This window comes from Streptosporangium sp. NPDC000509 (assembly GCF_042898365.1).
Classification (GTDB): domain Bacteria; phylum Actinomycetota; class Actinomycetes; order Streptosporangiales; family Streptosporangiaceae; genus Streptosporangium.
Map to the genome: position 1 here is coordinate 745,595 of NZ_JBIAYX010000001.1, position 89,762 is coordinate 835,356.

Genomic DNA, 89,762 nt, shown 5'->3' on the forward strand with positions numbered 1-89,762 from the left:
TGGTGGACGGTGCCGACGGGCCGAGATACCGGCTGCTGGAGTCGGTGGCGGCGTACTGCGTCGAGCGTCTCCAGCGGACCGGGGAGTACGAGCGGGTGCGGCTGCGGCACCTGCGCCACTACACCGACCTGGTCGAACGGGCCGAGCCGCGTCTCTACCGGGCGGACCAGCGGCACTGGCTGCGGCGTCTCGACTCCGACGCCGCGAACCTCCGCGCCGCGCTGAACGCGGCCGTCAGGAACGGCGACGCGGAGGGCGCGCTGCGCCTCGTCGGCGCGATGGGCTGGTACTGGTTCCTGCGCGGCCGGCTGACCGAGGCCCACCGATCCCTGGCGGCAGCGCTCGCCGTCCCCTGCGGATCCCCCGCCGTCTCGTTCGCCGCCCTCCGGGCCAAGGCTCTCACCTGGAAGGCCGTGATCGCGCTCCTCCGAGGTGACGTCGCCGCCGCCGACCGGGAGCGGCTTCGCGGGGCCGCCCTGGAGGCGTACGAGAAGGCGGACGATCCCGGCGGGCGTGCCAGGGCGTGGTGGATCCTCGCCTACGCGGGGGTCGACCTCGGTGACCTGTCCGCCGCCGCGGACCTTCTGGACCGGGCGCTCCCCGCCTTCGAGGCGCTCGGTGACCGCTGGGGAACGGCCGCCGCCCTCGCCCTGCGGGCCAAACTCGCCCACGTACGCGGTGACCTGGACGGGCTCGGACGCGACGGCGAGCGCAGCGCGCGGATCTTCGACGAGCTCGGGGAGCGCTGGGGGCAGCTGGAGTCCGGCGGCTGGCTCGGCGCGCTGGCCGAGATGACCGGCGACCTCGACCGGGCCGAACGGCTGCAGCGTGACGGCATGCGCCTCGCCGAGGAGCTCGGGCTGTGGACGGAGCTCGCCGGGCGGCTGGGCTGGCTGGGCTGGATCGCACTGCAGCGCGGCGACTACGCGCGGGCGGCGGAGTGGAGCGAGAGGTCGCTGCGGCTCACCTTGGAGCAGGGTCACCGGGCCGGGCAGACCTTCGCCCGGATGGGTCTCGCCTTCGCCGCGCGCAGGGACGGCCGCCTCGACGTCGCCGAGACCCACCTGCGCGACGTGCTGGACCACACCCCTCCCGACTCCGGGGAGCCGCCGCCCTACCTTCCGATGATCATGACCGAGCTCGGCTTCGTCGCCGAGGGGCGCGGTGACGCGGCGGCGGCCCTCGACATGCACCTGTTCGCCCTCGATCTGATGGCCAGGTTCGACGGGACCAGGGAGATGACGGTCGCCGTGTACGGCCTGGCCGGGGCACTCGCCGTCGCCGGACTCCACGACCGGGCCGCCCGGCTCCTGGGCGCGGGCGCCGCGGCTCTCGCGTCGAGCCCCATGCCCCTCACCTCTGTGGAGAGCGGCGACGTCGACCGGATCACCGCGCGGGTCCGTGACGCGCTGGGCGAGGAGCGCTTCGCCGCGGAACACGAACGCGGCACCGCGCTCACCCCCGAGCAGATCAGGTCCCTCGCCGTCATACCGGAAGGCGCCGCGTCCTCGCCGGCCTGAACCCACGGGCGGCGAAATCAATCTCGTGATGGATTACGAAGACCGACGGTCCTGGCAGACTGTCCGGCATGAGGAAGAGCACGGAGAACGGGGAGAACAGGGGAGACGGAGGCGACGGAGAGCGGGGGGAAGACGTCTCCGCGCCCCGGCCGCGCCGCAGGGGGCGCCCGCCCAGGGACCGCTCGGCCCCCAGCACGCGCGACCGCGTGCTCACCGAGGCGACCGCCCTCTTCGCCAGGCACGGGGCCGACGGCGTCTCCATGCGCGACATCGCCGCCCGGGTCGGGATCGACGTCTCCAGCGTGCACCACCACTTCCCTTCGAAGTCGTCCCTGTACGACGCCTGCTTCGCCCGCGTCTTCGAGCTGGAGCAGGCGACGCTCACGCCGCCGGTGCGCGCCTTCCTCGCCGCCGTGCGCTCGGAACACCCGGGCGACGTCGTGGACGCGATACACGACCTGGTGGACGCGTTCGTCGACTTCCTCGACGACCACCCCCAGACCACGTTCCTGTGGCTGCGGCGGTGGCTGGACCCCACCCTCCACCTCTCCCTGGACGAGGCGTACTCGCTGCCGATCTACGGGGAGATCGAGCGCGCCCTGCTGGAGGCGGCCACCCGCGGCCTCGTCGTCGAGCCGACGCCGCACATCACCGTGCGCAGCCTGGTCTGGGCGGCCCACGGCCACGTGACCGCCCTGAGCGCCCGCGGCGGCGACGCCGTGACCGCCGACCGCGAGAGGCGCGAGTTCCGCGCCTACGCCCACCGTTTCGTCGACCGGCTCTACGCACCCCCTGGCGCCGGCGGCTCAGACGGTTAATATTCCATCATCCGATGGAATATGGGAGGCGACGGATGAGCGCAGGGGAAGCGACCGCCGACGACATGCCGGGCACGGAGACGATCGTCGGCGGCGAGGCCGGAGCGGCCCCTGGGACGGCGCCTGAGACGGCCCTTGGGACAGCCCCTGGGACAGCCACCACCCGCGAAGGCACCCACGACGTGAGGGTGACCGCCGACCGCGAAGGCGTCACCGGCCGAGGAGTGACCGCCCTTGACGACGTACCCGGTCAAGGGGTGTCCCCCGGCCGCGACGGCGTGCCCGGCCGGGGGACGACGGCCGTCGTCGGCGGCGGCGCGGCGGGCATAGCGGCGGCGAAGGCCCTCATCGAGGCCGGTCTGCCCGTCCTCGGTATCGAACGCGCCACCTCCCTCGGCGGCCTGTGGCGGCTGGAGGCCGACACCGCGTCCTACGAGGGCCTGCGCCTCAACACGAGCAGGCCGCGCACCGAGTTCTCCGACTTCCCGATGCCCGCCGAGTGGCCCGACTACCCGACCCGCGCCCAGATGCTCGAATACCTGCGCTCGTACGCCGAGCGCTTCGGGGTCGGCGAGCGCTTCCGGTTCGGCACGACGCTGGAATCGGCCCGGCGCACCGAGGACGGCTGGGAGCTGGAGCTGACCGGTCCCGGTGGGCCGTACCGCGAGACGGTGGAGCACCTGGTGGTGGCGAACGGCCACAACCACGAGCCCCGGCTGCCCGAACCGCCCTACCCGGGGACGTTCACCGGCACCGAGTCGCACGCGCACGACTACGTCACCCCCGCCGAACTGGCCGGAAAACGCGTGCTCGTCGTGGGCACCGGCAACTCCGCGATGGACATCGCCGCCGAACTGACCGACCACGCGTCCGCCGTGCTGCTGTCGGCGAGACGAGGCGTCTGGGTGCTGCCCAAGCGGCTGCTGGGCCGGCCCTCCGACCAGCTCAACGGCGCCCTCGCGGCCCTCCTGCCCTGGCGGGTGCGGCAGGTGGTCTCCCAGGCGGTGCTCAGGGTCGCCGACAGGAAACCCGCCGGGCCGCGTCTGCCCGCTCCCCGCCAGGGTGTGCTCCAGGACCACCCCACCCTGAGCGATTCCGTTCCCCGCCTGGTCGCGGAGGGGAGGGTGCTCGCGCGCCAGGGCATCGCGCGCCTGGACGGCTCGCGGGTCCATTTCACCGACGGGCAGGTGGACGAGGTCGACCACATCGTCTGGTGCACCGGCTACCGGGCCGTGACCCCGTTCCTCGACACCTCCGCCGCCACCGGCACCGGCACGGCGCCCGACCCGGCGAGCATGCTGCTCTACCGCCACGTCTTCCCCATCGGCGACGACTCGATCAGCTACGTCGGGCTGATGCAGTCGACCGGTTCGGCGCTGCCCGTCGTCGAGGCGCAGGGCCGCCTCCTCGCCGCCGTACGGGCAGGAACCAACCGGCTGCCCGACCCCGAGACCGCGCGCAGGATCGCCTCCGCCGAACTCGACGCCGCCCGAGAGCGTTGGGGGCAGCGCAGGCCCCACATGCGGATCGACGTCGACCAGTATCTCCGCGTCATGCGGCGCGAGCTGCGCGCCTCCCCCTCCCGCGCGCTCGCCGGGCGCCGGATCCTGGTCACCGGCGCGGCCGGCACCTTCGGCAGGGCGATGAGCGCGCGGTTCACCGCCCAGGGCGCGCACGTGGTCGGCCTGGACATCGCCCGCCCCGACGACTCCGACATCCCGATCATCGCGTGCGACATCACCTCCTCCGAATCCGTCGACGCGGCGGTGACCGAGGCGGCGGCCCTGCTGGGCGGCATCGACCTGCTGGTCAACAATGCCGGCCGGGGCGGGCCGGCACCGGCCGAACTCGCCCCGGGCGACGAGGTGGAGGCGCAGCTGCGGCTGAACCTGCTCGGTGCCTGGCGGGTGACGGCGGCGGTCATGCCCCACCTGGTGCGTGCGCGCGGGCAGGTGGTCTTCATCGCCTCACGGATGGCGGTCCTGCCCCTACCGCTGGCGGCGGCGTACGGCGTCTCCAAGCGCGCCCTCGCCGCCTACGCCGACGCGCTCCGGCTGGAGGTCGGCACGCACGTCGGCGTGACGACCGTCTACCCGAGCATGGTCCGCAGCCCGATCCACGACAGTACGCGCCAGGCCGGGCTCTCCCTGGACGCGGTGTCCCGGCCGGAGCCCGTCGAGGGCGTGGTCGACGCGATCGTCCGCGCCGTCACCGCCCGCCGCGCCCCGCGCGACGTGGCGACCACCCTCCGGGGACGTGTGGAGATGATGGTCGGCAGGCACGCCCCCTCCCTCGCCGACCGTCTCGTCCGCCGCACCGTCGCCGCTCGCGTGGCGGCCGGTGATTTCGCGAACGCCCCCCTCGCGGCGGGAATGGTGAGCAGGCACCGCGGCTAGCCCCCGTCGCGGTGCGCGACGACTTCGCACTCGTCGCGGATCCGGCGGCTCGGCTCCCTCAGCTCGACGGGGTGGCCGAGCCGATCCGCGTGACGTAGAGGTCCCAGAACCGGTCCGGGTCCACCTCCAGCACGGTGCGGCCGTCCGAATCGGAGACGATCTCGGGACGGAGGAAGGCCGCCGCGGCCACGGCGTCCCAGACGAACGCCCGATGTCCCGGGTCACCGCCGAAGAGCGGCCCCTGCAGCTCCTTGAAGAGCCTCCTGACCGGGGTCTCCTCGCCCGCGACCACCCGCTCGTAGGTCCGCCTGTCCAAGGTGAGCCGCTGCGCCGCCTCCAGTGTGACGACCAGTTCGCGCCGGAACGGGGCCTCGAACACGACCCGGGACGCCTCGGGGTCGAACCAGCGGTTGAACTCCTCACCCTCGGTGTCGGCTCCCAGATGGACGACCTCCCTGACCAGGGGGACCATGTCGGGGTGCTCCCGTACGGCGCGTGCCAGGTTGGTGGCCGGGCCGAGCGCGAAGACGGTCACCTCGCCGGGGTGGCGCCGCACCTGGTCGGCGATGAAGTCGGAGGCGCTGCCCGCCGCGGGCCGGGTCGTCGCGTAGCCACCGTGCGGTGGAGTGGCCAGGGCGCGGTGGGACGCCGGTCGCGGCCGGTCCAGGGCTCCGTCGTAGTCGTCCCTCGGCTCCGGAGTATTGCTCTCGCCGGTCACCACGGGGATGTCGGCCCTGCCGATGAGCTCCAGCTGGCGCAGCGCGTACGCGGTGCCCTCCTCCGGCCAGGTGTTGCCGCCCACGGTGGTGACCCCGAGCACCTCCACCCCTTCGGTGGCGGCCAGCAGGAACATGGCCTGGGCGTCGTCGTTCAGCTCGCCCATGTCCGCGTCGATGATGATTTTCCCGGTGCCGGGCGGCCCGTCGAGCGGCACCCCCGGCGAGCACGACGCCGTGGCGCACACCGTGGACAGCACCACCAGCGAAAATAGTATTTTCCTTCTCATGCCTCACTTGTCGGGCGTAACACCGCATTCGGTTCGTTCCATGGGTGAACCACCGGGCCCGCCGAACACAACGGTCCCCTGACCACCCGGCCCGCCGAACTCTCGAACCCCGGATCCCCGGACACGGCGAACCCGTACGGCACCGGACACCACGAAACCGTGAACCGCCGGAGCGGCCGGATGCGACAGAGAGGCATGACACCGTTGAAGGGGCTCCCATGAGTGAGCACGAGAGCTGGACGGACGCTCGACTGCTCGAGGCCGTCGCCGACGGGGACCGCCGGGCCCTGGAGGTCCTTTACGCCCGGCACGCACCCTGGCTCGTCATCCGGCTCACCCGGCGGTGCGCCGATCCGGCGCTGGTGGACGAGGCGCTCCAGGACACCTTCGTGGCCGTCTGGCGCACGGCACGCACCTGGAAGGGCAAGGGAGAGGTGGCCGCGTGGATCTGGGGCATCGGCATCCGCCGCCTGCTGGACCAGCTCCGCCGTCGTCCGGCGGTGCCACTGCCCGCCTACGAGCAGGTCATGGTCTCGGCCGAGGAGCAGGTGCTGCTCGGCATCGAGTACGGCGAGCTCGGCCAGGCGATGGGCCGGCTCTCCCCCGAGCTGCGCGCGGTGGTTCAGGCGACGGTCCTGGACGGCCTGACCACCCGTGAGGCCGGGCGGCTGCTCGGCATCCCCGCCGGGACCGTCAAGACCCGGATGATGCGCGCGAAGGCACTGCTGAGGGAGGAACTGGTATGAGCACCTGGCACATGGACGACGGCCTGGCCGTCAGGTACGCCGACGGGGAGCTGAACCCGACCCTGGCCGCCTCGGTCGAGGCCCACCTGCTGGCCTGCGATCAATGCCGGAGCCTGCTCGCGCCCCAGGTACCGCGCCCTCGGCTGGACCGGGTCTGGGCGGAGGTGGCCGACGCGGTGGACGCGCCCGTGCCGGGACCGTTCGAGCGGCTGCTGCGGGCGATCGGTGTCCACGAGCACACGGCCCGCCTGCTGGGCGCCGCCCACTCGCTACGCCTGCCGTGGATCGCGGCCAGCGCCGTGGCGCTCCTGTTCGCCGCGTTGGCCTCGGGAGAGACGACGCGGTGGGGGACGCTCGTCTATCTCACGCTGGCCCCGATCCTGCCGGTCGCCGGGGTCGCCGTGGCCTTCGGCAGGGACGGTGATCCGGCCCACGAGATCGGCCTGGCGGCTCCGTACTCGATGTTCCGTCTGATGCTGATCCGCGCCGCCGCGGTGCTGACATCCTCGTCGGCGCTGGCGTTGGTGACGGGCCTCGGCCTGCTGGACCACGACTGGGCCGCGGCCGCGTGGCTGCTGCCCTCGCTCGCCCTGACCTCGCTGACCCTCGCCCTGTCCAGCAGGTTCGATCCGCGCCACTGCGGGGCCGTCGTGGCGGCGACCTGGCTGGTCGTGGTCGTCTCCGTCAACCTTCGCGAGCCGAGCCTGGCGATGTTCGGCGGCGTCGGCCAGGCGGGCTACCTGGTCGTCACCTTCGTGTCCGTCGCGCTTCTCTTCTTTCGCCGCAGGGAGTTCTCATGATCGAGGCAGTCGGCCTGGTGAAGGCCTACGGCCGCGACCGGGTCCTGGACGGGCTCACCTTCACCGTGGGCAAGGGGGTGACCGGCCTGCTCGGGCCGAACGGCGCGGGCAAGACCACGCTCGTCAGGATGCTGGCGACGGTGCTCGCACCGGACGGGGGCGAGCTGAGACTGCTCGGCCGGAACCCGGCCCGGGACCTGCTGGAGATCCGGCGGCGGCTGGGGTACCTGCCGCAGGAGCCGGGATACCAGCGGGGGTTCACCGTCTTCGAGTTCGTCGACTACGTGGCGATCCTGAAGGAGATGGTGGAGCGGCGGGCACGGCACGACGAGGTGCGCCGGGTGATCGAGGAGGTCGGGCTGACCTCCGTGAGCGGCAAGCGGATCCGGACGCTGTCGGGCGGGATGCGGCGGCGGCTGGGCATCGCGCAGGCGCTGCTCGGCGACCCCGAGCTGATCCTGCTGGACGAGCCGACCGTCGGTCTGGACGCCGAACAGCGGCTCCGGTTCCGCGAGCTGATCTCGCACATCGGACAGGACCGCACCGTCGTGCTCTCCACCCACCAGACCGAGGACGTTTCCGCCCTGTGCAACCGGGTGGTCGTGCTCAAGGCGGGACGGTGCGCGTTCGAGGGCACACCCGAGCAGCTCCGGACCCTGGCCGAGGGCAGGGTCTGGCTGTCCGCGGAGAGGTCGGGAGTGCTCTCCTGGCGTACCGGTGAAGGACTGTTCCGCAACATCGGGCCCGCTCCCGAGGATGCCCGGCCGGCCGAACCGACCGTGGAGGACGGCTACCTGCTGCTGCTCGGCGACAAGGCGACGGCGGCGACGGCATGACCTGCGACCACGATCCCCTTCCCCGGCCCGCGGGCCGGGGACGGACGACGGCACGGACACCAGCCCGGGCAGGCGCGCCGCCCCGGGTACGGACACGCGGACCGGCCGTCCGGCCGCGGAAAGAACTGTCATGACAGGCTCGTCGTCGCTCACCGGCCGGTGGCCCGCCACCACGCGTCACGCGGTGCCCGCGCTGGCCTACGCCGAGCTCCGGCGGCTGCTCCGCCACCCGCTCACCCTGCTCGGGCCCGCGCTGATGACGGCGGGGCTGCTCGGCCACACCTGGGAGTGGCCGCAGGACTCCTTCAGGATGATCACCGCTCAGATGGTGATGATATGGGGGGTACCTGCGTTCTTCGCCGCGAACCTCACCGGTACAGCGGCACACCGGGCGGGCACGGACGAGTTGCTGTCCACCGCCCCGGTCGACCGCGCGCACCGTACGGCCGCCGCCTGCCTGGCCGCCCTCGGGCCGTTCGTGCCGGCCTGCCTGTTCCAGGCGGTGCTGCTGCGCCTCTGCCTGATGTTCCAGGTGGACCTGGGACATGCTCCCACGGTGTGGGAGATGGCCGCCGCGCCGCTGTGCGTGCTCGGAGCCACGCTCCTGGGGACCGCGACCGCCCGCTGGGCACCCCGCCAGGGCGTGCCGTTCGCGGTCATGTCCGTACTGGTCGGTTTCAACTACATCGTCTATCAGAGCTCCGAGCGTTTCCTCGGCTTCCTCGTGGAGTTCGTGCTGTGGACCTCCCCCATGTGGACGTTCCAGAAGGCCGAGGGGTCGGCGCTCTGGCACGCGGTCTACCTGCTGGCGCTGAGCCTGGGAGCGGCGGCGCTGGCGATGCTGCGCGACTCGGCCCGGCGTGGGTTCTGGCTCGGGATCGGCGCGACGCTGCTCCTGACCGCGGTGCTCTCCGGCATCTGGCAGCTGCCGTGACCGCCGTCACCGATCAGGAGGGCACGCCGACGACCGTGCTGGCCCGTGTCCGTGAAGAGGAGCGCCGCCGACTGTGCCGGGATCTGCACGACGGGCTCGGCCACGCGCTGACCGAGATGGCGATGGTCGTCAACATGGCCAGGATCAGCCTGCGCACCGCCCCCGCCTCGACCGACCGCCTGCTGGCGGAACTGCGCGACGGCATGGACGCGGTCGGCCAGGAGATCAGAGAGCTGGTACACGGCCTGTACCCGCCCGCCCTGGACACGCTCGGCCTGGCCGGAGCCGTGCGGGCACTGGCGGACAACGGACCCTCGGTGATCGTCGAGACCGAGGGCGACCTGTCCGGCCTGCCCTCGGCCGTCGAGGTGGCCGCGTACCGCATCGCGCAGGAGGCGCTCACCAACGTCCGCCGGCACGCCGGGGCCCGCTCGGCGACGATCTCGCTCCGGCGTGACGACTCCTTCCTCACGGTCCGGGTCCGCGACGACGGGAGCGGGCCGCCCCCGGCTCCCCGTCCGGGGATCGGTCTCGCCTCGATGCGTGAGCGCGCCCGCGAACTCGGCGGGACCTGCGTGATGGGCCCCGCACCGGGCGGCGGCGCACTCGTGAAGGCCGTGTTCCCCCTGTCGACCGGTGTCCCCGCGCCGTGAGGACCTCGGATCGCCGCCCCCGCGGTTCCCCGGATCCGTCACGGGCCCGAGAGGGTGGAACCGGTCTGCAGCCGGTTGCCCGTACGACGCCAGCGGGCGAGTCCGCCGTCCAGCGGGCGTGCCCGGAAGCCGTGGTCGCGCAGCAGCCGCACCGCCTCCGGGGAGACCACGCAGTAGGGGCCGCCGCAGTAGGCCACGATCTCGACGTCCCCGGGCAGCTCGTCGAGACGGTCCCGCAGCTCGGCCAGCGGAACCGAGACCGCCCCCGGCACATGGCCGAGGGCGTGGTCGGCGGCCGAACGGACGTCGACGATCACGATGTCGGGGTCGGTGAGACGTCCGGCGAGTTCCTCGGCGGTCACCGCCTCCAGGACGGCGACCTCGCCGAGGTGTTCGGAGACCGCCTCACGCAGGTCGGCGAGTCTTTCGGCGGCGAAGTCCTGCAGCTCGCCCAGAAACCGGGAGACCCGCTCGTCGGCGAGCCGGTAGTAGATCCGCGTACCGTCCCTGCGGCTCGTCACCAGGTGGGCGGCGCGCAGCTGCTGCAGCTGGGCCGAGGTGTTCTTCAGCGGGATGTCGGCCGCCTCCGACAGCTGTTCGACGGTGCGCTCCCGCTGGTCGAGCACGTCGAGCAGCCTGAGCCGGACGGGACTGGCCAGCGTCCTGCCGATCCGCGCCAGCTGCCGGTAGATCGGCTCTTCGCGAAACTCCGTCATGGCCGTCAGACCATGTACTGGTCGTGGCGCAGGTAGACGTCCGTCCACTCCTCGTCGGTGAGCCGGCGCCCGCTGCTCGCGATCTCGGCGAGTTCCTCGAAGTACGCCTCGCGCGGCGCGCCCGGGGCGAAGAGCAGGAGCATCGAGGCCGGTTCGCCGGACTCGTTGCGGAAGCTGTGCACCCCGCCCTCGGGGACGTACAGGAAGTCTCCCGCCGTCGCGTCGGTCCAGGACTTCCCGTCGAACAGCCGTACCGTCCCCGAGAGCACGAAGAAGGACTCGGAGATCGTCCGGTGGAAGTGGGGCGCCGGACCGGAGGGTTTTGGCCCCATGTCCCAGCGGTACAGGCCGAACTGCCCGTTCGTCGAGGCGCCGGTGCCCAGATAGCGCACCGTCGTGCCACCGATCACCAGATCCGGCCCCGCGCTCGCCGGCCTGAACACCCCGCTGCTCTCGCCCGCCTCGTCCAGGTAACGAGCCTCCGGATACGACATCGCACTCCCCGTCCTATGAGCAAATATTCTAAAAAACTATAGAACACGGGGATAAAGGAATGAAAGGTGTCACACGAGGCGGAGAGCACCGATCCGAACGGTCCCGGCGACTCCGGTCGGCGGATCACCCGGCGCGACGTCCACCACGGACGCCGGGCGGGTCAGCGGAGAAACAGGTTCAGCACGACCGTGAGGAGGATCGAGAGCAGCACGGAGACGAGGATCATGGTCAGGCAGCCTGCCCAGCCGCCCAGGATCCTGACCTCCGTGTTTCCGATGCGCATGTCCACCCGTTACCCGGTGACGACCTCGGAAAACCGGTCCCCGACGCGGGGCCGTCCGAGGAACGCGCCTCCCGCGTGTCATGCCGACCGGCTCGCCGACACGGATCTGTGCCGTCGCCGACACGTGGCTCCTCCAGTGTGCGTGGGGTGAAGACACCACCGGGAAGAACCTCATGACCCTCGCCTTCGAGACGCGAGGACTCGTCAAACGCTTCGGAAAGACGACCGCGCTCGCCGGGGTCGACCTGGCCGCCCCGCAGGGCACGGTCCTCGGCGTACTCGGGCCGAACGGCGCGGGAAAGACCACCGCCGTGCGCGTGCTGGCCACCCTGCTCAGACCCGACGAGGGACACGCCACGGTGGGCGGGCTCGACGTCGTACGGCACGCCGCCCGGGTGCGCCGCCTGATCGGCCTGACCGGGCAGTACGCGTCGGTCGACGACGACCTCACCGGCACGGAGAACCTCGTGCTCATCGGGGAACTGCTCGACCTGCGCCGCGGGGAGGCCAAGGCGAGGGCCGCGGAACTGCTGAAGGAGTTCGGGCTCGCCGAGGCGGCGGGGCGGGCGGCCAAGACGTACTCGGGCGGCATGCGTCGCCGCCTCGACCTCGCCGCCGGTCTCGTCGGCCGCCCCTCCGTCGTCTATCTGGACGAGCCGACGACCGGTCTGGACCCGGCCAAACGTGACGACATGTGGAGCGTCATCCGCTCGCTGGCCGCCGACGGGGTCACCGTGCTGCTCACCACGCAGTATCTGGAGGAGGCCGACGCCCTCGCCGACAACATCTCGGTCATCGACCACGGACGGGTCATCGCGAACGGCACCCCGGCCGAACTCAAACACGTCGTGGGCGGACAGACGATCCTCGTCCGGCCCTCGGACCCGGCCCGGCTGGCGGACGCCGCCGCGCTCGTCGGCGCGGTGGTCGGCCGCACCCCGGAATCACCGGGCCGGGGCGTGATCACCGTTCCGGTCGAGAGCGACACCGCGTTCACCGAGGTCGTACGGCGGCTCGACCAGGAGCGGATCTCGGTCACCGAGCTCAGCCTCCGGCTGCCCAGCCTGGACGAGGTCTTCTTCACGCTCACCGGACGTCACGCCGAGGAAGAGGAGAACGCGGCATGACCCTCACCGTGGAACGCGCGCAGGCGCCGGCGCCACTCAGGAAGCGGCCCTTCGGGCTGGTACGGCACAGCCTCGCGCTCGGCAGGAGGAGCCTGACCAAGACGCTGCGCACCCCCGAGCAACTGCTCGACGTGACGCTGCAGCCGATCGTCTTCGTGCTGATCTACGTCTATCTGCTCGGCGGGGCGGTGGCCGGCTCCACCCAGGACTACCTGCAGTTCCTGCTTCCCGCCATCCTGGTGCAGACGGTGATGTTCGCCGGGATGGCCACCGGGGTGAACCTCAACACCGACATCGACAAGGGGGTCTTCGACCGGTTCCGCAGCCTGCCGATCGGCCGGTCCGCACCGCTGATCGGCTCGGTGCTCGGCGACCTGGCGCGCTATCTGGTGGCCGTCGTCTCCCTGCTCGCCTGCGGCCTCCTGCTGGGGTTCCGTATCCAGACCGACCCGCTCTCCGCGCTCGCCGCGTGCCTGCTCACCGTCTTCTTCGCGTTCAGCCTGAGCTGGGCGTTCGTCCTGATCGGGATGCTCATGCGCAGCCCGGGCGGGGTGCAGGGGACGGCCTTCCTGGTGCTGTTCCCGCTCACCTTCGGCACCAGCATGATCACACCGAAGGAGACCCTGCCCGGCTGGCTGCAGACCTGGGTGGAGCTCAACCCGGTCGCGCACGCGATGGACGCCTCGCGCGCCCTGATGCTGGGCGGGCCGGCGACGGGCCCGGTGATGTGGACGCTGCTGTCCTCGGTGCTCTTCCTCGCGGTGTTCGCGCCGCTCGCGGTCCGCGCCTACCGCCGCCGTACCTGATCGAGCGCGGCGGTCCGGTCGAGCGCCATGCCCCGCGCGTGGGCGGCGTCGTAGGCGGCGTCGCCCAGCTCGTCCCTGAGCCGCCGGACCAGCCCGGCGATCTCCAGGTTGAACCGGTCGGGGGCGCCGCGGAGCCGCTCGGCGACGCCGAGGGTCTCCGCGGCCCCCGCCAGGTCGCCCTCGCGGGCACGCAGGGCCGCCGCGGCGACGCCGACGTGGGCCAGGACCGGCATGTCCTTCCCCTCGACCGCCCAGTCGGTCGCCTCGGTGACCCACCGTTCCGCGGCCACGAGGTCACCGCGGTCCACCGCCAGATGCGCCATCGCCCGCAGGATCAGCGCGCGGAACTGCGGGGCGACGAACCCGATGTCCTCGATGCCGGTCGCCGCCGCCTCGTAGTGCCGCTTCGCCCCGACCAGGTCGCCCGCACGGCGGTCGAGGTCCCCCAGCGCGAGATGGGCGAACGCGATGTTCCGCTGTGACCACCGCCGCTCCCCTGGCCGCGTCATCGCCAGGAGTTCGGCACGCGCCCGGTCCACGTCGCCCTGCTGCGCCCGCGCGCCGGCGAGCGTGATCCGCTGGTGTACGGCGTGGTCGTCGGGGTTGAGCTCCCCCAGCAACCGGATCGCCTCCTCCATCGTCTCGACGGCCTCGTCGAAGTCGCCGAAGACCAGGTGTGCCTCGGCCAGCGAGCTCAGCACCTGGGCGAGCCCCCAGCGGTCCCCGAGGGCACGGAACCCGGCGGCGGCGGCGAGCAGGTCGCGGCGCCTTCCCACCTGGTCCCCCTCGTTCTCCAGGAGCGCCGACCTGATCATGAAGAGCATCGCGCGGGTCCACGGGTGGGGATGCGACATCCGTCGCTCGACGGCGGCCACGCCCCGGACGACGTCGTCGGTGAAGATCGCGAAGATGGGTTCGATCAGGGCGAGGAACGGGTCCCCGGTGTCGGGAGCAACGACCTCGGCCAGCGCCCCGAACCGCTCGACGACCTCCTCCACGCCCTCGTGCTCACCGGAGAGCATCCTGTTGATCAGGTGGAAGGCGGTCGCGACCGACCGGCGCTCCGAGGAGACCTCACCGGGAACGTCGAGGGCGAGACGGAGCCGGACCACGGCCTCTGCGTGGCTTTCGCGCATCATCCAGAAGGTGCTCAGCGCGGCGGCCAGCCGTACCGCCGTGTCCGCGTCACCCGTGTCGGCGGCGAAGTGCAGGGCGGCGAGCAGGTTGTCGTGCTCGGTCTCCAGCACGGCGAGCCAGACCAGCTGCCGCTCCTCGCGCAGAAAGGGTTCGGCCGTCTCGGCGAGGTCCAGGAAGTACGCCGCGTGCGCGGCCCGCACCCGGGCGACCTCCCCGTTCTCCGCGAGCCGCTCCAACCCGTACTCCCGGATCGTCTCCAGCATCCGGTAGCGCGGCTGCGGCGCCTCGACCACCTGCAGCAGCGACCTGTCCACCAGCACGCCGAGCAGGTCCAGGGCCGTACCCGGCTCCGCGCACACCCGCTCGGCCGCCTCCACCGAGATCCCGCCGGGAAACACCGCGAGCCGCTCGGCGAACCGGCGTTCGTCACCGAGCAGGTCCCAGCTCCAGTCGACGACCGCGCGCAACGTCCGATGGCGCGGCAGCGCGGTACGGCTGCCACCGGTCAGCAGCCGGAACCTGTCGCCGAGACGCTCGGCCACCTGCGGCGCGGTCAGGGAACGCATCCGCGCCGCGGCCAGCTCGATCGCGAGAGGCAACCCGTCCAGCCGCCGGCAGATCTCCACCACGGCCGCGACGTTCTCCTCGGTGACCGCGAAGCCGGGCCGTACGGCGGCGGCCCGCTCGGCGAGCAGCCGTACCGCCGGGCTGGTCACCGCCTGCCGCACCGAGGCGTCCCGCTCGGGCAGCCCGAGCGGGGTGACCGGGCACAGCACCTCGCCGAGTATCCCGAGGGGTTCCCTGCTGGTGGCGAGGACCCGTAGCCCGGGGCAGCGCCCCAGCAGGTCTTCCGCCAGGTGGGCCACGGCATCGACCAGGTGCTCGCAGTTGTCCAGCACGATCAGGGTCTCGGCGCGCGAGAGCGCCTCGACCAGGCGGCTCGTCGTGTCCCTGGGCACCCCCTGGGGATCGAGCACCCGGGTGCCGAGCGCGCCGAACACCGCCTGGGGCACGTCGGCCGTGTCGGTCACCGCCGCGAGTTCCACCAGCCAGGCACCACCGGGCCACCGCTCGGCGAGCCCTCCGGCGACGGTGGTCGCGAGCCGGGTCTTGCCCGCCCCGCCGGGACCGACCAGCGTGACCAGCCGCCCCTCCGCCAGCGACGCGCCGACCCGCCGCACCTCGGCCGTACGCCCGACGAAGCTGGTCAGCGCGGTCCGCAGGTTGCCCTTCTGCCGGCGGGCGGGCTCCGCCTCGCCCTCCTGGAGCAGCGCGAGGTGAATCTCCCGCAGCTCGGGCCCCGGGTCGGCCCCCAGCTCCTCCGCCAGACGGAGCCTGATCCTCTCGTAACCGGCCAGCGCCTCGGCCTGACGCCCCTGGGCGTGCAGCGCCCGCAGCAGCAGTCCCTGCAGCCGCTCTCTCAGCGGATGACGGGTCGCCGCCTCGGAGAGTTCGGCCACCAGGTGAGCGTGCCGCCCGGCCGCCAGGTCCGCCTCCGCCCGGTCCTCGATCGCGGCCAGCCGCGCCTCCTCCAGACCGGCCGCGTACGCCGTGGCGAAGGAGGCTCCGGCCGCGTCCGCCAGCGCGGGACCTCGCCAGAGCCCGAGCGCCTCACCGAGCAGGGATCCGGCGGCCTGCGCGTCCCCGCCGTTCAGCGCGCGCCTCCCCGCCCGCGCCAGCCGCTCGAACCGGTGCGCGTCGACGGCCTCAGGCGGCAGGTCGAGCCGGTAACCGCCACGATCCGACCGCAGCACCGAGGCGTCCGGCAGGCTGCGGCGCAGCCTGGCGACGAGCGACCGTACCGCGTTCGCGCGGTCGGCGGGCTGCTCCTGGGGCCAGAGCGCGTCCGACAGCTCGTCGGCGGTGACGACCCGCCCCACTCCCAGTGCCAGCCGGATCAGCAGCACGCGGAGCCGGACACCCCCGATCTCGACGCTCTCACCGGCCGCCGTCACCTCCAGCGGACCCAGGATGCCCACACGCATGCGGCCAACTGTGCCACGCCCCGGCACGACACGGCTCCTGCGTTTCCACGACGCCGCGCACGTCCACCAACCCGCACCTTTACTCTCCGTACCATCGAGATCACGATCTGTCGGCGATAATGGCACGATCGACGGCGCGAAGCCGCGAGCCCGGTCCTTTCACGAGCGGGAGGCCGACGGCAACGGGAGTAGGGGGTTCACGGTGCGGACGCATTTCGATCCGGAGGAGGCCGAGGAGTTCGAGTCGGCGAAGGAACTGCTGGTCCGTCGCTGTCTCGCCTGGGCGGACGAGCGCGGCACGCGGGCCGACGAGGCGATGCTCGCCACGGTCCTGGACGCGCGCCACCGCAGCCGTGACGGGCGGCTCGCCTACTGGGACACGAGACAGGTGCGGCGTTTCCTCCTGGAATGGATCCCCAGGCACCTCGCGGCCGAGCGCGAGACCCTCGCCTCCGCGCCGGAGAACCTGCTCACCCTCCTGCGTTATCTCACCGCGTCCGGCCTGCGCGACCCCCGGGGCGCCTCCCTCGCCGAGCTGGAGTCGGCCGTGGCCGAGGCGGAGGCGGAGTTTCCCGCGGCGCTCGCCGACCCGGCCCGGCAGGGCATCGGGAGACTCTGGGCGCAGACCGCCCTCGACAACGGCTTCGTCCTCGACGACGAAGAGGACATGGCCCGCTTCCAGCACGAGGTCAGCAGCGGCCGGATACAGTTCGACGCCGACGTGGTCGAAGCGCTTCTCCAGGCCGAGTTCGGCGGCGCGGGACCCGACGACGACCGGGCCTTCTCCCAGTGTCCCATCGCCCTCCCCACCGCCGCCGAGCTCGCCGCCGACGCCGCGAGGAGCGAGATCGTACGGCAGCTGACCGCCCTGACCGGCTGGGTGGGGAAGGACGGGCGCCCCCTCACCAAGACCGGAGACCTGCGGGCGGCCGACGCCCGCGAGCTGGCGGAGCTGCTGGACATCGGGGAGCCGGATCAGCGGGCACGCGCGTCCGGCACCCGCGAAGCGACGGAGCCGCCGAACGCGGAGAAGCGGGATCCGGAGGCGCTACCGGGCACCGGGGAGGGGGATCCGGCGCACCTGCCCGGCACCGGGGAGCGGGATCAGTGGGCGCGCGGCTCCACGGAGACGCCCCGGTTGGACCTCCTGCTGGCCTGGGCGAAGAAGGCGGGCCTGGTGCGGGTGCTCAAGGGACGCCTGGTCCCGGTGGCCAAGGCCGCCCCGCTGCTGCGCGACCCGGAGGCGCTGTGGCGGCGCGCGTTCGAGGCCGTCTTCGAGCTGGGCGCCGCGATCTGCGCGCCCACCTCCGGGAGGGTCGGCTTCTCGATGCTCGTCACGGCGTTCGACGAGCTGCTGCCCGACGTGCTGAACACGATGTACAGCCTGCCGGCCCCGATCCCCGTCGCCCGGCTGCAGGAGACCGTGTGGCTCGCCTGCCAGGAATACTTCCTGCTCGACTTCGCGGAGAACGGCTCCCGCCAGGACGTCTGGCGCCGACGGGTCGACGAGGATCTCCTCGTGGTGTTCGACGTCCTCTCCCGCCTCGGTGCCGTCGAGACGAGCCACGGCGTGTCCGACAAGCTGTACTCCAGCGACCTGCGTCCCGGCTTCGTCGAGGGGATCGGCGAGCTCACCCAGGACGACCTGCCGTTGCCGCCCGAGGCGTGCGCCCGGCTCCTGACGCGCCTCGCGGAGCCCGGCCCGCTGGTATGGCTCACGCCGCTGGGCACCCGAGCCGTCCGCGAGCGGCTGCTCGCCGACGGGCGGGACGCCCCGCTGATCGGGGAGCTGGCGGACGCCGAGGCGGGCGAGCTGCTGGGAGTGATCGCCCAGCACTACACCCAGGAGGCGGCGGCCGCCGAGCTCGAAGGCTGGCTCGCGGCGCACGGAGGTGACATCGAGCCGCTCCTGGACGCCATCCGCGCCTGTCCCTTCCGCACCCGCGCCTCCGCCATGCTCTCCGCCCTGACCGAGTCGCTCCCCGACGGCCGGTCGATGCGGGCGAGACTCCGGCACGACCCGGCGCTGGGATCCCTCGTCCTCACCGCCCTCCTGGAGGAGGGAGAGCTGGGCCCCGAGGATCTCACCGCCCGCGAGCACTCGCTGCTCCTCGCCGAGGGGATGGTCATCCTGCTGGAGCTGGGCGGTCCCGAGGCCATCGTGGAGCAGCTCCGCGAGTCGGCGGGCAGGGACGCGCCGGAGTTCGTCGCGGAGGTGCTGGATTCCGGGCATCCCGCGCGGGAGGCGCTGGAGGAGCTGCGCGTGCTGGTGTACGAACCGATGCTGGCCAGGAGCGCCCGGCTGCGGCTCGTGCCCAGCCCGGCGCCCGGCTCACGGGGCCGTGCCAACGGCCGCGGCGGGAAACGCCGACGCTGACGTCTCCGCCGCTGCCACCGGTGACGGCCGGTCGCCGGAGGTCATGACCGGCCGCGCGTCCCTGACGGGGTCGCGACACGCGACCGGGGCCGGAGAGCCGCGCCTCCGCTATGGAGCACCGTGTTCAGGGGATCGGCGCCACCGCTTCGGGGGCATCCCCCTTCCACAACACCAGAATTACGAAAATTAGGACTATCGCCGACAAAACATGATCGATAGCCTCCTTCGACACTTTGTGTGTCAGAAGGAGATATATCCGTGCAAGTACCTCGTGCCCTCATGCTGGCGATCCCCACCGCCGGATCGATCGGCATGGTCGGCGTCGCCCCCGCGGCAGCGGACCCCACCCCCGCGTCCTCCACCGCGGCGGTCGAGGACGAGCTTCTCGGCAAGCTCACCGCCATCCCCGGGCTGACCGTGGTCTCGGAGACCCGGCCGACCGGCTACCGGTTCTTCGTCGGTCGCGCGTCGGAGTCCCTCCCCCACGACGACATGCTCCCCACTCGCGGAAAGCGCTGACCCCCCATGCGTATCACCAGGCCACTCACCGCCCTCGCGGCCGTCTCGATGACCGCCGCCCTGCTCACCGTGCCCGCCGTACCCGCCGGTGCCACCTCCGACGGCGCCGTCGGCAGTGCCACCGTGGTGCCGCTCCAGGTCACCGGAGCCCCGGCCAAACGGTTCAACCTGATCATCATGGGTGACGGCTACACCGCGAGCGAGCAGTCCACGTTCGCCGCCGACACCGACCAGCAGCTCAACGTGATGTGGTCCATCGAGCCGTACAAGTCCTACCGCAACTACTTCAACGTCTACCGGGTGGACATCGTCTCCGGCGAGTCCGGCATCGGCTGTGACCCCGACCTGTCCGCGGGGAGGAAGAACACCCCGCTGAGCATGGCCTTCTGGGGCGGCTGCAACCCCTCCAGCGTCCAGCGGCTGATCACCATGAGCAACTCGGCCGCCAACACCTACGCCAACCTGGTGACCGGGACCAGCAGCGCCAACCGGCAGATCCTGGCCCTGGGCAACAGCGGCACCTACGGCGGGGCGGGCGGCGCCTACGCCACCTCCTCCGGCCACAACTCGATGTCGGCCCTCATCGCGCCGCACGAGATCGGCCACTCGCTGGGCGGCCTGCAGGACGAGTACACCTACTACACGCGCGGCGTGGAGGGCGGCGCCTACACCGGAGCCGAACCCAGCTCCGCGCACCACACCCTGCTCACCGAGCAGCAGATCGCCGACCAGCGCAGGAAGTGGTGGCGCTGGCTGGGCGAACCCAGCGAGGCCGGCGGCACCATCGGCCGCCACGAGGGCGGCCTGTACTTCGGCACAGGGGTCTGGCGGCCCAGCGAGCACTCCATCATGAGGACGCTCGGCTACTACTACGACCAGGTCAGCCGCGAGATCATGACCCAGAGGATCTCCGCCAAGACCGGCCTCATCCAGGACGGCACGCCGGCCACGTCGCCGGTCGGCGCCGACCGGGTGCTCTGGGTGGAGCCGCTGCACCCCAACAGCCACTCGCTGACCACCGTCTGGAGCGTCAACGGCACCGACCTGCCGGGCGATCGCACCACCCTCGACCTCCGCACGCTGAACCTGCCGGCCGGCACCCACACGGTCAAGGCGACCGTCACCGACCCGACCGACTTCGTACGAGACCCGGCCATCCGCTCCGGCGCCCTCACCGCCACCCGCACCTGGACGGTGGACACCACCGTGACCACCGTCCCCGCCGAGGTCGGCCCCGGCCTGCTCTCCTCCACGCCCACCAACCAGGCGGTCGGCCACGACGAGGTCGTCTACGTCGAGACCACCCACCCCGACGACAACGTCCCGACCGTCACCTGGACGCTGGACGGCAGGCGGCTCGACGACAACGACGGGGACCTGGACCTGGGAGAGCTCACGCTCACCCCCGGCAACCACACCCTCACCGCCACCTCCGGCGGCGACAGCCGAACCTGGACCGTCGACAACACGCCGCCCACCACCGGCTACCGGCTCTCCGAACCCCTGGTCTCCTCCGGTGACACCTACGTCTACAACGGCCCCTTCACCATGAGGCTCACCGGCGACGACGACCAGGACGGGTACGTCGTCAGCGAGTCCCGGGTGGACGGCGACGGCTGGTTCAACTACTTCGGCTGGCCGACCTCCGCCGACCTGCCGTGGACGTTCAGCGAGAGCGGCACCGTCATCGACAGCCTCACCTTCGGCAAGCTGCCCCGGGGCAGGCACACCGTCGAGTACCGCTCGATCGACCCCAGCGGCAACTACGGCACGGCCGAGAACTTCACGGTCACCACCCTCGCGCCGCCGCCCGCCTGCACCACCACGGTCACCGGCACCGTGAACGGGACGCTCCCCGTCCGCTCCGGCGTCACCTGCCTGAACGACGCCCGGATCAACGGCGGGGTGACCGTCTCGGCGGGCGCGTCCCTGGTGGTGACCGGCGGCACGATCAACGGAGCACTCACCGCGACCGGCGCCGCCGAGGTGCACCTGCTCAAGGCACAGGTCAACGGCGCGGTCTCGATCTCCGGCACCACCGGCCGGCTGATCATCGCCGGCGCCGATTTCAGGGGCGCGGCGGTGCTGAACGGCAACACCACCGCCGACGCGCTCGTGATGGCGGGCAGCAGCGTCCGCGGCGCGCTGGCCTGCAGCGGTAACACGCCCGCGCCGTCCAACGCCGGGGTGGCCAACCAGATCACCGGCAGCGGCCAGTGCGCCGGCCTCGTCGACCCCCGCCCCAACCCCCGCGGCAAGACCTACGAGGCCGTGGTCTCCAGCACCATCCCCGAGAGGGGCATGTACGAGCACAACCACAACTGACCCACTCGACCGGCGGGGCGGCCCCACCAACGGGCCGAACGGGGCGGCCAAGTCGCCCCGCCCCCACAACCGACACGTGTGAACGGCGGGACGCCCCCACAGGGGCGTCCCGCCTCCGTGTTCTCAGAGACCGTCCCGACCGCACGACCGGACACCGTCCACGGTCACCCCAGGCACCCCAGGCACCCCAGGCACCCGGGGCACTCCCGAAGTCGCGCTCACGTTCACCGCAGCACGAGCGTGCCGTCCGGTTCGAGGTCAACGCGTGACCCGAAGTTCCGGCCGACCCGGTCGAGAACCCCCCGCAGCCATTCGGAGTCCTCCTCCGAGGCGTGCTGGAGCCGCATCCGGCGGGCCCGCAGGGGCACCATCCGCAGACCGGTCAGGTGGCCCGAACCGGGCTCCACCGACGCGAAGTACAGCAGCCGCAGATCGTCCCGGTACTCCTCGTAGCCGACGATGCCCTCGTAGTCGTCGACGAGGTCACCGCAGCCGTACAGGATGAGCCGATCCCGGTAGACCTCGACGGGCCGGGGATGGTGCGAGGAGTGCCCGTGCACCACGTCGACCCCGCCGTCGACCAGCCGGTGCGCGAAGCGCGTCTGCTTCCGAGGGACGTGGTAGCCCCAGTTGGAACCCCAGTGGATGGAGACCACCGCGACGTCACCGGGACGCCTGGCCCGCCGCACCCGGTCGGCCAGCTCGGCCGCGGCGGCCTCCGACAGCTCGGGCACGAAATCGACCCCGGCCCGGTCCGGCGCCGCCGCCCATTCCGGCGGGACACCGCTGGACTCCGTCCCGCAGGCGAAGACCAGGACCCGCCCTCCCCCCGCCACGGGGACGACCGCCGGTCGCCTCGCCTCGCCCACCTCCCGGCCCGCCCCCACCGACCGCAGCCCCGCCCCGGCGAGGACGTCGAGCGTCTCCTCCAGCCCCCGTCGACCGAAGTCCATGACGTGGTTGTTCGCCAGCACGCAGGCATCGGGCCGGGCGACCGCCAGGCAGGGAAGGTTGGCCGGACTCATCCGGTAGTTCACGGCCTTCCCCGCCGCGAAGTCGTCGCTCCGGGTGACGCTCGTCTCCAGGTTCACCACCCGGACCTCCGGCGCGGCCTCCGCCAGCACCCGCAGGGCATCCCCCCACGGCCAGGAGAAGCCGACCGGCCAGGGAATCCGGCCGTTCGCCGCCTCCGCGAGATCAACGTAGGTCATGGCGTCCTGGACATACTCCTCCCGCAGCGTCGGGTCACCCGGATGAGGAAGGATCTGATCGACGCCGCGGCCGAGCATGACGTCCCCACAGAGGAACAACGTCACCGGATCGGTACGCACACCTCCAGGCTAGGCGGCCTCGTCCGCCGGTCACGGACGTACCGCCGACTCGCACACCGTTCCGGCGGAAAAGGACGGCCGGGATGTGCCAAGCCCCGCACCCGACCCACGGGGCCGCCCCAGCGGCCGCGGCGGGAAACCCGGGCACCGACAAAGGCCCGCATGCGGATCACGTCACCGCCGGACCCAGGGGAAGCGCGTACTCGATCGAACGACGTTCGATCCCGAACCCGGCGCGGGTGTAGATGCCGAAGGCCCCGGTCGGATTGTCGGCGTCCACCCCCAGCCCGGCCTTGTCGTACCCCTGCTCGCGGAACTCGCGCAGCGCGTGCGCGAGCAGCGCGCTCGCCACCCCCCGGCCCCGCCACTCGCGCAGGGTGCCGATGATCTGAATCCATGCCTCGCGGACCCCGGTCGCCTCGGTGTCGGCCTCAAAATAATGGGTGAGCAGCACACCCACGCTCTCCCCCGCCGCGTCCAGCGCGACGAAGGAGCTCTCCGGTCGGAACACCTTCACCCCGACGATGCTGTTCCGCCAGGACTCCGGCGTGTGCTGGACGCTCCCCCAGTGGTCGACGAACGAGCGGTTGCGCACCTGGAGGACCGCGTCCTCCAGATCATCCCGGTAGGTGACGATCCGGAGCCCGTCCGGCGGCGAGACCTCCGGCAGCTCGGCCCCCAGGTCGAGGCTCATCCCGTAGAACCATCGGGCCGGCTTCATCCCGGCCCCGACGACCAACGCCCGCAGTCCCTCGTTGCGGCTGTCCACCTCGACATGGAGTTCGAGCGGCTGCCCGGGAAATCGGCGCTCGTGCAGCACCGGCGTGTTGCCGATCGCCCACTCCAGCAGGTGCCTGCCCAGCCCCCGGCGCCGGTACTCCGGACGCACCCCGCCCCACAGGCTCATCAGATGCACCGGTTGAGCCGTGGCCCGGCTCATGGTCATCCCGTACGCGACCAGTCGGCCGGACTCCCACGCCGCCAGCGTGCCCTCGACCGGATCGAGCAGCGGGTTGGCGAGCTCCTCGGCGAGGTCGTCCGCGTCGACCCTCCCCCCGACCTGATCGACCTCGTCGATCGCCGCCAGCAACTCCGCCCACGCCTCAAGGTCGTCTTTGGTCAGCGGAGCCCACTCGAAGGTCATGACCACCGAGCGTAGAAGCAGGCCGCTTTCCCCGGCCACCCGTTTTCCCTCCGTCTGAGATGCGCCGCGCAACGCGCGGTATAGCCCGTCGGGTGGCGCCCGTACGGGGCGGGCGTGTCGGGTCGTCGTGGCGAATCGTGGCGAATCGTGGCGGAGAACAGGAGGATGATCTCCATGCCTGGGATGAGGGTGGCTGGTCTCGATGGGTACAGACGTGGCTGTGTCTCAGCGTGAAATCACCCAGGCGGGTGTCCATGTCTCGGCGGTGTCGTGGCCGGCTGTGGTGGCGGCGAAGTGGGCGCGGAGGGCGGCCAGTGCCGGGTGGGGATTGATGTGGTGCCACAGGAGCGAGTGCGGGTAGACGGGCGTCGGGTCGGTCACCGGGATACGGCGCAGGCCGTGGCCGGTCGGCCAGACCAGGCGGGTGTGTTCGCCCATGAAGGTGGCCAGGGCCGGGGTGTCGGCGATGGTGTCGAGGAGCGCGTCGGAGCCGAAGTTGGGTCCGGTCGCCTCGATGGTGAGGCCGAACTCGGCGACGAGGTCGTCGTAGTAGGCGGCCCACTCGGTCCCGGGGACGATGCCGGGCATCCAGATCCGGTGCCCGGCGAGCTGGGCGACGGTCACCGACCGGGCGTCGGCCAGCGCGTGGGCGGGCCCGGTGAGGAGCTGGAGCGGCTCGTCGAGCACCCGGACGGACTCGATGCCCGCGGAGAGGGACCGTCCGGGCATGGCGACGGCGCGGAAGGACGCGTCGATCGCCCCGCAGACGAGGGCGGCGACGGCCGTCTCGACATCGGACAGCATCACCACGTCGAGCTCGATCCCGGGGTGCGCGCGGTGGAAGGCCCGCATCAGGCCTGAAGGCGCGGTGCGCGAGGCGATCACGTCGACGCGCAGTGGACGGCCGCCGGGACGCACGGAGGCGACCGCGCGCTCGGTGACGCGCAGCAGCTCCCGGGCGTGGGGCAGGAACGCCTGCCCGTCGATGGTGAGCCGGGCTCCGCGCGCGGTGCGGGTGAACAACCGCACCCCGAGGTCCTTCTCCAGCCCGGCGACGCGCTTGGAGACGGCCTGCTGGGTGATCGACAGATCCGCGGCGGCGTCCTGGAACCGGCCGGTGTCCACGACGGCGACGAACGTGCGCACGGCATCGAAATCCAACACCCGCCTGACCATATCCAACAACCGGCTGTTGTGCGGTTCCGGCCAGACGGTTGTTTGACCTGCCCTCTTGCTCCCCGCTTTCATCTCACAGGTCAACAGATGGTTGCTCTCAAGGGATGGCGAGGCGCACGGTGGGAAGGTCGCCCGGCCGGCGGTTCGGATGGTTCTGGGCCGCGTACGCGGCGAGCACGTTCGGTACATGGCTCGCGTTCGACGCGTTCGCCCTGATCGCGATTCTCGCCCTGGACGCGGGGCCCACCGAGGTGTCGGCGCTGGCCGCGACGGGACTCGCGGTCGCAGCGGTGGTCGCGGTGCCGCTCGGGCCGTGGGTGGAGTTCCGGCGCAAACGGCCGGTGATGATCGCGATGGACCTGATCCGGTGCGCGGCGCTGATGAGCGTTCCCGCCGCCTACCTGCTCGACCGGCTGAGCCTCGCCCAACTCCTGGTGGTGGCCGTCGTCGTCGGTGCCGCCGACATCGCCTTCACCGCCGCGAGCGGAGCGTGTCTGAAGGCGCTCGTCCGCCCCGAGGACCTGCTCGTCGCGAACGGCCGACTGGAGGCGACGACCTGGACCGCCACCGCGCTCGGGCCACCGCTCGGTACCGCCGCGATCGGGCTGGTGGGCCCGGTGACGAGCGTCGCGGCCAACGCGGTCAGCTTCCTGCTGTCGGCCGCCGGGATCCGCGCCATCGGCGGGCAGGAACCACGCCCCGCGCGAACCACCACCTCGTCCCGCCCTGGAGCCGGTGACCTGCTGGAGGGCTGGCGCCACATCCTCGCGAGCCCGGCGCTGCGCCCGTTGTTCTTCAACACCGTCCTGGTCAACGGCCTGATCATGGCGGCCTCACCGCTGCTCGCCGTCCTCATGCTCGGCGACCTCGCCTTCACCCCCTGGCAGTACGGCCTCGCCTTCGGCCTCCCCTGCGTCGGCGGCCTCATCGGCTCGCGACTGGCCCGCCCACTCCTCGCCCGGTTCGGACACCACAGGGTCATGCTCACCGCCGGGACGCTGCGCGCGTGCTGGCCGCTGGGACTGGCCTTCGTCCACCCCGGCCCCACCGGCCTCCTCCTCGTCATCACCGTCGAACTCGGGCTGATCACCTGCATGGGCGTGTTCAACCCGGTCTTCGCCACCTACCGGCTCCAACAGCTCCCGCCGGATCGGGTCGCTCGCACCCTGGCCGCCTGGTCGATCACGAGTAAGGCCACCATCGCGGCCATGACCGGCGCGTGGGGCCTGCTGGCCGGCCTCACCGGTCCCCGCACCGCGATCGCGATCGCCGGACTCCTCCTTCTCACGACAGCGGCCTGCCTGTCAGGCGTGCCCGGTGATGAGATCTGCGAGCCGGGCGAGGAACGATGTACGCGAGCGGGTACGCTCTCTGGCGTCGGCCGCCCGGTAGAGGCCGTACATCGCGTGCACCCCAAGCCAACGCAGCGGCTCGGGTTCCCATCGCCGCACCGTCCTGTCCACCCACGGCAGGGAGATGAGCCGGCTCTCCTTCCGCAGGATCAGGTCGCGGAGCGTGCGGCCGGCCAGGTTGGTGGTGGTGACGCCGTGGCCGGTGTAGCCGCCCGCCCAGCCGAGCCCAGTGGCGTGGTCCACGTGCGCGGTCGAGCACCAGTCTCGGGGCACACCGAGCACACCGGACCAGGCGTGCGCGACCGTGGACGTGGCCGCGCCGGGGAAGAAGTCCAGGAGCAGGGACCACAGTGCGTCGACAGTCTGGGCGGGGGTGTGCCCGCGCGCGTCGATCCGTGAGCCGTACAGGTAGGGCTTGCCCCGGCCGCCGAAGGCGATGCGGTCGTCGGCGGTGCGCTGGGCGTACATGTAGTAGTGCGCTTCGTCTCCAAGCAGGTCGCGGCCCTGCCAGCCGACCTCGTCCCAGAACGCAGCGGGCAGCGGCTCTGTGACGATCATTGAGCTGTTCATGGGCAGCCACTGTCGGCGCAGGCCGGAGATGCCCGCGGTGAAACCCTCTGTCGCCCGGATCACGTACGGCGCGCTGACCGTGCCGTACGGCGTGATCGCGCGGTGTGGAGCCAGTTCAGTCACCGGCGTGCCCTCGAAGATCCGCACGCCGAGACCCCGGACGACCCGCGCCAGCCCTTGGACGAGCTTGGCCGGTTGGACTCGGGCGCAGTGCGGGCTCCACGACCCGGCCATCGCCCCGGCCACTCGCAGCCGCTCGCCCGGCTCGACCAGGCGCAGATCCTCCTCCTCGAAGCCCCAGGAGCGCATGCGCGTCACCGACGCGCGCAGCCGGGCGGCCTGGGCGGTACCACGTGCGACGTTCAGCACGCCGCCCTTGACGATGTCGGCGTCGATGCCCTCCTTCGCGCAGACCGCGATCACCTCGTCCACGGAGGTGATCATCTCCCGCTGCAGCCGCACGACCGCGTCGTGGCCGTGGGTGCGTGCGTAGCGTTCGTGTGAACCGGCCAGGTTCGCGGTGAGCCAGCCGCCGTTACGGCCGGACGCGCCGAACCCGGCAAACTCTTTCTCCAGGATCACCACGTCCAGCGAGGGATCGGCCTGTTTGAGGTAGTAGGCGGTCCACAGGCCCGTGTAACCGGCGCCCACGATCACCACATCCGCCGACAGGTTGCCGTCCAGGCGGGGCCTGAGGTCGGGGAGCCCTTCCTCCCTGTACCAGTAGGAGACCTCCCCGTTGACGAAGCCGACGTCAGCGGACACGCTGGCCATCCTTGATCACGGCTGTGATCCGCTCGGGGCGGATCACGACGTCCAGGTCCTGGCGCGGGTCAGCGGGCAGGAGCACGAGGTCGGCGAACCTGCCCTCAGCGACCATGCCGATCTTGGACTCCATGCCGACCAGCCGTGCCGCGACGCTGGTGGCGCTGCGCAGGCAGGTCTCGGCGTCCACTCCGGCGTCGCGCATGTAACCCAGTTCGTCGGCGCTGCGACCGAACGGCGTCATCGGCTCGGAGAAGCAATCGGAGCCCATGGCCACCTGTACGCCGGTCGCGACCGCGAGGTTGAGGCTCTCCTCCGCGATCACCAGCAGCCGCTTGGACGTCTCACGCTGCTCGGGGGTGATCTCGGGACCTTCCCAGCGTACGTACCTTTGGAGCACCGACAAGGTGCTGACCAGGGTGACGCCGCGCTCCCGCATCGCCCGACAGACGCCCTCGTCGAGCTGGAAACCGTGTTCGATCGCGTCCACGCCCGCCTCGACGGCGGCGTAGGTCGCAGCCAGGGACTCGCAGTGCGCGCCGACGGGCAGGTCGATGGCGTGTGCCTCCTCGACGATCGCGGCGAGTTCGTCAGGCCCGTAGTGCACGTGCTCGGGGTCGTCTCGCTCGGACAGCACGCCGCCGCTGGCCCACACCTTGACCCAGCGACCGCCCTCGCGGGCCACCGTGCGCACGGCTCGCCGCAGGTTGGTGGGACCGTCACTGATCAGCGCCATGAACGGCTGCTCACGCACCCAGGTCATCGGCAGCGTATGGCAGTCGCCGTGCCCTCCGGTGCGCGACAGCCCGAGGTAGGCGGGCACCACGCGCGGTCCCTCGATGTCCCCGGCGTCGATGACCTGGCGTAGCGACGGGCCCAACGTGCCACCGGCCTCGCGCACGGTGGTGAAGCCGGAGCGCAGGATCTTGCTCACGTCGGAGACCGAGCGCAGCGCGTTGGGCAGCCGCGGATCCACCACCCAGTGCACGGGATGCGGGGTACGGGCGCCCCACAGGTGGATGTGGCAGTCGATCAGGCCGGGGATGACCCAGCCGCCCTGCCCGTCGAGTATGTCGGGCGCGTCCGCCGGGAGCGGGGCGATGGCTGCGATCCGGCCGCCGGAGACGCTCACCCCCGTGTCGTGGACGACGGTGCCGTCACCGGTCCAGACGTTGACGTTGGCGATGCCGTCGATGGTGTTCATGGTGCTCCTCACAGGCTGATGGACCGGCGCAGGCCCGTACCGGCTACGGGCACGCCGTCACGCAGGACCAGCGCGATCTTTTCGGGACCGACGATGGCGTTCAGGTCGTCCAGAGGGCTGGTCCGGCTGGTGACGATCAGATCGGCGATCTTGCCGACCGTGACGCTGCCCAGGTCCTTCTCTCGCCCGGCGACCCTGGCGCCATTGATGGTGGCGGCGGCGAGGCACGCCTCGGCGGGCAGTCCCGCCTCGCGCAGGGCGAGCAGTTCCTCGGCGTTGGCGCCGAATGGGGTGAGTGGCTCGGCGAAGCTGTCGGAGCCGATCGCCACCGTGACACCCGATCGATAGGCGAGCAGCGCGCTGGCGTGCACGGAGGGCAGCAACGTGCGGGCCATCTCGACCTGTGCCTCGGTGATCTCGGGGCCGTCCCAGCGCAGGTAGCGGTGGAGCAGAGCCATGGTGCTCACCACCGGTACACCGCGCTCGGCCATCAGCAGGCAGGTCTCCTCGTCGAGGATGAAGCCGTGCTCGATGACATCGACGCCGGCCCGCACGCAGGCCTTGATCGCGCTCGGGAACTCCACGTGCGCGCCGACGGTCATGCCCAGGGCATGCGCCTCGCGGCAGATGACCTCCAGCTCTTCGACGCTGAAGTGCAGGTGCTCGGGAGAGTCGTGATCCGACAGCGCGATGGCGCCGCTGGCCCAAATCTTCACCCACTCGCCGCCTTCCCTGGCGGCCATCCGGACCGCCGTACGGACCTCGTCGGGGCCGTCGGCGATCCTGGCCATGTACGGCTGCTCGCCCACCCACGCGATGGGCAGACTGTGGCAGTCGCCGTGCCCGCCGGTTCGGGAGATGCCCAGGTGAGCGGGTATCACCCTCGGCCCGGCCACCTCCCCTTCGGCGATCGCGTCGCGCAGGCCCGGGCCGAGCGGGCCGCCGGCTTCGCGCACGGTGGTGAATCCCGCGTCCAGGACGCGGCGCAGGTCGCCGACGGCGCGGAACCACGACAGCGGCGACTGGCCGACGACCCAGTGCACGGGATTGGGAGAGCGGGCCCCCCAGGAGTGCATGTGGCTGTCGATCAGTCCGGGCAGCACCCACCGGCCGTCGCAGTCGACGACGGTCTCCGCCGAGCCTCCGGTACCTGCCGGAACGATCTCGGCCACCCGGCCGCCGGTTACCAGGATGTCGGCGCCGTCCACCGGTTCCGGCAGATCGGGCGACCACAGGACGGCGTTGGCGAGTTTGAGCTGTGCGGTCACACTTGGCTCCGTTCAATTGTGGGGATCTGGGTCGTGGCAGACGCGGCGCTCGCCCCGGGGTCGGCATCCGGTACGACGGCGCCATGCCGAGGGCTCCAGGTCATCCAGGCGCTCTCGCCCGGCCTCCAGTCGACGGGATCGTCCACCGGTTGGGTGATCGAGCCTTCGGCACCGTCCGGTAGCCGGACCGTGACCCGGCGGGTGTGCCCGAGATAGACGACGTCGGTGACATCGACGCCGACGGCGTTGACGCCAACAGGCGCGTCACCACCGTCCGCGGCCAGCGACAGCGACTCGGGCCGGAGCACCAGGGCCACCGTGTCCGCGGAGCCGCTCACGCCCTCCGGCACACCGAGACGCGTCCCGGCGTAGCCGAGTACGCCGTCGCTGCCTGGGCGGCAGCCGCGCAGCACGGTGGATTCGCCCAGGAATCGGGCTACGAAGAGCGAATCCGGGCGGCGGTACAGCTCAGAGGGTGTGCCGACCTGCCGCAGCCGACCGCCATCGAAGATCGCGATGCGATCGGCCATCGACAGCGCCTCGTCCTGGTCGTGTGTGACGCAGACGAAGGTGATGCCGAGCTCCCGGTGCAGGCGTTTGAGCTCACGCTGCAGCCACTCGCGTAGTTGCCGGTCCAGGGCGCCGAGCGGCTCATCCAGGAGTAGCACCCTGGGCCGGTAGACAAGGGCCCTGGCCAGTGCGACGCGCTGCTGCTGGCCGCCGGACAGCTGGGCGGGCAGCCGGCCGCCGAGGTCGTCCAGGCGTACGAGCTCCATGGCCTCCCGGACCCGGGTGGCGATGTCCTGGCGGCCGACTTTGCGCCGGCGCAGCGGGTAGGCGATGTTCTGCGCCGCCGTGAGGTGCGGGAACAGCGCGTAGTGCTGGAAGACGAAGCCGAGGTCGCGCCGGTGGGCAGGTAGTGCGGCCACATCGCGGCCGTCGACCAGGACCCGCCCCGAGGTGATCGAAGTGAACCCGGCGATCATGTTGAGCGTGGTCGTCTTGCCCGAGCCGCTCGGGCCAAGAAATGCCACGAACTCCCCGGCTTCCACGGTCAGGCTCACCTCGTCCACGGCGGCGGAGCCGGGTCCGCCGAATCGTTTGACGAGCCGGTCGAGCCTGAGTGAGGCGCCCTGGCCTGCTGGTGTGGTCATGGAAGCCTCACCTGTCTGTCTTCTTGCGGCGGATCAACGAGGGGAGCAGGAGCAACGCGGTGGTGACCGCGAGAATCAACGTGGCCGCCGCCGCGATCGTGGGATCGACCTCCACGGTGACGCTGTCGTACATCTCCACCGGCAGCGTCCGCAGGGCGGGCGTCTGCAGATAGATGGCGATCACGATGTCGTCGAGCGAGACCACGAACGCGAACACGGCTCCGCTGAGGATGCCGCTCGCGAGCAGCGGCAGGGTGACGGTCCTGAACCGGGTCCAGGCGCCCGCGCCCAAACCGGCCGCCGCCAGGTCGAGGCTGCGGTCGTAGCCGCGCAGGCTCGACTGCACGGTCACCACGACGTACGGCATGGCCAGCATGGTGTGCGCGGCGACGAACCCGATCAGGGTGCCGTTGAGCTGCCAGCGCAGGTAGACCGCGAGCACGGCGACAGCGGTGACGACCTGCGGCATGATCAGCGGGCTGAGCAGCAGCCCGTTGACCATGGTCGCGGCACGTCCGCGCATCCGGGCCAGCCCGTATGCGGCGGCCGTGCCCAGCACCGTGGCGACGAGCGTGGTCGCCAGCGCGACCCACAGCGACGACAGCAGCGCGTCGCGCCAGCCCGGGTCGGTGAAGAATTCCTCGTACCAGCGCAGCGACCAGGTTTTCGGCGGGAACACGAACGACGCCTCGCCGGTGAAGCTCAGTGGGATGACCACCAGGGTCGGCGCGAGCAGCAGCAACGCGGTGGCCGCCGCCCAGGTCCACAACCAGGGTCCGCCGCGGTCCATCTCCCGGCTTCTCATCGGCCCCGCCCGAACAGATCACCGATTTTGATCATCCGGCTCGCCACCACCAGCACCACGGCGGTGGCCACGATCATGATCACGGCCATCGCCCCGGCGGCGGGGAAGTCGCGAAGCTGTTCGACCTTGATGCCGATGATCTGGGCAGCCAACGCGTTCTGCGGGGCGCCGAGCAGAACCGGCGTGATGTAGAAGCCGAGCGCAACCACGAACACGAGGGTCAGCCCGGCGACGACCCCGGGCATCGACATCGGCAAGAAAACCGTCCTGAAAGCGGTGGCCGGACGGGCACCCATTCCCCGCGCGGCTACCACCAGCCCTCGGTCGATGCCCTGCATGGTGCTGTAGAGCGGCAACACCATGAATGGCAGGAGCACCTGCACCATGCCGATCACGACTCCGGGCAGCGTGCCGATCAGCGTCACGTCGTGCATCCCCAGCAGTTCGAACAGCTGGCTGACCGGCCCCCCACGCTGCAGCAGCACCACCCAGGCGAAGGTCCTGGCCATGAGGCTGAGCCAGAAGGGCAGTAGCGCGAGCGCTACCAGCACGGCCCTGGCCCGGTCGCCGACCTTCGTCATCAGGTACGCGTAGGGATAGGCGACGAGCAGGGTGACAGCGCTGACGAGAGCGGCGACCCAGAGCGTACGGCCCATGACGCCGAGCGTGACGCCGTCGTCCAGGAGTCGCCGGTACTGCTCAAGGCCTGGTGAGGGCTCGCTCAGGCTGCGCCAGATCAGCGAGATCACCGGGTAGAGGAAGAAAACCGCCAGGGCCAGCAGCGCCGGCAGGAGCAGCGCCGACGCGGGGTCCGGCCGGGACCGACGGCGGAGTCCCACCGGACCGCTCATGACGTGGTCCACGCGGTCCACTGTGTGACGGCCTGCTGCTGGTTCTGCGCCCACCACTGGGCGTCCTGCCGGACAGACTGCTCGGCGATGGCCGGAGCGGTGACGTTGTAGTCGGCATAGACCTTGTCCAGGTTGGGCTTGGCATCGGAGTTCACCGGGGCATAGGCGATGTTCTCAGCCAGACGCGCCTGGGTCTGCGCGGTGAGCATGTCTTGGATGGCCGACTGGGCCTCCGCGGCGTGCGCACTGCCCTTGGGGATGACCACGGACGCCCACCCGAACAGGTTCTGCTTCCACACCGGCGCGTACGGCGCGCCGTTCTTCACCGCCTCCGCGATGCGGCCCGACCAGATCAGCGACATGTCCGCCTGCTTGGCCTCCAGTTGCTGCTGACTCACCGAAGAGGTCTTCCAGAGGCTCACCTTGCCCTTGAGCGCATCCCACTTCCTCAGCGCCCGCGGAATGTCCAGCGGATAGAGCTGCTCCGACTCGACCCCGTCGGCCAGCAGCGCGGCCTCCAGAGGGCCTGCGGTCACGTTCGCCGGGGCGGCCCGGGTCCCGGGGAACGCCTCCAGATCGAAGAAGTCGGCGAAGGAGGTCGGCGGCTTGTCGGCGTACTTGTCTTTGTTGTAGACGAGCAGCAACGAGTAGCCCCACAGGGGGACCGCGCAGTCGCTGACGGTGCCCTCCGGGAACTTAGCGGTGTCGATACCGGTGAGGTCCAGCTTGACGACCGACTTGCCGCACTCCTGGATGGGGTAGAACGGCTCGGTGTCGACCAGGTCCCACGTGACCTTGCCCGCCTCGACCATCGAGGCGAGCTTGGCGTAGTCGGTCGGAGAGTCCTGGGTCAGCGTGACGCCGTTGGTCTTGCTCCAGGGTTCGAGCCACTGTTGCATCAGCACGTCCTGGCTGACTCCGCCATAGGCGACGAAGGTCAGCGATTTTCCTTCGTCTACGGCCGAGCCGGACCCGCACCCCGCTAGCGCGGTCAGGCCGAGGACGCCGGCCATCAGGGTGGCAAGGGTTCGAGTGGTACGCATGCTGCCTCCAGCTCCTGCGTGCGCAACGTCCCTCAGCGGGTGCCCTTCGCCATGTGACGTGGTTTCCGGACAGTCACGTTGCCTGTTCAGGACCTGAACGTAATCCTTCCAATACATTGCATGCAAGGATGCAGGCAATTTTGTTACACTCAGGAAACACCCCCTCCGCGAGACCGCGGCGGGGCAAAATAGTCGACGTCTCGACGGTTCCCCGGCCTGCCGAGACGAGCGTCCGCCAACACAAGGAGCACAGTGGCCCGCGCGTACTCGATGGATCGTCGTAGCGTCCAGCGTGAGCAGACCCGCGCCCGCCTGATCACGGCGGTCCATGCGCTGATCATCGAGCGCGGGTCGATAGAGGTGCAGATGGCCGAGATCGCCGAACGCGCCAACGTCTCCGTGCGCACCGCCTACAACCACTTCGCCTCCTCCGACGAACTGCTCGGCGCCGCCATGGCCGCCATCACCGAGGAGTTCGCCCAATTAGCGCCCGACACAACCGATATCTCGGACACGCCGCCGCGCGCGGCGTTCCGCGCATTCATCCACGACTGGTACGGGCTGTTCGCGGTGGAGTCCGACAAGCTGGAGGCGATGATGGCCATACGCGAATCCGAGGACTTCGCGGCAGCCCTGGTCGAGGCCCGCAAGCTACGACTGGACCGAGCCACGGACATCCTCACCAGAGCCGCCGAACAGGGGCTCCTACGAGTGCCGCTGCGCGACGCGCAGGCTATGACCTACTGCGCCACCGGATTCGCGTCATGGTCCGCGCTGGTTCCGCAGTTCGGGCTGAGCCAGGAGCACGCCGTCCGGGTGATGACGGAGACCCTGACGCGTGCGTTGTTCACCGACAAATCGGATTGAATTCGCGGCCACAATTCGTTCAGCCGACCTACCTGCGCCCACGACTCGGTGGTGCACCCGGGGCGGCACATCCAACGCCGCCCCTGGTCCTCGCCTGGCCTGACCGACGACGTGCTCGGCTTGGCCCCGCCGCCGGCGGCCGTTGAACCGGAGCCGGCCGACCGCCTGAACAGGGCACCATCGTCGGTCACAACGTCAACGTGGACTGGCGGCTGCTGTCGCTACGCTGCCCCAGCGTCCGTCCGGCTTTCCTGGTCAACACGCTCAAACTCGCCCGCCTCGTGCGTGGGAACACTCAACCGCGAACCCGGACCGCGCTCCTCGCCCACACGGCCTGATCATGGCGGCCTCACCGCTGCTCGCCGTCCTCATGCTCGGCGACCTCGCCTTCACCCCCTGGCAGTACGGCCTCGCCTTCGGCCTCCCCTGCGTCGGCGGCCTCATCGGCTCGCGACTGGCCCGCCCACTCCTCGCCCGGTTCGGACACCACAGGGTCATGCTCACCGCCGGGACGCTGCGCGCGCGCTGGCCGCTGGGACTGGCCTTCGTCCACCCGACCAGACTCCCCAGGAAAGGCGGACACTCGCATGAGCATCACCCCCGCGCCCGACCCCGCACGCACCGCCCTGCTCGTCATGAACTTTCAGCCCGTGATCCTCGCGATGCTCCAGGAAAACGAGAGCGAAGCCCTGCTGGGACGCATGGAAAAGGCCATCGCCGCCGTTCGTACCGGCGGCGGCAACCTCCGCCGAAGGAGGGCCGGATAGGGTGCCGCCGTGGATCTGGACGTCATCCGGCGCGGCATCGACGCGCTCCGCGAGTACGACACGGACCTCGACCTCTTCGGCGCCCGCGAGCACCGCTACCGGTTCGAGCCACCGCTCGACGAGGCCACACTGGAGGACGTCGAGACGCGGATCGGGGTCCGCTTCCCCGCCGACTACCGCACGTTCCTGACCCGGCTCGGCAACGGCGGCGCCGGCCCGTACTACGGGGTCCACGGGGTGCGGCCGAACGCCTCCTGGACGCGGTTCGGCCCGTTCCCCTTCACGGAGGAATGGGAGCCGCCCACGGACGACGAGGGCTACGACGAGGCCATGGAGGCCGCCTTCGAGGGACTGCTGCCGGTCTCCGAACACGGCTGCGGCTACCGCTCCCACCTCGTCGTCAACGGTCCCGCGGCGGGCCAGGTCTGGGGCGACTGGACATGCGTCAGCGAGGCACTCGCCCCGCAGGCCGAGTCGTTCGGCACGTGGTACCACGGCTGGCTGGAGGCTTCGCTGCGCGAGGTGCTGAGCGAGCGGATCGAGGCCACCGTACGCGACGAGACCGGCTGGAGCGTTGACCGGCGGTTGCTCGGCCTCCTCCCGCCACCGCTCGTCCGCAGTGACGAGAAGCCGGAGGCGCAGGTCCCGCGACTGGTCCGCCGCGCCTACCTCGCCCTCTACGAACGCCGCACCGACGACGCCCGCGACCTCCTCGCCGAGGCCCACGCGGTCGGCGCCGAGGGCGACTACGAAGCGGCGCGCCTCGCGCTCGCGCGGGCCGTACTCCTGCGCGAGGAAGGCAGGATCGCCGACGCCCTGACCACCGTGGAGCACGCGATCCCGCGAAACGGCTGGTGGTACGACAGGGCGTGGTTGCACCGCCTGCGCGTCGAGCTGTTGCTGACGCAGAATCGGCTGGACGACGCGCACGCGGCGACCGAGGAGCACATCGCGCGCTGTCCCAACGACGACTTCGGCTACGTACGCCGCGCCCTCCTTCGGGTGCTGGCCGGTGACCCCTCGTCCGCCGAGGAGGTCCTGCGCGCCGACGCCCCGCTCGGAAGGGGAGTCCGCTCGGCGGGCCACCCACGTCCCGCCGACCGCACCCCCGTCGCGCTACGGCTCCGGGCTCGGCGCCTGGCCTGGGAGTGCCGCCGCTGGGGCCACGCCGCCGACGCACCCCGCTTCGACGCGATCGCCGCTGACTGACCGGACTCCAACAACAATCCTCGGCCGTGCGATTCGTGGTGTCATCCTCGGCGGGTCGTCCTCACCCTTCGAGGTAGATCCGCCCAAGGAACGCGCCCCGCTCGGCGCGTTTGGTCTCCGCGACCTTCTCGATGTCCCACCACTCGTACCCGTGGATATGGGCGACGGCCCGCAGCACTTCGAGCACGTCGGCGATCTCCTCCGCGACTTCGGCCGCCGGTGCCTCGCGCAGCTCCGCCGCCTCCTCGAACAGCTTCTCCAGCAGCGCCGCCCGGTAGTCGGCGTCCCCGAGCACGGTCACCACCGGTTCTCTGCCGTGTGCGCGAATGATCTCCGGAATCCGGTCCCGCACGAGTTTCCCCACCTCAGAGCACCCCTTCGCGCACGTACGGCCTCCTTCGGAAAGCCCAGAGACTACCGGGCTCCTCCGTCGTGCGCATTTCTCGGCACGAGCGGCGAAAATGGCGTGTATTTCGGCAAATACACACCAAGAGTGGCGGTCGTTATATGGGGCTAGATCTCTCTCATTGGGAACAGAGCGCGCGGTCCTCGTGGCGGATGGCCGTACTGATAGGGGCAAACAGCCGTACCTACAAGTTCGCCCTCGGCTTCGCGCTCCTGGAGGCCGCCGCCGAAGGCCGGTCGGAGATCCTGCTCCGGGACTTGGCGGTGCCGTACGCAATGGAGTTGGTACGGCATCTCGGCCAGGCACCGCAGGTGTCCCAGAAGGGTGAACTGGGAGAGAAGGACTTCCTCTCGGTGGCCGAGCGAGAAGCAGCGGAGTCGCTCAGGCTCGGGAGTCCCACTGAAGAACTACTGGCGGCGGCCATCAAGTCCATGCCCGAGATGGTGATGCGGAAGTTCCACAACCTGCGTGGCGAAGGAGCGGAGATACCGCATCGCTTCTACGAGGTGACCGGCCGCTCCCACGAACGGGTCGTCCGGTTGAGCAAGGAACTCCGCGACATCGCCCAGTCAGAGCAGGCCCCGACCCTGCGGGGCGAACTGTCGGCCCGCTGGAACATCGTGGAAGCATCTTTTGCCATCGGGATCGGCCGAAGCCTGGTCAAAGAGGGTGTCATCGTGGACATGAGTACCCTGCAGATCACCGATCGACTGCGCCGCCGATCGGTCGCCGGCGTCACGGACGCGGTCATCGGCTTCCAGCGCGGCCTCTGCCTGATCTGCACGGACCCCATCGCGCTGGGCATCGACGACATCGCCGTCGACCATGTGTTCCCCCTCTCGTTCACGAGGCTCCTTCCCTCCGGCAGCAGAGGAACGGCACCTGACCTGGACGCGATCTGGAACCTGGCTCCCACCCACGCGGGGTGCAACGGCCGCAAGAGCAACCGACTCCCCACGGAACAGGAGATGTTCAGAATCGCGCAGCGAAACGTGGGCATCATGCAGTCGCCTCACCCACTCAGAAGGACCTTGGAGCTGACCCTGGAGCACAGCGGATACAAAAACCCCCGGCCAGACGAGTGGTTCACGTTCATTCGGCAGGTACGCGGCCTTTTTTAATGCACTGCCTGCCTTCCGTGGAGCCGGGAGCGGCGGCGTGAGTCCTGGTCATCGCCGCTCCCGGGATCAGGAGGGCAGGCGGCGGTCGGGGAAGGCCGGTGCCCACGGTTGCGTGGGAAGGTGGGCACCGGCCTTCGGGGACGGCCCGTCGTCCGGCACGGGGGAGCTCGGACGCGGGCCGGTCTTGGTGGGCAGCGCGAACCCGACGGCCTTGCCGGGGGCACCGGTGGCGCATATCCGGGTCACGTACGCCCGGCAGCGGCCCTTGGACAGGGCGTGCACCAGCAGCAGCCCTCGGCCGCGCTCGGCGAGCAGGCCCAGATCGGGTTCCTCACCGCAGGCATTCAACCGATCGAGGATGGCGAGGATACCGTCGAGGTCCCGGTCCGCGTCGATGACCTCGCACCAGGACGGCTCACCGTCCACGAAGACGACCCGCAGCTCGAAGGGCTGCCAGCCGTGCTCCTCCGCGTTGGCGGCCAGTTCAGCGACGGCGCTCTCGGCATCGCTGAGCTCCTCGCCGTCGAAACCCGCGTCCTGGAGCACCTGCCTGACGACAGCTCGGGCCCGATGGGCCGCGGAGCCCGGCCGCAGGGTCTTCACCAGCACGCGGTAGTCGTGGAGCCTGGTCGAGGGTGCCACGCCGTACCTCCCGGGTCTCGTCGACGGGCCGATGCCGCCCCGCCTTTCCGTCACCCAGTGGACCAGCAGTGCAACGCAGAGTGACAATGTTTGCGATGTGAAGGTCGTGAACCTCCCGGCCATCCCGTGAAGGTCGTGAAGGTTCGCCGTTCTGAACCACGGGGGCATTCACACCACGTAGTCATCGGGCTACCGTTCGCCTGAGACAGGGAGGCCCGGATGACGCACACGCCCACGGCGCTGGCCGAGATCCTGCAACGTGCCGAGATGAACCCGCGCCAGCTCGCCGCCGCGATCAACTCCTGGCTGCAAGGACGTGGCCTTGGTAACCGGCGTATCGATCCCACCGCCCCTTATGCCTGGGTTCGGCACGGCTACAAGCCCTACGACCCCATCCCTTCGGTGGCGGCCATCGTGCTCTCCGAACACCTCGGCCACACGATCCGGGTCGAGCAGCTCTGGCCGTCCCGGCAGCCCTCACCCCTGCCCGCCGTCTCCGCTCTCGGCCCCTCGGCGAACGTCGAGGACATCCTCCAGTCGCTCAGCGACCTGACGAGCCTCAGTACCGGGAAACACACCGATGTCGCCGCCGCCTCCGGACCCGACCTCGCTGCCGCCGTACTCAACGGTCTGCACGCGACCGTGTCACAGCCCCACCGGAACGCGGGCCGCGACCGCGTCCTGCCATCCCAGGTACGACTGATCGGTGCGCATGTCGAAGCACTGCGCAAGCTCGACGACCAGCACGGCGGCGGTGCGCTCAGCCTGCGCTACATCACCAGCGAGCTGCGCAACGTCCTGGATCTGGTCCAGTGTGCCGATTACGAGCCCGCAGTCGGGCAGCAGCTCCTGACCATCGTCGCCGATCTCGCCCAGTTGGTCGGCTGGGTCCACTTCGACGCCCAACGCCCCGGCGCCGCCGAACGCTATCTACTGCTCAGCGAACGTGTCGCCCGAGGGCTGGGTGAGCTGGGCCGGGCCGCGAACGCCATCGGCATGCTCGCCTACATCTCCGCCTTCGCCGGCCACGGCCAGGAAGCCGTCCACATCGCCTCGGCGGCCGAGCGCTGCTGCCCGGCTGACCCCGTCACGCGAGCCCGGGTCATCGGCCGCGTCGCCACCGCCGCAGCCGCCGCCGGAGACTTCTCCGCATTCCGCAAGGCTTCAGAGAAGGCCAGGGAGGTGCTGGATTCAGCCGACATCGCCCCGACCTACCTCTATTACCTGGAGCCCGAGCAACTGGCCGCTGAGACCGGACAGGCCCTCGTCGTCCTGGGCGAGCAGATGACCGTCTACCGCAAACCCCTGCTCAACGAGGCCATCGGTCTGCTCTCCCCGATCTCCACAGTCGGTGCCCGTCCCGACTACCCGCGCTCCGCCCTTTTGCACTGCACCTTCCTCACCCACGCCCACCTACTGCGCGGGGACGTGGAAGCGGCGGTCGACGCGGGCCAGGCCGCGCTCACTCGACTCGACGAGGTCCAGTCGATCCGCGCACTCACCTACCTACGCCGCCTGCGCCCAGCCTTCGCCCGTCGCAGCCGCTCCCCGGCAGTCGCTTCATTCCTCCCCCATCTCGACACCGCTCTGGCCCAGACATGATCGCCACCCGTTTCCTCATCCGGCCCCGTCCCTACGATCACCCGGACGCCACCCACCTGGTCCGCGCGCTCTTCGACGACCAACAACAGCGTTACGGCTACGCCGACCCCTTCGAAGCCGACCCCGCCTCCTACACCCCGCCCCGCGGCCTGTTCCTCGTCGGCTATCTCAACACCGTCCCGGTGACCTGCGGCGGCTACCGCACCTTCGACGAACCCACCCACACCATCGAGATCAAGAAGATGTACACCGTCCCACGCCTCCGCGGCCTGGGCCTGGGCGAACGCATCCTGACCGCCCTCGAACACCACGCCGCACAGAGTGGGGCACAGCGCTCCATCCTGGAAACCGGCGTACGCAACACCGCAGCTCTCGCCCTCTACACCGGCATCGGCTACCAACCCGCCGCCCGCTACGTCAACGGTCGCGACCCCGCCATCAACCGAGCATTCACCAAAACACTCACGAGTCCCACCCTCTGATCGGTCCAGCTTCTACCAGCGCGTTATTCGGTAGCGCCAGCCCACTTCGGCCGCCAGGGCACAGCCGGCGAGGTTGGCGCCCGTACGAATCTCGCGAAGACGCCGTCCGAGAGCTTCGGCGGCCTGCTGAGCGGGGCTAAGTTGGCGTGTACTCACTGTGGGGGATCGCGAATTTCCAGACGGTCTCAAAAGCGCTCTTGCATAGTGTTATGTCGCCCGGATCGGTGGACGCCACCTTCGCTTCTCCCAGGCCGTTGCCGGCGTAGTGGAGGAACACCACCAAACGATCGTCGAACAGGTAGAAGTCGTTGCCCGGTAGAGGGACCGACGAGACCAGACGTCGTGGAACCCAGCGAATGTCCTCACCGGCTTCGACCATCGGATGAGCGATGCTGTACGACCAGCGCTGATAGTCACTCAGCGGCTCCGACACGATACGTGCCCTTCGTATCGTTTTGCCGGTTTTCACGTGTTCGCGCAGTGTAGAGCACCAGCCCTGCAACCATTCCAGGTCATCCGGTTCTCCAGCCGCCCACCTGGCCATGTAGGGCAACTCCACCGCGGTGCCGTAGGCATCCCGCATCTCCAGGTGAACAGCGTTGCGCTCGAAGCCGACCAACAACTCCTCGAACGCGTCGTCAGAGATATTCATGAGCCTGCCGGCGTGAAGAACTAAAGCATTCGCTCGGGGATCTCACAGGCGACCTCTCTTACGGGAACGTCCATCTGGGCGAGGGCTTCCGGGGCGGTGACACCTCAGCAACCACGGTCGGTCCGGCAGACGTTCGGGGTACTGCCGAGATCTCTACCTACGACATTAGACGCGTGATCGGCTCCCCACTCTTACGGTGCGGAATATTGCGGACCACCGTCACGGCGAAGAAGTCACTTCGCGGACGCTCACATTTCGGTCGGCCTTGACGCAGAGGGGAATGGCCCCGTACAGCGGAAACTCCTTTCAACGTAGGACAAAGTAGTCCCGTGATTCGTCGTCTCCTTCCCCTCCTGACCCTCGTGCTCGCCGTGCTGACCGACTGCAGTTCACAGACCTCGCTCAGCCGGACCGCACTGGACCAGGCTCTGAGTCAGGGCGTGGCCCCGGAACTTGTTTACGTGGTCGACCTACCCGGATACAAGCTGAACGAGCAGCCCAGTTACGGCGGCGACAATGGCGGCTTCATGTCCGTCTACATCAGACCTGACGGCCGGCATGCGATGCTGACCGTCGAGCGCGGAAGTTCCGAGGACGCCCGTTGTGTCGGCGTACCGTCCAAGCCCACCGAGCCGTTGGAGGCATCGGTGAGCTGCGAACGCGACGATGTGGGCTGGTATCGCACCGGCGGGGGCCTCCACGAGTACATGGCGCTTCGAGGTCATCACCTCATCCGGCTGATGGGTGAGATAGGGGATGCGGATCGGGCGGCGCTGAAGGAGGCGGTGGCCGGTGCCCGGCGCGTGATAGCAGACGGTTCTCCGACCCCGTAGGAACCGACTGACCTGCCCAGCGCATGCCCGTCTGGGCGACCCTCGCCCCGCTGTATCAGGCCGCCATAGAGCGACGGCGCGCACGCCCGGAGATGCCTCCCCGAATCTGTCCCCGCTGCTCCGTGCAGCTTCCGTCGACCAGCGTCTGCGACTCGTGTGGCTAGCGGCGGCTGAGCCAGGGAGAACCCCGGCTCAGCCCTGCTTGGCGATGTTCTGCCGGTGGTAGTCGAGATGATCCTGGCTGATCTCGTGGTTCTGGACGACTCGGAGACGGCCGAGCGAGGCGCCGGACACCGTGTCCTTCGTCGTGAGGTCCGCCTGGATGGTGATCATCCCTCGGTCCAACAGGACGTGGTGGTTGGGGCAGAGGCAGAGCAGATTGCCGGGCTCGTCGGGACCGTTGTGCGGCTTTCCGAGCGGGCGGATGTGGGCGCCCTCGGCGTAGAAGCCCCGGTGGAGGGTGAGCCGGTCGCCGCAGATCTGGCAGTGGAAGTCGTGCGCGCCCTTGATCTGCTCGGAGAGCAGGGAGTCGCGGATGATGCGCTCCACGATCATCTCGCGACGACTGGCCGGGGAGGACACCGCGTCGAGTCCGACCCGCGCGAGAAGCCTGTTGTGGTCGACGCCGTGGAAGTACGCGCCAAGCAGCCTCACGACGATCTGGGCACGAACGTCCTCCCGATCGGTGACGATCTCGTACGCCCATGGCAGCAGGCCGCTGTCCGGCTGGTGCTCTTTCATCCACTGCTGCGCGTGCCGACCACTGGCAGCCGGCATATCGGCGTGGCCGGGCAGCTCCCAGAGACCGTGGTGATAAAGCCACAGCACAGGGAACTCCGGATTGGGTCGGTCCTCTTCAAGACCGAACTCCTCGATGAGCCGTCCGAGTTCGCGGTAGGTGCTCTCCCACCGCCGCAGACGTGGCTTGCCCTGGGCCGCGCGGCCGATCGCCCAGAGCAGGGTCAACGGCTGGTGCCGTTTCCGTGCACCGGTCGTGGGAGAAACGGCGGGCTTGAGCGAGTCGACCTTCTGCAGGAGGTCTTCGGCGGAGGACACTTCGGCAGCCTGCCCCGGTTTCGTCACCTCAAAGCCCAAACCGCCGAGCACCTTGGCAACGGTGGCGTTCCCACCGGAGAACTCACCGGGACGCAGGGGCGTGCCGCTGACCCCCCGGTACGCGACTCCGGCGATCGCCCTGGAGTCGTACCGCTTGCCGTCGTGCACGAGGAAGTAATCGAGGGCGGGCCGGTAGCCGTACTCCTTGAGAAAGGCGTCGCGGCCCAGCTTGTCGCATTCGTCGATGGCGGCGAGCACCATCTCCCGTCGAAGCTCGGAAAGCGCCACTCCGCAAGCCTATGCGGGCGTCGCCGGAACCGCTGCCTATTTCAGGCGAAAGCGGACTTAAGGTCGGCCGAGTGTCGACCGAAACTCTTTGCAGCAGCAGTGACTTTCTGAAATCATCTGCACACCGTGGGCGACAGAGTTTAATCTTTACTTGTGATGGTTAAAGTAAAGGTTATGGATCACGGCAAGCGGACGCGTGCCAGACGTACGAGACCGGCACGCATCTCCAGCAAAAACCAAGTGACCCTGCCTGCGGCAGTCCTACGCACGCTGGGCCTTCACCCGGGAGACCTCGTGGACATCGCCGAAGAGGGTGGGCAGATCGTCATCCGGCGACACCACAGCCGCCTCGACGGGGTGATCGGCCTTATCCCAGGTTTCACCGAAGCCGTGGACGTCGAAGCAAGCCGCGAGAGCTGGAGGTGACAGATGCCGACCGTGATGCTCGACACCAACGTCATCGTCGGTCTGCTCGATCCCGACGACGCGCTGCATGGCCATGCCCGTGACGCCGTTCGCCGCTGGGAGGGTGAGGCGGCCTCGTTCACCATCTCCGTGATCACCTGGAGCGAACTGCGGGTAGGGGCGGTCCGTAAGGGCCTCGCGGTCGAGAAGATACTTGCGGCATTCCGCTTCGCTGTCATAGACCAGATTGTCGAAGTGGACGAAACGACGGCCGAGAGCGCGGCCCTGCTTCGGGCCGCGGATCTGACAATCCGCGTCCCGGACGCTCTCATCATCGCGACCGCCCGTACGGTGGGGGCCGACGCCCTACTTACCGCAGACCGAAAATTCCCAGGCATCGCCCCGGACCTTGTCGAATTGCTCCGACCCGGTTGATACGGCAAACCGTTCACCGTGCCCGATCACGCGAATCACGCTGGTCCGCGAGCTTGCGGCGTCGTACACGACGATGCCCAGCACCTGCCGCGCCCAGGTCACCAGCCGCCCGGAAAAGCCCTGATCGAGGTCCCCCCTTCCCCCGGACACTTGACCTGAGGTCACCCCTGATCGAATGCGACCCCTAATAGCTAGGCGCGTGCTGGGGGCAGGCCGTAGCGGCTGACGGCCAGATACGTCTCCGGCGTCGCCGCTTCGAGGAGCCCCTCGTCGTTTTCCAAGTCGAGTTCTGGCTCCTGAGAGCGGCCCAGCAGATCGCTCCAGTCGCTTGTCACTCCCCGCTCGTAGGCGCTGCGGAGCAGGGGGCGCAGCCGAGGGCGGGCTTCCTCCTGCCGATCGCGGAAGATCCGCCGCTGGGTGAGTCGCCGTTCTTCCTGAGCGTTGTCGCTGAGTTCCTGGTTATCGGCCGGTTGGTCCTCGGCGCGCAGCCCCGGGGTGCGCTGGGCGATGGCGAGGTCTTCCTCGCGGAGGCGTTTGCAGGCGGCGAACAGCTTCCGGGACATACCAAGGTGAACCTCGGTTCCAGGGATTCGGCAGGTGAGGAAGTCGTCGAGGCCCATAGAACGGGTACGGGCGCGCAAGGTGTGCCGCTCGGTGCGGGACGCTTCTCTGCGGGCTTCGGCCCGCATGGCGAGGGTGAGGTCGTCGCCTTCCAGGGGCGTGGTCAGCCCAAAGCGCCGATGACGGGACGCGCGCTCAGCAGGAACGGGCACGGTGCGCAGTTGCGAGGTGGGAGCGGAGCTCAGCGCCAGATAGGTGAGCATTTGGGCGCGAGCCGCGCCGATGAGCGCGTCGTCGCTGTAGCCGAGACGATCTTCGAGATTGCCTGGTCCGACCGCTGGCTCGTCGATGCCGAATCCGGCTGGGGTGAGCGGCGGCTGTCCGGGGTGCAGGTCGTGGTCGATGGTAAGGAAGAGGTCGTCTCCGGGCCGCACGGACGCTCCGACCAAGACAGTGCGGTGGGCGTACGAGCCAAGGATGCTGCTGCAGGCGGCCAGTTGCGCCCACCCCTTGCAGAGCGCGCTGAGGCCCACGTTGCCCCCCTTGGCCTCGATCAGCCAGTACAGGCCCTCTGCCTGGTGCTCCCCCCATAGGTCAGGCAGCTTCTGCTGCGGATCCTTGAACATTTCGAGCAGGGCGGGGATCGGGCCACCAAGTTCGAGGTGCTCGGTCTGACCGAGGCCCAGCAGTGAGCGACAGGCCCACTCTGTCATCGTCATACCCAGCCGGTAGGCGGCTGCGTTCTTCGCGCTGCGCTCGGTGCCGTACGCGTACACCGGGTTCAGGGTAAGGCGCCGGCCCTTGGTGCCTCGTACGGGGTACTGAGGCACGACGGGGTGCGCGCCAAGATAGGCGTACAGCGGGGAAACCCGGGCGACGAGTTCCCCGTGCGCATACCGCGGCTGATTTTGCAGGTGCGGAGTGACGTCGCGGCCGACCTCAACGGCGGCCTTGATGATCTCCCGCCAAGTAGTGGTCGAGACATACCAGCCGTCGGTCGTCGGGAACCCGCCCGACCCCACCCACGGCTTGTGCCTGGCCGTCCGCCACTGCCTCCAGGGCTTCTTCTCAGGACCGTCACGGAAAAGGACCGGCACGTCGAAGCTGTCGGCGTAGGTGAGCGGTGGCTCGTCGAGGACGCGTGCGGGGATCATGTGGATCACTTTGGCACGGTTGGACCGCTTCCGGCGCCAGACGTCGTCCTCGCTTCTTCCGGGCCGCTACCGACAGCGTGTGAGAAGCGGTTGATCAGCCATGGGTCGTTGCGATGAGGCGTCGCAGTGAGGCGTGGGCGGGTGGGCCCCAGGTGGGCTTGCCGCCTGGGCGGCCGTGGTCGCCGGCGTCTCCGATGAGGATGCCGGCCAGGGCGCGGCCCGCCGCCCATCCGCGGGCGCGGCGCAGGGTCGCGGCGTCCGGGGTCGGCTGGTAGGCGGCATGGAAGCGGTCGATCGCTTCGTCGGGCAGCAGAATCCAGGCGGCGGCGAGGTCGCAGGCCGGGTCGCCCGCGCAGAGGTCGCCGAAGTCGATCACGCCGCAGATGGTGCCGTCTTCGGTGAGGATGTTGGCCGGATGCAGGTCGCCGTGGAGCCATAGTGCCGGTCCGGCCCAGCCGGGTGCGGCGACGGCGTCTTCCCAGACCGCGCGGACGGCGTCCGGGTCGGGGATGAGCCCCAGCTCGGTGGCCGAGGCGAGTTGCTTGGCGAACCCCTCGGAGTGGTCGGCCAGCGGTCCTCCGCGGAACCGGCCGGCGGGCGCCTGTTCGGGGGCGGGTTGGTGAAGGGCGGTCAGGAAGGCGGCCAGGGCGGTGGCCGCCTCCGCGGCGCGGGTGACGGGGGCGCGGTCGGCCGGTGCGCCCGGCAGCCAGGTGGTGACGATCCAGGGTCGCGGAAACCGCGCGGAGGGCTCGCCGAGGCGCTGCGGTACGGGAACCGGCAAGGGAAGGCGAGGGGCGAGAGCGGGCAGCCAGGTGTGCTCCTTGCGCAGCAGCGCGTCTGCGGACTGCGTCGCCCAGGGCAACCGGACGGCGAGGTCGTCGCCGAGCCGCCACAGCTGGTTGTCCCAGCCACGCGCGCCGAGCCGCACAGGGTGATCGGCCAGGTCGGGGTGCTGGTCGCGCAGCAGATCCCGCACCAGCTCCGCGGTGATCTCGATCTCGGTATGCGTCATGCGAGGCAACAGTAGCCGGACCCCGTTCGCAGGGTCAGGTCACTTCTGAGCTGCATGGAGGACGAGAAGAGCCGGTCAGAGGAATTCGAAGCCGTGCCTGCCCACATGCCCGTCTGGCAGGGAGCACGCGTCCTCGCTGATCGGCTCGGTGACCAGACAGTTCGGAAGCACCTGAAGCTCCCCGTGGATGTCCTCGGTGCTCCAGGTCGCCCACCAGTCCGTGACCGACGACCCCTGCGCCAGGGTGACGTGCCGACCGCGATGTCCCGCCTCCAGAGAGCACCGCATGTAGGGCTCCACGATAAGTCCTGGGCACGGGAGGCTTGAGAGGAACTCCCCCTGGACCCGGGTCAACTCCACGATGGCCGTACAGAACGGCAAGGGCACCATGCGCTAACAGTAGGCACAGCTCGGCGGGGGTGTCCTCCCTTTGGGGCGATGACGCCGACGGCGTTGCCACGACGACCTCCGCGCTGGTCATCGCCCGGACGGCGGCTGACTGTCGGTGCTCTCTGGTTGGGTGAGCGGCACCGATACGAGAGGGGCGACAAGCATGAAGACCGAGGAAGGTTTCTGGGGCCTGGTGGAGGCGGCCTGGGCGCCGCTGGGGGTGGAGGTCAATCAGGCGCGATGGGAGCTGACACATCGGATGCCCGCCCCCGACGAGGACCTTCACGGCAAGCCGCCGTTTGTCGTGGTCGATGCCGCCCTGAAGGAGTTCCTGAGCAACCTCGGCTCTCTCAGCGAGGGGTTGTCGGCGGACGAGCTGACGGATCTCGATCGGGTGGTGGAGGCGAAGCTCTACGACATCGACCGTGCGGACATCCAGGCGGTCACCGATGGTTCCGACGATGGTTTCCTCTATGCGCGTGGCTTCATCGTCGCGATGGGCCGCGACTTCTACGCCGCGGTGGCCGAGGATCCGAAGAAGGCGGTGCTGGATGCCGAGTGCGAGAGGATGTGTTACTTCTTCGCCCATCTGCACCACGAGCGCTATGGGACCTTCCCTGACACCGGATCGGGAATCTCCCGCGAGTCGTGCTCGAACCGGGCCGGCTGGCCTCGCTGACCGGGTTCGGCTCACCCCGCAGACCGCGTACGCCTCCGCCTGGGCATCCATCGCCGGGTCGAACTGATCGGCTGGCAGGTCGGGGTGGACTCCACGATCGTGCGGGCCCACCAGCTTGGTTTGGGCACCACGCTCTCGCTGAATCATCCAGTACGTCTCGGCGCGCCGGACCGGCCGCACGATGCGCGGCAGGGCCGGCGGGTCGGCTGACAGGTATGGGTACCGGTGGCGATCATTACGCGACGGGAACCGGCGGATCCCAGGTGATCGGTAGCTGGGCGATGCCACCACCGAGCTTCCGTTCGCTCAGCCCTCCGGAGACCGGGATGTCACTGACCGGGATCGCCAGGCGCATGGTGGGCAGCCGGGGCAGAAGCCTGGCGAGTACCTCGTTGATTTCCAGCCGAGCCAGTGGGGCACCGAGGCAGTAGGTGATTCCGTGGCTGAACACCAGGTGGGGGTTGGGCGATCGGGTGACGTCGAACCGTTCCGGGTCCTCGAACACCCGGTCGTCGAACGCGGTCGAGCCGTGGTCGCACAGCACGAGGTCGCCGGCGCGGATCGTGACCCCACCGATCTCGATGTCCTCGCTGGCGTAGCGGGGCAGCGCGGATTCGGCGAATTTGCTCATCCGCACTGCCTCCCCCACCGCGCTGGGCAGCAGGTCCGGGTCATCGAGCACCAGCTTGTGCTGGTCCGGGTTCATGGCGAACAGCGCGATCGCCGCGCTGATGCTGTGCGGAGTCACCTGGTACGACATGGTGACAAAAGCCAGCAACGCACCGACGAAGTCGTTGGGGAGTCCGGACTGGCACAGCGCCGAGGCCAGATCGTCGCCTGGTTGCACGCGTTTGCGCCGGGCAACCTCGCTCAGGTATCTGAACAGCTCCTGCGCCTGGCCCAGTCCCGCCCCCACCCTGCTGACCCGGTCGAGCACCACCTGGTATTCCGCTGGATCCGCTATGCCGAGCAGATCGCACAGGATCTGGTAGGAGAACGGCAGCGAGAACTCGGTGTGGATGTCTATCGGCGGCTGCTTGGCGAGTACGGCGTCGAGATACTCGTCGACCACGGCGCCGACGCGCGGCCGCATGCCGGCTATGCGCTTGGCCGAGAAATACGGGGTGAGATTCGACCGGAGGGCCTGATGCGCACGATGCGCCTCAGCCGGATCCTGGTTCGACACGACCAGGTCCAGCATCGGGCTGTCCAGGTACCGTGCTCTGTTCGGCGGGTCCGGGTGGGTGGTCCCGAGTCGGTCGTCGAGCAGGAGTTGCTTGAGTTCGGCGAGCCGGGTCACCAGCCACGCTTCATCACCGACCGGGGTACGCACCCGGACGATGGGGCCGCTGTCTCGCAGTTGGCGGATCAACGGGTTCAACTGGCCCAGGCATCCTGGTTCGCCCAGTGTCGGCAGTTCGCTATGGATCATCCAAGCCCCCGAGGTTTGGTTTGAGTGCCACGCTATCGCCAGATGATCTCCTCTTTATGGCTAGGGGTTTTCTCAGATGCATCGGCAATTTTCAGGTCGCGCACCATCCCGACGTCCCGTTCGTCCTGTTCGTCCTGTTCGCGGCTCGTCAGGCGGTCTCGGAGTCGCGACAGGCGTACAGGTCGGCCAGGAGCTTGCCGCATCTCTTCTGCTGACAGACTCGTTCGCATGAGAATCACGCTGGTCCAGGGGGACATCACCGCGCAGCGGGTCGACGCCGTCGTCAACGCCGCCAACTCCTCGCTGCTGGGAGGTGGCGGGGTCGACGGGGCCATTCACCGGCGCGGCGGCCCCGCGATCCTCGCCGCCTGCCGCGAGTTGCGCGCCTCGCACTACGGCGGGGGACTGCCGACCGGTCAGGCCGTGGCCACCGTCGCGGGTGAGCTGCCGGCCCGCTGGGTCATCCACACCGTCGGCCCCGTCTTCTCCGCCACCGAGAATCGCTCGCACCTGCTCGCCTCCTGCTACCGCGAGTCCCTCCGGGTCGCCGACGAGCTGGGTGCCACCAGTGTCGCCTTCCCCGCGATATCCACCGGCGTCTACCGCTGGCCCGTCGACGACGCCGCCCGCATCGCGATCGGTACCGTACGTGCCGCGTCGACCCGGGTGACCGACCTGCGGCTCGTCCTGTTCACTGCCGACGCCTACCGCGTCTTCGAAAGGACACTTGAGACCGAGGGCCCCTGACGAACGGTCCAGCTCGACCGATCGACCCGCATGCCGTACCCCCGACCGTCTCGCGCCGGTCGGCTCAGGCCGAGATGCCCCGACGGCGATACCGTACGAGAACGAAGACGCAGGCCAGCCCGATGACCAGTTCCAACGCGGTCGCGAGCACCAGCCCGCTCGCCGGTATCCCGTCCAGGGTGATGCCCAGCAGGCGGGACAGGCCGTAGGAGAGGTACGTCACGGCACCGGCGAGTGTGGCGGTGAAGGCCAGCCGTGCGACGAACGCGCCGAGCGCGATCAGTGCGCCGGTCGCGAGCAGCGCGCCGCCCCCGGCCCTGATCTCGCTGAGCAGGCCGGCGTCGCTCCCGAGCTTGATGCCGTTGGTGCCGTGGAAGGCCGCGGGCGCGAACAGGATGGCCGCGCCTATCCCGATCATCACCGTGCCGGACACGAGCAGGACGACTCTCAGCGGTCTCGCGTGCCGCATCCTCGTCGCGTCCTGCGGCGGGTGCGGCGGGCTCGTCATCTCCACGTCCCGGAGGCGGCGGCCGTACGGCAGAAGTCGGTGAAGTCGCGGGGTTCGCGGCCGAGTGCCTCGCGCACGCCGTGGGCCACCGAGGCGTTGCGCCCGTCGAACACCTCCTTGCACAGGTCCGTGATCAGGTCCGCGTAGTCGAGCCCGGCGCTCTGCGCCACGGCGGCGTGAAACACCTCCGGTGAGACGGCGACGTAGTCGACCGGCCGGTCAGCGGCCTTCGCGATCTCGGCCGCGGCCTCGTGGAAGGTGAGCGCGCGCGGCCCGGTGAGCTCGTAGAGCCGACCGGAGTGGCGGTCGTCGGTGAGAGCGGCGACCGCGACGTCGGCGATGTCGTCGACGTCGACGAACGGCTCCGCGACCTCGCCGGCCGGCAGCGCGATCACGCCGTCGAGCACCGAGTCCCGCAGGTTGCCCTCGCTGAAGTTCTGCGAGAACCAGCTCGTGCGGATGAGCGTGTGGCTCAGGCCGGACTCACTGACAATCCGCTCGCAGTGCTGCGCGTTGGCCTCGCCCCGGCCGGAAAGCAGTACCAGCCGCCGGACGCCCTCGTCGACCGCGCAGGCGGTCAGCTTCTCGATCGCGGCCGGTGCGCCGGGGGCGGCGAGGTCGGGGAAGTAGGAGATGTAGACGGATTCGGCGCCGCGCAGCGCCTGGCGCCAGGTGTCGGGCCGCTCCCAGTCGAAGGGTGGGTCGAGGTGACGCGAGCCGCCCCTGACCGGGTGGCCGCGCTCGGCGAGCCGCTGCACGATTCGCCGGCCGGTCTTGCCGGTCGAGCCGATGACGAGGGTGACGGGGGTACCACGCATGGTCCAGATGCTCCCTTGGTTGTCGGTAAGTCCAGTTTTGTGCGGCACCCGTGGACTAACAATAGAAAAAGGTCCGCTCTCCTTTGCTGTTCGTCCAGGTTTGTGGACGGTCAATGAGGCATGATGAGATCTGTGCCAAATGTCCCCCGCCCGTTCCCCGCTCCCTCCGACCTGCTGGGCGAGAGCCTGCACCTGCTCCGGCTCACCGGCACCCTGTACTGCCGCGCCGAGCTCACCGCGCCGTGGGGGATCGAGGTGCCGGCGCTCGACGGGTTGATGGCGCTGCTGGTCGTCACCTCGGGCCACTGCCTGCTGGAGGTCGACGGAGCCGAGCCGCGCCTGCTCCGGCAGGGCAGCCTCACCCTGATCCCGCACGGCATCCCACACCGGTTGCGCAGCGACCCGGGAGCCGACGTCGAACCGCTCTTCGACATACCGGTCGAGCAGGTCAGCGAGCGCTACGAGATCATGCGCCACGGTGGCGGCGGGGACCTTACGCACACCACCTACGGCGTCGTGCACTTCGACCATGTGGCCGCCCAGCGCCTCGTCGCGCAGCTTCCCGAGGTGCTGCACATCGACGCCTGGGACGAGGACACCGCCAACTGGCTCAGCAGCACGCTCCGGCTCATCTCCCGTGAGGCTCTCGCCCTGCGGCCGGGCGGGGAGACCGTCATCACCCGGCTCGCCGACATCCTCGTCGTCCAGGCGATCCGCTCCTGGCTCGACTCGGCGCCCGAGGCGAACCGGGGCTGGCTGGCCGCCCTGCGCGACGAGCAGGTGGGACAGGCGCTCGCGTTGCTCCACCGCGCGCCCGAACGGCAGTGGAGCGTCGCCTCGCTCGCGCGGGAGGTCGGCATGTCGCGTTCGGCCTTCTCGGCGCGGTTCACCGACCTGGTCGGTGAGTCCGCCATGCGCTATCTCGCCCACTGGCGCATGCAGCTGGCCCGCATGCACCTTCGGCGCACGTCGGAGCCGCTCTCGGTGGTCGCCCGCCGCTTCGGTTACCAGTCCGAGGCGGCGTTCTGCCGGGCGTTCAAACGGGCCTTCGGTGTGCCGCCGGGCAACATCCGCCAGGCGTCGGACGAGGTGAGCCTGACGGCGCGAGGGTGGGACGGTGCTCCGGCGCGTTGAGCCGCGTGGGCGGCAAGGGCGTCGGGAATTCCACGTCGGGAGCTCTGAAGCGGGAGCTCTGAGCCGGGAGTTCTAAGCTGTCCGATCGTGCGCTTCCTCCCGCTCCGTGCCGGTTCTCCGCGACCTCTCCGACACGTGACCCTGTTGTCCGCCGTGTGTCTTGCCGTCCTGCCCGCCGGAGCCGCGCAGGCCGCCTCCCCCGAGTCCACGCCGGCGAAGCCGTCGAAGCAGGCCGCCACGTCCGGCTCTTCGTCTCCAGGGCGGACTGTCGCGCCCAAGCCCTCGTTGCTGAAGTCCGGGAGGTTGGCGACCACCTCGTGCCCGGAGCCACCGCTCATCGACAGGGGCATCCCGCGGCCGGGCGAGTATCTCACCGCGGTCACGAGGTGTCTGAGAACCTCGTGGTCCGCTCATTTCGCCCGCGCCGGGCTGCGCTTCCGTACGCCCATGGTCCGCATCTACTCCGAGCCCGAGCGGCGCGTCTGCGGAATAGCGTGGCCCACCGGCGCGGACGCCTTCTACTGCACGGAGCGGGCCACGCTCGTGTTCCCGCTCACCGGCCTGTGGATCGAGGACAGGACCGACCTGTACCCCTTCAAGGTGGCGGCGCACGAGTACGGCCACCACCTGCAGAGCCTCACCGGCATCAGGACGCATTTCGAAAGGCGCGTCCGCGCCGAACGCACCCGCCATTTCGAGCTCCGCCGCCGCTACGAACTCCAGGCCGACTGCCTGTCGGGAGTGTTCCTGGGCAGCGTACGAGACTCCCTGCCCCGTACCGAGCAGGACTGGAAGGCACTGTCGGAGACGATCCGCGCCAACGGCGACGAGGGCGAGCACCGCACCCACGGCAGCGGCGCCAACCGGGTCCGCTGGTTCGAACGCGGCTACCGGGCTGTCTCCCCCGGCGCCTGCGACACCTGGACCGCCACGCCGTCCCGGGTGTCCTGACCCGCGAACCCCGGCCGACGCGGCGCGGGGAGGGCTTCGGCTCCAGCCGGCTGCCCGTGTCGCCGGGAACCTCAGGGGTTCGGGCCGGCGCGGTGCCTGCCCACGGGGGCGACCCGGCGATCGGCGTACCTGTCCATGGGAGCGACCGGCCGATCGGCGTACCCGCCCCCGGGAGCGATCGGACGGTCGGCGTACCCGTCCCCGGTGGCGGAGCCGTTCCGGCCCAGGCGCTCCAGCAGCGGCGACAACAGCCGCACCGCCGGCGGCGTGAACGTGAGAAGCACCGCCGTCACCACGGCCGCGGCGAGGAGCACACCGGCGAGCACGTCGTGCGGGTAGTGGACCCCCACCATCACCCGGAGCAGCGCCGCCGCCACGGCCAGCGGCAGGGTCACCGCGGCGAGGCGGGGACGGAGCAGGGCCAGTCCGACCGCGAGTCCGGCGGCGAGGGTGGCGTGGTTGCTCGGAAACGACCAGTCCCCCACGCCGGGGCACTCCGCGATCGCCGCCGCGGCTCCCGGTACCACCCGGCAGGGGCGTTCCTCGACCACCATCAGCTTCACCGTCTCGCTGATCGCGTAGGCGGTGACGGTGCCCACGCCGATCATGACGGTTCCCGCGACACCGCGCGCGTCACCCCGGCGCAGGGCGGTCCACCACACCCAGACGAGGATCAGGCCGAGGATGACGAGGGTGCCCTCGCTGGCTATCTCCATCGCCGTACTCGCCCAGGTGGGCGCGTTCGCCATCGCCTCGGTCACCGATCGGTAGCCGGAGGCCGAGGCGCCTTCCACGACCTTCGCCGGACCGGTTCCTTCCGTTCCCTCCGGCGAAAGCCAGGCGACGGCCCCGGCTCCCAGGCCCAGTGACGCGGTCGAGCCGAGCAGCCGGTTGCGGAGATTGTTCCCACCGTCAGTCTTCATAGCGGATGATCATAAGAAGGAACGTGGCATAACGTCTAAATGAACAGCATTTGACTTCACGATGAAGGCCGGTCGTCATTCGCGGCCAGGTGTCGGGAGCCCCCCCGGCTCTCGGCGCGTTCCGCGATCGGCCGCGGTACGCCGTCGGCCCGACCCGACCTCGCCACAGCCTCACACCGTCCCGTCCCGTCCTCGTCCCGCCCTGACCTCGTCTCCGCCTCACGCCGTCCCGCCACGGCCTCGCCTCCGCCGGCGGGTCGAACCCTGCCGAGACGCGGTAGCCGCTGCCGTCCGCCAGGTGACGGATCCGCGCTCCGCCGTACGACGGACGGCCGGACGGCCCGTACCCCGTCCGGAGACGGGGGGTGGACGGCCTGGGTAGCATGCTGTGCATGCCTGGCACGACGACCGGTCTCGCGAGGATCAGGCTGGTCATCGCGGACGACCAGGCCATGATCCGCACCGGGCTGCGGTTCGTCGTGGAGGCCGCGACGGACATCGAGGTCGTCGGGGAGGCGGGCGACGGGCTGGAAGCCCTCTCCGTGACCCGGCGGCTACGACCGGACGTGCTGCTGATGGACATCGCGATGCCCCGAATGGACGGCCTGAGCGCCGCCCGGCGACTGCTCGCGGACCCGCATCCGCCCCGGATCGTCATGCTGACCACCTTCGACACCGACGAGAACCTGCATGCCTCGCTCCGCGCCGGAGTAAACGGCTTCCTGCTCAAGTCCTCGCCCCCCGAGCAGCTCATCGAGGCGGTACGGGTGGCGGCGGCCGGCGAGGCGCTCATCGACCCGGCGGCCACCATGCGGGTCATCGCCTCGTTCGCCGCGCACCACGAGCCGGTCGCGCCGCCGGAGCTGGCCACGCTCACCCCGCGCGAACTGGAGGTGCTGCGCCTGCTCTCCCGAGGACTGACCAACTCCGAGATCGCACGGGAGTGCCAGGTCGGCGACGCGACCATCAGAACCCACGTCGCCCGGGTGCTGCACAAGCTCGGCCTGCGCGACCGGATCCAGGCCGTCGTGTTCGCCTACGAGGCCGGGGTCGTGCGGCCGGGACAGCAGGACCGCCCGTGCTGAGGAGACTGCTCGGCGACTGGCGGCCTACCTGGCTGGATCTCCTGCTCTCCCTCGCCGTGGTGATCACCGGCCTCGCCGAGTCCTTCGGCCGCCAGGGCTCCCAGCCCGGCCAGATCAGCGACCCGGTGCCGCTGGCGGTGGGGGCGGTCGTCACCGGGACGCTGCTGCTGCTCCGACGCAGGTTCCCCACAACCCTGCTCATCGCGCTCATCTCGATCGGCCTCACCATACGGACGGTGGCGGGTGACGGCTATTACGCCGCCTGGCACTTCTACTCGACGCTCATCCTCGTCCACACCGTGGCGAGCGCCGCGGAGCTGCGCAGCCGCCGCGGGCTCGCGGGACTGGCGTGCGTACTGGTGGCGTACGCGAGCCTGCAGACGTTCCAGCGCAACGACATCGCCGAATTCATGATCAGCGCCGTCTTCATCGGGGTGGCGTACGGGAGCGGCATCCTGCTGCGCCGCCAGATCGACCGGACGTTGCGGCTGGCGGAACGCGCCGTTCGCCTTGAGGTGGAACGGGAGGAGCGGGCCCGGCAGGCGGTGGCGGAGGAGCGGACCCGGATCGCGAGGGAACTGCACGACGTCGTCTCGCACAACGTGAGCGTGATGACCCTGCACACGGGCGGGGTGCGGATGCGACTCGGCGAGGAGCACCGGCGGGAGCGTGACATGCTGCTCGGGGTCGAGAAGGCGGGTCGCGAGGCGATCGAGGAGCTCCAGCTCATGCTGGGAGTGCTCCGCAGGAGCGGCGATCCGAACCCCGGCGCCTCCCAGCCGAGCCTGGAGCGGCTGGACGAGCTGGTCACGCAGGTCAGGGAGGCCGGGTTGGACGTACGCCTCCGGATCACCGGCGAGCCGCGTCCCCTGCCGCCGGGACTCGCGCTCTCCGCCTACCGGGTGATCCAGGAGGCTCTGACGAACGTGCTGAAGCACTCCCCCGCCGCCGCTGCCGAGGTCGTCGTCGCTCATGGGCCGACCGGGCTGGATCTGGAGATCACCGACGACGGCACGGGCGACGGCACCTTCCCGGCCGACGTGCCCGACTCGGACGCACAGCGATCGAACGCACAGCGCTCGGACGGACAGCGCTCGGACGGACAGCGCTCGGACGGACGGTACTCCGGTGGGCACGGTCTGATCGGGATGCGTGAGCGGACCGCGATGCACGGCGGCGAGTTGTCCGCGGGCCCCCTGCCCGGTGGCGGTTACCGGGTGGTCGCCCGGTTTCCGCTGGACGCCTCGGTGGCGACCGGCTGAGCCGTTTCCTGCCCGGCCCACTCCGCGTCGCTCATCCGCAGCATCCGCAGCCCGATCGCGCCGGAACCGGCCAGGTAGAGCAGGCCGCCCACGGCCGTGCCGATCGGGAAGACCGGGGCACCGAAGATACCCGCGATGATCGCGAAGGGGGCCCACCACGGCCCGTGACCGGCGTAGGCCAGGACCAAGCCGAGCAGGAACAGGCCGAGCAGCCCGAGGAAGCCCGGGATCTGGAACCCGAAGGTGGCGCCGGGGTCGGAGAACGCCTGTTCGGCGAGCTTCGCGCCCTCGGCGGGCGGCAGGGCGCGTTCGAGCCGGGAGTAGAAGAAGTCCCCGAGCATCAGCCCGGAGAAGTTCACCACGCCGAGGAGCGCGAGACCACCGGCGAGATGGCCGAAGACGACTCCCCGGTGCCGGATGAGGTGGATCATCCCGATGATTCCCGGGATCAGCAGCACCCAGCTCCAGTGCAGCAGCGAGGCGCTGACCGAGACCTGTTCCGGATACCTGCCGTAGACGCCGGTGGTGTCACCGCCCTGCCGCAGGGCCGGGTCGGCGATGACGCCCGCGATGTAGATGAGCGGCGCGACGATGAGGCACACCCCTGCGGCCCATCTGCGGAAGCCGAGTGGATTGGAGAGCGATGGCATGAGATCTTCCCTTGCGTTCCGGCCCGCACCTGGACCGGCGGGGCGAGGACGGGAACGCTAGGCAACGACACGGCGTGCGTCGTCCTCCTCATGGTCTATCGCCACTCCGCCGTCCGGCGGACCGCCGTAATCGGTTTGACTCTCCAGTGACTGGAGGGTTGATGCTGCTGTGGTGAACGACCGCGACCAACTGCTCACCATCGGACAGCTCGCCGACTGCACGGGCCTGTCGGTGCGTACGATCCGCTTCTGGTCCGACATCGACGTCATCCCGCCGACGCGCCGGTCGGCGGGCGGTTTTCGTCTGTACGACATGGAGGCGGTGGCCCGGCTAGACCTGGTGCGAACGCTGCGCGAACTGGGGCTGGACCTCGACACCGTTCAGAAGGTCCTGACCAGGCAGTGCACGGTGGCCGACGTCGCGCGGGCGCACATGCGGGCGGTGGACACCCAGATCCGCTCCCTGCGGTTGCGCCGGGCGGTGCTGCGGTCGATCACCCAACAGGAGCGCACGACCGAGGAGATGGTACTCATGCACAGGTTGATCCGCCTGTCCGCTCAGGAGCGGCAGCGAATGATCGACGACTTCGTCGACCGTACGTTCGACGGCATCGACCCGCAGGCGCCGGGGGCTCACATCGCGGCCTCGATGCGCCAGGTTCCCGCGGAGCTGCCGGACGATCCCACCCCGGAGCAGGTCGAGACGTGGCTGGAACTCGCCGAACTCCTGGGCGACGCCGGATTCCAGGAGCGCGCACGGCAGATGGCGGTGGCCGGTGCCACAACATCCGGCGACGAGGTGCCGCAGCCGTACGACCCCGCCCTCGTCTTTGAGCACGCGGGGAGAGCGGTGGCCGCCGGCATCGGCCCCGAGTCGGCCGAGGGCAGGGCGATCCTGGATCTGATCGTGGATCCGGGGCTGCCCGCCGCGGACCGCGCCCGGTTGGCCGACCAGGTGGAGACGTTCACCGACCGCCGGGTGGAGCGGTACTGGCAGCTCGTGGGTGTGCTGAACGGCAGGCCGCCGTTTCCGCCCAGGGTTCCCGACTTCGAATGGTTCATCGCCGCGTTGCGCGCGTCCTGATCCACGGCCGCCCTCGGAGACGGGCTCCGAGGGCGGCCGGCACCGTCCGGAGGTGAGGGTCCCCGGCTTCCGGTCCCGGGCCGGTTCGCCTTCGTGGTCGTCAGTACGTCTTCACGGCGGTCCGCCACGAGAGGAAGAACCTCGTCTTCATCGTTGACGACGTTCACCGCTCCCCCATAACATCGTCTCTACCAGAGACGATGTTCGACGCATCCCGTGGACGTGGGGCTTCGCCTCGGGCGAGGCGGCGAGTGGTAGTAATGAGACCCGTAAAGGAGGCCGGACAGACAAGCTGGTGCGCCATGACCGAGCACTTCCTCGGCGTTCTCGGCATCGGCGAGGCGCTGGGGGTGAGCCGACACGCGGTGCACAAATGGCGCTCCCGCTATCCGAGCGGTTCGAGCCACCCCTTTCCGGAGCCCGACGTCGAGGTCGACGGGGCTCCCGGCTGGCGGGCCGACCGGCTGGAGGAGATCACGCGGTGGCGTGACGGCCTGCCGGGCCGCGGCGCGGGCGGAGGCCGCCCCTCAGCGGCACGCCAGGAGTATCTGAGGGCGGCGACGGCACGCGGCCTGGATCGGGACGAGGCGATGCGCGCGCTCGTCACGTTCACCGAAGAGTTTCCCGAGATGACCGAGCCGGAGATCTGTGCCTGGCTCATCGAGAAATGGCGCCGGTAGCACTTTCCGGCGACACACCCCAAGCGAGACGAGAGGCGATGACGCATGCCCGAAATCGGCGGGAGCACCGCACCGGGATTCGAAGGGGTGCGCGAGGCGTTCGCGGCCAACCTGGCCGGTGGGCAGGAGGTGGGCGCCGCGGTCGGCGTCTACCTGCACGGCAGGAAGGTCGTGGACCTGTGGGGTGGGATCGCCGATCCCGAGACCGGCCGCCCCTGGGAGCGCGACACCGTGCAGGTCGTGTTCTCCACCACCAAGGGCGTCACCGCCGCCTGCGCGCACCTGCTCGCCCAGCGGGGTGAACTGGACCTCGACGCACCCGTCGCCGCGTACTGGCCGGAGTTCGCGGCGAACGGCAAGGAGCGCGTCCCGGTCCGCTGGCTGCTCACCCACCAGGCGGGACTGCCCGTGATCGACCACCCGATCACCCCGGCCGAGGCGATCGCCTGGGATCCGATGGTGACCGCCCTGGCCGCCCAGCGCCCCTCCTGGGAGCCGGGCACCGCGCACGGCTACCACGCGCACACCTACGGCTGGCTGGTCGGGGAGGTCGTCCGCCGGGTGACCGGCCGCAGCCTCGGCACGTTCCTCGCCGAGGAGATCGCCGCACCGCTCGGCCTGGACCTGTGGATCGGGCTGCCGGAAACCGAGTCGCACCGGGTCAGCCGGATCGTCGCCGACCCGATCGATCTGGACGCGTTCACCCGGATCGACCTGGACGCCCTTCCCGGGCCCGCACGCGAGGTGATGGCTGCGTACGCGGACCCCACGTCGCTGACCAGGCGGGCGATGTCCGTCATCACGCCGCTGCCGGACCACGACGACCCCGCCGAGCAGGCCGCCGAGATGCCCTCGACCAACGGCATCTGCACGGCCCGCTCGCTCGCCCGTTTCTACGCCGCGCTCATCGGCGAGGTCGACGGACATCGCGTCCTCACGCCCGACACCCTGGCCGCGGCGACCGCGGAACAGGTCACCGGCATCGACCGGGTCCTGCGAGTGCCCGTCCGGATCGGCACCGGTTTCGGCCTGCCGACGCCGGACGCCTTCTGGTACAGCCCGACCGCCTTCGGGTTTCCCGGCTACGGGGGATCGCTCGGCTTCGCCGACCCGGCGAACGGCCTCGCCTTCGGTTACGTGATGAACCGTCTCCAGGAAGGCGTACCGGACCACAGAGCCGCCACCCTCCTCGACGCGGTCCACGACGCACTCGAACTCCGGGCCCGGTAGGCCCCGGCTCACCGTCCCGCGACGGCCCTCCGGCGGTGATCCGCGGGCGCCGAATCGGTTTCCCGGTCACGAAGCGGCTCGTCATGCCGTTCGGAGACCTCGCCCCGAAGCCCCCGGGGCCGATGAACAACAGCCCCCTTCGTACGGTTTCGGGAGTTGATACCGGTTCGCTCGGTGATCACGGATCATCGCTAGATTGATCTCCGGTCAACCTCACCTCCCGACAGACCTGACACCAGGTCGTGCACCGGCATCAGCCGAAGGAAGGAAGCTCCGCCATGCCCACCGTGACAGTGCAGATTCCCACCGCGGACGGCCATGCCGACGCCGTGGCCGCCTTCCCCGACGACGGCGAACGGCACCCGGGCGTGCTGATGTACACGGACATCTTCGGCGTGCGGCTCGCGCTGAGAGAGATGGCCCGCGAACTGGCCGACCACGGGTACTACGTGCTCGTCCCCAACCTCTACTACCGGCACGGCCCGGCACCGGTGGTCGAACTTCCGGAGCACATCAGCAAGGAGGTCCGGCCCGCGCTCTTCGCCCAGCTGCTGCCTCTCGCCCAGGCGCACACCACCGAATGTGTCCTGCGCGACGCCGACGCCTACCTCGAGTTCCTCACCACCCGGCCGGAGGTCGGTGCCGGACCGGTCGCCGTGGTCGGCTACTGCATGGGCGCCGTCCTGGCGATGCGCACCGCGGCGGCCCACCCCGGCCAGGTCGCCGCCTTCGCCGGATTCCACCCCAGCCCGCTGGTGACCGACGCGCCCGACAGCCCGCACCTCCTCGTCCCCGAACTCACCGCCCAGGTCCACCTCGGCCTCGCGGAAACCGACATGTCGCCCGAGGCCATCGGCGAGCTCAACCAGGCCATGGATGCCGCGGGGCTCACCTACACCACCGAGGTCTACCCCGGTGCCCTCCACGGCTTCACCATGTCCGACACCGATGTCTTCGACCCCGCCGCGCTGCGGCGCCACTGGGACCGCCTGCTCCCCCTTCTCGGCCGCACCCTGGCCGGCGGCTGAGACTCCGGCTCGGAGACCGCGCCTGAGGTACGTCCGGAGTCGCCGGCCCGCCCGCCGGGACCCGGTGATCGCGGTCATCGGAATTCTCTCAGGGAACGAGGATGATCTTGCCGCGGGTACGGCCGGACTCGGCGTCGCGGTGCACCGCGGCCAAGTCGGCGAGCGGGCGCGTCTCGGAGATGTCGAGACGGACGACGCCCGCGTCGACGAGCTTGACCAGGGCGGCGAGGTCGCCCGTGTCGTTGCGGGCCACGAAGTGCGTCGCGGTCACCGGGGAGTCCGCGGGGAGCCTGAGCGGAACGGTGACGGACACGACGAGACCGCCCGGCCGGACCAGCGGCACCAGTGGCCTCGCGCCGGCCGCGACGATGTGCAGGACCACGTCCACCGGTTCGTCCAGCGCTTCGGCGACGGGCGTGGCCGTGTGGTCGACGATCCGGTCCGCGCCGAGGCGGCGGACCGTCTCGGCGCTGCGAGGACCGGCCGTGGCGATGACGTACGCCCCGGCGTGCTTGGCGAGCTGGACGGCGAATCCTCCGACGCCGCCGCCCGCGCCGTTGACGAGCACCCGCTGCCCGGAGGTGATGGCCGCGTGCTCGAACACCGCCTGCCACGCGGTGAGACCCGCGATGGGGAGGGCGGCGGCGTGCGCGAGAGGGACACCGGTCGGCGGCGTGACCAGGGTGTCCGCGGCGGCGGTGACGTACTCGGCCGCGGCGCCTCCACCGTCGAGCCGGCCGACGACCCGGTCGCCGACGGCGAGGGTACGCACGCCGTCGCCGACCTCGGCGACCGTACCGGCGACGTCCCCGCCGAGCGTGTACGGCAGGTCGAGCGAGAAGACCGAGCGCAGGAGCCCCCGGCGCAGGCCGATGTCGGACGGGTTGAAGGAGGTCGCGGCGACGTCGATCAGCACCTCCCCCGGGCCGGGCACCGGCCTGGGGATGTCGTCGTGGCGGATGACGGAGGCGTCACCGTACTCGTGGATTCGGATGGCTTTCACGTAGTCGAAGCTACGGGCAGCCGACGAGACGAACCATGTTCGGTGATCCCTCATTCATAATCGATCGTCTTCGCGAGGATATCCTCGCCGGATGGACGTGCTCAGCGACGTGATCGCGGTCATGCGGACCGGACAGCCGCGCTCGGCCCGGGTGGCCTGGCACGCCCCGTGGGCGCAGCGGTTCGCCCCCATCCCCGGGGCCATCGGCCTGCAGGTGATCCTTCAGGGGCCGTGCTGGCTCATCGGGCCGGACGGCGACGCCGTGCAGCTGGTCGCCGGGGATGTGGTGTTCCGGCCCCACGGGCGCGGGCACACGCTGGCCGACAGCCCGTCGACCTCGCCGGTCGCGCCCGCCTGCGACCCGGGCGATCCCCGCCTCCTCCAGCGCTACGTCACCGACACCGTCGGCGCCCCCGACAGCACCTCCGGCAGCGCCCCCGGTGCTCCGGCCGCCGTGACGCTCTGCGGCGGGTATCACCTCGACCCGGCCCGCACCCATCCGCTGCTGAACGATCTTCCCGAGCTCATCCACCTTCCCGCGCACCTCGGACGACACCCCGAACTGCGCTCCACCGTCGATCTGCTCGCGGGCGAGGTGGCAGGCCCCCGCCTCGGTACGGACGCCATCGTGCCCGCGTTGCTCGACACGCTGCTGCTGCACATCCTGCGTGCCTGGCTCGACCAGCGGCCGGTCCCCGGGACCACCGGCTGGGCGGCGGCGCTCAACGACCCGGCCACCACCGCCGCGCTGCAGGCCATGCACAGCGACCCGGCGCGGCCGTGGACCGTCGCGACGCTCGCCGCCGAGGCGGGGCTGTCCCGGGCGCCGTTCGCCCGCCGCTTCACCGCCCTGGTCGGCCGGCCGCCGCTGACCTACCTGACCTGGTGGCGGATGACCGTCGCCGCGCGGCTCCTGCGCGAATCCGACGCCCCGCTGCACTCCGTCGCGACCAGGGTCGGCTACACCTCGGAGTTCGCCTTCGCCAACGCGTTCAAACGCCATTGCGGCACCGCCCCCGGCAGATACCGCCGCAGCGGGTAGAACAACGTCATGGTGCCCCGAGACCACGAACTCCTGCAAGCCGCCCGCCGCGTCGCCGCCGCGATGGGCTTCACCCCCGACGAGGTCATGCGACGTGTCGTGGAGCTGGGGCGCGGCGAGCGCCTCGGCTGCTCCAGCGGCGAACTCCTGCTGCTCGCCCTCGCCCAGCTCGCGCCCGAGCGGCCGATCTCCCAGAAAACCGGGGGGCGTGCCTCGACGGTCGAGACCGTCGAGGCGCCGCGCCTCGGCGTCGCCGCCGGCGGGTCCGCCCCGACGTGGGAGGGAGACATCCGCTGATCTCCGCGCGCGACCTCCCTTGAGGCCGACGGCGGCGCAGCGGAGATCATCCCTGGACACCGGGCGCCTCCCCCGGTCCGATCGCCTGAGACGGTTGTGATCGCCCTCCTCGGAAATACTGGGGCGATGTTCGAAGGCTTCGAGGAAACATCGGTCCAGGTCGAGGAAGCGTCCATTCTCACCCGGTACGGCGGGGAGGGCCCGCCGGTGCTGTTGCTGCACGGTCATCCCCGGACCTCGGCGACCTGGCATCGCGTCGCGCCGCTGCTCGTCGAGCGCGGTTTCACGGTCGTCTGTCCCGATCTGCGGGGATACGGTCGCTCGCGTGGTCCGGCTCCCACCCCCGACCACTCCGGGCACTCCAAGCGCGCCGTCGCGAACGACATGGTGGCGGTGATGCGTTCACTGGGACACGAACGGTTCGCTCTCGCCGGACACGACCGAGGGGGTGCCGTCGCGTTCCGCCTCGCGCTGGACCACCGGGACGCGGTGTCCCGGGTGGCGCTCCTGGACTGCCTGCCCATCAGCGAGCACCTGTCCCGCATCACCGTGGAGTTCGCGACGCAGTGGTGGCACTGGTTCTTCTTCGCGCAGCCGGGCACCCCGGAACGCGTCATCAACGCCGACCCCGACAGCTGGTACCGCGGCGATCCGGAGAGCATGGGCCGGGAGAACCACGACGAGTTCCGTGAGGCCACCCGGAATCCCGACGTGGTGCGGGCCATGCTGGAGGACTACCGGGCCGGTCTCACCGTCGACCTGCGCGACGAGGAGGCCGACCGGGCCGCCGGTGTGCGACTGCGGTGCCCCGCCCTGGCCCTGTGGTCGCTGCGCGACGACCTCGAAGACCTGTACGGCGATCCGCTGGAGATCTGGCGGGACTGGGCCGACGACGTACGCGGCCATGGCATCGACTCCGGCCACCACATGGCGGAAGAGGCCCCGGACGCTCTCGCCGCCGCCCTCGGTGACTTCTTCCACGGCTGACCTCGAAGGACCGGTTTCCTCCGTGACCGGCCGGTGCGGGGTCCAGAGGTCATCGCCGTCAGGGCCCGGAGGACGTCAGGGCCCGGAGGCCCTGCTCTCGACACGGAGGCTCGAATCCTCGATCAGATGGAACCGAAAATCTGTAGTGGCTGAGGTAGACATTCGCATTGAGTGAGGCTAGAGTTCCTGACATCGCAAGGAACGGTTCCACGAGGGCAGAGCAGGACGTAGGCATCACGACGAACTGCCCGGACGAGCGTGGACATCGAAGGACGACGAAGAAAGACGGGCAGAGAAGGTCGGACGTGCCAGGACCGAGCGGTAGAAGGGTCCCGGCCGTGGACACGCTGCCACCGCAGTAACGAGTACCACCGTCGGACGTGCCAGGACCGAGCAGTTGAAGGGTCCCGGCCGTGGACACGCAGCCGCCGCAGCGAAGGAGTACCAGCGTCGGACGTGCTGGGACCAGCGCTAGATGAAGGGTTCCGGCCGTGGACGCGCGGCTGCGACACGTGATGCATGAGCTCGAAGAGGACAGATAACGAAAGGAGTGTTGAACGCCATCAGGATCGCCCGTCGCCGGTTGATGTTCGCCGCACGGGTACCGCAGTCCCACAGATTGGAAGGTGGTCTACGGTCACGCATACGCGATCCCCGCATCCCCGCCCCCTGCGGGCGGCCAATGCGGAAGAAACAGGTTGGCCCCAGGGCCGATAGATGGTGTTGAACCTCGTGGGTCCCGGCGCATCATGGCGCCGGGACCCCTGTTGGCGTTACAGGAAGGTTGTATGGATCGAACACCGATGACGTCGGCCGTACGCGCGGAGCCCAGACTTCGCGACACCGCCGATAAGGCTGAAGCGGCCGGTAAGGCCGACACCGCGGGCAGGGCCGACGAGCTCCCCGCCACACCGGGCGAGGTCTCCGCTCGCCGGTTCGACGACGAGGACTATCCCGCCTACAGCATGGGCCGGGCCGCCGAGATGCTCGGCGTCACCCCGGCGTTCCTGCGCAGCCTGGGCACCGCCAGACTGATCGAGCCGCAGCGCTCCGAGGGCGGCCACCGCCGCTACTCCCGCTACCAGCTCCGCCTGGCCGGCCGCGCCCGCGAACTGGTCGACCAGGGCACCGCCCTGGAGGCCGCCTGCCGCATCATCATCCTGGAAGACCAGCTCGCCGAGGCCCTGCGCATCAACGCCGAACTCCGGCAGGCCCGTGACCGGCAACAGCCCGACAGCGCGGACCGCCGCTCGGCGTGAGACCGGCGATCCACGGCGCGGAAAGACGAGCCAGACGAGTCAAGGGGCGACTCCCGGTCGCCCCGCCTCCGGCTGGAGGTCGATCTGGTAGAGGATGAAACCCCTGTTCACGGCGACCTTGTCGTAGAGCCGCCGGGCCTCGGTGTCGGTCTCCTTCGTCGACCAGTAGACCCGGCTGCAGTCGCGGGCGCTCGCCCACTCGGTCACCGCCCCGATCAGCGCCCGCCCCGCTCCCTCGCTCCTGGCCTGCGGCGCGACGAACAGGTCCTGGAGATGGCACACGTCCAGTGCCGTGGTGCTCGAGTGGATGAGGAAGTGCGCGACGCCGACCAGCTCGCCGTCGAGCTTCGCGCCGAGGGCGTGCATACGAACACCCTCCCGGAACTCGTCCCAGGCCCGGTCGTACAGCTGGGGCGGGAGAGTGCGCTCGTAGAAGTCGTTGTAGCCGCGGAAGAGGGTTTCCCAGCGGGGACGGTCCGCGGGGGTGAGCTTGCCGATCCTGAGCATGCGATGTCCTTCAGGCGAGGGTCGGGAGTTCAAACTCCGTATCCCCCGTGAGGACCGTCCCGAACGTTGAACGGGTGTCGCTTCCCGACAACCTGTGGAAACCGTCCCCACCGTTGACCAGGTACGCCTTCCCGGCAGCACGCGGGAACCCTCCCCAACGTTGACCGGCTGTCGCTTCCCGACAGCGCGTGGGAACCGTCCCCACCATTGACCAGGTCGCTTCCCGACAACCGGTCACCACTTCTCACTCCCTGCCCGACAATCTGCCACCGCGCCTTCCTCCTCGCTCGGCCCCGTCCTTACCGGGACCCCCACCGCCTTCCTCCCCCGCCTGGCGGCGTGGTATCAATTAAATGACCGTATACAGATATGTGGTCAAACTTTTAGGAAATGACGGGGCCATGAAACCGGAGACCAGAAGGGTGGGGCGACCTCCGCAGGACGCCTCCCAGCGGCTCGCGCGGGCGCACCGCATCCTGGACGCCACCGCCTGCCTCGTCCTGCGCTGGGGGTACGACAAGACCACCGTCGAGGACATCGCCAAGCGGGCCGGGGTCGCCAAGGGCACGATCTACCTGCACTGGAAGACGCGCGAGGAGTTGTTCGTCGCACTGCTGCGCCGTGAGCGGGTCGAGATGATCACCGAGGTGCGACGGCATGTCGCAGACGGCCCGGCCACGCTTCGCGACCTGCTCAGGCTGCTCGCCCTGGAACTCCTCGGCAGGCCCCTGATGCGCGCGAGCATCCTGGGCGACTCGGAGGTGCTGGGCAGGCTCACCCGCCAGAAGTGGGACGGCACGGCCGAGGCGGAACTGGGCGGCGGTTTTCAGACCTACCTCGGCACGCTGCTGAAACACGGCGCGCTACGGAGCGACCTGTCGCCCGCCGAACACGTGACCACGTTCGTCTCCGTCCTGTACGGGTTCCTGACCGTCTCGCCGATGATGCCCGCCGGGTACCGGCCGTCCGACGAGCGGCTGGCGGAGCTGGTCGCCGATGCCGGCGGCAACGCGATGGAGGCCACCGGCCCCGCCACCGTCACCGATCCCGCCTCCGCCACCGCCGTCACCCAGGCGGTGACGCGAGCCACCCTGGAGTACGTCGACGCCGCCCTGGAGGCCGCGCGGCGGAAACTTCGCGTCTCCCTCGGCTTCGAGGAGACCGACCAGTTCGAGGAGCACGAGGAAAACAAGGAGAACGCGCGGTGAAGACCCTCCCCCTTGACAGCGAAACGGCCGATCTCGCGCTGGCGGGCGGCAAGGGAGCCTCGCTGGCCCGGATGGCCCGCGCGGGACTCCCGGTTCCCGACGGTTTCCACGTCACCACGGACGCCTACCGCGACTTCGTCTCCCGCGACGGGCTGAACGACCAGATCATGGAGGCCGTCTCGGGCATGCCCCCCGAACAGGCGTCGCGGCGGATCGCGGCGCTGTTCGCCGAGCGGGAGATCCCGGCGGAGACCGCCGCCGAGATCCGCGCGGCCCACGCGAGGCTCGGCGCGGACGTGCCGGTCGCCGTACGCTCGTCGGCCACCGCGGAGGACCTGCCCGACATGTCGTTCGCCGGGCAGCAGGACACCTACCTCAACATCCGGGGCGACGGCCTGCTGGACGCGGTCCGACGCTGCTGGGCCTCGCTGTGGACGGCGCGCGCCATCGCCTACCGGGCCTCGAACGGCGTACCCCAGGACGACGTGGCGCTGGCGGTGGTGGTCCAGGAACTGGTGGCCGCCGACGCGGCGGGCATCCTGTTCACCGCGAACCCGGTCACCGGCGCACGGGACCAGGTCGTGATCAACGCCTCGTGGGGGCTGGGCGAGGCCGTCGTCGGGGGGCAGGTGACCCCCGACACCGTCGTCGTCTCCAAGGAGGGCGGCGAGATCGTCGAGGAGCGCGTCGGCGACAAGACCGTGATGACGGTCCGCACCCCCGGCGGCACCCGCGAGGAGGCCGTCCCCGAGAACCTGCGCCACCGGCCCGTGCTCGCCCCCGCCGAGGTCACCCGGCTCGTGCGGCTCGCGACGCGGATCGAGGAGCTGTACGGGACGCCCATGGACGTGGAGTGGGTGAGGCGCGAGGGGACGTTCCTCGTCGTGCAGGCCCGCCCGATCACCCGGCTCAGGCAGCCCGTCGAGGAGTGGAACGACAGCCTGACCGGCGACTACCTGTGGACCGGCGCCAACCTCGGCGAGGCCATCCCCGACGTGATGACGCCGTGCACCTGGTCACTCGTCCAGATCTTCATCGGGGAGGCGATGTCGACGTCGAAGGTGCCCGGCTTCGACGTGGTCGGCAACATCGGCGGACGCTTCTACATGAACCTGAGCGTCGCGTTCTCGGTGGCGCACGCCCTGGGCATGCGGAGAAGGCTCGGCGCGATCGAGCAGGTCTTCGGCAGGCTCCCGCGCGACCTGGACATACCGTTGCTGCCCGCCTCGCGCCTGCGGATTATCAGAAGCGTGCTGCCGCTCGCCTTCACCGTGCGCAGGCGGGTCGCGGTCAACACCAGGAGGATGCCCGGTTTCCTCGCCACGGCACGACGGCGCTGCGAGGCGCTGCGTGAGCGGATCGCCGCCACCGCGACGACCGGCGAGCTGGCCGGGCTGTGGGAGAGGGAACTGCTTCCGTACTTCGTCGAGGCCTGCCAGATCCTGGAGGCCTCCGGGCGGCAGGGCGGCGCCGCCCTGGTCATGACCCGCGACAGGCTGCGCGCGCTGGTGGGTGAGATCGACGCCGAGGCCATGCTCACCGGCGCCAACGCCGACGGGGAGCTCGCCAGTCTCGGGACGATCGTCGGCCTGGAGAGGCTGGCCGCGCGGGAGATCGACAGGGAGACCTTCGCCCGCCTCTACGGGCACCGTGGCGCGCACGAGTTCGAGGTCTCCATCCCCCGGCCCGGCGAGGACCCGCGGTGGATCGACGCGCAGCTCGCGGCCATCTCCGAGAGCGACGGGCACGCCGGTACGCTGCTCGACCACCAGCGGGAGGCGCGTGAGGCGGCCTGGAGGCGTTTCGGGGAACGCCATCCTCGCGAGGTCGCGAAAACGCGCCTGCGGGTGGCGCGGTGGAACGCGATCGTCCGTGACCGGGAATCGGCCCGCTCGGAGGTGGTCCGCGCCTTCTGGGCGTTGCGTGCCTTCGTCCTGCGTGCCGGTGAGCTCACCGGCCACGGCGACGACCTGTTCTTCCTGTCGATCCAGGAGATCCTCGCCGTCCTGCGCGGCGACGACACCCCGACCGCGAAGGTGGCGGTCCGGCGGGCGACGTACGAACGGTACGCGGCCCTGCCCGCCTACCCCACGCTGATCATCGGCCGTTTCGATCCGGAACGCTGGGCCGCCGATCCCGACCGGCGCGGCGACATCTTCGACGCCAGGGGCGGTGGCACCCCGGTGAGCGACACCGTGACCGGCTTCCCCGGGGCGCCGGGCGTCGTCGAGGGCGTGGCCCGCGTCATCGCCGGTCCCGAGGACGGTGGCAGGCTCGCGCCCGGCGAGATTCTCGTGACGACGCTGACCAACATCGGCTGGACCCCGATGTTCCCCCGCGCCGCCGCCGTGGTGACCGACATGGGTGCTCCGCTGTCACACGCCTCGATCGTCGCCCGCGAGCTCGGCATCCCGGCCGTGGTCGGCACCGGCAATGCGACCATGCGCCTGCGCGACGGCGATCGGATCAGGGTCGACGGCGAGCGCGGCACGGTCGAACTCCTGGAGCGGTGATCCCCGGAACCCCGAACACGCCCGCCTCCTCGGCACCGCCCGGCCTGGCAACCCCGGCGCCCTGAGCTGACGACCTCGGCGCCGCCCGGCCTGACGACCTCGGCATCACGGCTTGACCACCCCGCGCCCTGGCCTGACGACCTCGGCACCGCCCGGCTCTACCATCCCAGCGCCGCCAAGCCTCATCACTTCGGGGTCGCCTCCGGTGTGGAATCCGGCCGCCAGGGCCCGCCGTGGTCGAGCAGTCGTTCCAGCCTCTCCGCATACAACCGCCAGTCCAGCCCCCTGTCCGCGGCCCAGGTGTCGTCGTGGCACGTTCGCAGATGGCGCGGATCGGCGTCGCCGAGCACGGTCACCACGTCACCTCCGACACCCTGGGCGCGCATGCGTGTGACCATCTCCAGCGCGCCCCACAGGTTCGTTCCGGTGGCAGGACCGACCGGGAATCCGATGTCCCTGCGGACGCGGCGGGCCGCGGCCACACTCGCGGCGTCCGGTACGGGGACGACCAGGTCGACGAGGTCGGGGACGAACCCCGGCTCCAGGCGTGGCCGGCCGATCCCCTCGATCCGGGAGGGCATGCCCGTGCCGTAGTCGGCGGCGCCGCTCGCCCAGCCGGGGAAGTAGGCGGAGTTCTCGGGATCGACCACGGCCAGCCGTCCCGGCAGGTCATGGGTGCGCAGGTGGCGGCCGACGGCCGCGGAGGTGGCGCCGGTGCCCGCGCCGACCACGACCCAGCGCGGGCACTCCTCCAACTGCCCGAACAGCTCTTCGGCCAGGCTCCCTCCGCGCCAGTCGACGTCCGTCGCCGAGGTGTAGTGGTCCAGGTAGTGGCCGCCCACCCGCTCGGCCAGCTTCGCGGCCTCCGCGTAGATCGCGAGGGGCGGATCGACGTGCAGGCATCTCCCGCCCAGCCGTTCGACCCCCTCCCCGGACGACCTCTTCGGCATGACGGCGACATACGGCAGGCCGAGCAGCCGGGCGAAGTACGCCTGCGCGACGGCCATCGCGCCACCGGTGGCCTCCACCACGGTGGTGCCCTCCGTGATCAGGCCCGCGGTGATCGCCCGAGCGAAGAGCGCCCGCGCCAGCCGGTGCTTGAGATTGCCCGTCGGCTGCGCGGACTCGTCCTTCAGCCACAGCCGCACCTCCCATCCGGCGGGCAGCGGGAACCGGCGCAGCGGTGTGGGAGGGGTCCGTTCCCTCTCGCCGTCCAGCTTCGCGATCGCCTCCACCGCCCACGTGCCACCACTCATGACGGCAATCTAGTGCGATTCACCGGTCTGACAGTGACCGAAAAATCCGCGGGGAACGGCCGGATACGCGGCGCTCGGGCGGGGCGAGGGTGAAGGACCCGGTGAACCAGGCGGCGAGCAGCGCGCGGTCGATCAGCGTCAGGTCGGTGCCCGCCGCGTACTCCCTGGCAGGAGCCGTGAACGTCGCGGAGGTGACGAGCACACCGCGATGACCGGGGTAGGCGTGAAGCGCGCCGAGGAGGTCACGGATCTGGGGTGAACCGACCGAGGTGCCCCAGCGCTTGCACTGGATGACGAAGCGGTCGCCGCCGGGCGCGGTCGCGACGACGTCGACACCGCCGTCACCGCTGCCGCCGACCCTGCGCACCCCGCGAAAGCCCTCTCGCCGCAACAGAGCCTCGACGAGGGCCTCGAACCGGTCACCGGTCATCCGGTCGACGATCTCGAGGCGCGCGTTGACCTCCAGCCATTCCCGCTCCCGGGCCTCGATCACCCGATGACGCAGCAGGAGTGCCCCGGCCAGAGCCACGATCAGCGCGATCGTGCCACCGATCACCAGCGGCCAGTTGGCGATGACGACGTCGACGAGCCACATCCCGACCACGACGAGGGCGATGGCCGCGACCATCCACAGGAACGGGCCGCCGTCGTCCTTGCCCCGGCGTGATCTTCGCCCGCCGGAAGCCCGCCGTCGCGCCGTCCTGGCGGGTGTCCGTCGCCGTGCCATCGTGCACCTCCGGGGGACGAGGTTGGAACGTTGCCGCTGACCCTGCCGACTCTGACAACGGGCACCGACAATTTTCAGGGTGACGTGCCTGAGGCGACGTGCCTCAGGGGGAACGCGCTTCGGCGTAACCGGCGGACGTGGAATCACGGTGGAATCACGTCGCCCGCGTCGGATGCGCCCCACCCGTGACGATGCCGCGCGCCCCTCCGTTCAGGGTCGAGGTCCGGAAGGGCGCGAAGTGTGCCGGGAACCTCACACGTTCCGGGGAGGAGCGGGCGAGTCCTCGGGGAGCGTCTCGCTCGCGCCCCCGACGCCGGCGAGGCGCTCCGCGATGTCGGTGACGAGTGCCGCCTCCCCGTCCTCCGGATGGCGGTGATCCCCGGGAAAGGTACGCAGCTCGAACCCGGAGGCCGCGACGCGGCTCCAGGCGCGCATCTCCCCGTGACTCACGCGCGGGTCTCCCGTCCCCAGGTAGCCGGTGATCGGAACGGTGACCGGCGGGGTGGACGCGGGCCGGTAGGCGTGCAGGAGGTCGTGGTCGGCCCGCAACGCGATCATCGCCAGGTCCATCAGCTCAGGAAAGCGCAGGAGCGTCGGGTCCGCGGCGGCGGCCCGCCGGGCGAGCTGACGGTCACCGACGGGGATCCTTCGCGCGTCGTCCGCGCACAGGTGCGGCGCCGCGTGCGCCGACACCAGCAGCGCCACCAGGGAGATCCGGTACTGTCCGGCGAGCCTGACCGCGACCTCGTACGCGACCACGGCGCCCATACCGTGCCCGAACAGGGCGAGCGGCCGATCCGCGAGAGGGAGCAGCGCCCGGCACACCTGGTCGGCGAGAGGTTCCATGCGGTCGATCGGTCGCTCGCCGACGCGATTCTGCCTGCCGGGGTAACACACGGCGGAGAGCTCGATGTCGGTGGGCAACAGGTCCTGCCACCCCTGGTAGGCGGTCGGGGCACCTCCGGCGTGGGGAAAACAGACGAGGCGCAGGCGAGGCTCGGCGAGCGGGCACTGCCTGCGCAACCACAGGCGGGAGCTCGCCGGGAGGGTCTTTTCGAGCATGTCCCACTCGGGGACGCCTGATTCGGGGACACCCGAACGTGGGATACCGAGATCGGGTCCGAGGACATCGGAATCCGACGTCCCGGAACCCGGGACGTCGAGGTCGGGTCCGGGGGCAACGGAACCCGAGGCTCCGGAGCCCGGAATACCGAGGTCGGGAGCGCTGGGATCAGGAACTCCCGGACGGGGACGACCTGGCCTTCGAGGGCCGAGCTCCGGGCCCGCTGGACCGGGGCCGGGAAGTCCCGGAGCGGGACCGGGGATTCCGGGACCCGGGCCTCCGGGATCGGGGATTCCAGGACCGGGACCTCCGGGAGCAGGACTTCCGGGACCCGGGATTCCAGGACCGGGGACGGCCGGGTCGGGAAGGCCGGGGCCGGGAGCGCCCGGCCTCGGGAAACCGCGTCTCGCCCTGCCGTCAACCGGTTCGAACCCGTGCATGCTTCCCCTTAGCGGTTATGGACGGCCGCTCGGCGGCTACGGAACTGTTCGGTCAGCACCGCCACGTGCTCGCGTCGGTAGCCCTGCTCCATCGCCCTCAGCACGCGTTCGCGCATCACCGCGAGGTAGGACTGGTCGATCCCCGCCCGCTCCGCGATGCCCGCCAGGTTGTTGAGGACGTCCAGGTGCGAGGTGAGCGGGGCCTGCTCGAAGGTGTAGTCGCGGCGCGCGATGAGGCCGAGTCCGACGCAGATCGTGTTCCGGAAAGCGGGGTCGTAGAGCGGCACGGACTCCGCGAATTCGTGGAGGGGGACGCCGATGCTCTCCGCGATGGCCGAGCATTCGAGGAAACCGCTGAGGAACGCGTAGTGGAAGGCGCTGGAGACGACGTGGTATGCCTTGGCGTAGACGGGGTCGGCGCCCAGGCGCACCTGCTTGCCGGACAGCGCCTCGGTCACGCCCGCCAGTTTCTTGAAGTCCTCGGCCGCCCCGCTGTAGACGGTGAAGCAGTCTTCGGTGCCGATGGCGTCCGGGTAGTTGAGGATCGCGGCCTCCAGATATCTGCCTCCGGCGGCCTCCACCCGCTCGCGCAGGGGGGCGACGTCGTCGGGAACACCTCCGGCGCTCTGGACGACGAGCTTCCCGGAGAGGTCGGCCCCGGCCTCGTCGAGGACCGCGTGGGTGATCTCGTAGTTGAGAAGACACAGCAGCACGATCGGGGAGGTCTCGATCGCCTCGGCCACCGTCGCGTGGAGGTGGACGTCCCTTCCCGCGAGTCTCGCCGAGTGTTCCGGCGTACGGTTCCAGACCGAGACCTCCAGGCCGGAGTCGACGCAGGCCCGTACGATCGCGGAGCCGGTCACGCCGGTCCCGACGACCGTCACATCCGTCATGGCACCACTCCATCCTGGTGAAGGTCATGCCGACCCCGTCGACCTCGATGACGTCCGCCCGCTCGGCGAAGGTGTCGAATCGCCGTGCGGTGCCGGATGTAAGGCGAATTACGCCATTAGTCATAAATCGCCGGTCGCGCTAATACGTCGGCCGAGCGAAACATTATCAGCGGACGCGGGAACAGTCGATGACCTCGAATATTTGGTTCTCACCCGGCAAGGTCAACATTTCCACGGATATCAGCCTTGACGTCCCACTCTTTCGCCATAACACCATCCTCCAGCAAAGGACATCAAAAACTACCCCCTCTCGACTCCCCGTTTTCAGCGCCCACGGGCATTCCGGCCACGCAAATCATCTGTTTCAAAACAGGGAATCAGCAAATATCGATATTCATCCCAGATGAGTATTTATGCTCATCTGGGAGGTCGGTGACCCATGACCGGCAGGTGTCATGCGCCCTGTCCGGCCAGATCACCCGGTCCCGCCGCCGCCTCGAACAGGGAAAGCCCCTGGCCGGTACGGTCACCCTGGGCAGGGCCTCACCGGAGCAGCGTCGCGCGGTCGAACTCCTCCTGGGGCGCAGCGCGGGTACCGGCGCCTCGCTGTCGGTCTCTCTCGAAGAGGTCGACCGCGTCCTGCGCTCCAGCGACGATCCCTCGTCCGCGGACAAGCGACAAGCAACTTTCCGTGGCTGCTCTTTGGTCGACGCCCACCTGCGAATCAGCCGTTCTGACCTGCGATAACCGCCGTTATCAGGGGCCAGAGTCCTGAGGGGCCGACGCATGGCGCAGGATTCACCCGCCGACGTCGCCGGCCCGGTGGCAGCCGAGTACCGCGGCGATCGGCAGGGAGACGGCCAGGCCACTGAGCAAAAACGCGGCCAGTGCCCCCAGCACGGCCGGTGAATCGTCGAAGGCGAGACCGACGGCGGCCAGGGCCGGACCGACGTTGCGTACCGCTGTGACGCCTCCCATGGTGCTGCGGCGCTGCGGTGTGCCGGTGGCCAGCAGCGAGCCCGTGGCGAAGGCCGTGACGGCCAGGACGAATCCCGCCAGCAGGGTGCGTGAACCGGTCAGCGCGGCGATGTCTCGCCAGTTGCCCAGCAGCATGCCCGCCAGCACGATCAGGAACGACACGTTCGACACCGCCACCGCGGCCGGATGCCACGAGCGCGCCATGGCCGGCGCGTAGTGGCGCGTGATCAGCCCGACGGCGAACGGGATGAGCTGCAGGACGGCCACGGTCCGCACCAGGGCGGCGACGTCCAGGGAGACGCCCCCGCCGACGTTCGCCGCGGTGAGGACGACGTTGACCGTCGGACCGAAGGTGAGGCTGCCGACGGCGGCCAGCAGCACCTGCATCGCCGCGCCCGCGACCACGTCTCCCTTTTGAACCATGCCCAGCTTCGCCCCGAACGGCCCGCCCGGGGAGGAGGCGATCAGTACCGTCGCGACGAAGGCCGCCGTGGGCAGGCTGAACAGGGTGGCGACACCCCAGCCCAGCAACGGGACGGCGATCAGGTTGGCCGTCAGTGCGAGTACCAGCAGCAGGGGGGCGGTCAGGATCGCGCGTAGCGCCGGCAGAGTGGTTCCCAGGCCTGCGGCGAACATGGTGGCCGCGATGAAGATCACCGTGATCGCGGTGAGCAGCAGATGCAACGTGCCCATGACGCTCCCGCCTCGATGGCTTTCGCGGATGACCTGCCCGAAGCGGTGCCGTCCGTCTGTTCTGCCGGTTCTTTGATCAGTCTTCGAGGTCGCCGAGCCAGCGCAGGGCGCTCAGCGAGGGCAGAAAGCAGTACTCGCCGCCGCGCGTGACGACGAACCGCGGCAGACCCTGCAAACGTCGCCGCAGCGGCCTGCGGGGGATGGTGAAGTCGCCGGAGCCGATGACGGGGTCACGCGCGTCGCCCCCGCCGAAGAAGACGCCGTCGTTCATCCATTCGGACTGGACGAACTCGAACTGCCGTCCCAGGTGCGCGCCGATGAAGGCGAACATCAGGCCGCGGTCGGTCCCGTCGTCCTCCAGGACGCCGTCGGGCAGCGGCGGGCCGTAGACGGTGCCGCGCCGGATCATCCGGTGCAGCCGCGGCACGCCCGCCACCGCCGCGTCGCGGGGGTTGCCCCGGCGGATGTGACTGCCGCCGGGGGTGATGAAGCCCGCCGAGTCGTCCTGCCGATAGAGGAAGCTGTTGCGGTAGGGGTCGGTGTCGAGGGTGGGATCGTCGCGCTCCGGGCTGAGCGCCAGGGGCGCTCCGCTGCGCCAGCGCCCCATGATCTTCGCCGCCAGCAGTTCCTCGTCCGCCGGATCGGCGGCGTTGTCCCGCAGGTAGCGGCGGAAGACGCCGACGCGCTGGTGGAGTTTACGGAAGGCCGCGTAGCTGCCGTTGCGTCCCAGCACCTCGGGCCGGAGGGTCTGGACGCCGCCCAGCTCGTCGGGGTAGCCGAGTATGAACTCTCCCGCCTTGAGCGGGACCTCCAGCGTGTTGGAGCCCGGAATGCCGCTGCCCTCGACGGCCGGGTGGCTGATGCCGTCGCGGTAACCGAACGGTTCGGTCTCGGTGGGCAGCGCGTGGCAGTCCTGGCACCAGATCGCGGTGATGCCGGGCAGCGCGTGGTAGGCGGGGCGGGCCCGGTCGATCGCCTCCCGCAGGCGGGCGCTGTCGGGGGCGAGGGCCACCAGCACCACGTGGACGTCGGGCGTGCCCAGTGGCTTCTCCCAGTTCTCCGGAGCGCTTTCGCCGATGTCGCCCAGCGCTTCGGCGCGGGCGGCCATGCCCTGGCGGAACTCCCAGGCGAAGGTCTCCAGCGACTGCCGCGGCACGCCCAGTGCCGCCAGGCCGTGATAGGTGAGCGCGACGCTGACCCAGGTCTCGCCCAGGGGGCTGACGGTGTCGGCGGCCGAGGTGACCACCGCGGCAAGGCGCCGTATCAGCTCCCGCCCGTGCGCGCGCTCGTCGATGCGGAACAGGACGTAGGTCGCGGCGTACGGGCTCGGCCGGGGGCTGAGCACCCCACGCTGGATGTCGTGCAGGTCGAGTTCGGGTGCGATGTGGGTCTGTGCGGTCACGGCCGCCACCTGCTTTCCCGGGCGTTACCTCGCCGCGACGATGTTCTTCCAGAAGGTGCGCAGGCTCTCATCGCCGCCGAACAGCGAGCTGAAGATCGTGGAGTCGGCCAGCAGCACGTCGCCGGCCCGCTGTCCGCCGGGAGGCATCCACAGGAACATGTTGAACTCGGTGTTGCCGGCTTCGGTGAACGGGTGCGGCGGCCTGGAGGGGTCGATCGGCTGCCTGCCCAGCACGTGGACGACGTCCGGCGCATCGGTCGTCACGGCGTAGTGCGGCAGGTGCATGTGGAAGTTGAAGGTGCTCACCCCCTCCAGCCACCCCTTGGTGTCAAGGTCCCGGTTGATCGACAGCGGTGCGATCTTCTTGTTTTCCTGTACGGCGGGCCGCAGCCCGTAGCGGTTTTCCACTGGCACGCCCAATCCGGCCATCAGGCCGCGGACGTAGCAGGCGAAACGCTGCTGCCGGGGCACCAGCGCATCACCGTGATGGTGGTATTCGGCGTCGCGCACGGCCAGATCGTCGGAGGCTCCGACGTCGTGGTGCGGCCCCAGCACCAGGCAGGTTCCCTCCCGGGACAGGAACTCCCGCAGCGCCTCGACCTCCCCGGGCTCGGCGTCCTGCCCGGTGACCATGTGGTCCAGGCCGAAGACGAACAAGGTGTCGGTGTCGGCCAGTACCCGCTCGTCCAGCACGGTGCGGAAACCGGCCTGGTCGATGCGCTGGTACACCGGCACGGGGTGGCCGGTGCTCTCCTCGACGAACTGCTGGAAGGGGGTCCAACCCCAGAAGAACAGCTCCAGCGCTCCGGCGACGCCCTGCTGGAAACACCGCGGATCAGACCAGCGGGGGTCCTCATACGTCGGCCAGTTCACCCGCCGCACCTCGGTCATCGTGGAGAACCGGTTGTCGAGCTCGGCCGTGTTCCTGCCCGCCTCGGCCGGATAGCTCCACGACACGTAGATGCTCACCCGCCGCCCTCCGGGGGTGTAGGGGCGCGATGCGTGGTTCTGGTTGTAGACGCGGGCGGTTCTGGGCTGGCTCATCTGGCCTCCGATCGGCAGCGGGACACACCGGGCACCGGCCCGGCCTCCCGGTCCTCACTGCATCTGGTCGAGCATCTCCGACAGGGCGCCCTTGATCCGCAACGCCTTCTTGATCTCGTCGGCGGTGACGTAGGGGTACTCCCCGTACTCGATGAAGCTGGGACAGTGGTGCTCGCGGACGAACCTGACGAACGCCTCCGGGTTGGTCTTCCAGTCCTCGGGGAAGCCCACGAGGTTCTCGAAGGTCGTGCTGACCCCCGACCGGCTGAACAGCGCGACGGCGTCCTCGGTGTACTTGTCGAAATCGGTGTCGAAGATCCCCTGATACATGAAGCGCCTGTCGTCGTCGAACAGCACCCAGCGCAGATAGTGCAGCTTCAGCGGTGCCAGCAGATGCGGATCGGCCTCCAGCGCCTTGGCCAGCGTGTGACCGTGGTTCCTGATCGCCTCAGCCCGCCCCGGCTTGACGTCGGCAATGATCGTGAACCCGTAACACGCCGGGGTGCGCGGGAAGACGGGACCGTACTTACCCTGTTCGAGGTGGTCGGTCTCCTTGGGGATGACCATCGCCTTGGGCGTGATGTCCATGCCTGCTCCTCCGTCACCAGCCAGGGGGAGCAGGCCGAAAGCCGCCTGACCTGCAGAATTATCTCATACCGTCGGGTCTTCGGCCCGGCAGGCGCGGCCGGATCGGCTCACAGCGGCCATCCGTCGCGGGCAGCAGAGGCTCGATCCGTTGCCGGGCCTTGTCGGTCGGCTCACCTCGTCGCATCACGAACGATCGTCCAACCGCATCCACCGTGATCATTTATCAGACATCACCCAGGGGCCTCTCACGCGCCTGTGCTGGAAAACCCCGTCCCCGGCACAGGCCGTACGGAGATCAGACGGCCTGCGAGGTGGCGGCCTCGGGGCGCAGGTCGGCGAGGCTCAGCTGGTGCGCGGGCTCCTCCGGCAGGACGATCCGGCGGGTGGGGACGAGATCCGGTCCGACGTGGAGCAGTTCGCCGGGTTCCATCGGGCTCCATCCGGGATGGTCGTCCATGTGCTCGCTCGCGACCACGTAGGCGGGGGCGCCGACGAGGTCGCGGGAGCGGACGCGGATACGGCCGTCGGTGCCGCTCTGGTCGAGGTGCCGGCCACCGTGGCACCCGCCCGCGGCACGTTGGAGCACGTACAACCGGTGGGTGTCGGGATAACGCAGCGCCCACAGATCCCGCGGGGTGGTGAGAACCAGGTTGAGGCTGTAGATGGGCAGGTGCTGGGCGACCCAGCGGGCCGCGGCCTCGATACCGGCGGCGACGTCGCCGCCGTGCGCCCTGGTCTCGCGAGTGATCAGCGCGAAGAAGCGTTCGGAGTCGGTCTCCCCCTTGACGAGCTTTCGATCCTCGCCCAGCTCCGCGTCGAGGTCGTCCAGGCCCTCGACCACCCCGTTGTGCGCGAAGAGCCGCCCGTCCTGCAGGAAGGGATGCGTGTTGCGTCTCTCCAGGCCGCCGGTGGAGGCGAAACGTACGTGGGCCACGAAGGTGGTGGATTCCACCTTCTTCGCCTCCTCGGCGAAACACCGGTCCCGGTAGGCGGCGATGGGCGCCTTGTGCACCTCCGGGGTGCCGTCGGCGTCGAAGTACCCCAGACCGGTCCCGTCGGGGTCGCGGTGGCTCTGCTTACTGAGGCTGTCCGGCGCGTCCAAAAGCCAGAAGGTGGCACGCGTACGCCGAGGCGCGCTGCTCAGACCGAACAAACGGCACATCTCACCGTCTCCTTCTCACTCGTCCTTCGCCCACGCCGCCCTCCCCCGGCCGACGCGAGCGCCTGCGCACACCCTCAGCCGTGGTGTCGGTGTCTCTTCCCGGCGCCGTGCGCGAAGCCTCCGGCGTCATCGGCGGTGCGGTGCCCGCCTTGCGCCTCCAGGCGGGGCAGGACCCTGCGCAGGTCCTCCATCAACAGATCGGCCAGGTCGTGGCTGAAGCCGTTGCGGACGACGACGCGCAGTACCGCCAGGTCCGTACGGTTCTCGGGAAAGGTGTAGGCGGGCACCAGCCAGCCGCGCTCGCGCAGCGCGGCGGAGACGTCGAAGACCGTGAAGCCGTCGACTCCCTCACGTACCCGGAAGGCGAACACCGGAGCCTCGCCGCCGTCGGTGAGCAGCTCGAAGTGGTCCAGCCCGGCGATCTCCCTTGCCAGGCGGGTCGCCACGTCCCGGCAGGTCCGCTGCACCCGGCGGTAGCCGTCGAAGCCCAGCCGCAGGAAGTTGTAGTACTGCGCGACCACCTGGGCGCCCGGCCGGGAGAAGTTCAGCGCGAAGGTCGGCATGTCCCCGCCGAGGTAGTTGACGCGGAAGACCAGATCGTCGGGGAGCGCCCGGGAGTCGCGCCACAGCACCCAGCCCACCCCCGGCATCACCAGCCCGTACTTGTGTCCGGAGGTGTTGATCGACGCCACCCGTGGCACCCGGAAGTCCCAGTGCAGGTCCGGATCGAGGAAGGGCGCGATCATCGCGCCGGAGGCGCCGTCCACGTGGATCGGCACGTCGAGTCCGGTGCGGGCCTGCAGGTCGTCCAGGGCCGCGGCGATGTCGGCGACGGGCTCGTAGCTGCCGTCGTAGGTCGACCCCAGGATGGCCACGACCCCGATGGTGTTCTCGTCGCACCGCTCGACGGCGGTCTGCGGGCTCAGGTGGTATCGATCGCCCTCCATCGGCACGTAGCGGGGTTCGATGTCGAAGTAGTCGGCGAACTTGTCCCAGCAGATCTGTACGTTGACGCCCATGACGAGATTGGGCCGGTCGTCTGGGCGGCCCTCCGCACGGCGCCGCTGCCGCCAGCGTCGCTTGAGCGCCAGGCCCCCCAGCATGGCCGCCTCGCTCGACCCTGTCGTCGAGCAGCCCGTCGCGCGGTGAGGGTCCTCGGCGTGCCAGAGCCTGGCGAGGATGTCCACGCACCGCGTCTCCAGCTCCGCGGTCTGTGGATACTCGTCCTTGTCGATCATGTTCTTCTCGACGCACTCGGCCATCAGCCTCAGTGCCTGCGGCTCCGCCCAGGTGCTCACGAACGTCGCGAGGTTCAGCCGCGCGTTGCCGTCCAGCATCAGCTCGTCGTGAACCAGCTGGTAGGCCGTCTCCGGCTCCATCTCCCCTGCCGGCATGGCGTGGCGCGGGACCCGCAGGGGCTCCCGGCTGAAGATCGGATTGATCTCCAGATCCCGGCTTCCGCGCCCGGTGTGACCTGGCCGCCTCAGAGGCATCGTCCACGTCCTTCCCCAGCTGATCAAACCGCTGTGAGCTGGGGTTTTCCCCTTGAACGGGGTACCCAGGCCACCGCCGCGCGACACCCCCGCCGCAGTGGCCCCGCCGAGACCTCACCGCCTGACCGAAGAACCGTGACCGTTGATCGGGACCGTTGTCCGTGTCCGTGGGCCGGGACCATACGTCGGGAACATGCGTCGGGACCGTGGGCCGAGAACGTGGGCCGAGAACGTGAAAGCAGATCGACGGATCGGGTGATGAGGGATGACCGCTGATCGCGTCCGAAGGGTTGCACATGACGGGAAGACCATCGTGACCACGATGTCCTGGACCGATCGTCCAGCGGACGACGCCGAGGTCCTCCGGCTCTCCCTCGTCGAGTCCGAGCGGTTCAGCGCGATCTTCGACCTCCACTTCCACGAGATCCACCGCTACGTCGCGCAGCGACTCGGCGCCGACAGCGCGGAGGACGTCGTGGCGGAGACGTTTCTCACCGCGTTCCGCAAGCGGGCGCTCTACGACCCGTCGCGCGCCGGCGTGCGGGCCTGGCTGTACGGGATCGCGACCAACCTCATCGGCAAACAACGTCGCGTCGAGGTGCGCACGCTACGCGCGCTCGGGCGCCACGGCCCGGACCCCGACTCGCCGGGACACGAGGAACAGGTCGCGGCGCGGGTCAGCGCGGAGAGCCTGCGGCCGAGCCTGGCGACGGCGCTGGCCGGGCTCCACCGGCGAGACCGCGACGTCCTCCTCCTGGTGGCCCTGGCCGGGCTCAGCCACGAGGAGATCTCCGGTGCCCTCGACATCCCGTACGGGACCGTCGGGTCACGCCTGAACCGGGCGAGGAGAAAACTGCGCGCCGCGCTGGGTGGCACCAACCCCATGCTCGAACCCGAGGAGACCGATCGTGGATGAGCTGGAGAAGGTTCGCGAACTGTACGGCGAGCCGCAGCCCGACCCGTTTCTCAAGGCCAGGGTGTTCGGGCGGTTGCAGGCCGAACCCCGGCGCCGCCGGTGGTTGCCGTGGACGGTCGCGCTGACCGGCCTCTCCACCGCCATAACCGTGGCCGTGATCGTGGCCGTGCTCGTTCCGACGACGACGGCGGACCGGGCCCCTGAGATCTCCGGGCGGTCGGTCCTTCTCGCGGCGGCGACCAGGGCGGAGGCGGACCCCGCGACGACGGGAGCGTACTGGCGCGTCAAAAAGTCGCACCGCAGGACACACCCGGAGCCGCTGGGAAAGGGGCAGAACCGCTACCGGGTGGTGGAGTCGTGGCTCACCGAGCAGTGGGCCGCCGAGGACGGCAGGATCTGGGCCGGTTCGCGGACGCTGGGGGCGCGTCCGGGAAGCGCGGCCGACAGCGAGGCGTGGCGCCGCGACGGGTCTCCCAGCGAGTGGGCGGGCGTGGCCCCGTCCTGGAGTCCTTCGGGAGGAGAAACCCTGTCCTCGTCGCCGGGTGAGGGCCTGCTCAAGCCCGTCACCGGCAGGACGGCCTTCAGCGTGGCCGGTCGGGACATGACCTTCGAGCAGATCCGGGAGCTTCCGGCCGACCCCGCCGTACTGAAGGACCGGATCTCCTCGATGGTGCGAGGTGCGCCGCGCGGTTCGGACAGCGGCGTCCTGGCGGACGCGCTCAGCGGTCTGCTGTGGAGCAAGCCGTCGTCGCCCGAGGTGCGGGCGGCCGCCTATCGTGCCCTGGCGGAACTGCCGAACGTCCGCTACCTGGGCACGGCGCGGGACGAGCGGGGCAGGAAGGGTGCCGCGTTCTCCTTCACCGTGCGGACCTCCCCGACCGCTCCCGCCCTCGTCCAGCGGACGCTGATCATCGATGTCGCCAGCTCCCGGGTGCTGTCCTCGACCGATGCGGGCGGGCCCGGAGAGGAGGAGGTCGAGGTGGTCCTGGAGGCGGGCTGGACGGACGACAAGCCCGCCCCTCCCTCACTCCCGTAACCCGCCCGATCACCGTCTCCCCAGCCCACCGGACGCCCCCGGGGCGGTCACCGTCTCCGCATCCCCATAACCAACCGGACGTCCCGGGCCTCGCCCGACCGGTCACGTCTCCTTGACCCACCGGCCGTCTTCAGGCTGCGCCGGCCCTCCCACAGCTCACCGGCTCTCTTCGGGCTGCGCGGAAACGGCCCGGCCATCCCGGTGTGCGACCGTTCGCGGGCTCGTGAGGACGTCCGCACCTCACCCTTTGGAGCGATCACGTGTTTCAGCGCGCCCGCAGGGCCCTCGGCCTGATCACGAGGCGTCCCGCCCCGTCATCCCCCGTGCCCCAGGACGGCCCGGTCGTCTATCCTGCCGGGTGGTTCCCAGCGATCAAGGTTGACGAGGTCATGCGGGGCCGGGTCGCGTTCGTCGGCCTGCCCCCCGCCGGCCTGGGCTCGGACATCGACTGGCGCGCCGACCCGTACGGCAACCGTTCCTGGGCGCTGAACCTCCACGCGCTGAGATGGATGGGCCGCCTGGTCGGGGAGTACGAGCGGTCGGGCAGGCAGGAGTGTCTCACCCGCGCCACGGAGATCGCCGGCGACTGGGTAAGGAAGAACCCTCGCGGCGGGACCGGGGTCAGTCCCTGGGCCTGGGCCGAGCATCCGGTCGCACTGCGCGCACCGGCGCTGGTCTGTCTCAGCGCGCACGTACGCGCCACCTGGCTGTTCGACAGCCTGGCCGAGCACGGCGGGATCCTGTCCGACCCCGCGCTCTATCGTCAGGGCCACAACCACGGCCTGGACCAGGACATCGCGCTGCTCGCGGTCGGCTGCCGTCTCCGGCGAGAACGATGGAGGGACCTGGCCGTCCGGCGGATGACCGAGTCGGCGGAACTCTCCATCGACGCGCAGGGAGCGCTGCACGAGCAGGCCCCGAGATACGGCCTCTACGTTCACCGGCGGCTGGGGGCGGCCCTGGAGGCGATCGGGAGGAGCGGGGTCGCGGTCCCCGCGAGCCTCGCCGCGCGGCGGACATCGCTGGAGGCGTACGTCAGCCACGCCACCCAGCCCGACGGCCGTCTGGTGCCGATCGGTGACAGCCCCGCCGACACACGCCCGAAGGGTTTCCCGCACGAGAAGGACACGGTGAAGGTGTTCGACGGCGGCTACGTTTTCGGCAGGACGGCGTGGGGCGACCCGCGATCCGCCCACTACTCGATCAGGTTCGGCCCCGGACGCCGCCTGCACGGCCACGAGGACCATCTGGGCGTCACCTACCACGCCCACGGCCGGGACATCCTGGTGGAGGCGGGCTTCCACTCCTACGAGAGGACGGCCTACCGGGAGTGGACGACCTCCCCCGAGGCGCACAACGTTCCCGTCGTCGTGGGCGCCACCTTTCGCGAGGGTACGGCGACCCGCCTCGTGAACTCGTTCGTGGAACGCACCCGCCAGTCCTACACGCTCGCCGACGACGCGTACGGCGTCCGGCGCACGCGCTCGGTCCTGGTCTGCCACGGCCCCGATCTGATGGCCGTACTGGACACGGTCCCCGCCGGGTCGGCGCTGCGCAACCTGTGGCACCTCGGTCCCTCGCTCGGGGTCGTCTCCAGCCGCGACGGCAGGGTGGTGCTGGCCGACGGGAGCCTGCGCGTGACGCTGCTGCAACTCGCGATGCCCTCCCTCCGGCCGATCGGCGGCCAGGAGGTGCGCCCCTGCGCGATCTCGACCGGCTATCTCAAAAAGGCCGACACGGTGACGGTGCTCTCTCCTCCCGCCGCCTCCCTGCTGACCTTGATCGTCCCCGGCGCCGAAGATCCGGAGATCAGCCTCTCCGAGGGAAGGGTGACCGTCCGCACCCCCGGCGGCCCCGTCTCCTTCACGCCCTCACTCGACCGTCCCTGACCGGTACCGCGCCCTGTCCGAGACCGGTCTCTGGGGGAGTGATCATTATGGCGGCCGAGCCGAATCGCCCCCAACAGGTACCGACCGCACAAAAAAGATCGGCATACCAATGCCGGATGCGCGATCCAGAAGGGCCCGCACACAGAAACGCCTGATGCGAGGCTCTTTTCCATGTAAATCTGATCGCGTGCATCCAATCACAACTCTCCCCGTCGCCATTCCGTCCGGCGAAGCAGCCTCCGAACCGGCCGTACACCCCCTCATAATCCTCGCAGGCCTCCTGATCATCGGATATCTCATCTCCTGCGCATTTCACCCATACATGAGATGCAAAACCTGCAACAGGTCAAAAGAATCGCATTCCACAACCTTCAAGGGCGCATTTGGTAAATGCCGTGATTGCCATGGAAAGGGACATCACATACGGCGAGGCGCGCGGTTCCTCGGACGGAAGGAGTGACCGGGTCGCCCGCGACGTCCCATAAGACGAGATGTCCGCGCTTGGAGGGAAACCCAAAACACGTCGGGTCCAGGCGAAATCGCCTGGACCCGACGTCCGTCATCGGCTAGCGGGTGGTCATGCCCTGGTCCATCTCTGGGTGGCCTGGCCGTTGCACGTGGCGACGGTCACGGCGGAGGTGTTACCGGTGCCGGTGACGTTGAGGCAGAGGTTGTTGGCGCCGCTGGTCACGGTGCCGTTGGAGTTGAAGGTCCACTGCTGGTTGCTGTTGGTGTGGCAGTCCCACAGTTGCACGCGGGTGCCGGAGCCGGCGTTCGTGGGTGAGTCCAGGCACTTGCCGAGGGTCTGGAGTCTGCCGGAGTCGTGGCTGAAGAGCTGGTTGGGGTTGGTGTGGCAGTCGTAGATCTGCAACTGGGTGCCGTTGGCGCTGGCGCTGTTGGGCGAGTCGACACAGCGTCCGGCGCCCTCGTTGCGCAGGCGGAAGCTGGTCGTGGGGGTCGGGGTGGGAGTCGGCGTCACCGTCGGGGTGACGGTCGGGGTGGGCGTCGGGTTGGGCGTGGAGGTGCTCTGGAACTGGGAGACGAACTTCCACACCTCCCCCTTGGTCCAGGTTTGGGCGCCGTTCTCGGTGTAGGTCCCGTCCACCGGGGCGGGCGTGTGACCGTTGTCGTACGCGGCCCAGACGACGGGGTATCCGGCCCGGCACCCCGAGTAGGCGGTGACGACGTGCCCTCGGCTGCCCGAGCCCGGCTCAGGCGGGTTCTGGGCGGTACAGCCGTTGTTGCGGACGAACCTGTCCCGCAGCGCCCGCCCCTGCGAGATGTTGAGGACGCTGTCGGTGATGCCGTGCAGTCCCATGTACGCGATGGGCTGGGAGCCGTCGCTGCATCCGCTGAGCTGCGCGCCGGCGAACACCGCGACCGCGCGGAAGACATTCGCGCGGCTGCAGGCGAGGGAGAAGCTCATGCCGCCGCCGTAGCTGAACCCCATGGCGAAGCGCAGCGAGGGGTCGACACAGAGATCCGCCTCCACCCGCCGCATGATGTCGTCGAAGAGGGTGACGTCCTCGCCGTTGGAGTTGGCCCAGCCGTTGTTGAGGCCCTGCGGCGCGATGAAGATCGCGGTGTTGTTCGACAGCTGCCGCTGCCCGTAGTAGGACCAGGAGGCCCCGCTGCTTCCACCGGAGTCGACGTCGTTCATGGTGCCGTTCAGCCAGTGGATGCCGAAGATCAGGCGATAGGGGGTGTTGTTGTTGTAGTTCGCGGGAATTCGCAGAATGAAGCTGCGATTCTTTCCGCTGGACTGAATGGTGTGCGTTCCACTGCTCAGCGTCGGGTTCTTTCCACATCCCGCGGTTCCCGCGAATGCGGCGGCGGACGCAGAGCTCCCTGCACTGCTGCCGCTGCTCATCGCCGCGTGCCCCGTCATCAGGACGACAGCCGCCGCGAGCGCCACGGCCCCGAGGATGGACCTATGCTTCAACATTTGCGCTTCCCTCTGGCTGTAGGGACCGGGCCGACGATAAAGACATGTTCTGCGTTCCTCTCCATCAGCGGCATCCAATTCCTGGAGTTGTGAAACCGGAATCGAATTGTGAGCGCTAACGTTCACCAGAACTCATCGGTATGCCGCTTGCACGCCGTAGGGGGTGTAGTGCAAGGGAGCAAATACGACCCGATTGCGGATGTCAAGTAACTTGCTTCGCAGCCCTCGGACGCCGAGCCTGCCAGGCACGCACTTACGCGCGCTGGCCAGGGAAAGGTTCGCGCCCACCCCCCGCCTCACAGGATGAAACTTTCGCAGTGAGGAGGTCGACCGCGCGCCGGATGGAGGGCACCGACCCTCAAATATGATCATGGAATGCCGCTGTCACGTGCATTATGTTCTGCTCAGAAGTTTCGGCAGAGTTCCGATAGTTTCGGCATTCATTCGGCGCGATCAACCACCGAAAGCCGACGACCGTTGACAGCCGAACGATCAGAGAGCACCTCGGACCTCGTAAGTGCGGGTCACGGATGCTCTTGTCATGACCATGAGGGGTAGGGCGGGCGGGACTCGATCATCACCTGATGACGGTACGAACCAGAGGTGAACATGGACACTCACGGATAGGCGAGGTTACGCATGATCAAGCATGGGCCACCTCGCTTACCGTGAGCGCACGACCGCCCGGATTCTCGATCCTCGGGCCCAACCGCGGCCTTCGGGGGCCGGTGATCGTCCGGTGGCGTTTGGCCTATCAGGCGCGGTCGTGGAGAGTGACCTGGTAGCCGTCGGGGTCGGCGAAGGTGAATGTCCGGCCGAAGGGGCCGTCGATCGGCGCGGAAACGATGGTGTGACCGTCGGCGACGAGAGCATCGTGAATGGCCTGGACGTCTGTGGCGTGGAGCCAGATCGCGGCACCGATGCCGGGCTGAGCGACGGATGCGAGATCGGTGCCGGGAACGACGTCGCGGAGTGCGAACGCGATCGGCTTCGTCTCGAAGACGACGGCGTGCGGAGGTCCGGCCTGCGAGCGGACGAGGCCGAGGTACTGCTCGTAGAACGCCCGCGAAGCGTCGAGGTCGCGCGCTTGGAGCGAGATGAAGTCGGGGCCGGTGGCGGGCATGACGATGCTCCTTCTCTTCGTGTCAGGTTCCTGACACAGGTCAATCTATGTCAGAATACTGAC

84 protein-coding genes and 1 pseudogene (1 of these 85 cut by a window edge) are annotated in these 89,762 nt (G+C 70.0%); 43 read left to right on the plus strand and 42 right to left on the minus strand.

Annotated elements, in window-relative coordinates; genetic code table 11:
- The 3 genes from ACFY3D_RS03020 to ACFY3D_RS03030 all read left to right on the plus strand — a co-directional run.
- On the plus strand, positions 1 to 1,520 hold the end of the coding sequence (locus tag ACFY3D_RS03020; RefSeq protein ID WP_389974081.1) for a BTAD domain-containing putative transcriptional regulator. The gene continues 1,900 nt to the left of window position 1, outside the view; 1,520 of the gene's 3,420 nt are visible here — the last part of the coding sequence; the start codon falls outside the window, past its left edge; its stop codon occupies positions 1,518 to 1,520.
- A 68-nt stretch (positions 1,521 to 1,588) separates the two neighbouring features.
- Positions 1,589 to 2,338 carry a TetR/AcrR family transcriptional regulator gene (locus ACFY3D_RS03025; RefSeq protein WP_389974084.1) on the plus strand — a complete coding sequence of 250 codons (750 nt, stop codon included), beginning with the start codon at positions 1,589 to 1,591 and terminating at the stop codon, positions 2,336 to 2,338.
- A gap of 35 nt (positions 2,339 to 2,373) precedes the next feature.
- Positions 2,374 to 4,734, plus strand: coding sequence for an SDR family NAD(P)-dependent oxidoreductase (locus tag ACFY3D_RS03030; protein WP_389974087.1), 2,361 nt, complete (start codon positions 2,374 to 2,376; stop codon positions 4,732 to 4,734).
- Between the two features lie 58 nt (positions 4,735 to 4,792).
- Here ACFY3D_RS03030 and ACFY3D_RS03035 read toward each other — a convergent pair whose 3' ends face one another.
- Positions 4,793 to 5,713 (minus strand): nucleoside hydrolase, encoded by a 921-nt coding sequence (locus ACFY3D_RS03035; RefSeq protein ID WP_389974090.1) that lies wholly within the window; start codon positions 5,711 to 5,713, stop codon positions 4,793 to 4,795.
- A 245-nt stretch (positions 5,714 to 5,958) separates the two neighbouring features.
- Here ACFY3D_RS03035 and ACFY3D_RS03040 point away from each other — a divergent pair, with 245 nt between their 5' ends.
- The 5 genes from ACFY3D_RS03040 to ACFY3D_RS03060 all read left to right on the plus strand — a co-directional run bounded on the left by ACFY3D_RS03040 (position 5,959) and on the right by ACFY3D_RS03060 (position 9,709).
- Positions 5,959 to 6,486, plus strand: a complete 528-nt coding sequence (locus ACFY3D_RS03040) for an RNA polymerase sigma factor (RefSeq protein WP_350944289.1) — start codon at positions 5,959 to 5,961, stop codon at positions 6,484 to 6,486.
- On the plus strand, positions 6,483 to 7,286 hold the full coding sequence (locus tag ACFY3D_RS03045; RefSeq protein WP_389974093.1) for an anti-sigma factor family protein: 804 nt from the start codon (positions 6,483 to 6,485) through the stop codon (positions 7,284 to 7,286). The genes ACFY3D_RS03040 and ACFY3D_RS03045 overlap by 4 nt, the downstream gene beginning before the upstream one ends.
- Complete coding sequence (locus ACFY3D_RS03050; protein ID WP_389974096.1) at positions 7,283 to 8,122, plus strand: ABC transporter ATP-binding protein; 840 nt, start codon at positions 7,283 to 7,285, stop codon at positions 8,120 to 8,122. The genes ACFY3D_RS03045 and ACFY3D_RS03050 overlap by 4 nt, the downstream gene beginning before the upstream one ends.
- Positions 8,123 to 8,252: 130 nt before the next feature.
- Complete coding sequence (locus ACFY3D_RS03055; RefSeq protein ID WP_389974099.1) at positions 8,253 to 9,056, plus strand: hypothetical protein; 804 nt, start codon at positions 8,253 to 8,255, stop codon at positions 9,054 to 9,056.
- On the plus strand, positions 9,053 to 9,709 hold the full coding sequence (locus tag ACFY3D_RS03060; protein ID WP_389974102.1) for a sensor histidine kinase: 657 nt from the start codon (positions 9,053 to 9,055) through the stop codon (positions 9,707 to 9,709). The genes ACFY3D_RS03055 and ACFY3D_RS03060 overlap by 4 nt, the downstream gene beginning before the upstream one ends.
- A gap of 38 nt (positions 9,710 to 9,747) precedes the next feature.
- Here the strand turns inward: ACFY3D_RS03060 and ACFY3D_RS03065 are convergent, their stop codons facing one another.
- From ACFY3D_RS03065 to ACFY3D_RS03075, 3 genes are all read right to left on the minus strand, one after another.
- Positions 9,748 to 10,425 (minus strand): metalloregulator ArsR/SmtB family transcription factor, encoded by a 678-nt coding sequence (locus tag ACFY3D_RS03065; RefSeq protein WP_362902624.1) that lies wholly within the window; start codon positions 10,423 to 10,425, stop codon positions 9,748 to 9,750.
- Positions 10,426 to 10,430: 5 nt separating this feature from the next.
- Complete coding sequence (locus tag ACFY3D_RS03070) at positions 10,431 to 10,919, minus strand: cupin domain-containing protein (RefSeq protein ID WP_350944300.1); 489 nt, start codon at positions 10,917 to 10,919, stop codon at positions 10,431 to 10,433.
- Positions 10,920 to 11,080: 161 nt separating this feature from the next.
- On the minus strand, positions 11,081 to 11,203 hold the full coding sequence (locus ACFY3D_RS03075; protein ID WP_350944302.1) for a hypothetical protein: 123 nt from the start codon (positions 11,201 to 11,203) through the stop codon (positions 11,081 to 11,083).
- 173 nt (positions 11,204 to 11,376) lie between these two features.
- Between ACFY3D_RS03075 and ACFY3D_RS03080 the strand changes: the two genes are divergently transcribed.
- Both ACFY3D_RS03080 and ACFY3D_RS03085 read left to right on the plus strand, forming a co-directional pair.
- Positions 11,377 to 12,330, plus strand: coding sequence for an ATP-binding cassette domain-containing protein (locus tag ACFY3D_RS03080; protein ID WP_389974107.1), 954 nt, complete (start codon positions 11,377 to 11,379; stop codon positions 12,328 to 12,330).
- Positions 12,327 to 13,136 (plus strand): ABC transporter permease, encoded by an 810-nt coding sequence (locus ACFY3D_RS03085; protein WP_350944305.1) that lies wholly within the window; start codon positions 12,327 to 12,329, stop codon positions 13,134 to 13,136. Before ACFY3D_RS03080 ends, ACFY3D_RS03085 begins: the two co-directional genes overlap by 4 nt.
- On the opposite strand, the gene ACFY3D_RS03090 is transcribed toward ACFY3D_RS03085, so the two are convergent.
- Positions 13,118 to 16,258, minus strand: coding sequence for a BTAD domain-containing putative transcriptional regulator (locus ACFY3D_RS03090; protein ID WP_389974112.1), 3,141 nt, complete (start codon positions 16,256 to 16,258; stop codon positions 13,118 to 13,120). The genes ACFY3D_RS03085 and ACFY3D_RS03090 overlap by 19 nt on opposite strands.
- Before the next feature lie 202 nt (positions 16,259 to 16,460).
- On the opposite strand from ACFY3D_RS03090, the gene ACFY3D_RS03095 reads away from it, so the two are divergent.
- The 3 genes from ACFY3D_RS03095 to ACFY3D_RS03105 all read left to right on the plus strand — a co-directional run bounded on the left by ACFY3D_RS03095 (position 16,461) and on the right by ACFY3D_RS03105 (position 21,479).
- The gene (locus tag ACFY3D_RS03095) at positions 16,461 to 18,635 is read left to right on the plus strand and encodes a hypothetical protein (RefSeq protein ID WP_389974115.1); all 2,175 of its coding nucleotides are present in this window, start codon (positions 16,461 to 16,463) and stop codon (positions 18,633 to 18,635) included.
- 258 nt (positions 18,636 to 18,893) lie between these two features.
- Positions 18,894 to 19,154 (plus strand): hypothetical protein, encoded by a 261-nt coding sequence (locus ACFY3D_RS03100; protein WP_389974118.1) that lies wholly within the window; start codon positions 18,894 to 18,896, stop codon positions 19,152 to 19,154.
- 6 nt (positions 19,155 to 19,160) lie between these two features.
- Positions 19,161 to 21,479 carry a M64 family metallopeptidase gene (locus ACFY3D_RS03105; RefSeq protein ID WP_389974121.1) on the plus strand — a complete coding sequence of 773 codons (2,319 nt, stop codon included), beginning with the start codon at positions 19,161 to 19,163 and terminating at the stop codon, positions 21,477 to 21,479.
- Between the two features lie 224 nt (positions 21,480 to 21,703).
- Here the strand turns inward: ACFY3D_RS03105 and ACFY3D_RS03110 are convergent, their stop codons facing one another.
- The 3 genes from ACFY3D_RS03110 to ACFY3D_RS03120 all read right to left on the minus strand — a co-directional run bounded on the left by ACFY3D_RS03110 (position 21,704) and on the right by ACFY3D_RS03120 (position 25,115).
- Positions 21,704 to 22,810 carry a CapA family protein gene (locus ACFY3D_RS03110; RefSeq protein ID WP_389974124.1) on the minus strand — a complete coding sequence of 369 codons (1,107 nt, stop codon included), beginning with the start codon at positions 22,808 to 22,810 and terminating at the stop codon, positions 21,704 to 21,706.
- Between the two features lie 169 nt (positions 22,811 to 22,979).
- A complete protein-coding gene (locus ACFY3D_RS03115) occupies positions 22,980 to 23,954 on the minus strand; it encodes a GNAT family N-acetyltransferase (RefSeq protein ID WP_389974127.1) in 975 nt (324 codons plus the stop codon).
- A gap of 225 nt (positions 23,955 to 24,179) precedes the next feature.
- Positions 24,180 to 25,115: a LysR family transcriptional regulator gene (locus ACFY3D_RS03120; RefSeq protein WP_389974362.1), complete on the minus strand. Its 936-nt coding sequence runs from the start codon at positions 25,113 to 25,115 to the stop codon at positions 24,180 to 24,182.
- Positions 25,116 to 25,234: 119 nt separating this feature from the next.
- Here ACFY3D_RS03120 and ACFY3D_RS03125 point away from each other — a divergent pair.
- A pseudogene (locus tag ACFY3D_RS03125) lies at positions 25,235 to 26,371 on the plus strand (MFS transporter); the annotation flags it as partial.
- A gap of 63 nt (positions 26,372 to 26,434) precedes the next feature.
- Here ACFY3D_RS03125 and ACFY3D_RS03130 read toward each other — a convergent pair.
- Genes ACFY3D_RS03130 through ACFY3D_RS03160 form a run of 7 tightly spaced genes read right to left on the minus strand, consistent with a single transcriptional unit; the run spans position 26,435 to position 34,142 of the window.
- On the minus strand, positions 26,435 to 27,826 hold the full coding sequence (locus ACFY3D_RS03130; RefSeq protein ID WP_389974130.1) for an NAD(P)/FAD-dependent oxidoreductase: 1,392 nt from the start codon (positions 27,824 to 27,826) through the stop codon (positions 26,435 to 26,437).
- Complete coding sequence (locus ACFY3D_RS03135; protein WP_389974133.1) at positions 27,807 to 29,021, minus strand: amidohydrolase family protein; 1,215 nt, start codon at positions 29,019 to 29,021, stop codon at positions 27,807 to 27,809. The genes ACFY3D_RS03130 and ACFY3D_RS03135 overlap by 20 nt, the downstream gene beginning before the upstream one ends.
- An 8-nt stretch (positions 29,022 to 29,029) precedes the next feature.
- Positions 29,030 to 30,289, minus strand: a complete 1,260-nt coding sequence (locus ACFY3D_RS03140; protein WP_389974136.1) for an amidohydrolase family protein — start codon at positions 30,287 to 30,289, stop codon at positions 29,030 to 29,032.
- A complete protein-coding gene (locus ACFY3D_RS03145) occupies positions 30,286 to 31,443 on the minus strand; it encodes an ABC transporter ATP-binding protein (RefSeq protein WP_389974139.1) in 1,158 nt (385 codons plus the stop codon). Before ACFY3D_RS03145 ends, ACFY3D_RS03140 begins: the two co-directional genes overlap by 4 nt.
- A 7-nt stretch (positions 31,444 to 31,450) precedes the next feature.
- Entirely contained in the window at positions 31,451 to 32,233 is a 783-nt protein-coding gene (locus tag ACFY3D_RS03150) for an ABC transporter permease (RefSeq protein ID WP_389974142.1), read from the minus strand.
- An 11-nt stretch (positions 32,234 to 32,244) separates the two neighbouring features.
- On the minus strand, positions 32,245 to 33,111 hold the full coding sequence (locus ACFY3D_RS03155; RefSeq protein ID WP_389974145.1) for an ABC transporter permease: 867 nt from the start codon (positions 33,109 to 33,111) through the stop codon (positions 32,245 to 32,247).
- Positions 33,096 to 34,142 carry an extracellular solute-binding protein gene (locus tag ACFY3D_RS03160; protein WP_389974148.1) on the minus strand — a complete coding sequence of 349 codons (1,047 nt, stop codon included), beginning with the start codon at positions 34,140 to 34,142 and terminating at the stop codon, positions 33,096 to 33,098. Before ACFY3D_RS03160 ends, ACFY3D_RS03155 begins: the two co-directional genes overlap by 16 nt.
- Before the next feature lie 252 nt (positions 34,143 to 34,394).
- Between ACFY3D_RS03160 and ACFY3D_RS03165 the strand changes: the two genes are divergently transcribed.
- Positions 34,395 to 35,009, plus strand: a complete 615-nt coding sequence (locus tag ACFY3D_RS03165) for a TetR/AcrR family transcriptional regulator (protein WP_389974151.1) — start codon at positions 34,395 to 34,397, stop codon at positions 35,007 to 35,009.
- 349 nt (positions 35,010 to 35,358) lie between these two features.
- Here the strand turns inward: ACFY3D_RS03165 and ACFY3D_RS03170 are convergent, their stop codons facing one another.
- Positions 35,359 to 35,499, minus strand: a complete 141-nt coding sequence (locus tag ACFY3D_RS03170; RefSeq protein ID WP_389974154.1) for a hypothetical protein — start codon at positions 35,497 to 35,499, stop codon at positions 35,359 to 35,361.
- Positions 35,500 to 35,596: 97 nt separating this feature from the next.
- Between ACFY3D_RS03170 and ACFY3D_RS03175 the strand changes: the two genes are divergently transcribed.
- Both ACFY3D_RS03175 and ACFY3D_RS03180 read left to right on the plus strand, forming a co-directional pair.
- Entirely contained in the window at positions 35,597 to 35,776 is a 180-nt protein-coding gene (locus ACFY3D_RS03175) for a hypothetical protein (protein WP_389974157.1), read from the plus strand.
- A gap of 9 nt (positions 35,777 to 35,785) precedes the next feature.
- Positions 35,786 to 36,985, plus strand: a complete 1,200-nt coding sequence (locus ACFY3D_RS03180; protein WP_389974160.1) for an SMI1/KNR4 family protein — start codon at positions 35,786 to 35,788, stop codon at positions 36,983 to 36,985.
- Positions 36,986 to 37,046: 61 nt separating this feature from the next.
- Here ACFY3D_RS03180 and ACFY3D_RS03185 read toward each other — a convergent pair whose 3' ends face one another.
- Positions 37,047 to 37,337 (minus strand): hypothetical protein, encoded by a 291-nt coding sequence (locus tag ACFY3D_RS03185; protein WP_389974163.1) that lies wholly within the window; start codon positions 37,335 to 37,337, stop codon positions 37,047 to 37,049.
- A gap of 206 nt (positions 37,338 to 37,543) precedes the next feature.
- Here ACFY3D_RS03185 and ACFY3D_RS03190 point away from each other — a divergent pair, with 206 nt between their 5' ends.
- Positions 37,544 to 38,512 carry a hypothetical protein gene (locus tag ACFY3D_RS03190; protein WP_389974166.1) on the plus strand — a complete coding sequence of 323 codons (969 nt, stop codon included), beginning with the start codon at positions 37,544 to 37,546 and terminating at the stop codon, positions 38,510 to 38,512.
- 66 nt (positions 38,513 to 38,578) lie between these two features.
- Here the strand turns inward: ACFY3D_RS03190 and ACFY3D_RS03195 are convergent, their stop codons facing one another.
- Positions 38,579 to 39,154, minus strand: a complete 576-nt coding sequence (locus tag ACFY3D_RS03195; RefSeq protein ID WP_389974169.1) for an ATP-binding protein — start codon at positions 39,152 to 39,154, stop codon at positions 38,579 to 38,581.
- A 219-nt stretch (positions 39,155 to 39,373) separates the two neighbouring features.
- Between ACFY3D_RS03195 and ACFY3D_RS03200 the strand changes: the two genes are divergently transcribed.
- Both ACFY3D_RS03200 and ACFY3D_RS03205 read left to right on the plus strand, forming a co-directional pair.
- Positions 39,374 to 40,756: a hypothetical protein gene (locus ACFY3D_RS03200; RefSeq protein ID WP_389974172.1), complete on the plus strand. Its 1,383-nt coding sequence runs from the start codon at positions 39,374 to 39,376 to the stop codon at positions 40,754 to 40,756.
- A complete protein-coding gene (locus tag ACFY3D_RS03205; protein ID WP_389974175.1) occupies positions 40,753 to 41,238 on the plus strand; it encodes a GNAT family N-acetyltransferase in 486 nt (161 codons plus the stop codon). Before ACFY3D_RS03200 ends, ACFY3D_RS03205 begins: the two co-directional genes overlap by 4 nt.
- Positions 41,239 to 41,374: 136 nt before the next feature.
- On the opposite strand, the gene ACFY3D_RS03210 is transcribed toward ACFY3D_RS03205, so the two are convergent.
- Positions 41,375 to 41,890 carry a DUF6879 family protein gene (locus ACFY3D_RS03210; protein WP_389974178.1) on the minus strand — a complete coding sequence of 172 codons (516 nt, stop codon included), beginning with the start codon at positions 41,888 to 41,890 and terminating at the stop codon, positions 41,375 to 41,377.
- Positions 41,891 to 42,219: 329 nt separating this feature from the next.
- Between ACFY3D_RS03210 and ACFY3D_RS03215 the strand changes: the two genes are divergently transcribed.
- A complete protein-coding gene (locus ACFY3D_RS03215; protein WP_389974182.1) occupies positions 42,220 to 42,723 on the plus strand; it encodes a hypothetical protein in 504 nt (167 codons plus the stop codon).
- Positions 42,724 to 42,915: 192 nt separating this feature from the next.
- Here ACFY3D_RS03215 and ACFY3D_RS03220 read toward each other — a convergent pair whose 3' ends face one another.
- Positions 42,916 to 44,067, minus strand: a complete 1,152-nt coding sequence (locus tag ACFY3D_RS03220; RefSeq protein WP_389974185.1) for an HNH endonuclease — start codon at positions 44,065 to 44,067, stop codon at positions 42,916 to 42,918.
- Between the two features lie 174 nt (positions 44,068 to 44,241).
- Between ACFY3D_RS03220 and ACFY3D_RS03225 the strand changes: the two genes are divergently transcribed.
- A complete protein-coding gene (locus tag ACFY3D_RS03225) occupies positions 44,242 to 44,493 on the plus strand; it encodes an AbrB/MazE/SpoVT family DNA-binding domain-containing protein (RefSeq protein ID WP_389974188.1) in 252 nt (83 codons plus the stop codon).
- Between the two features lie 3 nt (positions 44,494 to 44,496).
- On the plus strand, positions 44,497 to 44,907 hold the full coding sequence (locus ACFY3D_RS03230) for a type II toxin-antitoxin system VapC family toxin (RefSeq protein WP_389974190.1): 411 nt from the start codon (positions 44,497 to 44,499) through the stop codon (positions 44,905 to 44,907).
- Between the two features lie 191 nt (positions 44,908 to 45,098).
- Here ACFY3D_RS03230 and ACFY3D_RS03235 read toward each other — a convergent pair whose 3' ends face one another.
- From ACFY3D_RS03235 to ACFY3D_RS03245, 3 genes are all read right to left on the minus strand, one after another.
- Positions 45,099 to 46,631, minus strand: a complete 1,533-nt coding sequence (locus ACFY3D_RS03235; protein WP_389974193.1) for a hypothetical protein — start codon at positions 46,629 to 46,631, stop codon at positions 45,099 to 45,101.
- Positions 46,632 to 46,716: 85 nt separating this feature from the next.
- Positions 46,717 to 47,634 carry an aminoglycoside phosphotransferase family protein gene (locus ACFY3D_RS03240; protein ID WP_389974196.1) on the minus strand — a complete coding sequence of 306 codons (918 nt, stop codon included), beginning with the start codon at positions 47,632 to 47,634 and terminating at the stop codon, positions 46,717 to 46,719.
- A 75-nt stretch (positions 47,635 to 47,709) separates the two neighbouring features.
- On the minus strand, positions 47,710 to 48,024 hold the full coding sequence (locus ACFY3D_RS03245; protein WP_389974199.1) for a hypothetical protein: 315 nt from the start codon (positions 48,022 to 48,024) through the stop codon (positions 47,710 to 47,712).
- A 163-nt stretch (positions 48,025 to 48,187) separates the two neighbouring features.
- On the opposite strand from ACFY3D_RS03245, the gene ACFY3D_RS03250 reads away from it, so the two are divergent.
- On the plus strand, positions 48,188 to 48,703 hold the full coding sequence (locus tag ACFY3D_RS03250; RefSeq protein WP_389974203.1) for a DUF4240 domain-containing protein: 516 nt from the start codon (positions 48,188 to 48,190) through the stop codon (positions 48,701 to 48,703).
- 235 nt (positions 48,704 to 48,938) lie between these two features.
- Here the strand turns inward: ACFY3D_RS03250 and ACFY3D_RS03255 are convergent, their stop codons facing one another.
- On the minus strand, positions 48,939 to 50,135 hold the full coding sequence (locus ACFY3D_RS03255; protein WP_389974206.1) for a cytochrome P450: 1,197 nt from the start codon (positions 50,133 to 50,135) through the stop codon (positions 48,939 to 48,941).
- 228 nt (positions 50,136 to 50,363) lie between these two features.
- Between ACFY3D_RS03255 and ACFY3D_RS03260 the strand changes: the two genes are divergently transcribed.
- Positions 50,364 to 50,882 (plus strand): O-acetyl-ADP-ribose deacetylase, encoded by a 519-nt coding sequence (locus ACFY3D_RS03260; protein WP_389974209.1) that lies wholly within the window; start codon positions 50,364 to 50,366, stop codon positions 50,880 to 50,882.
- Positions 50,883 to 50,946: 64 nt separating this feature from the next.
- Here ACFY3D_RS03260 and ACFY3D_RS03265 read toward each other — a convergent pair whose 3' ends face one another.
- Together ACFY3D_RS03265 and ACFY3D_RS03270 are read right to left on the minus strand one after the other, a co-directional pair.
- Positions 50,947 to 51,390 (minus strand): DUF4345 domain-containing protein, encoded by a 444-nt coding sequence (locus tag ACFY3D_RS03265; RefSeq protein WP_389974212.1) that lies wholly within the window; start codon positions 51,388 to 51,390, stop codon positions 50,947 to 50,949.
- On the minus strand, positions 51,387 to 52,208 hold the full coding sequence (locus ACFY3D_RS03270) for an NAD(P)H-binding protein (protein ID WP_389974216.1): 822 nt from the start codon (positions 52,206 to 52,208) through the stop codon (positions 51,387 to 51,389). Before ACFY3D_RS03270 ends, ACFY3D_RS03265 begins: the two co-directional genes overlap by 4 nt.
- A gap of 132 nt (positions 52,209 to 52,340) precedes the next feature.
- On the opposite strand from ACFY3D_RS03270, the gene ACFY3D_RS03275 reads away from it, so the two are divergent.
- Together ACFY3D_RS03275 and ACFY3D_RS03280 are read left to right on the plus strand one after the other, a co-directional pair.
- Complete coding sequence (locus ACFY3D_RS03275; RefSeq protein WP_389974219.1) at positions 52,341 to 53,342, plus strand: AraC family transcriptional regulator; 1,002 nt, start codon at positions 52,341 to 52,343, stop codon at positions 53,340 to 53,342.
- A 135-nt stretch (positions 53,343 to 53,477) separates the two neighbouring features.
- Entirely contained in the window at positions 53,478 to 54,293 is an 816-nt protein-coding gene (locus ACFY3D_RS03280) for a neutral zinc metallopeptidase (RefSeq protein ID WP_389974222.1), read from the plus strand.
- A 71-nt stretch (positions 54,294 to 54,364) separates the two neighbouring features.
- Here ACFY3D_RS03280 and ACFY3D_RS03285 read toward each other — a convergent pair whose 3' ends face one another.
- Positions 54,365 to 55,216, minus strand: a complete 852-nt coding sequence (locus tag ACFY3D_RS03285) for a phosphatase PAP2 family protein (protein WP_389974225.1) — start codon at positions 55,214 to 55,216, stop codon at positions 54,365 to 54,367.
- Between the two features lie 392 nt (positions 55,217 to 55,608).
- On the opposite strand from ACFY3D_RS03285, the gene ACFY3D_RS03290 reads away from it, so the two are divergent.
- Complete coding sequence (locus ACFY3D_RS03290) at positions 55,609 to 56,301, plus strand: response regulator (protein WP_389974228.1); 693 nt, start codon at positions 55,609 to 55,611, stop codon at positions 56,299 to 56,301.
- Positions 56,295 to 57,563: a sensor histidine kinase gene (locus ACFY3D_RS03295; RefSeq protein WP_389974231.1), complete on the plus strand. Its 1,269-nt coding sequence runs from the start codon at positions 56,295 to 56,297 to the stop codon at positions 57,561 to 57,563. Before ACFY3D_RS03290 ends, ACFY3D_RS03295 begins: the two co-directional genes overlap by 7 nt.
- Here the strand turns inward: ACFY3D_RS03295 and ACFY3D_RS03300 are convergent.
- Positions 57,512 to 58,213, minus strand: coding sequence for a hypothetical protein (locus ACFY3D_RS03300; protein ID WP_389974234.1), 702 nt, complete (start codon positions 58,211 to 58,213; stop codon positions 57,512 to 57,514). The two genes, ACFY3D_RS03295 and ACFY3D_RS03300, sit on opposite strands and share 52 nt — an antisense overlap.
- Before the next feature lie 172 nt (positions 58,214 to 58,385).
- Here ACFY3D_RS03300 and ACFY3D_RS03305 point away from each other — a divergent pair, with 172 nt between their 5' ends.
- The 4 genes from ACFY3D_RS03305 to ACFY3D_RS03320 all read left to right on the plus strand — a co-directional run bounded on the left by ACFY3D_RS03305 (position 58,386) and on the right by ACFY3D_RS03320 (position 62,235).
- On the plus strand, positions 58,386 to 59,297 hold the full coding sequence (locus ACFY3D_RS03305) for a MerR family transcriptional regulator (RefSeq protein ID WP_389974237.1): 912 nt from the start codon (positions 58,386 to 58,388) through the stop codon (positions 59,295 to 59,297).
- A gap of 302 nt (positions 59,298 to 59,599) precedes the next feature.
- Positions 59,600 to 59,977, plus strand: coding sequence for a hypothetical protein (locus tag ACFY3D_RS03310; RefSeq protein WP_350944354.1), 378 nt, complete (start codon positions 59,600 to 59,602; stop codon positions 59,975 to 59,977).
- A gap of 45 nt (positions 59,978 to 60,022) precedes the next feature.
- Complete coding sequence (locus ACFY3D_RS03315) at positions 60,023 to 61,207, plus strand: serine hydrolase domain-containing protein (RefSeq protein ID WP_389974239.1); 1,185 nt, start codon at positions 60,023 to 60,025, stop codon at positions 61,205 to 61,207.
- Positions 61,208 to 61,485: 278 nt separating this feature from the next.
- A complete protein-coding gene (locus tag ACFY3D_RS03320; RefSeq protein WP_389974244.1) occupies positions 61,486 to 62,235 on the plus strand; it encodes a dienelactone hydrolase family protein in 750 nt (249 codons plus the stop codon).
- An 88-nt stretch (positions 62,236 to 62,323) separates the two neighbouring features.
- On the opposite strand, the gene ACFY3D_RS03325 is transcribed toward ACFY3D_RS03320, so the two are convergent.
- Entirely contained in the window at positions 62,324 to 63,238 is a 915-nt protein-coding gene (locus tag ACFY3D_RS03325) for an NADP-dependent oxidoreductase (protein ID WP_389974247.1), read from the minus strand.
- Positions 63,239 to 63,329: 91 nt separating this feature from the next.
- On the opposite strand from ACFY3D_RS03325, the gene ACFY3D_RS03330 reads away from it, so the two are divergent.
- From ACFY3D_RS03330 to ACFY3D_RS03345, 4 genes are all read left to right on the plus strand, one after another.
- Positions 63,330 to 64,280 carry an AraC family transcriptional regulator gene (locus ACFY3D_RS03330; RefSeq protein WP_389974250.1) on the plus strand — a complete coding sequence of 317 codons (951 nt, stop codon included), beginning with the start codon at positions 63,330 to 63,332 and terminating at the stop codon, positions 64,278 to 64,280.
- Between the two features lie 9 nt (positions 64,281 to 64,289).
- On the plus strand, positions 64,290 to 64,577 hold the full coding sequence (locus ACFY3D_RS03335; RefSeq protein ID WP_389974253.1) for a hypothetical protein: 288 nt from the start codon (positions 64,290 to 64,292) through the stop codon (positions 64,575 to 64,577).
- A gap of 126 nt (positions 64,578 to 64,703) precedes the next feature.
- Positions 64,704 to 65,564 carry an alpha/beta fold hydrolase gene (locus ACFY3D_RS03340; RefSeq protein WP_389974256.1) on the plus strand — a complete coding sequence of 287 codons (861 nt, stop codon included), beginning with the start codon at positions 64,704 to 64,706 and terminating at the stop codon, positions 65,562 to 65,564.
- 965 nt (positions 65,565 to 66,529) lie between these two features.
- On the plus strand, positions 66,530 to 66,823 hold the full coding sequence (locus ACFY3D_RS03345; protein WP_350944827.1) for a MerR family transcriptional regulator: 294 nt from the start codon (positions 66,530 to 66,532) through the stop codon (positions 66,821 to 66,823).
- Between the two features lie 39 nt (positions 66,824 to 66,862).
- Here ACFY3D_RS03345 and ACFY3D_RS03350 read toward each other — a convergent pair whose 3' ends face one another.
- A complete protein-coding gene (locus ACFY3D_RS03350; RefSeq protein WP_389974259.1) occupies positions 66,863 to 67,330 on the minus strand; it encodes a GNAT family N-acetyltransferase in 468 nt (155 codons plus the stop codon).
- A 401-nt stretch (positions 67,331 to 67,731) separates the two neighbouring features.
- On the opposite strand from ACFY3D_RS03350, the gene ACFY3D_RS03355 reads away from it, so the two are divergent.
- Both ACFY3D_RS03355 and ACFY3D_RS03360 read left to right on the plus strand, forming a co-directional pair.
- Positions 67,732 to 68,538 carry a TetR/AcrR family transcriptional regulator gene (locus ACFY3D_RS03355; RefSeq protein WP_389974263.1) on the plus strand — a complete coding sequence of 269 codons (807 nt, stop codon included), beginning with the start codon at positions 67,732 to 67,734 and terminating at the stop codon, positions 68,536 to 68,538.
- On the plus strand, positions 68,535 to 71,051 hold the full coding sequence (locus ACFY3D_RS03360; protein WP_389974267.1) for a PEP/pyruvate-binding domain-containing protein: 2,517 nt from the start codon (positions 68,535 to 68,537) through the stop codon (positions 71,049 to 71,051). The genes ACFY3D_RS03355 and ACFY3D_RS03360 overlap by 4 nt, the downstream gene beginning before the upstream one ends.
- 185 nt (positions 71,052 to 71,236) lie before the next feature.
- Here the strand turns inward: ACFY3D_RS03360 and ACFY3D_RS03365 are convergent, their stop codons facing one another.
- The 4 genes from ACFY3D_RS03365 to ACFY3D_RS03380 form a co-directional block, all read right to left on the minus strand.
- Positions 71,237 to 72,307, minus strand: coding sequence for a PLP-dependent cysteine synthase family protein (locus ACFY3D_RS03365; RefSeq protein ID WP_389974270.1), 1,071 nt, complete (start codon positions 72,305 to 72,307; stop codon positions 71,237 to 71,239).
- 19 nt (positions 72,308 to 72,326) lie between these two features.
- Positions 72,327 to 73,034, minus strand: a complete 708-nt coding sequence (locus tag ACFY3D_RS03370; RefSeq protein ID WP_389974273.1) for a restriction endonuclease — start codon at positions 73,032 to 73,034, stop codon at positions 72,327 to 72,329.
- Between the two features lie 252 nt (positions 73,035 to 73,286).
- Positions 73,287 to 74,096, minus strand: coding sequence for a thioesterase II family protein (locus tag ACFY3D_RS03375; protein ID WP_389974276.1), 810 nt, complete (start codon positions 74,094 to 74,096; stop codon positions 73,287 to 73,289).
- A gap of 449 nt (positions 74,097 to 74,545) precedes the next feature.
- Complete coding sequence (locus tag ACFY3D_RS03380) at positions 74,546 to 75,430, minus strand: NAD(P)-binding domain-containing protein (protein ID WP_350944371.1); 885 nt, start codon at positions 75,428 to 75,430, stop codon at positions 74,546 to 74,548.
- 432 nt (positions 75,431 to 75,862) lie between these two features.
- On the opposite strand from ACFY3D_RS03380, the gene ACFY3D_RS03385 reads away from it, so the two are divergent.
- Positions 75,863 to 76,177 carry a TIGR02679 domain-containing protein gene (locus ACFY3D_RS03385; RefSeq protein ID WP_389974279.1) on the plus strand — a complete coding sequence of 105 codons (315 nt, stop codon included), beginning with the start codon at positions 75,863 to 75,865 and terminating at the stop codon, positions 76,175 to 76,177.
- 51 nt (positions 76,178 to 76,228) lie between these two features.
- Here the strand turns inward: ACFY3D_RS03385 and ACFY3D_RS03390 are convergent, their stop codons facing one another.
- From ACFY3D_RS03390 to ACFY3D_RS03415, 6 genes are all read right to left on the minus strand, one after another.
- Positions 76,229 to 77,101: a bile acid:sodium symporter family protein gene (locus ACFY3D_RS03390; protein ID WP_389974282.1), complete on the minus strand. Its 873-nt coding sequence runs from the start codon at positions 77,099 to 77,101 to the stop codon at positions 76,229 to 76,231.
- Positions 77,102 to 77,177: 76 nt separating this feature from the next.
- Positions 77,178 to 78,503, minus strand: coding sequence for a Dyp-type peroxidase (locus ACFY3D_RS03395; RefSeq protein WP_389974285.1), 1,326 nt, complete (start codon positions 78,501 to 78,503; stop codon positions 77,178 to 77,180).
- Positions 78,504 to 78,527: 24 nt separating this feature from the next.
- Positions 78,528 to 79,547: a hypothetical protein gene (locus ACFY3D_RS03400; protein WP_389974288.1), complete on the minus strand. Its 1,020-nt coding sequence runs from the start codon at positions 79,545 to 79,547 to the stop codon at positions 78,528 to 78,530.
- A 54-nt stretch (positions 79,548 to 79,601) separates the two neighbouring features.
- Positions 79,602 to 80,135, minus strand: a complete 534-nt coding sequence (locus ACFY3D_RS03405; protein ID WP_389769626.1) for a hypothetical protein — start codon at positions 80,133 to 80,135, stop codon at positions 79,602 to 79,604.
- Between the two features lie 295 nt (positions 80,136 to 80,430).
- Positions 80,431 to 81,297 (minus strand): class II glutamine amidotransferase, encoded by an 867-nt coding sequence (locus tag ACFY3D_RS03410; RefSeq protein ID WP_389974291.1) that lies wholly within the window; start codon positions 81,295 to 81,297, stop codon positions 80,431 to 80,433.
- A 74-nt stretch (positions 81,298 to 81,371) separates the two neighbouring features.
- The gene (locus tag ACFY3D_RS03415; protein WP_389974294.1) at positions 81,372 to 82,790 is read right to left on the minus strand and encodes a glutamate decarboxylase; all 1,419 of its coding nucleotides are present in this window, start codon (positions 82,788 to 82,790) and stop codon (positions 81,372 to 81,374) included.
- A 322-nt stretch (positions 82,791 to 83,112) separates the two neighbouring features.
- Between ACFY3D_RS03415 and ACFY3D_RS03420 the strand changes: the two genes are divergently transcribed.
- The 3 genes from ACFY3D_RS03420 (at position 83,113) to ACFY3D_RS03430 (ending at position 86,631) form a co-directional block, all read left to right on the plus strand.
- Positions 83,113 to 83,706 (plus strand): RNA polymerase sigma factor, encoded by a 594-nt coding sequence (locus tag ACFY3D_RS03420; protein ID WP_389974297.1) that lies wholly within the window; start codon positions 83,113 to 83,115, stop codon positions 83,704 to 83,706.
- Entirely contained in the window at positions 83,699 to 84,742 is a 1,044-nt protein-coding gene (locus ACFY3D_RS03425; RefSeq protein ID WP_389974300.1) for a CU044_5270 family protein, read from the plus strand. Before ACFY3D_RS03420 ends, ACFY3D_RS03425 begins: the two co-directional genes overlap by 8 nt.
- A 389-nt stretch (positions 84,743 to 85,131) precedes the next feature.
- Positions 85,132 to 86,631 (plus strand): heparinase II/III family protein, encoded by a 1,500-nt coding sequence (locus ACFY3D_RS03430; RefSeq protein WP_389974303.1) that lies wholly within the window; start codon positions 85,132 to 85,134, stop codon positions 86,629 to 86,631.
- A 577-nt stretch (positions 86,632 to 87,208) separates the two neighbouring features.
- Here ACFY3D_RS03430 and ACFY3D_RS03435 read toward each other — a convergent pair.
- Both ACFY3D_RS03435 and ACFY3D_RS03440 read right to left on the minus strand, forming a co-directional pair.
- Positions 87,209 to 88,576 carry a ricin-type beta-trefoil lectin domain protein gene (locus ACFY3D_RS03435; RefSeq protein ID WP_389974305.1) on the minus strand — a complete coding sequence of 456 codons (1,368 nt, stop codon included), beginning with the start codon at positions 88,574 to 88,576 and terminating at the stop codon, positions 87,209 to 87,211.
- Between the two features lie 754 nt (positions 88,577 to 89,330).
- On the minus strand, positions 89,331 to 89,699 hold the full coding sequence (locus ACFY3D_RS03440; RefSeq protein WP_071511784.1) for a VOC family protein: 369 nt from the start codon (positions 89,697 to 89,699) through the stop codon (positions 89,331 to 89,333).
- Between the last annotated feature and the right edge of the window lie 63 nt (positions 89,700 to 89,762).

Coding starts and splice junctions, on each gene's coding strand:
- ACFY3D_RS03025 (WP_389974084.1), top strand. CDS start 1,589: ATGAGGAAGAGCACGGAGAACGGGGAGAACAGGGGAGACGGAGGCGAC.
- ACFY3D_RS03030 (WP_389974087.1), top strand. CDS start 2,374: ATGAGCGCAGGGGAAGCGACCGCCGACGACATGCCGGGCACGGAGACG.
- ACFY3D_RS03040 (WP_350944289.1), top strand. CDS start 5,959: ATGAGTGAGCACGAGAGCTGGACGGACGCTCGACTGCTCGAGGCCGTC.
- ACFY3D_RS03045 (WP_389974093.1), top strand. CDS start 6,483: ATGAGCACCTGGCACATGGACGACGGCCTGGCCGTCAGGTACGCCGAC.
- ACFY3D_RS03050 (WP_389974096.1), top strand. CDS start 7,283: ATGATCGAGGCAGTCGGCCTGGTGAAGGCCTACGGCCGCGACCGGGTC.
- ACFY3D_RS03055 (WP_389974099.1), top strand. CDS start 8,253: ATGACAGGCTCGTCGTCGCTCACCGGCCGGTGGCCCGCCACCACGCGT.
- ACFY3D_RS03065 (WP_362902624.1), bottom strand. CDS start 10,425: ATGACGGAGTTTCGCGAAGAGCCGATCTACCGGCAGCTGGCGCGGATC.
- ACFY3D_RS03070 (WP_350944300.1), bottom strand. CDS start 10,919: ATGTCGTATCCGGAGGCTCGTTACCTGGACGAGGCGGGCGAGAGCAGC.
- ACFY3D_RS03075 (WP_350944302.1), bottom strand. CDS start 11,203: ATGCGCATCGGAAACACGGAGGTCAGGATCCTGGGCGGCTGGGCAGGC.
- ACFY3D_RS03080 (WP_389974107.1), top strand. CDS start 11,377: ATGACCCTCGCCTTCGAGACGCGAGGACTCGTCAAACGCTTCGGAAAG.
- ACFY3D_RS03085 (WP_350944305.1), top strand. CDS start 12,327: ATGACCCTCACCGTGGAACGCGCGCAGGCGCCGGCGCCACTCAGGAAG.
- ACFY3D_RS03090 (WP_389974112.1), bottom strand. CDS start 16,258: ATGCGTGTGGGCATCCTGGGTCCGCTGGAGGTGACGGCGGCCGGTGAG.
- ACFY3D_RS03105 (WP_389974121.1), top strand. CDS start 19,161: ATGCGTATCACCAGGCCACTCACCGCCCTCGCGGCCGTCTCGATGACC.
- ACFY3D_RS03115 (WP_389974127.1), bottom strand. CDS start 23,954: ATGACCTTCGAGTGGGCTCCGCTGACCAAAGACGACCTTGAGGCGTGG.
- ACFY3D_RS03130 (WP_389974130.1), bottom strand. CDS start 27,826: ATGGCCAGCGTGTCCGCTGACGTCGGCTTCGTCAACGGGGAGGTCTCC.
- ACFY3D_RS03135 (WP_389974133.1), bottom strand. CDS start 29,021: ATGAACACCATCGACGGCATCGCCAACGTCAACGTCTGGACCGGTGAC.
- ACFY3D_RS03145 (WP_389974139.1), bottom strand. CDS start 31,443: ATGACCACACCAGCAGGCCAGGGCGCCTCACTCAGGCTCGACCGGCTC.
- ACFY3D_RS03150 (WP_389974142.1), bottom strand. CDS start 32,233: ATGGACCGCGGCGGACCCTGGTTGTGGACCTGGGCGGCGGCCACCGCG.
- ACFY3D_RS03160 (WP_389974148.1), bottom strand. CDS start 34,142: ATGCGTACCACTCGAACCCTTGCCACCCTGATGGCCGGCGTCCTCGGC.
- ACFY3D_RS03175 (WP_389974157.1), top strand. CDS start 35,597: ATGAGCATCACCCCCGCGCCCGACCCCGCACGCACCGCCCTGCTCGTC.
- ACFY3D_RS03190 (WP_389974166.1), top strand. CDS start 37,544: ATGGCCGTACTGATAGGGGCAAACAGCCGTACCTACAAGTTCGCCCTC.
- ACFY3D_RS03200 (WP_389974172.1), top strand. CDS start 39,374: ATGACGCACACGCCCACGGCGCTGGCCGAGATCCTGCAACGTGCCGAG.
- ACFY3D_RS03205 (WP_389974175.1), top strand. CDS start 40,753: ATGATCGCCACCCGTTTCCTCATCCGGCCCCGTCCCTACGATCACCCG.
- ACFY3D_RS03210 (WP_389974178.1), bottom strand. CDS start 41,890: ATGAATATCTCTGACGACGCGTTCGAGGAGTTGTTGGTCGGCTTCGAG.
- ACFY3D_RS03225 (WP_389974188.1), top strand. CDS start 44,242: ATGGATCACGGCAAGCGGACGCGTGCCAGACGTACGAGACCGGCACGC.
- ACFY3D_RS03230 (WP_389974190.1), top strand. CDS start 44,497: ATGCCGACCGTGATGCTCGACACCAACGTCATCGTCGGTCTGCTCGAT.
- ACFY3D_RS03240 (WP_389974196.1), bottom strand. CDS start 47,634: ATGACGCATACCGAGATCGAGATCACCGCGGAGCTGGTGCGGGATCTG.
- ACFY3D_RS03245 (WP_389974199.1), bottom strand. CDS start 48,024: ATGGTGCCCTTGCCGTTCTGTACGGCCATCGTGGAGTTGACCCGGGTC.
- ACFY3D_RS03250 (WP_389974203.1), top strand. CDS start 48,188: ATGAAGACCGAGGAAGGTTTCTGGGGCCTGGTGGAGGCGGCCTGGGCG.
- ACFY3D_RS03255 (WP_389974206.1), bottom strand. CDS start 50,135: ATGATCCATAGCGAACTGCCGACACTGGGCGAACCAGGATGCCTGGGC.
- ACFY3D_RS03260 (WP_389974209.1), top strand. CDS start 50,364: ATGAGAATCACGCTGGTCCAGGGGGACATCACCGCGCAGCGGGTCGAC.
- ACFY3D_RS03265 (WP_389974212.1), bottom strand. CDS start 51,390: ATGACGAGCCCGCCGCACCCGCCGCAGGACGCGACGAGGATGCGGCAC.
- ACFY3D_RS03270 (WP_389974216.1), bottom strand. CDS start 52,208: ATGCGTGGTACCCCCGTCACCCTCGTCATCGGCTCGACCGGCAAGACC.
- ACFY3D_RS03285 (WP_389974225.1), bottom strand. CDS start 55,216: ATGAAGACTGACGGTGGGAACAATCTCCGCAACCGGCTGCTCGGCTCG.
- ACFY3D_RS03290 (WP_389974228.1), top strand. CDS start 55,609: ATGCCTGGCACGACGACCGGTCTCGCGAGGATCAGGCTGGTCATCGCG.
- ACFY3D_RS03300 (WP_389974234.1), bottom strand. CDS start 58,213: ATGCCATCGCTCTCCAATCCACTCGGCTTCCGCAGATGGGCCGCAGGG.
- ACFY3D_RS03310 (WP_350944354.1), top strand. CDS start 59,600: ATGACCGAGCACTTCCTCGGCGTTCTCGGCATCGGCGAGGCGCTGGGG.
- ACFY3D_RS03315 (WP_389974239.1), top strand. CDS start 60,023: ATGCCCGAAATCGGCGGGAGCACCGCACCGGGATTCGAAGGGGTGCGC.
- ACFY3D_RS03320 (WP_389974244.1), top strand. CDS start 61,486: ATGCCCACCGTGACAGTGCAGATTCCCACCGCGGACGGCCATGCCGAC.
- ACFY3D_RS03330 (WP_389974250.1), top strand. CDS start 63,330: ATGGACGTGCTCAGCGACGTGATCGCGGTCATGCGGACCGGACAGCCG.
- ACFY3D_RS03335 (WP_389974253.1), top strand. CDS start 64,290: ATGGTGCCCCGAGACCACGAACTCCTGCAAGCCGCCCGCCGCGTCGCC.
- ACFY3D_RS03340 (WP_389974256.1), top strand. CDS start 64,704: ATGTTCGAAGGCTTCGAGGAAACATCGGTCCAGGTCGAGGAAGCGTCC.
- ACFY3D_RS03345 (WP_350944827.1), top strand. CDS start 66,530: ATGGGCCGGGCCGCCGAGATGCTCGGCGTCACCCCGGCGTTCCTGCGC.
- ACFY3D_RS03350 (WP_389974259.1), bottom strand. CDS start 67,330: ATGCTCAGGATCGGCAAGCTCACCCCCGCGGACCGTCCCCGCTGGGAA.
- ACFY3D_RS03355 (WP_389974263.1), top strand. CDS start 67,732: ATGAAACCGGAGACCAGAAGGGTGGGGCGACCTCCGCAGGACGCCTCC.
- ACFY3D_RS03365 (WP_389974270.1), bottom strand. CDS start 72,307: ATGAGTGGTGGCACGTGGGCGGTGGAGGCGATCGCGAAGCTGGACGGC.
- ACFY3D_RS03370 (WP_389974273.1), bottom strand. CDS start 73,034: ATGGCACGGCGACGGACACCCGCCAGGACGGCGCGACGGCGGGCTTCC.
- ACFY3D_RS03375 (WP_389974276.1), bottom strand. CDS start 74,096: ATGCTCGAAAAGACCCTCCCGGCGAGCTCCCGCCTGTGGTTGCGCAGG.
- ACFY3D_RS03380 (WP_350944371.1), bottom strand. CDS start 75,430: ATGACGGATGTGACGGTCGTCGGGACCGGCGTGACCGGCTCCGCGATC.
- ACFY3D_RS03390 (WP_389974282.1), bottom strand. CDS start 77,101: ATGGGCACGTTGCATCTGCTGCTCACCGCGATCACGGTGATCTTCATC.
- ACFY3D_RS03400 (WP_389974288.1), bottom strand. CDS start 79,547: ATGAGCCAGCCCAGAACCGCCCGCGTCTACAACCAGAACCACGCATCG.
- ACFY3D_RS03405 (WP_389769626.1), bottom strand. CDS start 80,135: ATGGACATCACGCCCAAGGCGATGGTCATCCCCAAGGAGACCGACCAC.
- ACFY3D_RS03410 (WP_389974291.1), bottom strand. CDS start 81,297: ATGTGCCGTTTGTTCGGTCTGAGCAGCGCGCCTCGGCGTACGCGTGCC.
- ACFY3D_RS03415 (WP_389974294.1), bottom strand. CDS start 82,790: ATGCCTCTGAGGCGGCCAGGTCACACCGGGCGCGGAAGCCGGGATCTG.
- ACFY3D_RS03420 (WP_389974297.1), top strand. CDS start 83,113: ATGTCCTGGACCGATCGTCCAGCGGACGACGCCGAGGTCCTCCGGCTC.
- ACFY3D_RS03430 (WP_389974303.1), top strand. CDS start 85,132: ATGCGGGGCCGGGTCGCGTTCGTCGGCCTGCCCCCCGCCGGCCTGGGC.
- ACFY3D_RS03435 (WP_389974305.1), bottom strand. CDS start 88,576: ATGTTGAAGCATAGGTCCATCCTCGGGGCCGTGGCGCTCGCGGCGGCT.
- ACFY3D_RS03440 (WP_071511784.1), bottom strand. CDS start 89,699: ATGCCCGCCACCGGCCCCGACTTCATCTCGCTCCAAGCGCGCGACCTC.